The 115,343-nt window shown below is 43.4% G+C and carries 99 protein-coding genes and 1 pseudogene (1 of these 100 running past the window's edge); 59 read left to right on the top strand and 41 right to left on the bottom strand.

Going from position 1 to position 115,343, the window contains the following annotated elements; genetic code table 11:
* From gyrA to B0E43_RS15820, 5 genes are all read left to right on the top strand, one after another.
* Positions 1-1,215 carry the final stretch of a DNA gyrase subunit A gene (gene gyrA, locus B0E43_RS15840; RefSeq protein WP_077351489.1) on the top strand. Its footprint begins 1,308 nt before the window's first position, so only the last 1,215 of its 2,523 coding nucleotides appear in the window; the start codon falls outside the window, past its left edge; it ends in the stop codon at positions 1,213-1,215.
* Between the two features lie 26 nt (positions 1,216-1,241).
* A complete protein-coding gene (locus B0E43_RS15835; RefSeq protein ID WP_077351487.1) occupies positions 1,242-2,450 on the top strand; it encodes a lipopolysaccharide assembly protein LapB in 1,209 nt (402 codons plus the stop codon).
* 141 nt (positions 2,451-2,591) lie between these two features.
* Positions 2,592-3,710 (top strand): acyloxyacyl hydrolase, encoded by a 1,119-nt coding sequence (locus tag B0E43_RS15830; protein ID WP_168171959.1) that lies wholly within the window; start codon positions 2,592-2,594, stop codon positions 3,708-3,710.
* A gap of 90 nt (positions 3,711-3,800) precedes the next feature.
* Entirely contained in the window at positions 3,801-6,263 is a 2,463-nt protein-coding gene (locus tag B0E43_RS15825) for a PIG-L family deacetylase (RefSeq protein WP_077351483.1), read from the top strand.
* A 105-nt stretch (positions 6,264-6,368) separates the two neighbouring features.
* Positions 6,369-8,078 (top strand): sodium:solute symporter, encoded by a 1,710-nt coding sequence (locus B0E43_RS15820; protein WP_077351481.1) that lies wholly within the window; start codon positions 6,369-6,371, stop codon positions 8,076-8,078.
* Positions 8,079-8,148: 70 nt separating this feature from the next.
* On the opposite strand, the gene B0E43_RS15815 is transcribed toward B0E43_RS15820, so the two are convergent.
* Positions 8,149-8,997 (bottom strand): DUF2911 domain-containing protein, encoded by an 849-nt coding sequence (locus tag B0E43_RS15815; protein ID WP_077351479.1) that lies wholly within the window; start codon positions 8,995-8,997, stop codon positions 8,149-8,151.
* Positions 8,998-9,177: 180 nt separating this feature from the next.
* Between B0E43_RS15815 and B0E43_RS15810 the strand changes: the two genes are divergently transcribed.
* Together B0E43_RS15810 and B0E43_RS15805 are read left to right on the top strand one after the other, a co-directional pair.
* Positions 9,178-10,098, top strand: a complete 921-nt coding sequence (locus B0E43_RS15810; protein ID WP_077351617.1) for a glyoxylate/hydroxypyruvate reductase A — start codon at positions 9,178-9,180, stop codon at positions 10,096-10,098.
* Between the two features lie 9 nt (positions 10,099-10,107).
* Positions 10,108-10,950, top strand: coding sequence for a universal stress protein (locus tag B0E43_RS15805; protein ID WP_077351477.1), 843 nt, complete (start codon positions 10,108-10,110; stop codon positions 10,948-10,950).
* Here the strand turns inward: B0E43_RS15805 and B0E43_RS15800 are convergent.
* Positions 10,937-11,656 (bottom strand): tetratricopeptide repeat protein, encoded by a 720-nt coding sequence (locus tag B0E43_RS15800; RefSeq protein ID WP_077351475.1) that lies wholly within the window; start codon positions 11,654-11,656, stop codon positions 10,937-10,939. The genes B0E43_RS15805 and B0E43_RS15800 overlap by 14 nt on opposite strands.
* Positions 11,657-11,778: 122 nt before the next feature.
* On the opposite strand from B0E43_RS15800, the gene holA reads away from it, so the two are divergent.
* The 9 genes from holA (at position 11,779) to trmB (ending at position 22,438) form a co-directional block, all read left to right on the top strand.
* A complete protein-coding gene (gene holA, locus B0E43_RS15795) occupies positions 11,779-12,801 on the top strand; it encodes a DNA polymerase III subunit delta (protein WP_077351471.1) in 1,023 nt (340 codons plus the stop codon).
* 18 nt (positions 12,802-12,819) lie between these two features.
* Positions 12,820-15,807 (top strand): tetratricopeptide repeat protein, encoded by a 2,988-nt coding sequence (locus B0E43_RS15790; protein WP_077351469.1) that lies wholly within the window; start codon positions 12,820-12,822, stop codon positions 15,805-15,807.
* 3 nt (positions 15,808-15,810) lie between these two features.
* Positions 15,811-17,526: a TonB-dependent receptor gene (locus tag B0E43_RS15785; protein ID WP_139352789.1), complete on the top strand. Its 1,716-nt coding sequence runs from the start codon at positions 15,811-15,813 to the stop codon at positions 17,524-17,526.
* Between the two features lie 67 nt (positions 17,527-17,593).
* Positions 17,594-18,433 (top strand): hypothetical protein, encoded by an 840-nt coding sequence (locus tag B0E43_RS15780; RefSeq protein ID WP_077351465.1) that lies wholly within the window; start codon positions 17,594-17,596, stop codon positions 18,431-18,433.
* Between the two features lie 40 nt (positions 18,434-18,473).
* Entirely contained in the window at positions 18,474-19,121 is a 648-nt protein-coding gene (locus B0E43_RS15775) for a MotA/TolQ/ExbB proton channel family protein (RefSeq protein ID WP_254423443.1), read from the top strand.
* Positions 19,122-19,123: 2 nt separating this feature from the next.
* Positions 19,124-19,513 carry a biopolymer transporter ExbD gene (locus B0E43_RS15770; RefSeq protein ID WP_077351461.1) on the top strand — a complete coding sequence of 130 codons (390 nt, stop codon included), beginning with the start codon at positions 19,124-19,126 and terminating at the stop codon, positions 19,511-19,513.
* Between the two features lie 3 nt (positions 19,514-19,516).
* On the top strand, positions 19,517-20,473 hold the full coding sequence (locus tag B0E43_RS15765) for an energy transducer TonB (protein ID WP_077351459.1): 957 nt from the start codon (positions 19,517-19,519) through the stop codon (positions 20,471-20,473).
* 3 nt (positions 20,474-20,476) lie between these two features.
* On the top strand, positions 20,477-21,775 hold the full coding sequence (locus B0E43_RS15760) for a folylpolyglutamate synthase/dihydrofolate synthase family protein (RefSeq protein WP_077351458.1): 1,299 nt from the start codon (positions 20,477-20,479) through the stop codon (positions 21,773-21,775).
* Positions 21,776-22,438 carry a tRNA (guanosine(46)-N7)-methyltransferase TrmB gene (gene trmB / locus B0E43_RS15755; RefSeq protein ID WP_077351456.1) on the top strand — a complete coding sequence of 221 codons (663 nt, stop codon included), beginning with the start codon at positions 21,776-21,778 and terminating at the stop codon, positions 22,436-22,438. It abuts the gene before it with no gap.
* Here the strand turns inward: trmB and B0E43_RS15750 are convergent.
* Genes B0E43_RS15750 through B0E43_RS15735 form a run of 4 tightly spaced genes read right to left on the bottom strand, consistent with a single transcriptional unit; the run spans position 22,428 to position 26,322 of the window.
* Positions 22,428-23,306: a 3-hydroxyacyl-CoA dehydrogenase gene (locus B0E43_RS15750; RefSeq protein WP_077351454.1), complete on the bottom strand. Its 879-nt coding sequence runs from the start codon at positions 23,304-23,306 to the stop codon at positions 22,428-22,430. The two genes, trmB and B0E43_RS15750, sit on opposite strands and share 11 nt — an antisense overlap.
* 6 nt (positions 23,307-23,312) lie before the next feature.
* A complete protein-coding gene (locus B0E43_RS15745; RefSeq protein ID WP_077351452.1) occupies positions 23,313-24,350 on the bottom strand; it encodes a phosphotransferase family protein in 1,038 nt (345 codons plus the stop codon).
* The gene (locus B0E43_RS15740; protein WP_077351450.1) at positions 24,334-25,545 is read right to left on the bottom strand and encodes an acyl-CoA dehydrogenase family protein; all 1,212 of its coding nucleotides are present in this window, start codon (positions 25,543-25,545) and stop codon (positions 24,334-24,336) included. Before B0E43_RS15740 ends, B0E43_RS15745 begins: the two co-directional genes overlap by 17 nt.
* Positions 25,546-25,554: 9 nt before the next feature.
* Positions 25,555-26,322, bottom strand: a complete 768-nt coding sequence (locus tag B0E43_RS15735) for an SDR family NAD(P)-dependent oxidoreductase (protein ID WP_077351448.1) — start codon at positions 26,320-26,322, stop codon at positions 25,555-25,557.
* A 197-nt stretch (positions 26,323-26,519) separates the two neighbouring features.
* Between B0E43_RS15735 and B0E43_RS15730 the strand changes: the two genes are divergently transcribed.
* Positions 26,520-27,488, top strand: coding sequence for a zinc-dependent alcohol dehydrogenase family protein (locus B0E43_RS15730; protein WP_077351446.1), 969 nt, complete (start codon positions 26,520-26,522; stop codon positions 27,486-27,488).
* 71 nt (positions 27,489-27,559) lie between these two features.
* Positions 27,560-27,982: a hypothetical protein gene (locus tag B0E43_RS15725; RefSeq protein WP_077351444.1), complete on the top strand. Its 423-nt coding sequence runs from the start codon at positions 27,560-27,562 to the stop codon at positions 27,980-27,982.
* Positions 27,983-28,069: 87 nt separating this feature from the next.
* Here B0E43_RS15725 and B0E43_RS15720 read toward each other — a convergent pair whose 3' ends face one another.
* From B0E43_RS15720 to B0E43_RS15700, 5 genes are all read right to left on the bottom strand, one after another.
* Positions 28,070-29,497: an amidohydrolase family protein gene (locus B0E43_RS15720; protein ID WP_077351442.1), complete on the bottom strand. Its 1,428-nt coding sequence runs from the start codon at positions 29,495-29,497 to the stop codon at positions 28,070-28,072.
* Positions 29,497-30,192: a TetR/AcrR family transcriptional regulator gene (locus B0E43_RS15715; protein ID WP_077351440.1), complete on the bottom strand. Its 696-nt coding sequence runs from the start codon at positions 30,190-30,192 to the stop codon at positions 29,497-29,499. Before B0E43_RS15715 ends, B0E43_RS15720 begins: the two co-directional genes overlap by 1 nt.
* Positions 30,193-30,328: 136 nt before the next feature.
* Positions 30,329-31,621 carry a tyrosine--tRNA ligase gene (tyrS, locus tag B0E43_RS15710; RefSeq protein ID WP_077351438.1) on the bottom strand — a complete coding sequence of 431 codons (1,293 nt, stop codon included), beginning with the start codon at positions 31,619-31,621 and terminating at the stop codon, positions 30,329-30,331.
* A gap of 245 nt (positions 31,622-31,866) precedes the next feature.
* Positions 31,867-32,196, bottom strand: a complete 330-nt coding sequence (locus B0E43_RS15705) for a BlaI/MecI/CopY family transcriptional regulator (RefSeq protein WP_077351436.1) — start codon at positions 32,194-32,196, stop codon at positions 31,867-31,869.
* A 174-nt stretch (positions 32,197-32,370) separates the two neighbouring features.
* Positions 32,371-33,120 (bottom strand): acyl-CoA desaturase, encoded by a 750-nt coding sequence (locus B0E43_RS15700; RefSeq protein WP_077351434.1) that lies wholly within the window; start codon positions 33,118-33,120, stop codon positions 32,371-32,373.
* 141 nt (positions 33,121-33,261) lie between these two features.
* On the opposite strand from B0E43_RS15700, the gene B0E43_RS15695 reads away from it, so the two are divergent.
* The gene (locus tag B0E43_RS15695) at positions 33,262-33,627 is read left to right on the top strand and encodes a phage holin family protein (protein WP_077351432.1); all 366 of its coding nucleotides are present in this window, start codon (positions 33,262-33,264) and stop codon (positions 33,625-33,627) included.
* Here the strand turns inward: B0E43_RS15695 and B0E43_RS15690 are convergent.
* Positions 33,616-34,050, bottom strand: coding sequence for a helix-turn-helix domain-containing protein (locus B0E43_RS15690; protein WP_077351430.1), 435 nt, complete (start codon positions 34,048-34,050; stop codon positions 33,616-33,618). The genes B0E43_RS15695 and B0E43_RS15690 overlap by 12 nt on opposite strands.
* A 96-nt stretch (positions 34,051-34,146) precedes the next feature.
* Here B0E43_RS15690 and B0E43_RS15685 point away from each other — a divergent pair, with 96 nt between their 5' ends.
* The 5 genes from B0E43_RS15685 to B0E43_RS15665 all read left to right on the top strand — a co-directional run bounded on the left by B0E43_RS15685 (position 34,147) and on the right by B0E43_RS15665 (position 39,133).
* Entirely contained in the window at positions 34,147-34,704 is a 558-nt protein-coding gene (locus tag B0E43_RS15685) for a hypothetical protein (protein ID WP_077351428.1), read from the top strand.
* 59 nt (positions 34,705-34,763) lie between these two features.
* Entirely contained in the window at positions 34,764-35,666 is a 903-nt protein-coding gene (locus B0E43_RS15680) for a histone deacetylase (protein ID WP_077351426.1), read from the top strand.
* 96 nt (positions 35,667-35,762) lie between these two features.
* Complete coding sequence (locus B0E43_RS15675; protein ID WP_077351424.1) at positions 35,763-36,398, top strand: OmpH family outer membrane protein; 636 nt, start codon at positions 35,763-35,765, stop codon at positions 36,396-36,398.
* A gap of 99 nt (positions 36,399-36,497) precedes the next feature.
* Positions 36,498-37,469 carry a deoxyhypusine synthase family protein gene (locus B0E43_RS15670; protein WP_077351422.1) on the top strand — a complete coding sequence of 324 codons (972 nt, stop codon included), beginning with the start codon at positions 36,498-36,500 and terminating at the stop codon, positions 37,467-37,469.
* Between the two features lie 2 nt (positions 37,470-37,471).
* Complete coding sequence (locus B0E43_RS15665) at positions 37,472-39,133, top strand: OmpA family protein (RefSeq protein ID WP_077351420.1); 1,662 nt, start codon at positions 37,472-37,474, stop codon at positions 39,131-39,133.
* A gap of 51 nt (positions 39,134-39,184) precedes the next feature.
* Here the strand turns inward: B0E43_RS15665 and B0E43_RS15660 are convergent, their stop codons facing one another.
* Complete coding sequence (locus tag B0E43_RS15660; protein WP_077351418.1) at positions 39,185-40,645, bottom strand: Gfo/Idh/MocA family protein; 1,461 nt, start codon at positions 40,643-40,645, stop codon at positions 39,185-39,187.
* A gap of 233 nt (positions 40,646-40,878) precedes the next feature.
* Between B0E43_RS15660 and B0E43_RS15655 the strand changes: the two genes are divergently transcribed.
* From B0E43_RS15655 to B0E43_RS15645, 3 genes are all read left to right on the top strand, one after another.
* On the top strand, positions 40,879-42,471 hold the full coding sequence (locus B0E43_RS15655) for a beta-N-acetylhexosaminidase (RefSeq protein WP_077351416.1): 1,593 nt from the start codon (positions 40,879-40,881) through the stop codon (positions 42,469-42,471).
* 146 nt (positions 42,472-42,617) lie between these two features.
* Positions 42,618-43,967 (top strand): sodium:alanine symporter family protein, encoded by a 1,350-nt coding sequence (locus tag B0E43_RS15650; RefSeq protein WP_077351412.1) that lies wholly within the window; start codon positions 42,618-42,620, stop codon positions 43,965-43,967.
* 2 nt (positions 43,968-43,969) lie between these two features.
* Positions 43,970-45,076: a glycerate kinase gene (locus B0E43_RS15645; protein WP_077351410.1), complete on the top strand. Its 1,107-nt coding sequence runs from the start codon at positions 43,970-43,972 to the stop codon at positions 45,074-45,076.
* Here B0E43_RS15645 and B0E43_RS15640 read toward each other — a convergent pair.
* The 6 genes from B0E43_RS15640 to B0E43_RS15615 form a co-directional block, all read right to left on the bottom strand.
* The gene (locus B0E43_RS15640) at positions 45,073-45,510 is read right to left on the bottom strand and encodes a DUF6526 family protein (RefSeq protein ID WP_077351408.1); all 438 of its coding nucleotides are present in this window, start codon (positions 45,508-45,510) and stop codon (positions 45,073-45,075) included. The genes B0E43_RS15645 and B0E43_RS15640 overlap by 4 nt on opposite strands.
* A 307-nt stretch (positions 45,511-45,817) precedes the next feature.
* Positions 45,818-46,024 carry a hypothetical protein gene (locus tag B0E43_RS23000; protein WP_168171958.1) on the bottom strand — a complete coding sequence of 69 codons (207 nt, stop codon included), beginning with the start codon at positions 46,022-46,024 and terminating at the stop codon, positions 45,818-45,820.
* Between the two features lie 57 nt (positions 46,025-46,081).
* A complete protein-coding gene (locus B0E43_RS15630; protein WP_077351615.1) occupies positions 46,082-46,567 on the bottom strand; it encodes a hypothetical protein in 486 nt (161 codons plus the stop codon).
* Between the two features lie 87 nt (positions 46,568-46,654).
* The gene (locus B0E43_RS15625; protein ID WP_077351405.1) at positions 46,655-47,011 is read right to left on the bottom strand and encodes a response regulator; all 357 of its coding nucleotides are present in this window, start codon (positions 47,009-47,011) and stop codon (positions 46,655-46,657) included.
* A gap of 117 nt (positions 47,012-47,128) precedes the next feature.
* Positions 47,129-47,437, bottom strand: coding sequence for a DUF962 domain-containing protein (locus B0E43_RS15620; protein ID WP_077351403.1), 309 nt, complete (start codon positions 47,435-47,437; stop codon positions 47,129-47,131).
* A gap of 1 nt (position 47,438) precedes the next feature.
* Positions 47,439-48,014, bottom strand: a complete 576-nt coding sequence (locus tag B0E43_RS15615; RefSeq protein ID WP_077351613.1) for a DUF4136 domain-containing protein — start codon at positions 48,012-48,014, stop codon at positions 47,439-47,441.
* A gap of 138 nt (positions 48,015-48,152) precedes the next feature.
* On the opposite strand from B0E43_RS15615, the gene B0E43_RS15610 reads away from it, so the two are divergent.
* Positions 48,153-48,635, top strand: a complete 483-nt coding sequence (locus tag B0E43_RS15610) for a dCMP deaminase family protein (protein WP_077351611.1) — start codon at positions 48,153-48,155, stop codon at positions 48,633-48,635.
* Here the strand turns inward: B0E43_RS15610 and murB are convergent.
* Positions 48,632-49,645: a UDP-N-acetylmuramate dehydrogenase gene (gene murB / locus B0E43_RS15605; protein WP_077351401.1), complete on the bottom strand. Its 1,014-nt coding sequence runs from the start codon at positions 49,643-49,645 to the stop codon at positions 48,632-48,634. The two genes, B0E43_RS15610 and murB, sit on opposite strands and share 4 nt — an antisense overlap.
* Before the next feature lie 78 nt (positions 49,646-49,723).
* Between murB and B0E43_RS15600 the strand changes: the two genes are divergently transcribed.
* Positions 49,724-50,668 carry a succinylglutamate desuccinylase/aspartoacylase family protein gene (locus B0E43_RS15600; protein WP_077351399.1) on the top strand — a complete coding sequence of 315 codons (945 nt, stop codon included), beginning with the start codon at positions 49,724-49,726 and terminating at the stop codon, positions 50,666-50,668.
* Between the two features lie 102 nt (positions 50,669-50,770).
* Here the strand turns inward: B0E43_RS15600 and B0E43_RS15595 are convergent, their stop codons facing one another.
* A complete protein-coding gene (locus B0E43_RS15595) occupies positions 50,771-52,501 on the bottom strand; it encodes a phospho-sugar mutase (RefSeq protein WP_077351397.1) in 1,731 nt (576 codons plus the stop codon).
* 182 nt (positions 52,502-52,683) lie between these two features.
* On the opposite strand from B0E43_RS15595, the gene B0E43_RS15590 reads away from it, so the two are divergent.
* Both B0E43_RS15590 and B0E43_RS15585 read left to right on the top strand, forming a co-directional pair.
* Positions 52,684-53,550, top strand: a complete 867-nt coding sequence (locus B0E43_RS15590) for a hypothetical protein (protein WP_139352788.1) — start codon at positions 52,684-52,686, stop codon at positions 53,548-53,550.
* 27 nt (positions 53,551-53,577) lie between these two features.
* A complete protein-coding gene (locus B0E43_RS15585) occupies positions 53,578-55,389 on the top strand; it encodes a glycoside hydrolase family 2 protein (protein ID WP_077351393.1) in 1,812 nt (603 codons plus the stop codon).
* Between the two features lie 24 nt (positions 55,390-55,413).
* Here B0E43_RS15585 and B0E43_RS15580 read toward each other — a convergent pair whose 3' ends face one another.
* The 5 genes from B0E43_RS15580 to B0E43_RS15560 form a co-directional block, all read right to left on the bottom strand.
* A complete protein-coding gene (locus B0E43_RS15580; protein ID WP_077351391.1) occupies positions 55,414-55,998 on the bottom strand; it encodes a DUF502 domain-containing protein in 585 nt (194 codons plus the stop codon).
* Between the two features lie 112 nt (positions 55,999-56,110).
* On the bottom strand, positions 56,111-57,205 hold the full coding sequence (hppD, locus tag B0E43_RS15575) for a 4-hydroxyphenylpyruvate dioxygenase (RefSeq protein ID WP_077351389.1): 1,095 nt from the start codon (positions 57,203-57,205) through the stop codon (positions 56,111-56,113).
* 71 nt (positions 57,206-57,276) lie between these two features.
* Positions 57,277-57,822 carry an AAA family ATPase gene (locus tag B0E43_RS15570; RefSeq protein ID WP_217349174.1) on the bottom strand — a complete coding sequence of 182 codons (546 nt, stop codon included), beginning with the start codon at positions 57,820-57,822 and terminating at the stop codon, positions 57,277-57,279.
* A 1-nt stretch (position 57,823) separates the two neighbouring features.
* A complete protein-coding gene (locus B0E43_RS15565; RefSeq protein ID WP_077351387.1) occupies positions 57,824-58,825 on the bottom strand; it encodes a 1-acyl-sn-glycerol-3-phosphate acyltransferase in 1,002 nt (333 codons plus the stop codon).
* Positions 58,826-58,912: 87 nt separating this feature from the next.
* Entirely contained in the window at positions 58,913-59,815 is a 903-nt protein-coding gene (locus tag B0E43_RS15560) for a bile acid:sodium symporter family protein (protein WP_077351385.1), read from the bottom strand.
* 149 nt (positions 59,816-59,964) lie between these two features.
* On the opposite strand from B0E43_RS15560, the gene B0E43_RS15555 reads away from it, so the two are divergent.
* Positions 59,965-60,324 carry a VOC family protein gene (locus B0E43_RS15555; RefSeq protein WP_077351384.1) on the top strand — a complete coding sequence of 120 codons (360 nt, stop codon included), beginning with the start codon at positions 59,965-59,967 and terminating at the stop codon, positions 60,322-60,324.
* A gap of 70 nt (positions 60,325-60,394) precedes the next feature.
* Here the strand turns inward: B0E43_RS15555 and B0E43_RS15550 are convergent, their stop codons facing one another.
* Positions 60,395-61,114, bottom strand: a complete 720-nt coding sequence (locus B0E43_RS15550) for a head GIN domain-containing protein (protein ID WP_077351382.1) — start codon at positions 61,112-61,114, stop codon at positions 60,395-60,397.
* 497 nt (positions 61,115-61,611) lie between these two features.
* Entirely contained in the window at positions 61,612-61,803 is a 192-nt protein-coding gene (locus tag B0E43_RS15545; RefSeq protein WP_077351380.1) for a cold-shock protein, read from the bottom strand.
* Between the two features lie 442 nt (positions 61,804-62,245).
* On the opposite strand from B0E43_RS15545, the gene B0E43_RS15535 reads away from it, so the two are divergent.
* Genes B0E43_RS15535 through B0E43_RS15525 form a run of 3 tightly spaced genes read left to right on the top strand, consistent with a single transcriptional unit; the run spans position 62,246 to position 63,999 of the window.
* On the top strand, positions 62,246-62,566 hold the full coding sequence (locus B0E43_RS15535; RefSeq protein WP_077351376.1) for a helix-turn-helix transcriptional regulator: 321 nt from the start codon (positions 62,246-62,248) through the stop codon (positions 62,564-62,566).
* The gene (locus B0E43_RS15530) at positions 62,563-63,528 is read left to right on the top strand and encodes an SRPBCC domain-containing protein (RefSeq protein ID WP_077351374.1); all 966 of its coding nucleotides are present in this window, start codon (positions 62,563-62,565) and stop codon (positions 63,526-63,528) included. The genes B0E43_RS15535 and B0E43_RS15530 overlap by 4 nt, the downstream gene beginning before the upstream one ends.
* 12 nt (positions 63,529-63,540) lie before the next feature.
* Positions 63,541-63,999 (top strand): DinB family protein, encoded by a 459-nt coding sequence (locus B0E43_RS15525; protein WP_077351372.1) that lies wholly within the window; start codon positions 63,541-63,543, stop codon positions 63,997-63,999.
* Positions 64,000-64,022: 23 nt separating this feature from the next.
* On the opposite strand, the gene B0E43_RS15520 is transcribed toward B0E43_RS15525, so the two are convergent.
* The 4 genes from B0E43_RS15520 to B0E43_RS15505 all read right to left on the bottom strand — a co-directional run bounded on the left by B0E43_RS15520 (position 64,023) and on the right by B0E43_RS15505 (position 67,899).
* Entirely contained in the window at positions 64,023-64,406 is a 384-nt protein-coding gene (locus B0E43_RS15520; protein ID WP_077351370.1) for a VOC family protein, read from the bottom strand.
* Positions 64,407-64,480: 74 nt separating this feature from the next.
* Entirely contained in the window at positions 64,481-66,196 is a 1,716-nt protein-coding gene (locus tag B0E43_RS15515) for a DUF2207 domain-containing protein (protein WP_077351368.1), read from the bottom strand.
* Positions 66,197-66,748 (bottom strand): LemA family protein, encoded by a 552-nt coding sequence (locus B0E43_RS15510; protein WP_077351366.1) that lies wholly within the window; start codon positions 66,746-66,748, stop codon positions 66,197-66,199.
* Positions 66,749-66,861: 113 nt separating this feature from the next.
* On the bottom strand, positions 66,862-67,899 hold the full coding sequence (locus tag B0E43_RS15505) for a serine hydrolase (RefSeq protein ID WP_077351364.1): 1,038 nt from the start codon (positions 67,897-67,899) through the stop codon (positions 66,862-66,864).
* Positions 67,900-68,164: 265 nt separating this feature from the next.
* On the opposite strand from B0E43_RS15505, the gene B0E43_RS15500 reads away from it, so the two are divergent.
* The 4 genes from B0E43_RS15500 to B0E43_RS15485 are packed head-to-tail and all read left to right on the top strand — an operon-like array spanning position 68,165 to position 74,416.
* Entirely contained in the window at positions 68,165-68,899 is a 735-nt protein-coding gene (locus B0E43_RS15500; RefSeq protein WP_077351362.1) for a hypothetical protein, read from the top strand.
* Complete coding sequence (locus B0E43_RS15495; RefSeq protein ID WP_077351360.1) at positions 68,896-71,625, top strand: TonB-dependent receptor; 2,730 nt, start codon at positions 68,896-68,898, stop codon at positions 71,623-71,625. Before B0E43_RS15500 ends, B0E43_RS15495 begins: the two co-directional genes overlap by 4 nt.
* The gene (locus B0E43_RS15490) at positions 71,625-72,782 is read left to right on the top strand and encodes a DUF4249 domain-containing protein (RefSeq protein WP_077351358.1); all 1,158 of its coding nucleotides are present in this window, start codon (positions 71,625-71,627) and stop codon (positions 72,780-72,782) included. The genes B0E43_RS15495 and B0E43_RS15490 overlap by 1 nt, the downstream gene beginning before the upstream one ends.
* Before the next feature lie 2 nt (positions 72,783-72,784).
* A complete protein-coding gene (locus B0E43_RS15485; protein ID WP_077351356.1) occupies positions 72,785-74,416 on the top strand; it encodes a hypothetical protein in 1,632 nt (543 codons plus the stop codon).
* A 69-nt stretch (positions 74,417-74,485) separates the two neighbouring features.
* On the opposite strand, the gene B0E43_RS15480 is transcribed toward B0E43_RS15485, so the two are convergent.
* Positions 74,486-74,920, bottom strand: a complete 435-nt coding sequence (locus B0E43_RS15480; RefSeq protein ID WP_077351354.1) for a hypothetical protein — start codon at positions 74,918-74,920, stop codon at positions 74,486-74,488.
* A 651-nt stretch (positions 74,921-75,571) separates the two neighbouring features.
* On the opposite strand from B0E43_RS15480, the gene B0E43_RS15475 reads away from it, so the two are divergent.
* Both B0E43_RS15475 and B0E43_RS15470 read left to right on the top strand, forming a co-directional pair.
* Positions 75,572-77,554 (top strand): M1 family metallopeptidase, encoded by a 1,983-nt coding sequence (locus B0E43_RS15475; RefSeq protein WP_077351352.1) that lies wholly within the window; start codon positions 75,572-75,574, stop codon positions 77,552-77,554.
* Between the two features lie 118 nt (positions 77,555-77,672).
* Positions 77,673-78,281 (top strand): alpha-ketoglutarate-dependent dioxygenase AlkB, encoded by a 609-nt coding sequence (locus B0E43_RS15470; RefSeq protein WP_077351350.1) that lies wholly within the window; start codon positions 77,673-77,675, stop codon positions 78,279-78,281.
* A 379-nt stretch (positions 78,282-78,660) separates the two neighbouring features.
* On the opposite strand, the gene B0E43_RS15460 is transcribed toward B0E43_RS15470, so the two are convergent.
* Positions 78,661-79,263, bottom strand: coding sequence for a TetR/AcrR family transcriptional regulator (locus B0E43_RS15460; protein ID WP_077351346.1), 603 nt, complete (start codon positions 79,261-79,263; stop codon positions 78,661-78,663).
* A gap of 222 nt (positions 79,264-79,485) precedes the next feature.
* Between B0E43_RS15460 and B0E43_RS15455 the strand changes: the two genes are divergently transcribed.
* From B0E43_RS15455 to B0E43_RS15435, 4 genes are all read left to right on the top strand, one after another.
* Positions 79,486-80,373, top strand: coding sequence for a metallophosphoesterase (locus B0E43_RS15455; RefSeq protein WP_077351344.1), 888 nt, complete (start codon positions 79,486-79,488; stop codon positions 80,371-80,373).
* 353 nt (positions 80,374-80,726) lie between these two features.
* Complete coding sequence (locus tag B0E43_RS15445; RefSeq protein ID WP_077351340.1) at positions 80,727-83,960, top strand: TonB-dependent receptor; 3,234 nt, start codon at positions 80,727-80,729, stop codon at positions 83,958-83,960.
* Positions 83,961-83,973: 13 nt separating this feature from the next.
* Complete coding sequence (locus tag B0E43_RS15440) at positions 83,974-85,767, top strand: RagB/SusD family nutrient uptake outer membrane protein (RefSeq protein ID WP_077351607.1); 1,794 nt, start codon at positions 83,974-83,976, stop codon at positions 85,765-85,767.
* Positions 85,768-86,006: 239 nt separating this feature from the next.
* A complete protein-coding gene (locus B0E43_RS15435; RefSeq protein ID WP_077351605.1) occupies positions 86,007-87,233 on the top strand; it encodes an alkaline phosphatase family protein in 1,227 nt (408 codons plus the stop codon).
* 321 nt (positions 87,234-87,554) lie between these two features.
* On the opposite strand, the gene B0E43_RS15430 is transcribed toward B0E43_RS15435, so the two are convergent.
* On the bottom strand, positions 87,555-88,358 hold the full coding sequence (locus B0E43_RS15430; protein WP_077351338.1) for a LytTR family DNA-binding domain-containing protein: 804 nt from the start codon (positions 88,356-88,358) through the stop codon (positions 87,555-87,557).
* A gap of 624 nt (positions 88,359-88,982) precedes the next feature.
* On the opposite strand from B0E43_RS15430, the gene B0E43_RS15425 reads away from it, so the two are divergent.
* Complete coding sequence (locus B0E43_RS15425; RefSeq protein ID WP_077351336.1) at positions 88,983-89,441, top strand: hypothetical protein; 459 nt, start codon at positions 88,983-88,985, stop codon at positions 89,439-89,441.
* 495 nt (positions 89,442-89,936) lie between these two features.
* Here B0E43_RS15425 and B0E43_RS15420 read toward each other — a convergent pair whose 3' ends face one another.
* Complete coding sequence (locus B0E43_RS15420; RefSeq protein WP_077351334.1) at positions 89,937-92,117, bottom strand: TonB-dependent receptor plug domain-containing protein; 2,181 nt, start codon at positions 92,115-92,117, stop codon at positions 89,937-89,939.
* Between the two features lie 54 nt (positions 92,118-92,171).
* Complete coding sequence (locus B0E43_RS15415) at positions 92,172-92,735, bottom strand: hypothetical protein (RefSeq protein WP_077351332.1); 564 nt, start codon at positions 92,733-92,735, stop codon at positions 92,172-92,174.
* A gap of 249 nt (positions 92,736-92,984) precedes the next feature.
* On the opposite strand from B0E43_RS15415, the gene B0E43_RS15410 reads away from it, so the two are divergent.
* From B0E43_RS15410 to B0E43_RS15395, 4 genes are all read left to right on the top strand, one after another.
* Positions 92,985-94,061, top strand: a complete 1,077-nt coding sequence (locus B0E43_RS15410) for a dihydrodipicolinate synthase family protein (protein WP_217349173.1) — start codon at positions 92,985-92,987, stop codon at positions 94,059-94,061.
* 212 nt (positions 94,062-94,273) lie between these two features.
* The gene (locus tag B0E43_RS15405) at positions 94,274-96,592 is read left to right on the top strand and encodes a PSD1 and planctomycete cytochrome C domain-containing protein (RefSeq protein WP_077351330.1); all 2,319 of its coding nucleotides are present in this window, start codon (positions 94,274-94,276) and stop codon (positions 96,590-96,592) included.
* 1 nt (position 96,593) lies between these two features.
* Positions 96,594-98,048, top strand: a complete 1,455-nt coding sequence (locus B0E43_RS15400; RefSeq protein WP_077351328.1) for a DUF1501 domain-containing protein — start codon at positions 96,594-96,596, stop codon at positions 98,046-98,048.
* A 14-nt stretch (positions 98,049-98,062) separates the two neighbouring features.
* Positions 98,063-100,252, top strand: a complete 2,190-nt coding sequence (locus B0E43_RS15395; RefSeq protein ID WP_077351326.1) for a c-type cytochrome domain-containing protein — start codon at positions 98,063-98,065, stop codon at positions 100,250-100,252.
* 1,736 nt (positions 100,253-101,988) lie between these two features.
* Here the strand turns inward: B0E43_RS15395 and B0E43_RS15385 are convergent.
* Complete coding sequence (locus B0E43_RS15385; protein WP_077351322.1) at positions 101,989-103,257, bottom strand: serine hydrolase; 1,269 nt, start codon at positions 103,255-103,257, stop codon at positions 101,989-101,991.
* Positions 103,258-103,634: 377 nt separating this feature from the next.
* On the opposite strand from B0E43_RS15385, the gene B0E43_RS15380 reads away from it, so the two are divergent.
* Both B0E43_RS15380 and B0E43_RS15375 read left to right on the top strand, forming a co-directional pair.
* The gene (locus tag B0E43_RS15380) at positions 103,635-104,285 is read left to right on the top strand and encodes a DUF1080 domain-containing protein (RefSeq protein WP_077351320.1); all 651 of its coding nucleotides are present in this window, start codon (positions 103,635-103,637) and stop codon (positions 104,283-104,285) included.
* 203 nt (positions 104,286-104,488) lie between these two features.
* Positions 104,489-107,341 carry a PVC-type heme-binding CxxCH protein gene (locus tag B0E43_RS15375; RefSeq protein ID WP_077351601.1) on the top strand — a complete coding sequence of 951 codons (2,853 nt, stop codon included), beginning with the start codon at positions 104,489-104,491 and terminating at the stop codon, positions 107,339-107,341.
* Between the two features lie 40 nt (positions 107,342-107,381).
* Here the strand turns inward: B0E43_RS15375 and B0E43_RS15370 are convergent, their stop codons facing one another.
* On the bottom strand, positions 107,382-108,311 hold the full coding sequence (locus tag B0E43_RS15370) for a hypothetical protein (RefSeq protein ID WP_077351318.1): 930 nt from the start codon (positions 108,309-108,311) through the stop codon (positions 107,382-107,384).
* Between the two features lie 505 nt (positions 108,312-108,816).
* Here B0E43_RS15370 and B0E43_RS15365 point away from each other — a divergent pair.
* On the top strand, positions 108,817-109,287 hold the full coding sequence (locus B0E43_RS15365) for a very short patch repair endonuclease (RefSeq protein WP_256386946.1): 471 nt from the start codon (positions 108,817-108,819) through the stop codon (positions 109,285-109,287).
* Between the two features lie 27 nt (positions 109,288-109,314).
* Here B0E43_RS15365 and B0E43_RS15360 read toward each other — a convergent pair whose 3' ends face one another.
* Positions 109,315-110,106 (bottom strand): nucleotidyl transferase AbiEii/AbiGii toxin family protein, encoded by a 792-nt coding sequence (locus tag B0E43_RS15360; protein WP_077351314.1) that lies wholly within the window; start codon positions 110,104-110,106, stop codon positions 109,315-109,317.
* Between the two features lie 8 nt (positions 110,107-110,114).
* Positions 110,115-110,426, bottom strand: a complete 312-nt coding sequence (locus tag B0E43_RS15355) for a hypothetical protein (protein WP_077351312.1) — start codon at positions 110,424-110,426, stop codon at positions 110,115-110,117.
* 93 nt (positions 110,427-110,519) lie between these two features.
* On the opposite strand from B0E43_RS15355, the pseudogene B0E43_RS31405 reads away from it, so the two are divergent.
* From B0E43_RS31405 to B0E43_RS15335, 6 genes and pseudogenes are all read left to right on the top strand, one after another.
* Positions 110,520-110,588: pseudogene (locus tag B0E43_RS31405) on the top strand (hypothetical protein); the annotation flags it as partial.
* 31 nt (positions 110,589-110,619) lie between these two features.
* A complete protein-coding gene (locus B0E43_RS15350) occupies positions 110,620-110,814 on the top strand; it encodes a DUF559 domain-containing protein (RefSeq protein WP_254423442.1) in 195 nt (64 codons plus the stop codon).
* Between the two features lie 318 nt (positions 110,815-111,132).
* Complete coding sequence (locus tag B0E43_RS15345) at positions 111,133-111,669, top strand: hypothetical protein (protein WP_139352787.1); 537 nt, start codon at positions 111,133-111,135, stop codon at positions 111,667-111,669.
* A 34-nt stretch (positions 111,670-111,703) separates the two neighbouring features.
* Positions 111,704-111,868, top strand: a complete 165-nt coding sequence (locus B0E43_RS22995; protein WP_168171957.1) for a hypothetical protein — start codon at positions 111,704-111,706, stop codon at positions 111,866-111,868.
* An 888-nt stretch (positions 111,869-112,756) separates the two neighbouring features.
* The gene (locus B0E43_RS15340; protein WP_077351308.1) at positions 112,757-114,526 is read left to right on the top strand and encodes a DUF885 family protein; all 1,770 of its coding nucleotides are present in this window, start codon (positions 112,757-112,759) and stop codon (positions 114,524-114,526) included.
* Between the two features lie 379 nt (positions 114,527-114,905).
* Positions 114,906-115,301, top strand: coding sequence for an endonuclease domain-containing protein (locus B0E43_RS15335; protein WP_077351306.1), 396 nt, complete (start codon positions 114,906-114,908; stop codon positions 115,299-115,301).
* The last annotated feature ends 42 nt before the right edge of the window (positions 115,302-115,343 follow it).

The raw sequence follows: 115,343 nt of genomic DNA, 5'->3' as shown, positions 1-115,343 counted from the left end.
GAGCGCGATAAGATCATCCAGGAATACAAAGAGATTATGGCCTTGATCGAGGAATTGAAAGAAATCCTTGCCAACGAAGACAAGCGGATGGAAATCATCAAAACTGAACTTCAGGAAGTGAGGGACAGGTATTCAGATGACCGCCGTACTGAGATCGAGCACAATGCCGAAGATTTCAGCTACGAGGATATGATTCCTAATGAAGAGGTGGTAATTACCGTTTCTCATCAGGGATATGTGAAGCGTACCGCACTGACAGAATACCGAACTCAAGGCCGTGGTGGAGTTGGATCCAGAGGTGTCAGCACCAAAGAAGACGATTGGACGGAGTACATCTTTACCGCATCCACCCATAATTATCTATTGATTTTCACAGATAAAGGAAAGCTTTTCTGGCTAAAAACCTACGCGATTCCAGAGGGTTCAAAAACAGCAAAAGGCCGACCTATCCAAAATCTGATCAATATTGAATCTGACGATAAAATCAGATCTATCATTCAGGTGGAGAGTTTGGAAGATCAGGATTACCTCAACAATCACTTCTTGGTCATGATCACCAAAAAAGGTGTCATCAAGAAAACCACACTTGAGCAATACAGCCGCCCACGTTCCAATGGTATTATTGCATTGAATATCAGGGAGGATGACCAATTGGTGAATGTAAACATGACCAATGGAAAACAGCATATTGTGATCGCTGCAAAATCAGGAAGAGCAATTCACTTTCCTGAAACTGCCGTTCGCCCAATGGGAAGAACAGCGACAGGCGTAAAAGCCATAACGTTAAATGGTGATAAAGATTATGTCATTGGCATGGTTTGTGCCTCAGAGGAAAGCGCAACACTTTTGGTAGTGTCCGAAAAAGGTTATGGAAAACGTTCCGAACTTGAGGAATACAGAATTACCAACCGTGGCGGAAAAGGCGTGAAAGCAATGAATGTCACCGACAAAACCGGTGCTTTGGTTGCGATCAAGCAAGTGACTGATTCTGATGATTTGATGATCATCAACAAGTCTGGAATCACGATCCGAATATCCATGGATCAATTACGAGTAATGGGTCGTGCGACTCAAGGAGTGAAGTTGATTAGAGTAGGAGAGGGAGATGAAATATCCTCGGTTGAAAAGATTTCAAAAGAGGAAGAGTTGGAAGAACCAACTTCTCCAGAAATTGAAAATCCAACTTCCGAAACACCTGAAGAAACAACTGAATAACCGAACAATTAAGAAAAATAACACGAATGAAAAAGCTAATCTTATCAATGGTACTGGTTGGTGCGACAACCTTGGCCTTTGGACAAAAGAAAGTAGTTAAAGAAGCTGAAAAAGGATACAAATCCGGAAATTATGAAGCCGCTCTAACTGCAATTACCGCTGCTGCAACAAATCCTGAAACAAGCGGTGACCCTGCAACATTCCTCCTGAAAGCACAAATTGAAACCAAAATGTTTGGGGCCGATTCTTCCAATACCATGGAGACTGTGACTCTTGGGGCCAGTGCATTGGAAACTTACAATAAGACTTTCGAAATGGCCGGAAGTGACAAGACTGCTGGAGTAGGTGAGGAAGTTTATGCTGAGGATATGCCGGGAGTACCGGATAATCTCAGACCATATTCTATTTTCACTCTGAAGAATCTTGCCTTTGACAAAGGGATCGAAAGATTCAATGTTGACGACGCTGAAATGGCGTATGAATTCTTCAATTTGGCTGGCGAAATTGATTTGAAGGATACCACCATCCATTACAACGCTGGTTTCCTTGCCAATGACCTTGGTAAATTTGATGAGGCCAAAAGGCACTTTGGATATCTTTTGGACGTACCTGGATACAACAAGTTGAATGCTTACTATTTCATGGTTCAGATTTTAAGTACTGAGGAAAAAAATCCGGAAGCTGCATTTGAACTTGTAACCAAAGCAAAAGCTGAATATCCGACTGATAAAGTTTTGGCAGAATATGAAATTCAGCTTCTACTTCAGTTGAATAAAATGGACGAAGCAATGGCTCAGATCAAAGATGCCCTTGCAAATGATCCAAATAATACCGGCCTTTTGTTGAGATCAGGATACCTGAAAGAGCAGGCAGGTGATTTGGAAGGTGGATTAGCTGACTACAAGAAATCTGTGGAAATTGATCCAAACTTCTTCGAGGGTAATTACTATACAGGCGCCTTGTTGCTGGAGATGTCTAGAAAGATTCTAAATGATTTGAATTCTCTCTCTGATGCAGAATGGGAAAAGCAGTCTCAGACTTTGGGCAAGCAAGCGGATGATTTTTACAAGCAGTCTGTTCCTTATTTCACCAAAGCAATTGAAATCAAACCGGACAACACAGACATCATGATTATTCTGTTCCAGGTGCATACCCGATTGAAAAATACGGCAGAAGCTGAGGCTTTGAACAAAAAGCTGGTTGAGCTTCTTGGGCCAAACTGGCAAGAAAATTAATTCCAACACAAGAGAATGGCCGGCTGAAAAGTCGGCCATTTTTTTTCAAATAATTTTTGGCCTTTGCTAATGGCCGGGTTTATTATTTCTTTTCGTTTTTTAGATACTTTTGTCTTTCCCAAATCCTGTGCTGTAAAAATTATGTTTAAACTGATTAAGGTTGGATTTTTTCTCTCTTTTGTTTTTTTAGTGACTGGTGTTTTTGCACAGGAACCCAGATTTCAAAAATCTCTCAATTTTTCCTATGAAACTGGACCAATGCTTAGTAATGGAACAGACTGGGGTGACAAAGTGAAAGGTGCCGTGAATTACAAGGCTCTCGATTTCAAAATCGGCTGGCGTAAAATCTCCAATACTCCATTCAATTACTTATACCGTTATCCCACATTGGGGTTTGGATTTAATTCTGCCTTAGAAAACTATGAGGAAATCGGCCGCCCTCAAGCGGTCTATGGTTTTATGGAAATTCCATTTTCGGTAGCAAGAAATAGCAGAAGGGTTAGTTTTGGATATTTTCTCCAACTTGGAGTGGGCTTCAACTTAAATCCTTACGATTCACTGTCCAATCCAGACAATAAATACATCGGTTCAAATATCAATGCCTACATCAACATGGGATTGAGTTCCACAATAAAGTTTTCCGAGCGAACCGACCTTCAGGCAAGTTTTGGATTGAAGCATTATTCGAATGGTGCTACCAAAAAGCCAAATGCCGGAATAAATCTTTTCCCATTGAACCTCGCAATGAAAATCAAACTCGGAGACATCAAATCAATTCCGGATGCTGCTCCCGAAATCCCAAAAAAATCACTCCGGACATTTTGGAATTTGACCTTATATACCGGAATGAAAAATTATGAAATTGGTGATCCGGCCTATTTCAGGGGTGGATTGGGAGTCAATTACCTTTTAGAACCCTTATACAAATACCGTTTTGGTTTAGGACTTGACTTGTTTTGGGCTCAGGGTATGGAAGCCAGATTTCCAGAGGAAGATTTTTCTTTTAAAGACCAAACTTCCCTTGCGGTTGTTGGATCTTGGGAATGGCAACTTACAGATAGACTGTATGTACCGATTGCCTTTGGGGCTTACTTATACCGGAACGAATTGAACCAGGAAATGACCTGGTTTTATGAGAGGATAGGGGCGAGGTACCGGTTTGACAACAACATGTTTGCAGGGATGCAAATCAAAGCCCACAAGGCCAAAGCTGACTTTTTCGAATTTACTGTTGGTTATACAATTTCGGGAAAAAGGTGAGTTAGCCCATTGGAATTTTATCCATTGATCACAAAATATTTTTATTTCGCTTAGGATTCAGATAGCTTACTGCGTCAATTAAAACCCATTATGCTTAAACCAAAGGTGATTCAGACGTTTGTTTACGTTTTATTTGGATTTTTTAGCTACCACACTCAAGCTCAGTCCATTCCTTCCTCTCAGATTTATCATCAGCTTCTTCAATTGAAGGAGACAAAGCGGGTTCTTTATGTTGCTGCACATCCTGACGATGAAAACACGCGGCTGATCTCATATCTGGTCAATGGAGAACATGCCGAAGTTGCATACCTCAGCGTGACCCGTGGCGATGGAGGGCAAAATCTTATTGGCAAAGAACTGGGAATTGAATTAGGACAGATTCGGACACAGGAACTACTCAAAGCCCGCGAAACGGATGGTGGAAGACAATTTTTCACCCGAGCGATGGATTTTGGCTACAGCAAAAATCCTGACGAGACGCTTCAAAACTGGGATAGGCAGAAGGTTTTGGCCGATGTGGTTTGGGCTATCCGCAAATTCCAGCCAGACATTATTATTACACGCTTCAATACCATTCCGGGAGTTACCCATGGGCATCATACGACCTCGGCTATTTTGGCAGGAGAAGCCTTCGAACTGGCCGGAAAATCAGTTGCATTTCCAGAGCAATTGCAATGGGTAAAACCTTGGCAACCCAAACGGATTTTCTTCAATGCCTATAATTTTCAGGGAGAATTTAAACCTGAGGAAGGAAAGAAATACCACATTTTCCAAGTTGGTGGGTATGATCCACTTTTAGGAGAAACGTATCACCAAATTGCAGCAGATAGCCGAACCATGCACAAATCCCAGGGCTTTGGGGCCACCGCGGGGATCGGAGATGCCAAGGATTTTATCCAATTGGTAGGTGGGGAAGATTACAGCCAAAATGCCTTTGATGGAGTGGTTGACCGTTGGGAAGCCGTCCCCGGAGGAAAGGAAATCAAAGCTCAAATTGCACAGTTGATTTCTGGTTTTGATTTTACCCAACCTGAAAAAAATGTGGCCGGTTTGCTAAAACTTAGGTCTTCTTTGCTTGGATTAAATTCTAATGAAACATGGGTTACCGAGAAAATCTCCAAACTGGATCAAACCATTTTTAAGGCCTTGGGACTAGAATTTGAATTCAATGTCCGAAAGGAATGGGGTTTTCCCGGGGAGGAAATCAAGGCTGAACTGGTTTTTAACAATCCATCATCTCTTGCAATCCTTGGAATTAACTTCAAAATGAATGAGGTTGATTTCCAAGGTAAAAATGAAGAATTGAATGATAACAAAACTCAGGCATTGCCGGTAGTTTTTACCATTCCTGAAGACGCTTCCTATTCTCAACCCTATTGGCTAGAAAATCCGATCGACGGTGCGCTCTATGATGTGAGGGACCAAGCCCAAATCGGGAAACCATTCAATGATTCAACTCCCTCGGGCAGTTTGACTTTTGGGATCGCAGATCAGCAATTTTCCGTTTCGGTTCCATTGAAATATAAATTCAATGATCAAGTGGATGGGGAGGTAAAGCAACCCTTTGTAATAGTTCCTGAAGTTGACTTGGCGGTTTCGAAAGAAAATGTTTTCCTGATCGGTGGTGCTGATCCCACTGTAACTGTTTCTGTAAGCTTTAAAAGCCAATTTTTGGAAGGAGAGCTTGATTTTGAAGGCTTGGATAAAACCCAGTTCAAAATACTGAGCATTGAGGATGTGATGATTCAGAAAAAGCGGGTTTACCAAGTTGCTTTTTTACCAAATGGAAGTGGAAAAAAGAGAGTGACAGCCCGATTTACTACTCCAGATGGCAAATCCTATGATAAGAGTACCAAAACAATTTCCTATAAACATATTCCAAATCTGACTTACTTTTTCCCGGCGTCACTTAATCTGATTCAGGCAGACTGGAAAGTGTCCGGTGAAAAAATCGGGTACATACCAGGTGCGGGAGACGATGTGCCTGGAGTGCTTTCGGCATTAGGATACAAAGTAACAATGATCGGTCCAGAGGATTATTCATTAGATTATTTGAGCCAGTTTAAGGCAATTGTGGTAGGAATCCGAGCCTACAATACCAATGAAATCCTAGCTGCAAACCAACAGATCTTGATGGGCTATGTCCGGTCTGGTGGAAATCTTATCGTTCAATACAGTACCAGTTCACCTCTTTTGACAAATCAACTTGGGCCATTTCCATTCACAATCGGAAGGGACCGGGTGGCTGTGCAGGGTTCTCCTGTGACGGCTGATTGGACAAGTCCTGTTTTGGCAAGGCCAAATAAAATGGATGAACAGGATCTGGAAGACTGGGTGCAGGAGCGGGGCCTTTACTTTGCGACAGCCATTGATTCAGCCTACCAAACTCCCTTAATTATGCAGGATCCGGATGAGCCATCCAGTACCGGTTCACTAATAGTGGCAAACTATGGGGAAGGAACATTCGTGTACACCGGGATTTCATTCTTCCGGCAGTTGCCGGCAGGCGTCCCCGGGGCAATCAAATTATTCATAAATCTGATCGAGCAATAAAGAAATGGAGGAAAAACCGATTCGTTGGAAAGCAATCTATCTTGGACTCATGGCTAGCTTGATGGTGATGATCGCCTTGTTTTATTGGTTAACCATAGCTTTTGCATGAGTACTCTCGATTGGATAGTCCTTTTTTGGACCTTGATTTCCATTGCCATATATGGGATCTATAAGACCCGGGGGAAAAAGAATCTTGATTCTTATCTCCGTGGTAAAAACTCCATGAACTGGTGGACAATCGGGCTTTCGATCATGGCAACTCAAGCTTCAGCGATCACTTTCCTGAGTACACCGGGACAAGCCTACGAGGACGGGATGCGCTTTATCCAATTTTACTTTGGGCTTCCTCTGGCGATGATTATCATTTCTGTAAGCTTCATCCCGATCTATTACAAATTGAAAGTTTACACGGCGTATGAGTATCTGGAAAATCGATTTGATCTTAAAACCAGGACTTTAACTGCCCTGCTTTTTATTACTCAGCGAGGTCTGGCGGCAGGTATTACCATTTATGCTCCTGCCATCATTCTGTCCACCTTGTTGGGTTGGAACCTTACTTGGACCAATATTTTTATCGGGGTTTTGGTGATTCTTTATACTGTTTCCGGTGGGACAGAAGCTGTATCAATCACCCAAAAGCAGCAAATGGCAGTCATGATGGGAGGGATGATTTTGGCTGGGATTATTGTGATCCAGTTGCTTCCGATATCCTTTCAGGATGCGCTACATGTAGCCGGGAAAATGGAAAAACTCAATGCCGTGAGTTTTGAATTTGATCTCGCAGACCGGTATAATGTCTGGTCTGGCATGACCGCCGCAGTTTTTCTGTTTTTGAGCTATTTTGGTTCTGACCAAAGCCAGGTGGGAAGATATCTTTCAGGGCAGACGCTTACCCAGAGTCGAATGGGTCTGATCATGAACGGATTTTTGAAAATCCCAATGCAGTTTGTTATCCTCTTTATCGGGGTGATGGTTTTTGTTTTTTATCAATTCATCCAGCCTCCTGTAATATTTAATCAGGTCCAGACTGACAAGCTTCGCCAAAGCGAGTATGCTTCGGAATATGAGGGCGTGGAGCAAAAATATAAGGCAAGCTTTGAATCTGGAAAGCTGGCCTATGAGGAAATGCTGACGGCTATTGATGCCGGAGAAGAGGAAAAAGCAGATTTGGTGAAAAGTCAGATAAAGGAAATAAAAGCCGAACAGGGATTGATCAGGGAGGAAGCTAAGGCTCTTATTCTGAAAAATGACCCGACAGCTGAAACCCGGGATACCGATTATATCTTCATGCGATTTGTGATGGATTACCTTCCGAAAGGAGTTGTGGGCTTATTGTTTGCAGTGATCTTCTGCGCGGCTATGTCCTCATCTTCCTCAGAACTGAATGCTTTGGGATCGACCAGTACAATTGATTTGTATAAAAGGTCCATAAAAAAAGACGCAAGTGACCATCACTATCTCATGTCCTCTAAATTCTTTACTGCATTCTGGGGTTTGGGGGCAATTCTTTTCGCAACCTATGCATCACTTTTTGAAAATCTGATCCAAGCCATAAATCTTCTCGGTTCGCTCTTTTACGGGACAATTCTTGGGGTTTTCATAGTCGGTTTTTTTATGAAATTTGTCAAAGGGAGGGCTGTTTTCATCGCCGCTTTGCTTTCACAAGCTTTGATTTTGCTGATCCATTTTAAGAATGGCATCGGGATTTTAGGCTTCCATTGGGACATTGGATTCCTTTGGTACAATGCCGTTGGTTGTATTGCTGTGATGCTGTTTGGAGCGATTTTGCAGCCAATTGTTGGGAAGAAAATCTAAAAATCCGATAGTATAGAATACAAAAAAACCTCCGAATGAAGGTTCGGAGATTTTTTATTGAATTCAGGTTTTATTTTATCGACTTAATCAGCCTTTCATTCAGGGCAACATAGTCAGGGTTATTTTCCTTTTCTGCCATTGCTTTTGATTTGGTTGCTGAGTCGAGCGCTTCGGTTTTCATGCCCAGAGCCAGTTCGATTTTTGCCCTAACATGGACTGTCCAATATTTTGGGTCTTGGTCGGTGGATTGCTTAATCCACTCATAGGCTTGATTTAAGTCTTTGCCAGTGGTGAAATAGTAGTTGGCAGACTGAAACAGCAAGTTGGGATCGGTGGCTTTGGCATCAATTACCTGCTTCTGGATATCGGCCATCACGATGGGATCCACTTCGGTTTCAATTTTGAATTCAGCTTTGGTGTTTTCCCACTTCAGTGCAACTGTGGCGCTGTTGTCGGTGAGGTTGTTGAAAGTGATTTCAAAAGTCTCATATTTACTACTCGTTTTGGAAGGTTTTACCTTCATTCTCATTTGGTCATCAGCCGGGTTATAGCCAATAGCACCCCACAGTTTGGTGTTTTTGCTCAGGAGAATTGTCCACTCAGTTTTGCCTGGGATAGCATAGAGCGCATAGGATCCAGCGGGTACTTTCTGACCTGCAATGCTCACTTCGGTGGAAAAAGTAATGACCGTAGGTGAATTGGCACCAGTTCTCCAAATAACATCATAAGGAACCAATTCGCCGAAAATCTTCCGGCCTTTGGTACTTGGTCGACTGTAATCTACTGTGACAACTGATAATCCCACCTGTTGGGAGATTTTTGAGCTCGGACTTGCCTGAGGCATTTGGATTTGTTGGGCAAAGCTTACAAAACTAGCCAGGAGCAAGGTTAGGAAGGCGAAAGTAAATTTGTGGGACATTTTTCTAATTGGGTTAAGTTTAACTGTCAATCTAAAAATTCGTAGGAAGGTTTAATTTCCCCGTGCAATTTCACGGTTTTCTTTTTTCTTTTTCACAAAACCCAAGCGCTTTTTTGATTAATGGCCTTTGAAGGGCTTTCGAACTTGGTAATTTTACTATGCAACTCAAAAACACCAAAAATGAGCTTAGCTATTATTAGCCCCGGACGGAATCCAAAAGTCTGGATTGATGCATTGACTTTTCATCAGCCTGATATCGATATCCAGGTTTACCCTGATATCAAGAGGCCACAGGATGTAGAGATGGCCTTACTTTGGCAGCACCCTCCTGGATTTCTGAGCACGCTGCCCAATCTAAAACTGATCAGTTCCTTGGGGGCAGGCGTGGACCATATTTTAAGCGATCCCGCGGTACCGGAATCTTTGCCGATTGTACGGATTGTGGATGAGAAGCTGACTTGGTCCATGACCAATTATGTAGTCATGGGCGTCTTGAATTTTCACCGGCAGATCACCCGGTACCAAAATGATCAAAAGCGCAAAGTCTGGGATATGACCCATCCTGAAATCCCAGTGAAAATCGGGGTGATGGGAGTGGGAGCTTTGGGCGGAGATGTGTTGGACAAATTGAATTACATTGGATTTCCTGTATTTGGATTTGGCTTTACGGAGAAAAAAGACTTTCCCTATCCTTATTTTTCCAAGGACCGACTCCAGGATTTTCTTAATGAAATCAATGTCCTGATTTGTCTGCTTCCTTTGACTCCTGACACGGAAAATATCCTGAATTTGGACCTGTTTCAAAAATGCAAACCGGGCACTTTCCTGATCAATGTCGCCAGAGGAAAGCATTTGGTGGAAGAAGATTTGATTCCGGCACTTGACAAAGGCTATCTCTCAGGTGCGCTTTTGGATGTCTATCGAAAGGAGCCTTTGCCCGAAAGTCATCCGTTTTGGGAGGAAAAAAGGATTCAGCTAACTCCGCATATTGCAAGTGTTACCAATCCCCAAGCAGCAGCTCCTCAGATTATTGATAACTTCAGGAGACTGAAATCCAACCAGCCGCTTTTGAATATCGTAAACCGCCAGAAAGGTTATTGATTTTTACACATGGAAAATATTTTTAAGATTCTCTGTCCGACAGATTTTTCAGAATGTTCACTGAACGCCATCGAATATGCCTCCCGTTTGGGTGAAAAATTCAAGGCTCAGTTGGTTCTTTTTCATGTTTTAAACAGGGAGGATTACCAAAAGCTATCCCCAATGGACACTGAGGGGAAATTCCAAAAAGAATTTGTTTTGGAAAAGCTGAAGAACCTTCAGAAAGCTGTTCTTGACGAAGGCCTTCTCAATGGATTGAGGGGGTGTGACATTGCGATCCGTGAAGGAAAAATCGTGAATGTGGCCTTGGAATATGCCAAGGAAATGAAGGCTGATTTAATTGTGGCTGGAACCGAGGGCTTGAATGATCTTCGTGCTCATATCATTGGAAGTCGTGCAAGCCGCATGGTGGAGCAGTCAGACCGGGACATATTGATCGTTCCAAGAAAAGTCTTTTTTAAGCCTCCCAGAAAATTTGTCTATGCCTCTGACTACCTCGAAGAGGATAAGTTGGCCATTCAAAAAGTGGTAGAAATGGCCAGGTTCTTCGATTCAGAGATTGATTTGGTTCATGTTTCATCCCATCAAAAGGCAATTGACAAATCCCTTCACATAGCCATGGTAGATGAAATCCGGCCTTTCGTGCGTTACGAAAAAATAAATTATGTTCTCAAATCCTACCGTGATGAACTCGCCTTGGGATTGGAAAATTACCTGCAGGTGGCCAAAGGGGATATTCTGGTAACTTTGAGTAAGAAAAAATCCTTTTTTGACCAGATATTTTCAAAGAACCTTTCGAAGAAAATGTCATATTTCCTGAACAAGCCGCTTTGGGTGATCAAGAGTTTTTAGGCTTTTTACCGGAAAATATTCCTTTCAAGAATACCCCGAATTCTTGTCGGGTTTTAGCATCTCCAAACAATGATTTAAGGGTACTCCAAAAATGGCCAGAACTCATTTTTTTTGGTTCGTCTTCCTGCAATGGTGTTGGCTGAGGCGTCTCAGGTGATTTTTTATTTCCAATAGGAGGTAAGTCGTTTCCTGTTTGTTGAGGTTTATAGCCTACCAGTCCATCCGACTTTTCAAAGCTCTTTTTGGACCGATCCTTAAATCCTAGTTTTTCCTCCACTAAACCTTTGTTATTGTAGGCTACTGCATCCTCTGGATCCAGTTCAATTGCTTTTTCATAGTCTTCAATGGCGCCTTGAAGGTCACCGATCCGGTCTTTGAAAAATGCCCTGCTGCTGTATCTGTAGGGGTTTTTGGGATCCAGGTTTGCAGCTCTGTCAAGTTCGGTGAGTGCCTCTTCATTTCTACCCATCAGATGCAAAACCACCCCGCGGTCACTGATGTAATCGGTATTGTAAGGCTCCAAAGCAATTAAAAAATCAAAGTCCTCCAAAGCTGCTTCTCCTTTTCCCATGCGTGTCAAAATCCTGCCCCTGTAAAGATGAAGTTCTGCTTGTCCTGAGTGCTTTGAAATCAATTCATCAAAACAGGCCAAGGCCTCTTCAAACTTTCCCTCTTTATACAGCGACATCCCCTTTTCGAAACTCATTTTCCTTTTTTTAGAAGTGATACAAAGTTAAGCGAGGAATAGTTTACCAAAGAATATTTTCCTTGTTTTTGCTCCCATTTCCTTCTTGCTGTTATCTTTAAACCGTCTAGTTTTTCCAATCCATGCCCCATTCTCCTGAAGCAGTTCTTAAAGACCTGAAAGCTAAAAAGTTTGCGCCGATTTACTTTTTGGAAGGGGATGAACCCTATTTCATCGACTTGATCTCTGATTACATTGAGAAAAATGCAATCGCAGAACACGAAAAGGGGTTCAACCAGCTGGTGATGTATGGGAAGGATTCCCAAGTCAATGTGATCCTGAGCAATGCCAGGAAATTCCCGATGATGGCAGACCGGCAGGTCGTGATCGTGAAGGAGGCCCAAAGTATTCCCGATCTTGGAAAAGAAGACGCGCAAAAGCTATTGATCAGCTACGTTAATAATCCCTTGCCAAGTACCATTCTTGTTTTTGCACACAAGCATAAAAAGCTGGACGGGAGAGGATCTTTGAAAAAAGAACTGGATAAAAAGACGGTTTTTGTCAATGCGGAGAAAGTCAAAGATTGGTTGCTCATTGGTTGGGTGGAGTCTTATTTCAAGGATTTGGGGCATCAGATAGAGTCGAAAGCTGCCCAGCTTTTGGCTGATTCGATTGGGAATAACCTGGAAGTGATCACAAACGAGGTTGGAAAAATGTTGATCAATTTTCCCGAGCCGACTAAATTCACCCCCGATCACATTTCAAAGTACATCGGGATCAACAAAGAATACAACAACTTTGAGTTGACCAAGGCAATCGGGTACAGAGATGTGATGAAAGCCAATCAGATCATTCAGTATTTTATCCAAAACCCAAAATCTCACCCGATTATCCCGATTTTTTCATTGTTGTATAACTATTTCAGCAAAATAGCCCTTGTCCACCGGGCTGGACCGATGCCGGACAATCAACTGGCAGGCGCGATCGGAGTCAATCCTTATGGCTTAAAAGAATACCTAGCCGCCTCCAAAAACTTCAAATTGGGCAAGGTAATTGATGTGTTCGCATACATCAAAGAGGCAGATCTTCGTTTCAAAGGAGTAGACTCCGGAAGCATGGATGAAGGTGAAATCCTCCGCGAACTGGTGTATAAGATTTTGCACTGATTACCCAAAAGCCAAACTATGAAATACTACCTGGTGCTGCTTGCGGGCCTGGGGATGGGTGTGGACGCTTTTTCACAATCCACACTTTATCAGACCAGCACCCAGCAAGCTCTGGATTACCATTTGGAGCTTTTCGACAAACAGCTCTTTTCTACCTCGCTCTACGACAACAGTCGACTGCTCGATCAGTCTCTTAGTGGTGAACAGCAAAAATCAGCTGAATTGCACCGGGCCATGGCTGCACTTCAGATTGAGAGTCCAGACGGACCCGGTTTGATGAAAACCTACATATTCGATCACGGCAATCATCCCACGGTAACTACGGCTGGGCTTTACTTGGGAGATCATTTTTTCTACAAAAAAAATTACAAAGAGGCGGTCGATGGTTATGCCTTGGTAAATACCAACAGTCTGGGGGAAACCAACAAAGCTGATGTCCTTTTCAAGCAGGGATATTCTCATTTTCAATTGAAAAACAGTGCTGCCGCAGCTCCTTTTTTTGATCAGGCAAAAGTTCTCAATCAACCCATCAGTGCGGATGCCTATTATTACAGTGGCTTTATCGCCATGGAAAGCGGAAACAATGCCAAAGCAATTGCTGATTTGCAGGCTGCCGGGAAATCCACATTTTATGCGACCAAAGTTCCCTATTTGCTGACCGCACTTTATTATCAGGAGGGGAATTATGATCAGGTGATCAGCTATGCTGAGCCGCTTTTGTCTTCGGGTCAAAATCTGGATCGGAAGGAAACCATCCATCTTTATTTGGCCGAGGCGTATTATGTCAAGAAGGATTTTGCCAATGCGGCTAAAAATTACGATGCCTTCATCAATGCTCAAAAAGGGGTGCTTTCCAGAGAGGAAGTTTATAAGGCTGGAATTTCTTTTTTCGAACTCGGAAATTACCAGCGCGCTACGGACTACCTGAAAGTTTCCGCATCAGCCACTGATGAAATCGGGCAGTCTTCCAGCTATTATTTGGGCCATTCTTATCTGAAACTGGACAATTACCAATTTGCCACCACCAGCTTCCAGGCTGCTTCCAAATCCAGTTTCAACAAGCAAATCCAAGAAGAATCGCTTTTCAACTTTGCGAAAGCAAACCTTCAAAAAGGCACTTTCTCCACTGCGATTAGCGCTTTGGATGAATATCTTGAAACTTACCCTTCGGGAAAAAACAGGGCAGAAGCAGAAAATTTGCTGTCGGAGGCTTTGATCAATTCTAGCGATTACCTACGGGCGATAGACCAAATGGATAAAATCCGAAACAAGTCCCCGAGAATTCAATCAGCTTACCAAAAAGTAGCCTATTACCAAGCGATGGTCTATTATCGGGACCAAAAGTATAAGCAGGCCTTGGCTTTGTTGGACAAGTCTCAGGCTTTTCCGGTTGATAAGGATTTGATGTTGGAAACTCATTTTTGGAAAGGGGAGATTCATGCTGCTGATGGTAATCTGCCTCAGGCAATTCGTTCTTACGAGTCTGTAAGAGCACTGAATCCTCCGACGACCAATGTCTTTTTGCTAAAAACCCACTATGGCTTGGGCTATGCCTATTTCAATTCCCAAAACTATCCCAAAGCGGAGGAGCAATTGAGGATTTATACCGAAAAACTCCGCGGTAGAGACGACAAGCTCTTTTATGACGATGCCTTGCTTCGGCTTGGAGATGCGCAATACGTGCAAAAGAAATTTGGAGAGTCATCTGCTACTTTTCAGCGGGCCATATCCGAATCCAATTCCCAAATAGACTATGCCTATTACCGACTGGCAGTGGTGCAAAACTTCCAATCTCAAAACAATGAAGCTTTGGGAAATTTGGATCGGCTTATTTCCGGATTTCCAAGCAGTTTGAACATTGAGGATGCCATGTATCTCAAAGGCCAGATTTATCTGGAGGAAGTTCGGTACAACGAAGCCTCCAGGGCATTTTCTGATTTGATTTCCGGAAGACCGAATTCACCATTTGTTCCTTATGCCTTGGAAGGTCGGGCTGTTGCCAATTTCTCAGCCCAGAATTATGATCAGACGATCGCTGATTACAAATCAATATTGGATAATCATCCAAATGCTGAAAACTCGGAAACAGCGCTAAAGGGACTTCAGGAAACCTTGGCTTTGCAAGGGAGATCAGCTGAATTCGGAGATTATCTTGCTCGATACAAAGGATCAAATCCCGGTTCTGGAAATGTGCAGTCTCTGGAATTTGAATCAGCCAAAAGCCTATATCTGGATAAGAATTATGCACAGGCTGCCCGAGCTTTTGAAAACTATCTCAGAAGCTATCCTCAATCTGCTCAGCGTTCGGAAGCACTTTATTTTGCAGGAGACGCATTTGTGCTGGCTGGTGACCAAGACAGAGGATTGGGGTATTTCAGACAACTGGAAAAAGAACCGTCCTCGCCACAGCGTGCCCGTGCAATGCAGAAAATCGGGGTTATTGAACTTGAAAGAGGGAATTATGCAGCAGCAATTCCGTATTTGGAGGCTGCTTCGCAAAACGCCAGAAGTAAAGTGGAAGAGGCTGAGTCTGTTCAAGGCCTGATGATCGCCAATTTTGCAACGCGCAAATTTCAGCAGTCCATTACCAATGCCGAGAAACTGATGACTTTGGACGGGATCATTCCAGAATCCACTCCCAAAGCCTTGCTGACCAAAGCAAAAGCACAACGGGAAATGAATCAAAAAGCCCAAGCGGAGCTGACTTTGCAAAATTTGGTGAATGATCACAAAACTGTCCAGGGTGCTGAGGGATTGTATTTACTGGCTTTTTCTCTTCAGGAAAAAGGAGATGTGCCTAAGTCCAACGAAGCCATTTTTGATTTCTCTGGGCCATTTGCGGACTTTGATTTTTGGTATGGGAAAATGTTCCTTTTGCTGGCTGACAATTACCAAAAAACAGGTGAGGACTTTCAGGCTAAAGCCACTTTGGAATCCATCGTAGAGAAATCAACCAATGCCGAAATCAAAGCTGAAGCTGAGGCAAAACTCAAAACCCTGAACTAATCCATGAAAAAATCAACCGTAATACTATTCTTTGCCGGTGCGTTTTCTTTGGGGAATTCATTGGTTTTAGCTCAAACCCAAAAACAAGGAGCAGTCCAGGATCAGGAATTTGTGATCCGAAAGGATCGAGTGCTGACTGTTCCGACTCAGCCGCGTTCCTTTGAGCGGATGCCGGTTTTGCCCCAGCCGAAAGGATTGGGAGAGTTCAACTATGTCGTTACGCCTTTCTTTTTAAACCTTCCTGCACTGAAGCTTCAGCCGACTGCTTTGCAAAAAGACTATCGTCAGCCAAAAGTGGATTTGTATCCGGGATTTGTCCGGGCTGGCTATGGTAATTTTGCTTCACCGCTTTTGGAGGGGAGATATATGTCAACCCAGGCAGATCCACTGAACTATGCCTTGAAATTCAAGCATCAAAGCTTTGGGAAAGGTCCGGTTGCTGCTGAGCAAAGTGCAGAGTCGCATACTGTGTTTGGAGCTGAAGGAAGCTACTTTACCGAAATGTTGGAAGTGTTTGGTGGATTAAACTGGGGACAGGACAAATATTCCTTTTACGGAGTTGATCCGGTTCTTTTTGAAAATCTGGATGAGCCTTTTGAAGCCTCAAACAATGTTTTGAATAACGTGCAGATTCAAGCGGGAATCCGGGATATTGAAAAGACAGGGCCTTTTTCCTACGAAGGCAAGTTGAGTTTTCGAAATTTCAAAGACAGCTATGCAGCCAAAGAAAATGAAATTGGGATTCAAGCAGGAGGGAAGTTCAGAACTGAATTGGGTTGGTCAGGAAACGTGGATTTGGCCTATTTTCATACCAACCCAAATGATGTGAACTATCAGGAAAAGCGGAATTACTTCTCAGTCCGTCCGCGGATTACATACAATTACGAGGCGTTTCAGTTTACTGCCGGATTGAACCTGGTCTCTGAAAATGATTCCATTGCCGACAAATCCAGTGACTTTCACATTTTCCCGGTATTGAAAGCGAGTTATCAATTTGCAGATGCCTTTGGGTTTTATGGGGAATTTTCAGGAGATGTACAGCGAAATACCTATTTCAGCTTTGTCAACGAAAATCCATTTTTGGGTCCAAGCGAACAATTGCTGAATACCGTCAATAATTACAAAATCGAAGGTGGGATAGAAGGCCTGTTTCAGGAGGCATTTCACTATCGTGCAGGGGTTAATGTCAGCCGATTTAACCAGATGCACTTTTTTGTGAATTCGCTTTCGGATTCGTCAAGATTCGAAATCGTCTATGACGACAAGACTACTGTCGCCAATCTCAATGCTGAGTTGGGTTTCAAAATCAGTGATATGTATTCCCTCGGAAGCCGCTTGGATCTTTATCAATATGAGCTTGGAACGCAGCAGGAAGCCTGGCACCGCCCGGTTTGGGAAGTGCGGATCAACAATCAAGTGACTCCGATAGATAGACTTTTGATTCAGGCAAACCTAAATTTTATGGGGGGAGTGAAGGGAAGAGGAGCTTTAATTGAGCCAGATTTGGGCGAAGTCGGAGGAATCTATGTTCCTACAACTTATGAAGTAATTAACCTCAAAACCATTGCAGATCTGCAGTTAAAGGCCGATTTCAAAATCACAGAACGATTCTCTGTTTTTGCTGAGGGCAACAATATTCTAAACGGGAAAAATACCCGTTGGCTGAACTATCCGGTGCGGGGAATCCAGCTGATCGGTGGAGCTAGTTTCAAATTCTGATATAGTTTGGTCTGAAGGTTGGCCTTTCGCCGCATTTCGGTTAGTTTCGTAGCTTTCCCAATTGAACATGTCGCCAATAGATTCAGATAAAAAACAGTGGCCAGATCCTAAGGATTATGGACTTCCATATGTGGAGATTACTCCGATTCGGACCAAAACTGAACTTGGGAAATCAGAAAGTAAAAAAACACTTTCTGAACCTGAAAAAATTGGTGAAACTAGAGAAAAAAATAGCGCTCCGGCTCTTTCCCAGACTAAAATAGAGCAAGTACAGGAAGTAAAAACTCCTGAAGAAAAGGCTCAAAGTCCAAAGTCCAGCCCAAGTGTAAATAAACCTTTGGAGGAGAAAAAATCAGGAGCATGGGTTTGGGCAGTGGTCTTGATCGGGCTTGGAATTGTTTCAGTGATTGTTTGGCAAATCCAATCCAGGAAGGATTCATCGCCTGCGGAAGTGGTTACAGAATCCATTGCCAAACCTGCTGAGGAAACCGAGCCTGAAGCAGCAGTTCAGCTTCCAGATTCTACCACAACTGAGCAAATTCAAAATCCTGTAAATCAGGATTCTATAACAAGTCCTAATATTTCAAATCCTAATATTTCTAAACCTGCTGAAACTGGTACAACTATTGCCAATACAGCTACAGGGAAATTAATTCGAGTAGAAGCAAAAGCAGAGCGACCACAGTATTTCATTATTGTTGGAAGCTTGCCAAATGAGAAAATGGCGACAGAGGAGGCTAATCAGTATTTCGGAAAATCACCTGAAATTTATCTGATTACCCCTTATGATGGGGGGAAATATTACCGCCTCGGGCTTTTAAAATTTGACAGCTTTAAGTTGGCCGCTGCAAAACTCGAAGAAATAAAATCCCAGTACACCGAAGAATTGTGGATTTTGAAATATTAATATGCTGCTGCAAACACTCTCAACTGACAGTTTAACTTCTATGGACAGTCTGGCCTCTGGTGCCGGCGCCGAAAGCATTGGCCTTCTGGATCTCTTGATCAAAGGAGGATACATGATGATTCCCCTCTACCTTTTGTTTGTTTTGGCGATTTTCATCTTTATCCAGAAACTGATTACACTAAACAAAGCTTCTAAAACTCCTGGCCATCTGTTGGACCAAGTCAAGGTTTTGGTTCAAAGCGGGCAGATCGACAAAGCCAAAATGCTCTGCGCAGGGGAAAATACCCCTGTAGCCAATATGATTGCAAAGGGTATCGAACGGATCGGGTCACCTTTGAAAAATATTGAGGTTTCCATTGAAAATGTCGGGAAAATCGAGATTTACAAACTGGAAAAAAATCTTGGTTTGTTAGCTACCGTTTCCGGTGCAGCGCCAATGATCGGTTTCTTGGGAACTGTGACAGGGATGATTCAAGCTTTCATCTCCATTGCCCAAGAGGAGGGAATGGTTTCTCCCAAATTGCTTTCCTCAGGGATTTATGAAGCAATGATCACGACGGCAGCCGGTTTGGTGGTCGGTATCATTGCTTACTTAGGTTACAATTATCTGGTGACTCAGGTTTCTAAGCTGGTTCACAACATGGAGTACACTTCAGTTGAATTTATTGACCTTTTACAGGATAAATAATAATGGGACTTCAGGCAAAAAATAAGGTTGACGCATCATTTAGCATGTCTTCAATGACAGACATTATCTTTCTGCTGTTGATTTTTTTCATGTTGACATCTTCCTTTATTACCCCATCAGGTCTTCCTGTGAATTTGCCTTCGAGTGAGGCTTCAGACATAATCATGCAGGAGGTTACTGTGTCTGTGACCAAGGATCTACGTTATTCAGTCAATGACCGAATCGTGAGCCGAGATCAGATCAAAGCGGAGTTGACCGCTCTTTTGCAGGGAAAAAAAGGTCAGGTTGTTTTGCACATTGACAAGGAAGTTCCCGTTGAATATTTAGTGGAAATTGGAGGCATTGCAGCTGGACTGGAAGCAAATGTTTCCATTGCCACCCAACCCTACTAAGCCATGCAGACCTGGAACGCAGATCAAGTCGAAAAGGACAGTAAGCGAAAATCCGCCGTCATTACGATCGTGGTGAATATCCTTTTGCTCTTGGCGTTCTATTTCATTGTAGTTTGGAAAGAGCAGATTCCACCACTTCCTACCTATGGTTTGGAGCTGAATCTGGTATTTATGGATACCGGTTCAGGTAATCGAAACAGCCCAAATGCTCCATCAGAAACTCCCTCCGAAAGTGTGGAGCAGGCCGCACCCGGTGAAGTAGCACAGGCTGTAACCCAACCAGCCACTCCGGCACCAAGTCCAAAAACAGAAACCGCAAAGCCGAAAACGGCTTCCAAACCAGCGGCAAATCAAGCTGTGACTACCAAACCTTCTCCGATAAAAGGGGAAGAAAAAGCTGCGGTAGAAACTGAAAAGCCTCAACCGACCAAAACTGAACCTACCAAGACGGTTACAACTCCGGCAAAATCCGAAGCAGAAACCACTACCCAAAAAGCTCCTGAAAAACCTAAAATTGACCAGAGAGCGATATTTGGGGCTGGAGGAACCTCCGGTAAAAGCACTACGCCTGCATCAGGAGGCGCTCAGGGATCAAGCAATGCCAAAGGTGATGAAGGAAAGCCGACAGGAACTGTAGACGGGCGTGCAATCATGGGTGAAGGCAGCGGTAAAGGAACAGCTTCTGGAGCAGGATATAGTTTGGATCTTGCCGGATGGGATTTCGCTTCCAGACCGACTATCAACGACCGGGTTTCTACCAGAAATGGCCGAATTGTTTTTAAGATCACCATTGATGATGGTGGCCGAGTTGTTCAGGCGGTTCCATTAGAATATAACGTTTCAAATGACGTGCTGGCCTATTACCGTCAGGTAGTCAACCAGATCAATTTCAAAAAGCAAGGTGGTACCGCTGCTGATTTTTCTACGGGTAAAATCACCTTTATCATCAAGGTCGATTAACAAATGACTTACCAGGAGACGCTGGATTACCTTTTCAATTCCCTGCCCATGTTTCAACGCGTGGGCGCTTCAGCTTTTCGGAAGGATCTCCATAATACCCTGGCCCTTTGCGCCCATTTGGGAAATCCTGAACGAAAATTAAAATCCATCCATGTTGCCGGTACCAATGGAAAAGGAAGTACTTCTCATACTTTGGCGGCAATTTTCCAATCGGCTGGTTACAAAACAGGTCTTTATACCTCACCTCACCTCAAGTCTTTTACCGAACGGATCCGCATCAACGGGCTGGATATAAGTGAGGATGCCGTCGTTCAGTTTGTCGCCGAAAACAAAGAATTTCTGGATGAACTGAAGCCTAGTTTCTTTGAAATGACGGTGGGAATGGCCTTTTGGTACTTTGAGCAGCAGAAAGTAGATATCGCAGTGATCGAGGTAGGAATGGGCGGTCGATTGGACAGCACCAATGTGATTCATCCTGAACTTTGCGTGATCACCAATATCGGCTTTGACCACATGCAGTTTTTGGGAGGAACCTTACCTGAAATTGCGGCTGAAAAAGCAGGAATAATGAAAGCTGGTGTTCCGGTGGTGATTAGTCAGACACAGGAAGAAACTTCTTCAGTATTTATTAAAAAGGCTTCCGAGATGAATGCTCAGATTTTATTTGCTGAAGATGAATTTGAGATTAAGAGAAAAGGAGAAAAGCGAATTGGGAACAAGCTTTTGGCTGAGTATATCGTCAAAAGTGGGCCAGATGATTTTACTCTGAAATTTGGGCTTTTGGGAAATTACCAAAGGCTGAACCTTCCCGGAATTCTTGAATCGGTTGAGCAACTGAGAAAGCAGGGCTGGGAAATTTCAGAAGAAGCAAAGAAAAAAGGCTTGTCTGATGTCGTGACCTTGACCGGATTGAAAGGACGCTGGCAGGTTTTGGGCGAAAAGCCGATTGTAATAGCTGATACAGGACATAACGAGCCGGGAATCCAAGAGATACTTTCCCAGCTGAAAACCTACACCTATCAAAACCTCTGGATGGTTTTAGGAATGGTTCAGGACAAGGATATTTCAATGATTTTGACTTTGCTGCCAAAGAAGGCTACCTATGTTTTTTGCAATGCAGAAATTCCCCGTGCCTTGCCGGCAGTTCAATTGGCTGAAAAAGCATTCAAATTTGGCTTGAAGGGAGAAATCATACCAGATGTCAATGAAGCTTTAAACTTTGCCCGAAAAAATGCCGGACCGGATGACCTGATATTTGTGGGAGGCAGTACTTTTGTGGTCGCAGAAATCGACGACCTTTAAATGAGTAGAAAAAAGATGGTTCGCTTCGCCGAAAACGAAGTGAATCCCAATGTAATTCAGGCTGGGAAGCCCATTTTTGAAACTATCAAAGGCCACTGGAACGACAGCCAGTTCCAAAACCAAAATCCAATCGTGGTAGAATTGGCCTGCGGACGTGGGGAATTCACAGTTGGATTGGGCCGCGAATATCCGAATCAGAACTTCATCGGAGTAGATATCAAAGGCAGCAGAATCTGGAAAGGAAGTTCAACCGCAACGGCCGAAGGCATTACCAATGTAGCTTTCCTTAGAACCCAGATTCAAAATCTGAGCGAGTTTTTTGGGGAAGGGGAGATCTCTGAACTTTGGATTACTTTTCCCGATCCTTTTCCAAGAGAAGGCGATGAGAAGCGTAGATTGACTTCACCTCGATTTTTGGATATGTATAAACCAATGATCAAGTCTGGTGGCATCGTCCATTTCAAAACAGACAACACCGGGCTTTTTGATTATTCCCTTGAATTGGTAAAATCAAGAGAGGACATCGAAGTGATCGCTTTTACCGCGGATTTTTACCAAAGTGAAATGAAGGATGACCATCACGGCATAAAAACCAAATACGAAAAGCTCTTTTCAGACAAAGGGGAAAAGATCAAATATCTAAAATTTAGGTTTATAGCATAAAATCCGAATCTCGGTATTTTGGGTTGGGATAAGAATAGAAACCTTCCCCTGATTTCTCTCCAAATTTGCCCTGGTCGATATAGGATTTCAAAAGTCCTGCAAAAGCTTGAGATGCCCGGTCTGGCATTTTGTGGGTGACATGCCAGGCAGTTTCCAGACCTATCGAATCCAAAATACCAAATGGCCCCATTGGCATATGGAAATTGACCATCCAGGATCGGTCAATATCTTCGATGGTGGCCACTTCTCCGGTCAACAACTTCCCCGCTGTACCGAGCAATGCCATCAGCATCGTATTGAATATGTATCCGGGATTTTCCTTTTTCAGAACCACGGGCACCTGATTAAGTTTTCTACCCAAATCTTCCAAAATAGGAATCAAAGCCAGATCAGTCCCCGGATGTGGCATGATATCGACTACTCTGGAGTAGAAAACATCGTGAAAATGGAATGCGCAAAACTTCTCTGGCCGGCCTGAATCCTCTGCAAACATAGAGGCTAACATGAAGGAGGTATTGGTGGTGAAAATGGTCTTTTCAGGAGCAATTTCACCAAACTGCCTCCAGACCCTTTTCTTGATATCGGCTTCCTCGGTGACACTTTCATTGATTAAATCCGCATCTGCCACAGCTTCCTTTGGATTCATAGTGAACTTGATCCGTGCTAAAACTTCCCGGTCCTGACCTTTGCTGATTTGTCCCGATCGGTGAAGCTGCAGCAGGATTTTTTGCATAGTGGCTAGAGAAAAATCAAGGGATTTATGCTCAATATCAAAGACGGTCACCTGAAATCCTGAAATAGCTGCCTGTAAAGCTACCCGTGAACCAAGAGTTCCAGCGCCAAGGATGCAAATGTTTGAAATGGTCATACGTGATTAGATTTTTTCAGACTTAATGCTTTCCAAAGCTTTTTGTCCCGCAGCATTCACAACGTGGATTAATTCTCCAAACCTCTTGTCCTTTGCAAATCCTTGGGTATATCGCTTGTAGATCTGTTGGGCGATTCCAGCGACTTTGAATAAGCCGAAAACATAATAGAATAGCATATTACTCAAGTCCAGGGGACTCCTTTGGGCATAATAGTCAATCACCTCAGCCCGGTTCAGGTTACCAGGCAGGTAAGTCAGACCGAACATTTTCAAAATATCCGGGTCATTTGACTCCGCCCAATAGGCAAGTGAGGTGCCCAAGTCCATCAGTGGATCACCCACTGTAGCCATTTCCCAATCCAAAACGGCATTGATTTCCGAGACATTTTGGAGATTAAGCACCAGGTTGTCGTATTTGTAATCGTTGTGGATGAATCCACTGTTTTCAGTGCTGGGGAGGTTGGATTGGAGCCAGTTGGCAACCTGGATCATTTCTGGTATAGAATCAGTTTTGGCCCTCAAATAGCGGTCTATCCATCCATCTACCTGGCGTTTTACATAACCCTCTGCTTTGCCTAATCTATGCAATCCTGAGACCTCCAATTCCAATTGATGAAGTTCCAAAAGACTGTCTAGGGTGTTTTCTGAAAGTTTTCGAAAATCCTCTGAATTCAATTGTATTCCTTTTGGGACCCTATTTCGAAGGACATACCCTTCCACCCATTCCATGATTAGTAAGGGTGTGCCGCTCAATTCTTCGTCCTCGTATATGACAACCGGTTTAGGAGCTTTTTTGTAACCAGCCTTGTATAAAGCTTCCAGGACTTGGCTTTCCCTGACCATGTCATGAGCCTTGCTGATTTTTTCACCAAACGGAGCCCTGCGCATGGCAAATTTGCCAATTGGACTTTCGACCAAAAAAGTGAGGTTAGAAAATCCTCCGGATACTTGAGTGATCCGGGTTTGATCTTCATCCCAATTCAGTGACTTTTTCCAGAATTCCTTTAGTTTTTTGAAATCCAGAGGATTATCTACGGTTGCCATAGGATTTTAGAATGTGTTTTGCCAAAGCTGACTTATGAACCTCATCCGGCCCATCATAGATTCTCGCTCCACGTTCATGACGATACCAGAAGGAGAGAAGCGTGTCATCCGTAATCCCCAAAGCTCCATGCACCTGAATCGCCCGGTCAATTACTTTCATCAGGACATCGGCGACAAAGAATTTAATCGTAGAGATATCTTCCCGGACTTCCTTGGCCCCGAATTGCTGCATTTTAGAGGCTGTGTCCAAAACCATCAGTCGGCTAGCCTTGATTTCAGCTCGGCTTTCGGCAATCCAGTTTTGGATGGTCTGCTTTTCGGCTAATGGCTTTCCAAAATCCAATTCCCTGGTAATTGCCCTTTTGCACATCATGTCAAAAACCCGCTCGCAGATCCCAATCCACCGCATGCAATGATGAATCCTCCCTGGTCCGAGCCGCTCCTGTGCCAAAGCAAATCCATGGCCTTCTATGCCGATCAGATTGGAAACCGGAACGATACAATCTTCAAACCGGACTTCTGAGTGAGAAAGGTAATCCTCTCCGGCTTCGCCCATTATCGGAATTTTCCTGACATGTTTGTACCCAGGATTGTCCAGGGGCACAATGAGCATGCTGGCACGCTGATAGGGAGATTCTGCATTTGGGTTTGTCACAGCCATCACTATGGAAAATGCAGCACCATCCGCCGCTGTCGTGAACCATTTGTGCCCATTGATCCGATAAAAATTTTCCTCCCGAACAGCTGAAGTACTCAAGTGAACAGGATTGCTTCCGGCATGCTCCGGTTCTGTCATTGCAAAACAACTTCTGATTTTACCTTCTTGGAGTGGTTTGAGCCAAGTTTCTTTTTGGTATTCTGAGCCAAAAAGATGAAGCAATTCCATGTTGCCTATGTCGGGCGCATTGCAATTGAATACATAATGCCCAATTGGGCTTTGTCCCAAAATCTCAGACACATGCGCAAACTGAACCAGATTCAAACCGACTCCGCCTTCAGTTTTGGGAAGATGTGGGGCAAAAAGTCCCTGAATTTTGGCCTTTGATCTAAGTGATTCAATCAGAGGTAGGAAACTTCGAAATGGGCCTTTGACAACCGCAAGGTCAATTTGGAAAAGCTCATTTTTAACGAATTGTCTGTACTTTTCAAGGAGAGTGGGAAGCTCATCTTGGGGGAAATTTTGGGTGGATTGCATGGAGAATTTTTAAATCGTAAATCCCCCGTCAGCTGTAAAGATCCCTCCAGTGGTGTAGGAGGAAGCTGAGGCGGCAAGAAAAAGTGCCATCAATCCTACCTCTTCAGATGTTCCGGATCGCTTGATGGCAAGTTTCTTAATGATCGAGCCCATAATTTTATCATTTGACCAGAGTGCTTCCGAAAATTTGGTTTCGATCAGTCCCGGGCAAATGGCATTGACACGAATTTTGGCCTCGCCCCATTCTTTTGCATAGACCTTCGTGAGGGAAATCAAGGCTGCTTTGGAAACAGAATAAATCCCCAAACCTGATTCAGGAGAGAGTCCTCCGATTGAACTGATATTGATAACTGAAGCACCTGATGACCTTCTCAAATAGGGGAAACATAGCCGGCAAAGTTCAAATGGGGCCTTCACATTGACATTCATGATTTTGTCAAAAGCTTCTAGGCTTGTCTCATGGACAGGGCCAAAAACCGGATTTACAGCAGCATTGTTGACCAGAATATCAATCGTTCCATATTTTTCTACTGCCTTTTCTACGAGTTGGGTGAGTTCCGGCATGTTCCCGACATTGCATGCAATTCCTGTGGCTTCGTATCCTTGAGATTTAAGTTGATTTGCCTTTTCGTCAAGTGCATCCTGCTTTCGGCTGCTGATGACCACTTTTGCTCCGGCTGCTGCGAAAACCTCCGCAATGCCAAATCCAATTCCTTTACTCGCCCCTGTGATCAGGGCAACTTTTCCATCTAAAGAAAAAACAGAGGATAAATCCATGTGTTTTGGGTTATATTATGCCTTAAGTTAGGAAAATTTGACAGAGAGAAAACCCATTTTTCGGATTCATTGATTATGATTCTGTTAAATACAAAACAATAAGACGCAGATGAAATCGAGCATCAACCGAAACACAAAGGAATGATTAACAAGTAATGCGAGATTCCATCTGACCATGGAAAACAAATTATAAACAGATGAAAGAACTAATATTTGATCAAACTGGACTGCCCCAGGAAGTGCTGCAACTCCGGGAAAGTCCAATCCCTAACCCGAAAGCTAGTGAAGTTTTGATTCGGGTAACGGCCCGGAATATCAATCCATCCGACATCATGTTTGTCAGAGGGATGTATGGAATTGTTCCCAAGCTGCCAAGCAGCGCAGGATTTGAGGCTTGTGGAGTGGTAGAGAAAAGTGACGAAGCCGGAAAGGTAAAAGTCGGAAGCCGCGTCATGTTTACCGCCATCGGGACTTGGAGGGAATATCTTTGCTTGCCCGCATCCTTGGTGATTCCAGTGCCTGATGCAATGCCGGATGAAGTGGCCTGCCAGGCTTTTGTCAATCCAATGACAGCTTTTGCCATGCTAGAAAAATCCCGAATCCAGGCTGGTGAGTGGCTTTTGGTTACAGCCGGGGCTTCAGCTTTTGGAAAATTCGCTATACAGTTGGCCAAAGCAAAAGGTGTCAAAGTTGCGGCCACGGTGCGTCATGACTCTCAAAAAGTAGTACTTGAAAATTTGGGTGCTGATTTGGTGATCAATTCGGACTCTGAGAAGCTACAGAAGGTAATTGCAGAAAAAACCGACGGGGGAGTCCATGTTATTTTTGATGCGGTGGGAGGATTGCTTGGAGCGAAAGCTTTGGCCAGTCTCCGACCCAAAGGGAAAATGATGATTTTTGGTGCTCTGGCTTTGGATAATATGCCAATCAACAGTGGATTGCTGATTTTTAAAGACCTGAGCATTGAGGGATTTTGGCTTTCTACCTGGATGGAAGAGAAAAATGATGGGGAAAGAGCGAAAGCTTTCAGGTCTGTTTTTGGTTTCCTGATGAATGATGATTCCAAAATTGACATTGGAGGCAAATTCAAACTCGAGGATTTCCGAGCTGCTTTGGAAGCCTACGAAAAGCCCGGCCGGAATGGAAAAATCCTGTTGGTGAGTTAATTTCTCAGATATTTTTCGGCGAAAAAAGAAGTAATGGCCATCTTTGCACTTTCATCAAATCAAACTAATCCATGAATTGGGAACAGCTGGACAAGCAACTCACCGTAATCGTAGAAAAAAGGAATCGACTCAGCAAAATGGATTATAGCGACGAAAGCTATGATGACCTGGAGGAAGAACTGCATGACCTGGAGGATGATTTTAATGAGGAATATGAAGAAGTGCTTGAGTCTCAGCTTGAAAAAATCTATTCAAAGCTGAAATCTGATACAGATTTGTTGCTTCCCTCTGCCTACCTCGCCAATGCCTACAAGGAAATGCTTCCGGATGCAAATGGAATTGTTACTTATGAGGTAAGCGGAAAAGTTGGAGTTCCGATCGAATCAGATCAGTTTGACAAAATGGATGTAAGAATTGTACTGGTTCCTAACCCAGCCAGATTTGTCCTGATTGTCAACGGAAAACAAATGAAAGATCTCTGGAGAAGCAGATAAAAAAGTGAAGGCTGTCCGATTGGGCAGCCTTTTTTGTTTTAGGTTTCCTGGGATTATTCAGCCAACCATTTAATCAAAAGCATGAGGTCAATTTGCCTCTTTTTCTTTTACCCATGCTTTGATCTTGGACAGCATTCGGTCCAAGTCTTTTCTTGAAAAATACTTTCCCTCCACAATCACAGATTCGATGGAAAGCGTGTTTTCGATATTTTCCAGCGGATTTTTGTTGAGCAAAACCAAACTTGCTTTTTTCCCGGCCTCAACTGCTCCATATTCTTTTTCCAACCCAAAATAAGCAGGTCCATTGATCATCGATGCCTGAAGAGCCTCAAGCGGACTCAATCCATATTTCACCATCAGGGCCAGTTCCCGGTGGATAGCAAGCCCCGGATAATCATAGGTATTCAGGTATCCTGCATCTGTGCCTGCCATGATTTTCATCCCGGATTTTTGGACCAATGGCAGTAATCTGGCTGATGCCTCGAATTGCATTTTCCTGTTTTTCCTGCTTGTTGAATCCTCCAAGGCATAGCGATCGATTCTCCATTGATAGCTTTCTTTCAGCTTTGGCCCCAGATAATCCTGGATGGTATCAGTGGAAAAATCCAAAGAATCCAAGTAGGCAATGTTGTAACTGATCAAAAGAGTTGGAACAATTCTAGTCCCTTGGGAGGCAAATTGTCTGAATTTTGCTTCGGCTACAGAATCATTTAAAGTATTGAATTGTAACTGATTGGCTTCAGCTGGTGAAAGCTTGTTTGAAAGCTTTTCATCCCGGATTCGGTTTTCTTCCGAAGTAGCCGCACGAAGCAAATATCCCTGATGCTCAATGGTGGTGAGCCCTGCTTTGGATATTTCATCCAGCGTGATTCCCGGATGGACATGGCCAGAAACGGACCATCCACGCGCCTTGGCTTTTTGGGTGGCGGAAAGAAAAAGCTCAGCAGAAAGTGTATTGTCTGTGATTTTTACAAAATCAACGTTGAGCTTTTCGAGTGAATCCAGCGCAAAGTCAAGTTCAGCTTCCGTTCCAATTTCCAAGTCTCCCGGCCAAACGGAGTTGATCCCCTCTATTTTAGGTCCGGAGGTGAAAATCCTTGGCCCGATCCGGTTTCCGGAATTGATCTCTGATTTCCACTTCAATACTTCAAGAGGAATATCTCCGGCAGCATCCCGAACAGAGGTCACACCAAAGGCAAGGAAAAGCGGTAGCAACTGTTCGTTTTCATCCACATATTCTGCCCCGCCAAAGTGCACGTGATTGTCCCACAATCCCGGCATCAAAAATTGGGACTCGGCATCGATTTCGGTTTTTCCTGAATATTGGGAAAGCAAACTGTCTCCTCCAATCTGAAAAATGGAGTCTCCCTGGATCAAAACTACCTGGGAAGAGATAATTTGACCTGATTTCAACTCGATTACCGAAGCATTTTTAATTAGGATATCAACTTCAGTTTTTGGAGTGCAGGCCATCGAAAGGCCGACAATTCCTGCAAGGAAGACAAGTTTTCTCATTAGAATAGGCTGGTTTGGACAATTGCTGGTCGGCTTGCCTGAATTGTACCCCGAAGCATATCCTGCATTAGTTTGGTAAAACCGGGTTGCCAGGCTTCGGCGCTGATTTTAGCTTCTTTTCCCTCGTATCCGACAGGGCCGCTCATTTTTTCAAATCCTGTAATCATCGCCCAAACCGTGTAAAAGGTGATTTCCGGCTGAAGTTCCGGTCTGATGCTACCGTCTTTTATTCCTTGGGAAACCATTTGAATCCCAAGTTTGATAGGTTCGTAGTGGATTTCCAGCAGCTTGTGAAAATGGATGGAATCCAAAATCAAAGGATCGATCTCCCTCCTCAATGCCTTGTCATTGTACTTTTTTAGAACGTCCAAAAAATTCAAAACAGCCTGATAATACACCGGTTGTTCTTTAGCGAAATTGACAATCTTGCCCATCAGGTCTGTGAGCATTTCCATGCCGTTTTTTCCCTTGGAGCGAAGGACCTCTCTGAATTCTTCTTTGAATTGATCAAAGGCTTTTTTGGTTAAGGCCATAAACAAGTCCTCTTTGTTTTTATAATAAAAATAGGTGAGTCCTTTGCTGATACCGGCACGTTTGGCCACGTCTTCCATTCGTGTGGCTTGAAAACCTTTGGTGGTGAAAAGCGCAACTGCCGAATCCAGAATGAGTTTTTCTTTGTTTTTTTCTCCTGCCATGCCTGTTGTATTTAGGGTAAAAATGAATCGCAAAGATATTAAATCAGGGTCAAAATTTGGGTTAAAATTTCTAGATCTGGAAATAAAAAAGGCCTCAAATTCAAAATTGAGGCCTTTTCACTTGGAAGTCAGGTTCTTATTTTACTTCAAGAATGTAATAATTTTTCTTTCCTTTTTGGATCAGCAGGTACTTGCCCTGAAGCAAATGGAAATCCAGCGGTGCATTTGGATCTCCCAGTTTTTCTTTGTTGATACTGACTCCGCCGCCTTGGATCATTTTTCTAGCTTCGCCTTTGGAAGGGAAGATTTGGGCATGTGTCTTTTCTCCAAAGAGATCCAAAATATTTTCGATTCCCTCAAATTCCTCCTTGGAAATTTGGGCTTGCGGAACTCCCTCGAAAACAGCCAGAAATGTCCTTTCGTCAAGAGAAGCCAAATCTTCGGTTGATGATTTTCCAAAGAGAATCTCGGAGGCTTTTACAGCCATTTCGTAATCTTCCAGGCTATGAACCATGATCGTGACTTGCTTGGCAATTTCCTTTTGCAAGGTTCTCAGGTGTGGAGCCTGTGCATGTTCGGCTTCAAGATTTTCAATTGTTTGCTGATTCAGCACCGTGAAAATCCGGATGTATTTGGAAGCATCTTCGTCCGAAACATTCAGCCAGAATTGGTAGAAAGCATACGGGGAAGTTTTCTCAGGATCCAACCAAACAGAACCACCTTCAGTCTTTCCAAACTTAGTCCCGTCAGCTTTGGTGATCAATGGCACTGTCAAAGCATACGCGCTTCCACCACCCATTCTTCGGATGAGTTCTGTGCCAGTGACGATATTTCCCCACTGATCCGAACCGCCCAATTGGATGGAGCAGTTGTTGTTTTTCCAAAGGTGATAAAAGTCGTAGCCTTGGATTAGCTGGTAGCTGAATTCTGTGAATGAAAGTCCGTTTCCATCTTCCAGACGGCGTTTTACACTGTCTTTGGACATCATGTAATTCACGGTGATATGCTTGCCTACATCACGGATAAACTCCAGAAATGAAAACTGGGACATCCAGTCGTAATTATTGACCAGTTCGGCCTTGTTGGAAGTCGCTCCAGAGAAGTCCAAAAACTTGGAAAGTTGACCTTGAATGCAAGCCACATTGTGGTCCAGCGTTGCTTTGTCGAGGAGGTTTCTTTCGGAGGATTTGAAAGAAGGATCTCCGATCATCCCTGTAGCCCCACCTACCAACGCGAAAGGCTTATGCCCAGCACGCTGGAAATGTAGGAGAGTCATCACGCCGACCAGGTGACCGATATGAAGGGAATCAGCTGTAGGGTCAAAACCCAGATATGCTGAAGCCATACCTTTGCTCAGGTGCTCTTCGATTTCCGGTGTCATGTCCTGGAGCATTCCTCTCCACTTCAGCTCTTCTATAAATGAATTCATTGAAAAAGGGTCTTTTTATCAGGCTGCAAATATAGGCCATCCCACCTGAGTATCGAAAGGAACTAGGTGCTTTCGGGAAGAATCATTTACAAAATGAGATCTCTCCAATTCATACCTTCTTTCTTTTGGTTTTTTGTACCTAAGTGCTGACGAGGATTCAGAACCTGGTTTCCAATCTTTTAAAAATGAAAAAAACCCGATCTGATAAGATCGGGTTTTTTTAATGCATATCCACGTTTTGATTTTTACTGATATTGCTTAGTGTTCAGTGATTCATCGTTTTTGAAAAACTGGGTCATCTTAGCAAAAGAGCTGTCGAAGTATCCTTCAAGCATTCTCTTAATGATGAATGTTCTGTATTCATCTTTAGAAACTATTGGGAAATACTCATGGCTTTTACCGTAGGATTTGTGGCTTACAAATCCTTTTCTTTCAAGAATTCTTACAATGGTGGACACTGTATTGTATGCAGGTTTTGGTTCTGGCATTGGGGTTAGGATATCTTTGACGAAGCCTCGCTCAATATCCCAGAGGATCTGCATAATCTCCTCTTCTGCTCTGGTTAATGGTTTCATAAGGTGTTAAGTTTTAAATCGATAGAAAATTATTCGTTTAGTTTCTTAATTCCAAAGGAATTATTAAAATATTTTTACTATTTAGTTGAGGCTAAATTATAAAGCACTGATTTTAAACCGTATAAAAATAAAAAAGCCGCTTGTGGCGGCTAATTTAATTTTTCAAAAGGGTTTTTAGGATGTTCTGAGTTGGATTATACCCGATGCGTGCAATAATTTCACGATCGGATAGGTCGGGTCAAATTCATACCATTTAACCGCAAAATTTGGACGGTTTGGAAGTTTGTGGTGATTGTTTTGGAATAGTTCACCTAACATCAGTACGTCTAGTAATAGCGAATTTTTCGATTTGTCGTTGTTGTCAAAATTGGCATACCCATACTTATGTCCACTCCAATTGACAATAGCCCCATGGACCGGCCCCATTAAAAAGTGGATGGGCAAAAGGAAATACATCCACCAATGAGTCCCGGGTAATTCGAAAACAGAAATACAAAGAACGTAGACCAAAATATAAACCAAAATCCAGCTTACTCTGACGGCCATGTTGTCGGCGAATTTGTCAAAATTATTCCAAACTGGAATATCCTTTGAAAACCTCTCTTCCGGCTTAAGCTTGAAGCTGAAGTAATCGTTGTAGATGTTTTTTGTTTTCCACATCATAGTGAACAGATTTTCGGTATGATGGGGGCTATGCGGATCCTTTGGAGTGTCCGAATAGGCATGGTGCATCCGGTGAAGGATAGCATATGCCCGGGGAGACAGATAAGAACTTCCCTGCCAGATCCAGGTAAAGAAATAAAAGAATTTTTCCCAATACTTACTCATCAAAAACATCTGATGGGCTGCATATCGATGGAGAAAGAAGCTCTGGCAAAACAGGGAGAAATACCAGTGGAGCAGGAAGAAGATGATTATAATCACTCAGCTAATTTTTACAATACTGGTGCAAATATAAGGCTAGGCTGGCAACAATTTTTTACCGTTGGAAAAATGCCCCGAATATGCCGATGATTTATATCAGTTTTTGGCCAATTCTGGCTTGAATTAGTATCTTGGATTCCTATGGAGACAAAAAGCAAAGCAGGGTCGATACTGACCAAAATTATCCTTGGTGGGATTTCCATTTTGATCGCCGATTTTTTATTGAGCGGAGTTAGTGTTGACAATTGGACAACGGGATTCCTTTTAGCTGGCGTGATTATTCTGATCAATTTCACCCTCAAGCCGATCATGATCCTCCTCACATTTCCTATCACGCTGATCACCTTTGGGCTTTTTTTGCTGGTGATCAATGCAGGTGTGATATTGATCGCTGCGTATTTTATCCCTGGATTTGTAGTGCAAAGCTTCTGGTGGGCTTTGGGTTTTTCCCTTGTACTAAGTTTGATCAATGGGGTTTTTGGGAACAGCTTGGACTCAAACCGCTAAAGTCTGGTCATTGACTCGTCTGAATGATTTCAGTTCGCCGTTTTTGTTTTTGCAAAAAATCTCCGGACCTGAAGTTTTTTTGACTTCGACCAAGAGCAGGGACTTTTCATCTTCATCAGGAGAATCAGGCAATTTTTCTCCTGTGACTTTAATTTCTTTAACAATCAGGGAAACTTTGGGTATACAAAACTCTTCATTTGCGGATTCGATCATGTAGCGCTCTTCCTCAGGGTCAATTCCGATTATTCTTTTGTTATCCGACATTCCGATCACAATAAAGCCCCCTTGTGTATTTGCAAGGCCGGAAAGTGTTCTGGCGATTTTTTCTTTGGAGGTTATTTTTTGTTTAAAATCCAGTTTTTCACCTTCTTTTTGTTTTATTAATCCTTTGAAAAATTCATCTTCAAATTTTGCTGATTTCATTTTATTCCTTTACTTTCTTACCTAAATCTAAAATAAATATCGACCTTCTTCATTTGTCAGGAAGTTCATAAATTTCACCACCTATATTTTTGAAATATGTCAATTATTAATCCCGGATTTGATCCCCAAATTATTGATAATTTAAAGGCCGAACTTCAGAAGTCCGGTAAGACCTTTAAGATCATTCCTGATGAGGAGAATTCTGATGAATTTGTCAATTTTTATTTTATCGGAATGTTCGAAGGCAAAGAAGCCATTTATGATGCAGCACTTTATACCCTACGGCTCCACCATGCAAGTGAAGTGTACGAATTGGCAGAACATGAGGCTGCCAAAAAGTTTCCCAACTTCAAAGGGATTACCTATGAAGAGGATGAAAACGGGAATATGAAGCCACTCAGCAGTGAGGAAGAAGAAATAGGTTGGTTTATCACGGAAATCATCATGGAAATAGAGGAGGAAGAAACCGTAAAAGTCCAGGAATTCATCGATATAGATACAAACCATGACTATGGCATTGGCTTGGATGCTGCACTAAATATTGAAGAAGTATCAGAAAAAGTTATTGCAAAGTTTGTGCAGGAATTCAATGATGATACGTTGGTCCTGGATGAAACCCTTTATGCTTTTCAGACAGAAGAAGACGAAATTTGATTTTAGTAATTTTCTAAACATGCTCCAAATGCGCTGGTTTATACTTCAGCGCTTTTTTTATGCTTAAAGTAGCCTGGTCAGAATCGTACGCTCACCCATTGCCTTTTGGTCATCGCTTTCCAATGGAAAAGTATAGCCTCTTGCCAGAGCAATTGGTTTATGAAGGCACATTGAAGGAGGAAAACTTCTTTACTCCGGATTTCTTGGAGAAAAAATGGATTCTAAATACTCATGATTCAGAATATTTCAATAGACTGACAACGCTGGAGCTTAGCCGGGCTGAAATTCGTGCAACTGGATTTCCACTTTCCCATGAATTGGTCCAACGTGAAATTCAAATAGCAGCCGGTTCAGTCCAGGCGGCAGTTTATTCCTTAAGCCACGGAATAGGGATGAATGTTGCTGGCGGTACTCACCATGCTTTTTCGAACCGGGGAGAGGGATTTTGCCTGCTGAATGATATCGCAATTACAGCCAATTTCCTTTTGGAAAACCGCTTGGTTAGCCGTGTTTTAGTCGTGGATTTGGATGTTCATCAGGGAAACGGCACAGCGGAGATATTCAAGGGTAGGGGTGATGTTTTTACTTTCAGTATGCACGGTGAAAAGAATTATCCTCACCGAAAAGAGAAATCAAACTTGGATATCGGATTTGCTGACGGTACTGGAGATGTGGTTTATTTGGAAAAGTTAAATCAGACATTGCCATTGATCTTGAAGGAGTTTAAGCCCGACTTTTTGATTTACCAATGTGGAGTGGATGTTTTGGCTTCTGATCAGTTGGGACGCCTCAACATAAGTCCAAAAGGAGTTAAAGAAAGAGATAAAACAGTTCTGACTTTTGCAAAATCCAACCATATTCCGGTCATGTGTTGCATGGGGGGAGGATATTCCAAGCAAATTAAAGATATCATTGATGGACATGCTCAGGTTTTCAGGTTGGCACAAGAGCTTTATTTTTAATCGGTTAACTGAAATTAACTTACAGTTTTGCTGTCCATTCTTGCGAAATCAATACTTTCTATATATTTGCGGCCTGTCAACCATAACGTATTAAAAGTGAAAAAAGGATTAAAATTCATCGGAGTACTGGCAATTGCTTCTGTACTTTTCTATTCATGTGACCAAAAAACCGCTTCAACTTCTGAAACTGCCGCTTCCGGCGAAGGAATGGCTGCAGGTGATATGAAAGTGGCTTTCGTTTATACAGATTCAGTGATCAACAAGTATGATTACTTCAAAAAAATGTCTGAAGAAATTACCTCAAAAGGTCAGAGATTCGATAGTGACCTTCAGTCAAGAGCCAAAGGATTTGAGCAGGAAGTGGCTACTTTCCAACAAACTGGTGGAAATATGACTCCAAACCAAGCCAGAGCTAAGCAGGATGAGCTGATGCAAAAGGAACAAAATCTGATGACTTACCGAAACAACCTGATGCAGGAATTGTCAGCCGATGAGGCGAAGTTGATGAATGACGTTTATGAGCAAGTTCAGACCTACATGAAAGATTATGCCAAAGAAAACGGGATTGATCTCATCCTAAGCTATACCCGTGGTGGAGCTATGTGGTATGCTAATGATGCAATTGATGTGACTGCTTCTGTGGTGGAAGGTTTGAATAAAAAATACGCGGCAAATCCTGCTGGTGCTACTCCAGCGACCGCTGTACCAGCTGACACTACAGCGAAGAAATAACGATTACTTAATCCGAAATTCTAAAACCCGGATTTTGTCCGGGTTTTTTTGTGGGTAAAAATTGGGTATTTTTGCGCCTCTATCGAAAACCCGAACGAAATGAAAATCACGGAATTTTTAAAACACAATTACCGACACTTCAATGCTGCAGCCTTAATTGATGCGGCTGAAGGGTATAAAACCCATCTTGACAACGGAGGTAAAATGATGGTTACGCTGGCCGGAGCCATGTCCACTGCAGAATTAGGAATTTCCCTTGCCGAAATGATCCGACAGGACAAAGTACAGATCATCTCTTGTACCGGGGCCAATTTGGAGGAAGATGTGTTTAATCTAGTTGCTCATGATTATTACGAGCGGGTTCCCAACTACCGTGAACTGACACCAGCGGATGAGCAAGCGCTTTTGGAGCGTCATATGAACCGCGTGACAGATACTTGTATTCCAGAAATGGAAGCCATGCGTCGGATCGAAAATGTGATTTTGGAAGAATGGGTGAAAGCTGATCAAGCAGGTGAAGCTTACTTTCCTCACGAGTTTTTCTACAAAATTTTATTGTCAGGCAAGCTGGATGCATCCTTCCAGATAGATCCTAAAAACAGCTGGCTCCTTGAAGCTGCAAAAAGAAACATCCCGATGATCGTGCCGGGTTGGGAAGATTCTACTCTAGGAAACATGTTTGCCGGACACGTAATCTCCGGAGATGTAAAGAAAGTTCATACCGTTCGTACAGGTATTGAGTACATGATGTTCTTGGCAGAATGGTACACCCAAAATGCAACAGATGAAAGTACTGTTGGATTTTTCCAAATTGGCGGGGGAATTGCAGGAGATTTTCCTATCTGTGTGGTACCGATGTTGCATCAGGACTTGCAGCGGACAAATGTGCCTCTATGGGGCTATTTCTGCCAAATCTCTGATTCGACCACTTCTTACGGATCGTATTCAGGGGCTGTTCCGAATGAAAAAATCACTTGGGGCAAGCTAGGACAGGATACTCCAAAGTATATTATCGAATCTGATGCAACCATCGTGGCGCCATTGATATTCGCCATCGTGTTGGATCAATAAGTATGAAAAATTCAAAACAGTATGTTTACAAAGCAAGTGGCTTCGTGCTGCTTGCTTTTTGTTTTTTCTTTAGTGCCAAGGCGCAGGAGCTGCGTTCCCTTTCCGGTGCAAACAGCCCAAACGATGACACCAATCCAGTCTGGATAGGAAACAATACCTTACTTTTTACCAGGGCTTTTCATCCATCGAATATGGGTGGATCATCAGATTCTGGGGATATCTGGGAAACCAGAAAGGATGAAACCGGTGAATGGGGTGAAGCGACACACCGTCCGGATTTAAGTTCTAAAGGCTACGACATTGCTTTGGGCCTTGAAGATGTGTTGACGCTTTTGATTTTGAGAAAAGAAGGAAATGAAGCTTCAATCCATCAATTTTCAAAATTTGGCCAGGATTGGAATTACCTGAGAAAAGTCGATTTTCCGGATTTGAATTCCTTTGATGGCCCAATTTCCGGTAGAGTTGCTGAAGGGGGGAAATTGATTTTTCTGGCAGGCAAACGAAATGGTGGTCAGGGAAACGAGGATATTTACCTGAGTGAAAAGACTGGTGCAATCGTTTGGTCCAACCTTCAAAACCTAGGTCCGGCAATCAATGGATTTGGACAGGAGACAGGACCCTTTTACGATCCAAAGGATCAACAGCTTTACTTTTCTTCTAATTCCTATCCTGGTGCAAACGGAAAGGATATTCTTATTTCAAAACGTCTTGAAGAATCTTGGGACAGCTGGAGCAAACCTGAAAAATGGGTGCAAATAAGTTCCAACGGGTCCGAGGCTTCCATTACCTTTCTTGATGAAGATGAAATTGTCTGGACTAGTACCCAAAACAGTGACGGTTTTGCCGATCTTTTGACCTTTGCGACTCCAGTCCCGCTAGTTATACCTACAGAATTTGTGGCATCGGTTGTTCCGGAGGCAATATCTGAACCGGTAAGAAGTTCATCCAGACCCTCTCGAGTCAATGCGGTCAAGCCCGAAACCCAAGCCATCCCGCTTTCTGATTCTACTAAAGTATACCTTCCGACTACTCCAATTACCCCTGTCGAACCCGTCGAAAAAGAAATCGAGGTCGTCGAACAGCCTATTTCTTGGTTAGTAATAGATGGGAAAAACAAGATGGAAATTTCTTATACTTTGACATTCATCAAAGGATCAGAAGCTATTGATTATCAAGAAATTCAATTGATATCCAGTTTGAAGGAAAAAGGCTTCACCGGGGTGAAAATTTCGGCAAAAGGGTATTTCCCCAAGCAGGTTTTACTCGAAAATTTAGATTCCAAAGACAAAACTGTGGTCTTGATGACCAAAGCCGAACCGGGAAGTACTGTCCTTTTGGAGGATGTGAATTTCAAGCGGGGTACAGCTGAACTAGAAGGAGAAAGCACAGAGTCCAGTCTTTCCGATTTGGCAAATTTTCTAATTGAAAACCCTCAAGTTACGATCAGAATCAACGGGCACACCGATAATGCCGGAGATCCGGGTTTGAATAAGCAGCTTTCATTGGAAAGAGCCGGAAGTGTGAGAGATTTTCTGGTAAGCAAAGGGGGCAATTTCGAAAGACTGAGGATTTCTGGCTGGGGAGGGACCCGCCCAATTGCTTCCAACGCCACAGAAGCAGGAAGAGCAAAAAATCGCAGAGTTGAGTTGGCAGTAGAACAATAAAAAAGGGCTTCCAAATTATCGGAAGCCCTTTTTTTTACTTTTTAGCCTTGATCAAAGCGAAAAATCTCCGCGATATTGGCGCTGCACAAACTGGTTGGCAGGTTCAAAATTGCTAATTTTCATATTTGGCCCGTCCCATAGCAATTTGATGCCTCTTCCTGGATAATCAAATTGATTGGTTGAACCAGCTCTTGGAATTCTATAGTCATAACTTCTGATTGCAAGATTTCCCATCAAAACAGTTTCAGTCAATGGACCTGCGACTGAAAACGGTGAGCTGAGTTTTTTGAATTCCTCCGAACCATGTCCTCCAATGCAGGCTTCCACCCAGTTGTTGTAGTGGCCTCTGTCTCCTTCAGGCACTCTGTATTCCGATTGTGGAACACTCACTTCTGTGGTTCTCTTTGTTGGAAGTAATTTAGGATTTGCGCCATACGTAGAGCACATCATTTTTCCTTTTGTTCCTTCGATGATTACGCCGTTACCACCGTCACCCATGATTTCGTTTGGTTCGAGCTCTTCCGGTCTGGTAGGTTGGATTCCGCCATCCATCCAGTGGAATTCCAAGTCAGATTTACCCGGACGATCAAATCGCAAGGTAATATGAGAAGAAGGGGGGCAGCTTTCAGGGAAGTAACCTCTGTTGAATTCACCAACGTAAACAGAACCCACAGAGCATTCGGCAGATTTAGGATATCCCAAACCCAAAACCCGGAAAGGCGGCTCCATAATATGGCAGGCCATGTCACCCAAAGCACCGGTTCCATAATCCCACCAGCCTCTCCAATTGAATGGTACAAGATTTCCTACATAGTCTTTATAAGGTGCTGTTCCTAGCCAAAGATCCCAATCCAAATCTGCCGGTGGTGCAACCGGAGTTTTTGGCCATTCAATTCCCTGAGGCCAAACCGGACGGTTAGTCCAGGAATAAACTTTAGTAGCTTCACCTATTACTCCGGCATTGTACCACTCGATCATTTGACGGACTCCATCTCCCGAGGAGCCTTGGTTTCCCATTTGGGTTACCACTTTGTATTTTTCTGCAGCCTCAGTTAGCATTCGCGCCTCATAGATGTCATGAGACATGGGCTTTTGGACATAGACATGCTTGCCCATTTTCATTGCCATCATCGCCTGCACAGCATGCATGTGATCGGGAGTGGAGACTGATACAGCATCAATGTTTTTCTCCTCCTTCTCCAGCATTATTCGGTAATCCTTATAATAGGCGGCTTTAGGATGATCATCCCTGCTTTTTTTGGCTCGGGTATCATCTACATCGCAAAGGGCGATCATGTCCACTTTTCCACTTCTGAATATACCAGCTACGTCTCCGCCTCCCATACCACCTACACCGATGCTGGCCACTCTCAATCGATCACTAGGAGCAATAAATCCCGGACCACCAAGAACATGTCTAGGTACTATATAAAATCCGGCAAGCGCTAAGGCTGAGCCTTTGATAAAACTTCTTCTGGAGGGTTGCTCCTGGTTGGAATTGTTATTTTCCATATTTTTTCAGGTTGATTATTAACTGACGAATTTCAAATTATCAAAAGGAGGGGATTAATCACCACTTTGTGGGAAATATAGACGGGAGGTCTCATTCTTTTCTTCCTCCTGACAAACTTAATCCAATGGGTTTTTATTCAAAGGGTTTAAGCAGGCCTAATTTCAAAATTTATTTGATTTTGAGAAAATAGATTTTTAAAAATTTCAATTAAGTTTATCAAAAATCACATCTAATGAAAAAATCAATTTGGACTTTGCTGCTTTCCGGAACTCTGGTTTTGGGTGCCTGTAAAAAATCACCGCCACTTTCCGATGCGGCAATTATTCCACTTCCACTGGAAATCAGCAATGGATCAGGAAGTTTTGCTCTGACACCTGAAACAGGAATTAAATTAATTGGATCGGGCGACCACTTAACAAAAGTCGGTGAACACCTCGCCGAAAAACTTCGTCCGGCTACCGGATTCGATATTCCGGTTTCTTTTGATGCAGGTCAGATTGTATTGGAATTAACCGGAAATGAGTTTTCTGAAGCTTATCAAATTGAGATTTCTGATGCGGAAATTAAAATCACTTCTGCAGGAGAAGCGGGACTTTTTTACGGAGTTCAGACTTTGCTTCAGCTTTTTCCTCATGAAATTGCAAATTCCACAGTCCAATCAGTCAATTGGGAAATTCCCGGAGGGACGATCAAAGATGAGCCAACTTTTGGATACAGAGGCTCCATGCTGGACGTCGCTAGACATTTTATCTCAATCGAGGATGTCAAGTATTACATTGATCAAATGGCGGTTTACAAATTCAATTACCTTCATCTTCACCTCTCTGACGATCAAGGTTGGAGAATTGAGATCAAATCCTGGCCAAAACTTACTGAAATCGGTGGCAGCACTGAAGTTGGTGGGGGAGACGGTGGGTTTTACACTCAGGAGCAATACAAGGAAATTATAGCTTATGCAGCTGACCGATTCATCACGATTGTACCCGAAATCGATATGCCAGGTCACACCAATTCAGCTTTGGCTTCCTATGCGGAATTGAATCCAGGAGTGAATCTGCCGAATGGAAAATTGGATTCTGTAAACAAGGCACCGTTGGATTATGAGATGCCATTGAAAAACCCACAAGCTTCTGAGCTTTATACCGGTATTGAGGTCGGCTGGAGTACATTCGCTCCAAAACTGGAATTGACCTATGCCTTTGTTGATAGTGTGGTGAGAGAAATTACAGAAATTACACCCGGACCTTATTTTCATATCGGCGGGGATGAATCGCATGTGACTGAAAAAGAGGACTATGTGTACTTTGTAGAGCGTGTTCAGGACATAGTTTCCAAATACGGAAAAACCAGCATCGGCTGGGATGAAGTCGCCACAGCAAAGATGCTTCCCGGAAACGTGGCGCAATTCTGGGCACTTGAGGAAAATGCAAAGCTGGCAAAGGAACAAGGAAGCAAAGTTTTGATGTCCCCAGCTAAAAAAGCCTACCTGGATATGCAATACGACAGCACTTCCAGAATTGGCCTTCATTGGGCAGCCTATGTGGAACTGGATTCCGCTTACCTTTGGGAACCTACCGAATATGCGGCTGGGATTTCAGCAGAAAATATTTTGGGTGTGGAAGCTCCACTTTGGACTGAGACAGTTACCAATAGGGCAGATATTGATTACTTGGTTTTTCCAAGACTTACGGCTATTGCAGAAGTGGCCTGGACTAAGAAAGAAAGAAGAAGTTGGGAAGGTTATAGCAAAAGAATTTCTGTCCACGGAAAAAAATGGGATATCCAAGGCGTTGGATTTTATAAATCGCCAAAAGTAATCTGGTAATTAAAAGCAGTTTAATATCCCGAGGCTTCAAAAGGCTTCGGGATTTTTTGTGCCTCAGATCATATAATTTTTGATTTTGAGGAAATTGGGCCTATTATCGAAGGCAAGTTTAGAAAAAGGATAAAGACAGATATTCTGAAATAGAAATGGGAGATACAATAATAGAGTTTAGCAACTGGATCTGGGGCCCACCGATTTTGGTTTTGCTACTTGGAGGTGGAACGTACTTTTTTTTCCATTCTGGATTCGTGTCAGTTTTAAAAATCGGGCATGCAGTGAAGCTGCTTCGAGGTAAATATGATAACTCCCTAGCTCCAGGTCAGATCACTTCAGTTCAGGCTTTATCTGCTGCAATTGCGGCCACTGTTGGCTTAGGGAATATTTCCGGCGTTGCTCTTGCTATTAACATGGGAGGACCGGGAGCTTTGTTTTGGATGTGGGTGGCTGCTTTTTTGGGAATGGCAACCAAATTCTACACCTGCAGTCTTGCGATTATGTACCGAGGAAAAGACAGTTCCGGAGAGATCCAAGGCGGGCCGATGTATGTAATTGAGGAGGGAATGGGCAAGAAATGGAAATTCCTTGCGGTGATTTTCGCAGTTGCGGGTTTTATAGGTTTGTTGGCTGTTTTTACCTCCAATCAGCTCACAGCACTTACCCAAGCGATTCTGATCGAACCGGAGACTATTCAGGAAGAAGAACGAAACAGATGGATTATTGGGATCATAACCATGTTGCTGACAGCAGTGGTGATTTTGGGTGGGTTAAAAAGGATAGCGGAGGTAGCCTCTAAAATGGTACCGTTCATGGTTGGTATTTACTTTTTCACTGTATCGATCATCGTATTCAAATACATTGGGCAAGTGCCGGAAATGTTAAAATTGATCATAGTGGATGCATTTACTGGTAATGCCGTAATGGGCGGAGCAGTAGGAGCGGTTATCATCACCGGAGCCAGAAGAGCTGCATTCTCCAATGAGGCGGGTATCGGCACAGCTCCGATGGTGCACGGGGCTTCTAAAACCAACGAGCCAATCCGTGAAGGATTAATCGCGATGTTGGGTCCTTTTATAGATACCATTGTTGTTTGTACACTGACCGCTCTCGTGATCCTGTTAACCGGAGTTTGGAAAACTTCTGAAAATGATGGAGTTCGTCTTACCCTTGAAGCCTTTGAATTGGGAATTCCTGTTTATGGTAAATACCTGTTGATGATTTCAGTTTTGGTTTTTGCTCTTTCTACCATCTTCACTTACTCGTACTATGGCCATAAGTGTACAAATTACCTTTTCGGGGCAGATAAAGCCAAGTACTACAATTACTTCTACTTGGTGACCATTGTTTTGGGATCAGTGGCATCACTTGAAGTTGTGGTGAGTTTAGTAGACGGAATGTATGCCGTGATGGCTTTTCCGACAATGATCTCGGCTCTTTACCTCTCTCCAAAAGTTCGTGCAGCGAGCAAAGACTATTTTGCACGAATGAAAAACAGTTAATCATGCGGTATCTGATCGCTCCCAATGCTTTCAAAGGAACGATTCCGGCTGATGAAGCTGCCAGGATAATTGCGGAGAAAATTGGAGAGACCTCAGAAGGTGTTTGTGTAATACAACCTGTCGCAGATGGAGGCGATGGTACCTGCAGTTTGTTGATTGAATCCCTTGGACTGGAGAAAATACCGGTTTGGACATTGAATGCGGTTGGTCAGCCTGTTTTGGGATATTTTGGCTGGGATTCCAGACAAAAGAAAGCCTTTCTCGACATCTCAACGGCTTCGGGAATTGGAGCTTTGGAGATGCATCAGAAAGACCCTCATTTAACATCTACTTTTGGTACAGGCCTGATTATCCAAAAAGCTGTGGAAATGGGAGCCGAAGAAATCGTACTTGGCTTGGGTGGTAGTGCAACCATAGACTTGGGAACTGGAATTTTGAGTGCTTTGGGAATTCTTTTTCTGGATGAAAATGGAAGGGAGATTTCAGCTTTTTCCCCAAGTTTTTTAAAGAAAATCAAGCACATTCAGAAATCAGTAGGGCTCCCTAAGATCCGATTTACCTGCTTATGTGATGTAAGGAATCCATTTTTGGGCGAAGGGGGTGCTGTAATAGTTTTTGGTCCCCAAAAGGGTCTGGAAAAAAACAAAATCAAGGCCTTTGAAGAAGATTGCGAAAATGCTCTGAACCTTTTGATTAAAAAATCACAAAAAGTTTGGTCTGACCAGCCTGGATTTGGAGCTGCCGGTGGGGTTGCATTAGGCCTCAGTATGTTTTTTGAAATGAAGATTGAATTTGGAGCTCACTATTTTTTTGATTTGGTCCGGATGGAGGAGAAAATCATTAAATCGGATTGGATCATTACCGGCGAAGGCCAATATGACTCACAAAGTGATCAGGGAAAGGCAAGCTTTGAACTCCTTCAACTTGCTAAAGCAAACCGAAAGAAAATAGCCTTAATCACCTCAGGTAGAGGAGGAGAGGGGTCTGGATTTGATTTGGTACTCGAGCTATCCTCTTTGGATTTTAACACATTAGATTTTAAAGAAAAAGCCCGCGAAAATCTTAGCGGGCTAATAGAAATTGCTGTTGCCGAAAGGAAATTTGATTAGACCCGGCGGTAGTCACCCTGCCAGTTTTTCACTTGCAGCTTAATCTCTTTTGGATTTAACCGTTGTTTGATCGCTTTTTCTATCAAATCAATCAGCTCCACATCACTGGCAAATCTCAGTGCAATTATCTGCCCGAGTTTCAATTGATTTTCTTTAGGGTAAAATGAAGATCCAGTCAAGTGAAAGTACCGCTGTCTCATCTCCATCAAAATGATTCTGTTTTGGGTTTTGAGCGCATAAATTCTGGCCAGCAGAGGCAGCAAGGCAAGAATCAAGGCACCGAGAAGCATATACACCCCAGTAAAAATGCCTTCTTGAGTGGAATAATCAATTCTGTAAATCGTCCAGCCTAAAAAGATCAAGCAGAGTGGAGTAATTATCAGATGATGAAAGGGATAAATGCGGGAGTGGTTCTGGTAGTTTTGGTTTTTCATCTTGTCTATTATCAGGTAAAAAAAAAGGAGGCAGAGCCTCCTTTAAATATATTTTAAATCGATCAATGATCAGCCTTCTTTTTTTTGGCAAATGTACTTCTGGCATCCACTGCTGAAAGACCTGCACCAAGTCCAATAAGGATGCACACGATCAGCAGGAATAATTGTGCTCCTGACATGATTGGCGAGCTGAAAATTTCTAATAGTATCATCTGTTAGTTGTTGAATTTCGATTCGATGCACGAAGATAAAACCGGAAGCTGATTTAACAAAGCTAATTCAGTTAGCAGATATGATAAAGGACTAATTAATCCAGATCGTCATCCATTACATCTTCCTCGAAATCCTCCTCGTCGTCAAAATCTTCCTCTTCTTCATCAAAGTCTACGATATTATCGTCCAGTAATTCACTCTCCTCATCGAGATCATACTCGTCCTCAAATTCATCTTCGAACTCATCTTCTTCTTCTTCGAAGTCGTCAATTTCATCGAATTCTTCTTCAAAATCCTCCATGGCTGTTTTTAAAGGGTTTTATTGGTTTAATCGGTACGAAATAAGCCAAAAAATTAATTACACCAATACTGGTATCTTTAATTTTTTTTCAGGGTTTGGTTCTAAATTTGGGTCATTATCTTCTACCCACTTTTCTCTCAGAATTTTAGCCCAAGTCAATAAATATAGCACAACATCTTCTCTGGAATTTTTTTTCATCTGATCTCTTTTTCCATTAGGAATCTGTGCAAGGATTTCCTGGTCAGAAAGCCTTTCCAAATGAGCCAGATCTTCAAGTGTCAATCCAGAATCGAGCATTCCGGAAATCATTAAATTCATAGGAAGACCACTCAAAGGACAGTAATCCAAAAGTTGTTCATTCCAGTCTCCAAACTTTTGCATTGCAAACTTGTGTATTTCGGCTTTGGTGAATTGTGTGAGTTCTTGGGCCAGATTTCCACAATTACACACACCCATATGTCCCCATTGATAAGCTGCACCTTTAGAAAGTTTGGCTGCTGTTTTATCTATTGCTTCAATTAGTCTTGGATTTGCCTTTGCCATCGCCCATGTTTTTTCGACTTCAACCAATTTCGCGAATATAGGCTTGGAATGAAACAACAGGACAAAAAAAAACTGACCTAAATTAGATCAGTTGAAGATTGTTTTGATGTATTTTTTGATCAGAGGTTTTGATAAATATTCCTTGACTGCCTGGTACTGACTTGCTTTAGTGATATCTCTTTCGTCTACAGAACTGCTTAAAATGTAGATTTGAGCTTCATCGTTGGCAGGCTTAAACCTATCCAGAAAATCCCATCCATTCATTTCAGGCATGTTGAGGTCCAGGAAGAGGTAGTTAGGACGGATCCCGTCTATTTCTTCCAAGGCCAGTTTGGCACTTTGAAACTTGAAAAACTTGCAAGGTTCCTTCACGTTTTTGGAAATGAGTTTTTCAGTCACAAATGTGCTGATTGGATCATCGTCTATTAAAACTATTGTCAACATCAAAATGCAAAAACATGGTTTTGAAATACATTAAAACTTATGCAAAAATATAAGTATATACTTCTAACGCAAATACTTTGCCAAAAAACTTATAACATTTCCAAGATGGGTTTCAGATTACCTGAATTTTTCTTTGCCAACCAGCAAATCAAAAAACAAAACGAAGTCAGATGCTAGGCTGAAAAACGGATATTGGAAGGTGGCTGGTTTGTTTTTCTCGAAAAAAAAATGCCCCACCCAAGCAAATCCGTACCCTACAAACGGAATGGCGATAAGCCATAAATAATTGCCAGTGTACAGGGATGCCCCCAAAATGACAAATAAAAGACCAGTCCCAACAAAATGCAATTTTCTACAAACTGGATTCTGGTGCTCTTGCAAATAGTAGGGGTAAAAATCTTTGAGTGTTTTAAATCGTTTTTCCATTTCAGTTTTGAGGTTGGATCTTTTGATTAAGAAAAGACCTAAGAACTGAATCTAATGTTTTTTCCACTTTTTTTTGTTTTTGTTTTGGGCTGCTTACCTCTGTTACTCCTGTTAAAGTCATCAGGAATTTATCTTGAGAAGGGTCAATGAAATCAAGGATTACCTGCAAGAGTTCATAACTGCTCGTGGAAACTCTGTTATAGTTGGAATTGTATGGATTATACATCCATGGGTCATAAACCCGATATCCCCAAAAAGGATAAGGATTGGAATTATTCACGACTTCTCTTTGTCTCGAATCTTCGTTTGAATGATAGCGAATGACCAAATCGGGCTTTTTGGAATCGTATACCATACCGGCTTTTTCCAGAGTTTCCTGGATTTGAATTTGGACCAATTCATCAATAAACTGCTCCGAAAAACCTCTCATTCCTACTTCTTTGTTGATAATTACAAAGGTCTGAAAAGGCCTGGTCATGGGTATCTCGGTATTCTCTTTAAATATTTCTACTGAACAGCAAGAGGAAACTAATGTCAAGCAGACAAAGAGGAGTATAATTTGGATTTTCCGCTTCATGATTGGGTGATTGAACCGCTGGAAACTCATAGGACTTTGGAAAGTTAGGTTTTCTGATCAAACGAAAAAACAAAAGTCTTTATTCATAAATTTTTCCCGACAATGGGTAGGATTACTATTTTTGCCAAACGGATTTTCATGAGCAGACCAGATTTTGACGATATTTTTATGGAATTGGCGGTAAATCTCGCCAAGCGTTCCCATTGCATCAAAAAACACGTGGGGGCAGTTTTGACGAAGGATACCCGAATCATTTCCATCGGCTATAATGGTCCTCCTGCAGGAACGCACAACTGTGACGTGGAGTTTCCAGAATCTGGATGTGCAAGAGACAGCAAGGGGAGTTGTTCTCTGGCATTGCATGCGGAGCAAAATGCAATCCTTTATGCAGTTAAAAACAATACCTCTGTCGACGGATCTACTTTGTATGTGACACTTGCGCCATGTTTAGCCTGCGCAAGGATCATATTTTCAATGGGTATCTCCAAGGTAGTTTACCTGTTTTCTTATGCAGAATACAAAGGAATAGGCCGAGATGAAGGGGTGGATTTTCTGAACAAATTCGGGGTGAATGTCGAGCGATATTCAAAGGAATTGGAAATCCATGACCAGTTGATCTAGATAAAGTTCACCTCGGGCTGAAGTTCGATTCCGAATTTTTCTTTCACGGATTGTCTGACTTTTTCTGAAAGGATTTTTATCTCGGCCCCGTCTCCATTTCCATAATTTACCAATACCAAAGCCTGCTTGGCGTGAACCCCGACTTCTCCAAATCGCTTACCTTTCCATCCTGCCTGCTCAATCAGCCAGCCGGCAGCCACTTTTATTCCTTGCTCGTTTGGATAGCCTGGGATTTCCGGAAAGCTTGACTGCAGTTCAGTAAATTGACTTTGGCTGATCGTTGGGTTTTTAAAGAACGATCCAGCATTGCCGATTTCTTTTGGATTTGGAAGTTTTGAATTTCGGATTTCAATCACAGCATCACTGACAGCTTTGATTGACAGTTCTTTGACGCCTTTTTCCTTTAAGACATCCTGGATTGCTCCGTAGTCCACATGAAATTGAGGAGTTTTATTCAATCTGAAAGTCACCGAGCAGATGGTATACTTGTCTTTGAATTTCTGTTTGAAAACACTTTCCCGGTAGCCAAAGCTACAGTCCTCATGGGAAAAGGTTTCAAGCTCCAACGTGTTTCGGTTTAGGGCTTCCAGGCTTTCAAAGACATCTTTGATCTCCACTCCATAAGCGCCGATATTCTGCATGGGTGAGGCGCCAACAGTGCCCGGAATCAGGGAAAGGTTTTCGATTCCAGCCCAGTTATTCTCAATAGCATAAATTACCCAATCGTGCCAAACCTCCCCGGCACCGACTTTGACCCAGATATGTTTTTCGTCCTCACGGATCAATTCTATTCCCTTCAGTTCTATTTTGACTACCAGACCCTCAAAATCACGTGTAAGTAAAACATTGCTGCCACCACCTAGGATCAATACTTCTTGTTTGTTTTGGCTTGCCCAGGTCAAGGCATTTTTAAGATTTTCGACGGTGTCCGCGTTGGTGAAAAATTTTGCGTTTTTGTCAAAGCCAAAGGTATTGAGTGGCTTTAAAGAAATGTTTTCTTGTATATTCATGAGCCTTGGCTAGTCCTGCGAAATAAGCAAGATTTTGGTCCAAAGTGAAATGAATTCCCCAATCTGTCACCTCACTTCATGAAAGAAGTTCAGATCAACGGCGTCCGGGTACGACCTGGACAATCAGTAAACATCGAACTGCCAATTGCCAAACTTCCTACACATACCTTAATTGATTTGCCGATTTTTATCAGGTCTTCCAAAAATGAAGGCCCTGTTATCCTGATCTCAGGAGGCATTCACGGGGATGAAATCAACGGGGTGGTTACAGCCAAAAAACTTCTTGAGGAATTTGATCAAGGCTTGGAATTACTCAAAGGCACTTTGATCATCATTCCTTTGGTTAATATTTATGGGTTTTTATCCAACAGCAGGACATTTCCAGACGGAAGGGACCTCAATAGGAGTTTTCCGGGAAGTAAAAAGGGATCACTCGCATCTCGGATTGCCTATATTTTAAATGAAGAAGTCATTCCACAAATAGATTTTGGGATTGATTTTCACACTGGGGGCAGAATGCTTTCTAATCATCCCCAGATCCGGGTGGATTTCAAGGATAAAATTGGGCTGGAACTGGCTAGAGCTTTTGGGACGCACTTTGTGGTCAATTCTAAGCTTATCGAGAAATCTTTTAGAAAGACCGCATACAAAGCACGAAAGCACCTGTTGGTTTTTGAAGGCGGAGAATCGATGCGTTTGGACAATTACGCCATTGAGGAAGGCATCACAGGTACAAAGCGATTGCTCCATCACCTTGACATGATCTATGCACCTCAGCTTCCGCAGAACACACTTATTTTGAAATCCAGCGAATGGACCCGTGCCAAGGCCTCCGGAATTTTTTATGCAACGGTGAAGCTTGGCGATTCCGTGAAAAAAGGACAGATCATTGCCCGTATATCAGACCCTTATGGCCAGGTTATCATGCCGGTAAAAGCCGCTACCAATGGTCATGTGATCGGACTCAACAACAATCCGGTGATCAATGTCGGAGATGCTGTAATTCATTTAGGAAAAGAATAAGGCATTCTATATCTCTTAATTTCCACTCAATTTCAATTTGTCCGAAAAACAAAAGCACCGATTTCCCGGTGCTTTTTATTTATTCGATTGAACAGTTTGAGGTTAACTGAAATAGTTTTTTAATCCTTCCAATTTTTCAACAAGCTGAGCCTCTACCTTCCTATAATCGGATGCCGAAGGAAGTGGAGCATTAACTGAGAAATAGTATTTGATTTTCGGCTCCGTACCAGAGGGACGCGCTGAGATTTTACTTCCATCTGCCAGATAAAACTGCATCACATTGGATTTGTCCATTTCCAGTTTTTCGACCTTACCGGACTTCACGTGAGTAATCGTGGAGTTTTTCACATCCACAACCCGCTCCACATCGATCCCGTTCATTTGGGAGGGCGGATTGGTTCTGAACCCATTCATCAAGGCCTGGATTTGCTCAGCTCCGTCTTTTCCTTTTTTGGTCACAGAAATCAAAGACTCTTTATAGAATCCAAACTCTGAATAAATCTCAGCCAATAAATCCATGGCACTCATGCCCTTGGTTTTGTAATAAGCGATCAGTTCGGCAAAAATCGCCGCAGCACTTACCGCGTCTTTATCTCTTACAAAATCCCCCACCAAATAACCATAAGACTCCTCTCCACCACCGATAAAGGTTTCCTTTCCTTCCAGCTGCAAAATGATTGCGGCGATATTTTTAAATCCGGTCAATACATTAAAGCATTTCACTCCAAATCCGGCAGCAATGGTATTGATCAATTCCGTTGTCACGATGGTGTTGACCATAAACTGGTTACCATCCAGTTTTCCTGCCTCTTTCCATTTGTTTAGCAGGTAGTAGCTTATCATGGCACCGGTCTGATTGCCGTTCAGCAATTCAAATTCACCTTTTTCATTAGGAACCACTGCGGCATAGCGGTCTCCGTCAGGATCGCAGGCGAGAACCAATTCGGCTTTGACTTTTTTGCCCAGTTCTATGGCCATTGTAAGCGCTTCCGCTTCTTCCGGGTTTGGGTAAATTACTGTAGGAAAATTGCCATCCGGCTCAGCTTGCTCCTTAACGATATGCACATTTTCAAAACCGTAAGCCTTCAACGCTGCAGGAACCATTTTTCCAGAGGCTCCATGGATAGGGGAGAAAACAATTGGCATCGATTTTTGTGCTTGGATTGCTTCGGGAGAAAGACTCAATCCTTTGACTAGTTTCAGATAGATTGCATCAAAATCTTCCTCGATGTACTGGAACAATGCGTCATTTTTGTTCCAATTCACCTGATCGAAAGAGGTGATTTTTTGCACCTCCTTGATGATATTGGTGTCATGTGGGGCAACTACTTGGGCACCATCTTCCCAATAGGCCTTGTAGCCGTTGTATTCTTTGGGATTGTGTGAGGCGGTAATCATTACGCCGCTTTTGCAACCGAAATGTCTCACCGCAAAAGAAAGCATGGGAGTCGGTCTCATTTCCTTGAAATAAAGCACCTTGATCCCATTGGCAGTGAATACATCTGCAGTGGTTTTGGCAAAAAGCGTGTTGTTTATTCGGCAGTCGTGCGTGATGGCGACTTTGATCTCCTGACCTGGAAAACACTTCAGAAGGTAATTGGCTAATCCCTGGGTCGCCATTCCGATAGTATAAACATTCATGCGGTTGGTGCCTACACCCATAAGGCCTCTCAGCCCTCCAGTCCCGAATTCAAGATCCTGATAAAAAGAATCCACCAATTCAGTCGGATTATCGCTTATTAATTTTTTGATGGATGCTTTGGTCTGAGCATCCACATTTCCATCCAGCCAGCTTTGGGCTTTGTTCAGAATTGCAGGGTCGATTAAACTCATTTCAGTTAAAAATTTCAGTGTGGTTCTAAGTTATAGAAATTGTCAAAAAATGCCAGCCTGCGCCAATAAATGACTCAAAACTATTTACCCAGAAGGATGTGGGAAGTTGTTGTTTTGGCCTGATTTTTATAGAATTGGATAAAAGTTACCTTTCTGGTAAAATTCTTCTGAATCTGAAATTCATGTTCCTCCGACTTCCGCATGTTTTAGCCAATTTGCTGATGCCATTGTGGCTTATCTGGGGTTTGATTTTTGAAATTCCAATCGGATTGGATTCAGTTGGCTCCCATGCGGAGCATTTTCCCAATGAAAAAATTTCGGTGAGAGAATCAACTGTCGATCTGCAGGTCACTGTGGGTCATCGGATTTTTGTTTTTGGAAAAGCCAAAGGAACCATGGAGAAGGTAAAAGTTGGGATGAACGTCTTACCTTTTACCCAGGTCCCGGGAGCACAAGGAAGTGATAGTTTCTTCACAAAAGTGAGCTGGAAAAAGCTCAAAGACGGTTCCATTCAAGTTCAATCTTCCTATAATCCCTGGCCTTTGACCCTGACATGGACAGTCTTTGCCAATGGGCAGCTGAAAATGGAAGCTTCAGCTCCTGTACCAAATTTGAAGGAAGAGAATTGGTTGGGATTGGGATTCGATTATCCCGAACACCAACTTTATCAGATTTCCTGGATTGGTGATGGAACTCTTACTTCTGAAAACCGGGGAAATTGGAAAAACATGAATTTCACTGCTATGGCAGATCCTGAAATAAAAGAGGTTGTCAATTCCCAAGGATTATTTCAAAAATTCCAATCGATTAAATTTGAATTTGAATCGGTTGTAGTAGACGTCCGCACAGAGACTCCTGATGTATATTTTGGCTTTGGACAAGCTGGAAATCAGGGTTCTAGCTATCCTGCTATCACCTCTGATCTTGGTTTTCTTTTAAATAATCCTCAGGTAAGTTCCCAGCCTTTGCCCCAAACTCCAGGAGAAAATAATTTTCCCCCAAATCCCGTTTCACTGAATCCTCTTGTTCTTTGGTTTCATTTTCAATAAGTTCAGCTATCATTTACTTAGCTGACTATGAGATCAATTTTCTTTTTTGTGCTGGTTTGCCTCTCTTTTGAAGGATTTTCTCAAACCATTCTTAAGACCCCTTGGACCGATCAGGCCAATCCTGAAGCTCCACTACCTGAATATCCGCGCCCTCAACTGGTCCGTGATACATGGCAAAATCTAAACGGCCAATGGGATTTCGCAATTCTTCCAAAAGGCAGCAGTCCGGAAGGTGGCTTTGCCGGGAAAATCACCGTGCCTTTTCCGGCTGAATCTCTTTTGTCCGGAGTTCAGAAGACTGTTGGTCCCGAAAATGAACTTTGGTACGAGCGCACCTTTGACCTTGCCATGGACCGAAAAGGAAAGCGGATGCTGATCCATTTTGGAGCAGTAGATTGGGAGGCTGAACTTTGGGTAAACGGAACCCAAGTCGGCAAGCATCAGGGAGGTTTTGACGGGTTTAGCTTTGACATCACGGATCATTTGGTCAAAGGAAAATCCCAAAAAATCCGCCTGCGTGTTTGGGATCCGAGTGATTCAGGACCCCAGCCTCGTGGAAAACAGGTCAAAGAACCCAAAAGCATCTGGTACACACCAGTGACCGGAATCTGGCAGACAGTATGGCTCGAAACTGTGCCAGAATCGTTTATTTCATCCCTGTATTCTGTGACAGACTGGGAAAATTCCGTTCAGGTATTTTATCCGGAAATCAATAATTCAACTGAAGGCCAGGAAGTAGAGGTAAGCTTGTTGGAAGGCGGAAAAGTGGTTGCATCTTTTAAGGCCCAGCCTAACAAACCTGCCCCTGTCAAAATCCCCAATCCAAAAGCTTGGTCTCCAGATTCACCTTTCCTTTACGAAGTTTCCATTAAGCTTTTCCAGAGTAAAAAATTGATTGAGGAAGTCAAATCTTATGCAGCCTATCGGGATATCCGCATGGCGAAAACTCCGGATGGACATCAGCGGATGTTTCTCAACGGAAAGCCGCTTTTCCAATACGGCCCCTTGGATCAGGGCTGGTGGCCGGATGGATTATATACTGCTCCAACTGACGAAGCCTTACTTTTTGATATCGAAAAGACCAAGGAAATGGGCTTCAATATGATCCGAAAGCATGTGAAAGTGGAACCGGCCCGCTGGTATTATCACGCGGATAAATTGGGGATGTTAGTCTGGCAGGATATGCCAAGCGGAGATATGGGAAACCGATGGGAGGTTCGTCCGGGAATCATCCGTGAAGGCATGAACAAAGAGAGAACCCCTGAATCTGAAGAAATTTTCAAAACCGAGTGGAAGGAAATCATGAATGAATTCAAGTTTTTCCCATCCATTGTTGTCTGGGTTCCTTTCAATGAAGCATGGGGTCAGTTCAAAACCACTGAAATTGTCAATTTCACCAAAGCACAGGATGCTAGCAGATTGATCAACAGTGCCAGTGGCGGGAATTTTGAAATGGAGGGAACAAAAATCGTCGGCGATATCATGGATTTGCACAATTACCCCGATCCGGTGATGCCAGATCCCAAAATTTTCGGTGCAAACACCATTTTGGTTTTGGGCGAATTTGGTGGCTTGGGCCTGCCCATAGAAGGGCATACCTGGCAGCTGAAAGATAACTGGGGATACCAGAGCTTTACCACCAAAGAGGAGTTGAAAGCCCGGTATTCAATTTTGGTGGAAGATTTGGCCAAATTGATTCCTAAAGGTCTGGCCGCGGGAATTTACACCCAGACCACGGATGTGGAAGTGGAGACAAACGGATTGATGACCTATGACAGACAGGTAATCAAAATCGCCGTGGAAGAGCTGAAAAAACTCCACGAAAAACTCTACAAGTAATTTTCAAATATCATTTGGGAGTTGTTATTTGTTGATTCCTGCTTTTAGCAATTCAGCAGTACCAACTCCCAATTTTTTCATAAGGGCTATCACATCGGGTTGTTTCAGCTTGGTTTCTCGGAGTTGAGATTTTTCAAATATTGCCAGACTTCCTTCCCAAACATTTGGGGCAGATGGGATAAATACCACAACCTCCTCGTTTGGCAAATCTTCCACCAGAAATCCGATTTGCCATCCGTCACCCGGGATCAGCACGACTGGAAACTCCTTTTGAGTGATGGTCCCAACTTTGGTTTCCATCGTGGATTTCATCAATTGGTATCCGGGGAATAAGTCGAGTAAATTATCCTCAAGCCAATTGACCATCGCTTTGCCTATTCCTTTCCCAGCAACCCATCCAGCCAAAAAACAGATAAGTAGTAGGATCAAAAGTGAAATAATCAAAGCCAAAAATGGAAATTCCAAGGGTACCTTTTCCCGAATAGTTTCTGCAATTGGTTTCACAGAGGACAAAGCTTTCCCAAAAAGAAGGACAATAATCACGACTGGAAGGAGGAAGAAAATTCCCCCTATGACAGTTTTGCTGATGATTTTGAAGAGAGATTTCATAGAGCTGGGATTTATAAAAAATTAGCTCATTTTCTCCGAAATTAAAAGGATAAAAAAAGCCGGTCAGAACTCCACGCTCTGGCCGGCTTTAAAATGAAGATATTTTTTAAAGTCAAAGATTTCCCCTGAGGGCCTGTTCTCTTTCGATTGCCTCAAAAAGGGCTTTAAAGTTCCCTTTGCCGAAAGATTTGGCACCTTTTCTCTGGATGATTTCAAAGAAAAGTGTGGGGCGGTCCTGCACAGGTTTTGTGAAGATCTGGAGTAAATATCCCTCTTCGTCCCGGTCCACCAGAATGTTGAGATTTTTCAATGGCTCGATTGCTTCATCTATTTTCCCAACCCGGTCAAGCAAATCATCATAATAGGAGGAGGGCACCTCCAGGAATTCCACGCCTCGACTTCTCAATTCACTGACCGTATGACAGATATCGTCCGTAGCAATTGCCATGTGCTGAACCCCTGGACCTCCGTAGAAGTCCAGATATTCTTCGATTTGCGATTTCTTTTTGCCCTCGGCAGGCTCATTGATCGGGAATTTGATGTAGCCGTTTCCGTTGGAAACCACCTTTGACATTAGGGCAGAATATTCAGTGGAAATGTCCTTGTCGTCGAAGGTTAGCAGCAGCTTAAAGCCCATTACCTTTTCGTAGTACTCTACCCATCGGTTCATTTGGCCCAATTCCACATTTCCAACACAATGGTCGATGTATTTCAGGCCGATGCCTTCCGATTTAAAAGTGCTTTTTCTGGACTGATAGCCAGGAAGGAAAACGCCAGAGTAATTCTTTCTTCCCACGAAAGTATGGATCGTATCCCCATAGGTCTTGATGGAGGCTACTTTTACTTCGCCAAATTCATCCTTGATAATGGCCGGTTTTGAGGCAGATTCTGCACCTCTGGAAGTGGTTTCCAACCAGGATTTTTCGGCATCATCCACCCAAAGAGCAAGTACTTTCACGCCGTCGCCGTGTTTCAAAATATGTTCGGCGATTGGGTGATTGGAGCTAAGAGGAGAGGTGAGGACAAGCCTGATTTTGTCCTGCTTAAGTACATAAGATGCCCTGTCTCGGATCCCTGTTTCAGGACCAGCGTAAGCGATCAATTCAAATCCAAAGGCATATTGGTAGTAGAGTGCGCTTTGCTTGGCATTGCCAACATAGAGCTCCACATGATCAGTCCCATTTAAAGGCAAGAAATCTTCAGTCATGGCTAAGTTAAATTTGGGTTGTTAATTCTCTTCCAAAGTTAGAAACAAAGCCAAAGATTATTTGGTTTGGATCAATTCTTTTTTATCCAATCCAGGATCAGGTCGACCCGTTCTTCCACGCTGTGATTGCCTTCAATTTTGAGTATTGGAAAGGGGAGACTTTGCAGCCATTGTTCGTGCACTTTGATGTTTCTGTTGGCACGGCCGGTGCAATCGTCGTAGTCAGCACACCATTCGAGAAATTCCCGGGTTTTACGGGCTTGTTGTGGATCAGCTCGGATCAGATCTCCGTATCGCTCCATTTCCCGCGCTTCGATTCGCCTGAGTCTGGTTTCTTTTGGAACCCTCAGGAAAACAACCAAGCTGAAATCCGGGAATACATCTTTACCCCAACTCAAGCTTGAACCTCCAAAAATCCAGTTTTGGAAGGCAAGGAGGTCATTCTTTATCTGGTTATTTCTGAGTTCGGGAGGTTTTTTGTGGGTAAATGGAGGATTTGTCTTTTCCCAGAAGTAACTATCACTGTCGAAGTAGGGGATACCAATTTCCTCACTGAGAGCCTGACCCAGAGTGGTCACGCCGGATCCAGAGGCGCCAAAAATATGGATGCGGATCATGCTATTCCTGGGGATTCTGATTTTTCCAAAGGGTGATCCAAGCCAAAATCAAAAAGGTAAGTCCCCAACTTCCCACGGAAGTGTCCATCGTCAGCCAAATCAAAAAAAAGTAGTAGGGAATGGCCAGCGCAAATCCGATCAAAAACTTCCAAGTCGAGCTGAATACAATGTCTTCAATACTGCCTTTTTTCAAAAGCCAAAGCCAGTACAAAGGGAAATGAAAGATTTTCATGAGCTTATTTCCCAGACTGTTCACAGATTCTACCGAATTGAGGACATTTCCGGTTTCCAGGAAGTGCTCAACCTCTTTTTTCGAAGTAAGGTCAACTTCGTGCTTAATCAATTTGGAGAGGGTTGCCTCATAGCCTTCAACTGGGATGTTGACAAGGATAGATTTCAATGCATTTTCTACACTTTTTGTCAGTTTCCCCGATTGTGAGGTAGGCATGTCCACGGGGATGGTTTTGCCAAAGGTGATTCTCACTACACTACCCGATCTCAAATGTGCACTGAATCCTAATCCCACAGGTAAAATCAAAGGCTCCAAGTCCGGATATTTTTCCTTCAATCCAAAAGCCATCCGGGTAAATCCCTTGCTCAAGGGCCTAAGGTTTCTGACAAGACTGTGCGTCCCTTCAGCAAAGATGACCACCGTACCGTTTTTGCGAAGCACTTCAAATGTATCGTCAAAGGTCTGCTGGTTTTGCTGGATAGTGGAAAATCCATCTCTCAGACGATAAACTGGCAGCATCCGGATATAATGCAGCAGTTTGGAGACGATTGGATTTGTGAAAACGGCAGCACGAGTCAAAAACCAAGGATTAAGATTGGTATGGGTAGCCAAAAGGAGCGGATCGATCAAGGCATTCTGGTGATTTGCAACCAGGATTACCGGGCGGTTTTTGGGTAGATTTTCCTTGCCTTCAATTATAATTTTCCTGAAATAACCATGCAGGGCTATTTTCACGAGGAGCCGTAGAATGGCGTTAACAAGGTTTTTCATCTGTTTATAATTGATTTTATAGGACAGATGGAATCTCGCATAGTTGATACTCAATCCTCTGGGTGACGTTATTGGTCATGCTCGATTTCATGTGGTTTTTTTCCAAAGGAAGGCGATTGTCATACCCGAGATCAGGTGCCATATGCCCCACCAAGCGGTAATTATGGCCATCCCTCCAAGGCCTTCAAAGTAAGTGAAAATCAATACCAGCCCCAAACCTGAATTTTGAATTCCTGTCTCTATAGTGATGGTTTTTACATCAGCTAAAGGAAGCCTTCCGAGTTTTCCGGTAAGATACCCCGAAGCCAAAGCTGTAAAATTATGGGCTAAAACCCAGAGAAAGATGACGCTTATGTACTTCAGAAAAAGATCGAAATTTCCTACAAATGCCAAAATCACAATTGCCGAAAAAATAACAATGCTAATTGGTTTTAGGATTTTTGAGGCTCTACCTGCAAAAACGGGAAGCTTCAGGTGGGTCGATATTCCGAGGATTAAAGGAATTCCCAAAATTACCCCGACTGTGAAAAACACATCCAGGATGTCCAGGCTGATTTCTTTAAGTAAGAGAGAAGTAGGACTATATAAACCCGCCCAGAGCGCAAAATTCAAAGGAGTCACGATGATGGCTAAAACTGAGGAAAAAGCCGTCAAACTCACCGAAAGAGCAGTATTGCCTTTTGCATAATTGGTCAGAAAATTGGAAACATTTCCGCCGGGACAAGCTGCCACCAAAAACATTCCCAAAGCTACACTGGGAGGCGGCTGAAGGATCTGAACCAAAACCCAAGTCAAAAAGGGAAGTACAATAAACTGAGAAAAAACTCCCAAGAAAAAGCCTTTGGGATTTTTGACCAAATACCGGAAGTCTTCCCACCTCAGGTCAAGGGCGACACCGTACATAATCAGGGCCAAAGCCAGGTTGAGCAAAAACAAATCTCCCTGGGAGAAATTCAGCCTAACAGAATCGAGCGGGTTGGGTGAAGACATTGCCCTAAAATCACAGGAAAAGTGGAGAAAACAAAATGATTCCTGACTAGAAGGGCATTTGATTTTGGCATAAAACTTTAAAAGAATAGCCCAACAGTTTTCTATCTTTCATTTTCAGATCTTGATTCTAAATTTCCTTATTGAGCGATATGGATATTCCTTTTCATATCATCCCTAAACTCCCTGCAAGGGATCTGGATGAAACCCGCATTTACTTCGAAACCAAACTACAGTTTTCCACCGTCAGCAGGTATCCGGATTACCTGATCATGAAAAAAGGAGCTGCAGAACTGCATTTTTTTAAGTTTGCTGAGTTGGATCCTTCGACCAATTATGCGATGATCTATATCCGACTTGAGCGAGGAATTGAAGAATTGTATGCGGATTATCAATTCAGGGGTGTAGCTATTCATCCAAATGGACCATTGGAATCGAAGCCTTGGGGAACCAAAGAATTTGCAGTCTTGGATCCTAACAACACCTTATTGACCTTTGGACAGTTGACGTAATCCAGATTGGTCCAAGCTGAATCTATATCGTGGATAATTGAAGTAATTAGGCCAGAAGAAATAAATCTAGTTAGTTCCGAGTCACTTTACCGATTCCATTGATTTCTTCCTTGATTACAGTTGGATTGCCGGTATAGCTCACAGCGCCTATTCCGTTGACAGTGATGGATAGGTCTCCTGTGCAGTGCACGGCCACTCTTCCAATGCCGGAACTGGTCAAGTTCATTGTTTGGGCAAGGAGTTTGGAAGCATCGATATTGCCAATTCCTTCATTGGAGAGGGTAATTTCACCAGCGCTACCTTCCAAAGTAATATTTCCCATCATGTTAAACTGGGCATCAATTTTTGAAGCTTCAAATTGAAGGAGGATATTACCCACACCATCGCCTTCCAATCTGATTTCCTCAACTTTAAAAGCGCCTTCGGTCTTGAAATTTCCAACACCATCAAATTCCAATTGATCCAATTGACTTAAAGTCAGGTAAACATCAGGTCTGGAATCCGAGAAAACACCCGAATTTATTTCGTCAAATTTCAACTCAAGGAAATCTCCATTTTGGACTGTTTTAAACTTTCTGACCTGGTCTTCATCGCCTTCGATTCGGATGGATGGTTTGTCGCCCTGGGAAAGGTAGAGATTGAATATTCCACTCACTTTGAGATGAGTCACTTCCTCCAATTCCCGATCATCTGTGATCCGGTTGTCGGATTCATTAGAGGAATAATTGGCAGTACAGGAAAAGAGGGTCAAAACTGCCAACAGGAAGGTAAATGTTGGTTTGATTTTCATGGAGTAAGGATAGATTAAGTTAAATTTTTGGGGAATTGGGCATCATTGGATTGAAGTTAACCATGTTCTTGAAAAAACCCTAGACATCAGGTTTTTTGGAGGTTTTGCAGAATCAGGACTTTTGGGTCATTGGTTAAAAAATACCAATGGGATAAAGAAATCAAGGAAGCAGGGAGTAGATGAGTATTCCTTGTCCTTTCGCCATTAGGGCAAAAAAAAATCAGTTCATAACCCAAAAGATTATGAACTGATAAATTTTCCGGAGATACCCGGAGGAATGAAACCTAGAAATCCAGCCCTTCAAACATGTCCAAATCAAAACTTTTCCAAAGGGATGATTTCTAAGCCTATTCTACTCAGATCAGAAACTGATACAAGTTAAAATGAGCTTGAATTATTCGATTCTAATCCCACTATCGGGAATGACTATAAGAAGAAGTTATTGGCTTTCCCGAACAGCTTGGGCCGAGAATTCTATTTTTAAAATATCAGAAAGCTTACGCTAACTTAACATTTACCGCGTTCATTCCTTTTTTGCCACGTTCCGTTTCGAAAGCAACTGTGTCGCCTTCACGGATTTTGTCGATCAGACCACTAACGTGCACAAAAATTTCCTCTTTAGAGGAATTGTCAACGATGAAGCCAAATCCCTTAGCTTCGTTGAAGAATTTTACTGTTCCAGTATTCATTGGTAAAATTTAAAATTGTTGATATGGCAATTTGCCGTCCCAAAGCTAACTGTATAAAAAGTAATATTTTGATTTTCAACAGATTTTTGCACTGTAGTTTTTGGAAAAAACAAAATTTCCCATTCAAATACCCCCATTTTGAGTTTTTTCCGGGATCTGGGAGTGGTCTGAGAGACTCCTTATCTGGGATTTTCCTCCAAAAATTGATTTCTGGTTATGGGATTTTGAGGTTCACAATCAGGTTTTTTCTTTAAAGCCAAAGAAACCTTTCGAATTTTTTGGCTTTTCAAATGCCTGGTCCGGAGTATTTTAAGAAATTTATTTACGATAAATTTTGAAATTTATTTGCAACTGTTTGGTTTCACATTTACATTTGCAACCAAATGGTTTCGTAATGAGAAGGAATCAGACCCATTGACCGATAGGGGTAATTCAAAAAAAGATGAGAAGAGATGTATTTCAGGCATTGGCTGATCCGACGAGGAGGGCAATAATCCTGATGCTGGCCGTGTCAGCCATGACACCCAATGCAATTGCGGACCAGTTTGATATCAGTAGACAGGCCGTGTCAAAGCACATCAAAGTGATGAGCGAATGTGAGCTTTTGGCGCAGGAGCAAAAGGGCAGGGAAATCTATTATCACTTACATGCTGATAAAATGAAAGAAATCGAAAAATGGCTGGAGCAATTCAAGCAACAGATATCCAAACGTTTTGAGCAATTAGATGAAGTATTAATTCAACTTAAACAGAAGAAAAAATGAAAAAAGCCATTTTATTCGACTTTCTGGTAGATAAGGAATACCTGAAAATCAACGTAACCAGAAGTTTTGATGCACCTCTTGATTTGGTCTGGGCGGCTTGGACAGATCCTGAAATTCTTGACCTTTGGTGGGCCCCAAAACCCTGGAAAACAGAGACGAAATACCTTAATTTCAAGGAAGGTGGCAAGTGGCTATACAACATGGTCGGTCCGGATGGCGAAGGCCAATGGTGTTTTTTTGAATACAAAAAAATCATTCCCCTGCAGCGCTATTCTGGCTATGATGCATTTTGTGATGAAGAGGCAGTAGCCGATCAGACCAAACCTAGGGTGGACTGGGAAAATCAATTCAGGGAAGAGAACGGCGAAAGAACGATTGTTGAAATTGAAATGGCCTTTGAGAACCTTTCGGATCTGGAAACGATCATTCAAATGGGCTTCAAAGAAGGATTTTCAATGGCTATCGGAAATCTGGATGAATACATCAAAGCCCAGTTTTATCTCAGAAAACAAAAGAAAACAGACAGCAAAAGCAGAGTTTCTACCTATATCAATTTTCCAGGCAACACGGAAGAGGCCTTTAATTTTTACAAATCAGTCTTCCGCACTGAATTTATTGGCGGAATTCAGCGCTTCGAACAGGTGCCTCATGATCCGGGACAACCACCGCTTTCGGAGACTGTAAAAAGGATGGTCCTGCATGTGGAGCTTCCGATCCTGAGTGGGCATATTCTCATGGGAACTGATGCACCAAAAGAAATGGGTTTTTCGGTTGCCATCGGCAACAACATGCATATCCAATTGGAACCGGAGACGAGGGAGGAGACGGAAAGGATTTTCAATGCCCTATCCGAAGGTGGAAAAGTATCCATGGGACTTCAGGACATGTTTTGGGGAGCTTATTTTGGAAGCTTCACCGACCGATATGGAATCAATTGGATGCTAAATTGCCATGGCAAATAAAACTGCTGGAACATGAAAGAGACCGAACGGATTGTAAGTTTATTTGAGAAGTTATATAACGGTGAGCCCTGGATTGATGTGTCAATCCAGGGAACGCTTTCCAGAATATCAGCCGATCAGGCATCTCAACGGCCTTTTTCCAATTGTAATACGATCTGGGAAATAGTCAATCACCTGACTGAATGGAAAATCAATGTGCTTCAGAGGTTGAAAGGAAAAACCTTGGTAACCCCAGCCAATAATTACATTTCGCCAATTGTCGATAAATCTGAACAGGCTTGGGATCAAACCTTAAAACGGCTTGAATCTGTACAAAACGAATGGATTGAATACCTGAAGCAAGTAGATCCAGAATCTTTTGAGTCAATTTATCCGCCCAATCAGATGACTTTTTACGAACACATTTTGGGCATACTCCAACACGATGCCTATCATTTGGGCCAGATTGTATTGCTTTCCAAGCAGGTTTGACTTTTAGCTTTTTGTAGGATCGTTTACTCCGTTTGAGTTCCTACGGACCAAACGTTTCCGTTGAAGTCCTTAAACATTCCCCTGAGGTCGGGATCTCCTTTTTGAATGGGTTCCTGCAATCCCTCGCAGCCCAATTCCAAGGCTTTTTTATAGGTGGCTTTGGCGTCTTTCACATAGAAGTGCAAGAGAAATTCATTGGCAGGAAAGTCAGCTGTAGCTTCACTGAGCATGATGACCGAATCATCCAAACGAAGCTCGACATGCATCAAAGACCCGTCTGGACCATCGTATTTTCTCAGTTCCTCAGCACCAAAAAGATCCTTCATAAGCTGGACAAAGCGGGGAGCATTCTTGATAATAAAATAAGGAGAAAGTGAATTGTAACCTACTGGTTTGAAAGGTATCATGGGTAGTTGGATTAAAGTTTAAGATTAGCACTTGAAGTCTTTTTAATGATTGACTTTCTGCTTTTTGAAAGCCTTTACCAGCTTCCTCCACCGCCGCCTCCGCCACCTCCGCCGGAAAATCCTCCGCCTCCCGAACCACTGCTTCCGCCGCTTGATGGATTGTGACTGGATTGACTGATGGTATTGGAAAGGCTGGAATTGAGCATATGGGCAAATGCTGCCCGCTGGATCATCCCACCACTATACCAAGTTGGGTGGTATTCCTGATTTTGGGAACTCCGCCTGAGCGTGTTTTGAAACTTTTCTCCCCAGATTTCCTCCACATCCAAAACCATCGCATAGGGAAGAAGCTTTTCAAATTTTTCAGGCGTCATTTCCGGTGGATTGCTGAATTGCAGCATTTTTTCCTCAGCGGCTGAGAGGTACATTTTAAATCCTTCAATTTCAGCTCTTAGTCTCAGCTTTTCCTCAGCCGGTTTTCGGATGAGCCATTGGTAAAACAGAAAAAGAATTACGTTTCCACCCAGGAATCCTACGAGCAGTAGGGCTTTATCCCCATAAACAAAATAATCCTCCAACATCACCAGCATCACGACATATCCTGCGATCAACAGAAATGGTAAAATCCAAAATTTCAGGTTAAACCCTTTGAAAATAAGCGGATTCCATTGTGAAGATAGACTCGACTGGAATTGCTGAACAGCCTTTTCAACAGTTGAATCGTACTTGCCATTGAGTGTTATCCGGTCCTTACTGGAAAACAACAAACTGAGCAACTTTTCTTCCTCTTTGGGAAGATTGGAATCTGGATATTTTTCCTTGATTAGCTCAAATTCCTTTTGTTTGAAAAGACCGAGGAGAGATTCTTTGTTTTTTTCCTCAATCCGGAGATATCCTTTTGAAGCCAGACTTACTATCGAAGCTGTGACAAAATCCTGCCAATAGTAGCCCTTACTCATCATTCCAACTGAAGCCGGAGAAAGGCCTGCCGGAGGATCAAAATTCGGTATTACAGTTGGTTTTGGAGGATCGATCCCATATTTCGACCAAGTGAATAGGTAATAAGCCAATATAAGCAAGCCCATAATCCCCGTAATCACCTGGTATCCAATCTTCTGGAAGAAGCCAGGAGGCGGGGGAGGAGCGATGGTCCCTTTGCTTAATCCAACAGCGATACTTAGATTTTCATAAGGGTTTAATGGCCCTGCCTCAAAAGTGACCAGGTTTCCATTGGACGAACTCTGACAATTTTGATCAGTACTTCCATATTGACCAGTATAGCAGGCCATTTGGATAAGTTCAGCTCCGGGTGGAAGGAAGATTTCGGCCCGGATTTTCCCAACCGAAAAGGGCCATTGGGTGCCGTTTACATTCCAATAGAGCTCATCGTAGGTGTCAAAAAAACGGATTTGACCGGGAATGGAATAGGTGATCTCGTATTCGTATTCGCCCGGATCCAAATAAACTGAAGACTCACCAACATAAATAGAAAGATGTCCATTCTCCCGCTCAGTATGGTAGGGGGAATCATTCCCATCCCGCTTAACGGATAAAATGGAATACTCATTTTTAACTTCCTCGCCCAAATTATCCAATCGGCTAAGTGGCAAAGACCGGATGATTCCCCGTTTCCCGCTAATTTCTGTGGAGTAGCGTATCGTTTCAGAAACTGTGACCAGGCCTGAAGTATCGATCAGGATAGTGGATTGAAATTCCTGAAGCCTTTCTTCTTGTGCAAAAGCAGCTATTGAAAGAAAAAATCCAAAAAGAGCGGAAACAAGCCTTCTCATTTAAAATTTCACTTGAGGAAGAACCCGCTTCGCTTCATTGTCCAGTTCAAAAAACTTGGATTTGATGAATCCAAATATGTTTGCCAGGATATTGCTGGGAAAGGAATCGACCAGAATGTTCTTTTCTCGTACGGTTCCGTTGTAATACCTTCTGGATTTTTCGATGTCCTGCTCGATTACAGAAAGTTCCTCTTGTAGCTTCAGGAAATTTTGGTTTGCTTTCAGTTCGGGGTATTGTTCCGCAAGTGCGAAAAGGTTGACCAGGGCTTTGTTTAGCTGATTTTCGGCTGCCTGATGACCTTCCAAAGTTGTTGCAGATTGGGCTAAGTTTCTTGCATTGACTACTTTTTCAAAGGTCTCCTGCTCATGTTTTGCATACCCTTTTACAGTTTCCACAAGATTGGGAATGAGGCTGTACCGCTTTTTAAGCTGGACATCTATTCCACTCCAGCCTTCCTCTACCAAAGTAGTGAGCCTCACTAACTTATTGTAGATTCCAATGGCGTAAAAAACGAGAAGGAGTACAACTACTCCAATGATTAATAAGGTCATTTTTATGTGTTTTTAGAATTGAAAAGTAACCAAAGGATTTACCCTTTCTTGAATTTAGGGATTTATTTAAAAAGAACTTTATTAGGACCATTAACCATTAAAATCCTGCCTTATCAATCGTAATCCATCCAATCGCAAGCAGGCTGTGGATCGGGAAGTGCCAAAGCCACTAATTCACGTACTGGTTTGAGTCCGTTTTCGCTGTTGGTGAAATAAACTACTGCATTCCCATTTTCCACATTGGCAGTGAAATAGCCTCTGAACGTATAATTGTCGCCCCATTGGAAGATCTGCTTTCCGGCTGAGGTTTGCTGGATTCCTACTCCCAAACCCCAATAAAGTTCTTGCTTTTGTCCTTCTTTTGGTTCCACTGGAACAACAGGACTAAACATCATTTGGTGAAGATCTGCATTGATTTCTTTCCCTAAAATGAGTGCCTCAAGAAACAAGGCATAGTCAAAAGAAGTGGTCTGTAAAGAAGCAGCAGCATTCCCGTTTTTGATTTTGTTTTTGGAGAATTCCTTTCCGTTTTTGTTAAAGGAAAGGCTGAAGTTTTCCTCAAATTCCTTGCGAAATACAAAACTGCTTCGGGTCATTCCCAAAGGCTGAAACACATATTCCTGAGCCAATTCCTCCAGAGATTTTTCTTTCAGATGCTCCACCACACGCTGCAGCCAGACATAACCTTCACCGGAATAACTGAATCGTTCTCCGGGATCATATTTAAACTTGAGTTTGCCGCTCCTCCAGTTGGGAAGTCCCGAAGTATGGCTTAGAACCATTTTTGCAGTGACAAATTGGTGGTTGGGCTCATCCTGGATATCAGGATACTTGTAATATTCGGAAAGTGGGGTTTCGAGATTTATTAGCCCTTCATCCACCAATTGCATGATCAGATAGGCAAAAATGGGTTTGCTAAGGGATGCTGCGGAAAAAACTGTTTCCTGATTTACCGGTGTGTCTTCTTCATTTGAATTGCCGAGAGCAAAACTTTCCTTGATTTTTCCGCCTTCGAGATAGGTGTAGGTTATTCCCGGGATCTGGTTTTCTTCAAGAATTTGGGAAATAGCTTCAGGTAATGGAAAGCTTTGTGAAAAAGAAGGAATGGCAAAAAGTCCGAGTAGGATAATTATCAAAGCGAAATATTTCATTGAAAAGATGGTTTGTTGACTAAAATACTGAATTTTCAAGAACCTTTTAGAGGTTGATTTTGGCCATTTTTTTCACAAAAAATGGAAACAAATAATTGGGATAATTTTGACTTTAACCAAATCTTTCCAGTTTCCGAAGTCCCCAATTTTGTTTTGATATCAATTCCATTCATTTCCCATGACTGCCGTTTATACATTTCCAGTCCAAGAAATTGAAAAAAAGGCTTTTTTGACGGTTATTGAACTTCCGCCCACAAATTAACCGATGAGAAAAGTCTTGTTTTTTCTCTTTCTTCTGGCTTTTTCCTTTTCTCAAGACCTATTTGGACAGGAACAAGAACTAAGCCCTACACTTCTGGCCATGTATCAGGAGGAGCTTCCGTTTTTTCAGGAATTGATCACTGGCGGGCAATATGCCGATCCTCCGGTCAACTATCTCGGCAGCCCTTTTTTTGATGTCAGGGTTTTCCAAAACGGAAAAATTCAGGTCAATGGCAATACCTATTCAAAAGTTCCCTTGCTCTATGACACATGGTTGGACGAAGTGATTACGTTTCATCCGATCTACAATCAGAAAATCCTGATCAAAGCCGAAAAAATCGAGGGATTCACGTTGGTTGACAATGCAGTTTTTCGCAGATTCAGCGGAAATCCGGATTATGGAAAACACCATCACGGATTTTATCAGGTGATCTCCGATGGAGAAATCAAACTCCTCAAGAAGCATTATAGTACTGTCGAATCTGTCAAAGAATCAGGTCTGATCACGCGGGAGTACATTAATGAGAAGGATTATTTCTTTTGGTTTGAAGGGGATTTTTTGAAAGCAAACAAAAAAAAGGAGGCAATTGCTGGGCTGGGGCTATCCAAAAAAGCTGTGGCTGAACATTTCGGCGGAAAAGATTTGTACCAAAAAAATAATCCTCAGGCCTTCCTTTTGGGATTGTTGGAGTTGAGGAAAAAACTACCTATGCCTTTCACTGGATTTTCAGAGCAATGAACCGACTTTTTACCATCCTCTTATTGCTACTCTGTAGTATCCAGGCATTCGCACAGGTAGAGACTCCGAAAATTTCCGGAATCTACATGGGGATGTCGTTTCCCCGATTTGCCAATTCGATTGAGGAGGAGACAAGCTATCGGTTTATATATCGGGAAGCGGATGTCGATTCTTTGACTGTAAATCTCCAGGCCCAAAACGTAGAGCTCCGGACTTTGCTCAATCAGGTTTTTTCGGGTTCCGGGCTATTTTTCACCATAGATTCTCAAAAACAAGTTTGGATCACTAAAGGAAAGCCAATTACGCTGGATTTTCCTTCCACATATTTTAACGTTCTCTCTGACCCCAGCCAGGTCAAAGCCGAGGAAGGAATAGGAGCTTTTGCCAAAAATCAGCGCTTCTCCATCGGTAGAACTTCCGACAAGCCCGAGTCCAAACAAGCCACCATCAGCGGAATAGTGTCCAGCGTGGAATCTGGAAAACCTATGTCTGGAGCTGTGGTAGTGGAAAAAACAAATTATACCCAGGTTACTACAGATCGGGAAGGCAGATTTCAAATCACCCTCGACAAGGGAAGGCATACCATCTATGTCCAAAACATCGGCGGATATCAGGAACAGCGCCACATTGACTTGCGCGGTGATGGCATTCTCAATATCGAAATCCAGGAAAATATCCTATCTCTGGATGAAGTGGTGGTGAGTTCAGGTGCACTTTCGCATGTCAACAAATTGGAAATGGGCGTTCAGTCCCTCAGTGTTGCTGAAGTCAAGCGACTTCCGGCAGTCATGGGTGAGGTCGATGTGCTCAGAGGCATCCTAACCATGCCGGGTGTGAATACCGCAGGTGAGGCGACTGTGGGATTCAACGTACGGGGAGGTTCCGCTGACCAAAACTTGATCCTGTATGGGCAATCCACAGTTTTCAATCCTTCCCACGTTTTCGGATTTTTCTCGGCATTCAATTCTGACATGGTTTCGGGGGTAGAACTCCACAAAGGAAGTGTGCCTGTGAATTATGGTGGTCGACTTTCTTCAGTTTTGGAAATAGAGCCCAAGTTTGGAAGAGCCGAAAAAATCGGAGGATCCGGGGGAATCGGCATCCTGACCAGCAGACTGAGTTTGGATGGACCAATCGGGAAAAACACAACTTTCCTTATTGGTGGCCGAACTACTTATTCCAACTGGGCACTGGACCTGCTTGAAGAAAACGCAGAATTGTCAGGAAGCGATGTTGCATTTTACGATTGGAATGCCAATATCCAGCACCGAATAAACGACAAAAACTCCCTGGAACTGATCAGCTACATGAGCCGGGATAAATTCAGTTTTGATCCTGATACAACTTATTCCTATCAAAATCTGAATCTTGCGCTTTCCTGGAGAAGGTATTTCAATGAACGGCTGGAGGGAAAAATCACGTTGGGAAGGGATGCTTATGAATTCAACATTGAAGGGCTGGACAATCCGCTTAATTCATTCAATTACGGATTTGATATCGAACAGCTTCAGTTGAGAACTGACTTCGAATACCGCAATGGGAAACATATTTTTGATTTTGGTTTTCAAGCAATCCAATACACCCTCAATCCCGGGCACATGAGTCCATTTGGGCCAGAATCCATTGTGACAGACAAAAAACTTGACGAGGAAAAAGGCCGGGAATTTTCAGTTTTTGTCGGAGATGAAATCCAGGTGAATGACAAACTGGCTTTCTCACTTGGGATGCGCTATATGCTCTATCAACTACTGGGCCCAGCGCAATTCAAGGAATACTCTGAGGGCGGACCCTACACTCCGGGCAATGTCACCGGTGAGGTGAATTTTGGTGAGGGGGAAGTGGTCCAAACCTACCATGGACCTGAATTCCGCTTGGGGGGAAGGTATATTCTGGACAATAAATCTTCACTCAAATTCGGCGTAAACACCATGCGTCAAAACATTCACCTGCTTTCTAACAGCTCGGTGATTACCCCGACCGACAGTTGGAAACTCAGTGATCTATACCTCAAACCCCAGTTGGGGCAACAGGCTTCCCTGGGCTATTTTCGCAATATTTTCAAAAATTCGGTTGAATTTTCCGCAGAAGTGTTTTACAGAACCATGAGCAATCTGCTGGATTACCGCTCCGGTGCCTCTATTATTCTCAACGAGGATCTGGAGCAGGATGCCCTCAATACCGATGGGAAAGCTTATGGACTTGAGTTTTTGCTTAAAAAGAGCGCAGGTCAGTTCAAAGGTTCTTTGGCTTACACCTATAGCAGGTCTCTGTTGAAAACTTCCGATGAACCGAGTGTTGAGAAAATCAACAAAGGGGACTATTACCCGAGCAATTTTGATCAGCCGCATAATCTGGTTTTGGTGACCAATTATGAGCTGAGCAAAAGGATTAATACTTCCCTGAATGTAAACTACAGCACTGGCAGACCGATCACTTTGCCGGCTGCCGAGTTTGATTATGGAGGCTCAGAGCGAGTCTATTATACCGACCGCAATGCCTATCGGATTCCGGATTATTTCCGGATTGATTTCAGCATCAACCTGGAGGGAAGTCATAAAATCAAGAAGTTGGCCCACTCTTCATGGTCTCTTGGAGTTTACAATTTACTAGGCAGAAGCAATCCGTATTCGGTCTTTTTCATTCCTGAAAACGGTCAGTTGCGTGGCTATCAGCTGTCCATTTTTGCCCGGCCGATTCCTTTTATCACTTATAATTTCAGATTCTGATGCCTTTTCGAAGCATATATATATTCGTGTTCCTACTGGCTTTGGGCTGTAAAGAACCTTTTGAGCCGGATTTGTCTGAGGAAAACCTGCGGATTTTGACTGTGGAAGGCTTTTTGGATACGGAAGGAAAGCCAAGCGAATTGTATTTGGGCTTTACCAGAAGGATTTATGGAGAAAATCTAGGTCCAGGATCCACTCCAGCTTTGGGAGCTCAGGTTTATTTGGAAAGCAATTCAGGTGTTCAATATCCGCTTCAGGAGCAGGGAGAGGGTTATTACCTTTTTGAAAAGGATATTCCCGAAAATGAAACGTACAGCTTGCGGATATTTTTGGGTGAAAACAGCAGCTATACTTCAGCACCTATCCGACCGATAGCTGCAACACCCATCGAGGAAATCGGATTTGAAAGAGATGACCGTGGCGTGGAGATCTATGTTACGACCCGGGGATCACAGGAGGTGGATGATTTTATCTGGACTTTTGAAGAGACTTATGCTTTTTCACCAAAATATGTTTCTCCTTATATCTTCAGACCTGAGACTTTGGATGTGGACACGAGAAAGCCTGAAGAGACCATTTACCTGTGTTATCGGTCACTGCAAAGCCCAGACTTGCTGATGGAAACTTCCTCCAATTTTGATGAAAATGTGATTTTCAAAAAAGCTATTACCCGGATTCTTCCTGGAGATGAGCGACTTTCAACCCGGTACAGCATTTTGGTTTCGCAAATGGCGCTTTCACCCGAGGCGGCGGAATTTTGGCAAATCATGAAAAAAAACACAGATGATATCGGTACAGTTTTTAGTCCAATGCCTTCCAATATCACCGGAAATATCAGTAACGATCAGGACCCCGAAGCTGCAGTGATCGGATTTGTGAGCTTGGGTGTGATTCAGCAGCGCAGACTTTTTATTGGTGTCCAGGAAGTAAGTCCTTGGACCAATGACCTGAGTGCTTACTATGATTGCGAGTTGGATGCGGATACAGTCACTGCTGACGGATATGAAGATAGATTTGGCACAGGGGTGAAATTTCCCGCCATGGCGGTATTTGTAGAAGGAAGTTCGGTTCCGATCGGATACCGGGCAGCCTTGCGGAGATGTGTCGATTGTACGCTCAGAGGAAGCAATGTGAAACCTGATTTTTGGGAGGATTGAATATGAATTACTTAAAGTCGGTTCTTTTACTTGTCTTCTTTGCTTTCGGAAAACCTTCCTTCGCCCAGGTCAATTCCACTTTTGAAGAGGTAGTGGATTTTAGCATTCCCAAGAATATTTACTTCACAGGAGAAAAAATCTGGCTAGCCGTCAATGTTAATTCAGCCTCCCGGCCTTCGCCTTCCCGGGTGGTTTATGCAGAACTTTGGAACAGATACGGGGAGTCTGTGGCCTTGGCCAAATTGCCGCTTCAGGAAGGAGAAGGGTTCAATTTTCTGCAAATCCCTGATGACTTGGCTTCTGACCATTATTTGCTGCGTGTATTTACAAGGGTAAGCCCTTATACGAATCTGGAAAAAGGTTTGGTTCAGGAGTTTGTCACTGTATTTAATCCCCGGATTCCTCCGGAAGTTGTGGCAGAACGGAGGTCATTTCCTGATCAACAGGAAGTTTCAAATTTGATTTCACTTTCAAAATCCACTGTCCAACCAGGTGAGCCCATTGAGATTTCTTACATGGGAATTGACAGCCTTTTGGAATTGACGGTGGCGGTTCCCAATCCATTTTTGGAAACTCAGGGGAAGATTTCTTCCAATGATCTTTATGAAAATCTTGCATCCAAGACTCTGGTACCGGAGTTTTTTGGGCATATCATTGAAGCCAGGATTGAGCCTGGTGCTTTGGATTCTTTGGGTACAGGGCTTTTTTACCTTTCCCTTCATGGGAAAAAATCAGTCCTTTTCACAGACGAACCTGATGAAGACGGCAGCCTGTTTTTTGACGCTGGAGGACTGAGAAACTGGGATTTCATGGTTGCACAGGGGGGGCAAAACCAAAACATGAATGGCTTTGAAATTGTCACTCCGAGTCCAAAGACCATTTTTAAATCCGGCTTTCAATTTCCAGCATTGCAAATCAGCCCGGCCGATCAGCTGCTTTTGAGTGAGTTGCTGAGAGGAAGTCAGATTGAAGGTTATTTCGTGCAGGAATTTCAGAATGAGCCGATTCCGGTCGTAACCGGATTTGTCCAAGACCGCACTTTTGTGCTGGATGACTACAATCGCTTCGAAAATGTGGAGACACATCTCAAGGAATATGTCCCGGAAGTGACGGTCAGGACTAGGGATAAGAGTAAAGAACTGCGGGTTTTGAATGCCTTGCAAAACAGGTCATTTACCGAGGATCCGCTCCTTTTGGTAGATGCCATGCCGATTTTTGATTTAGAAATGCTCCTGGAATTTAACCCCGCTAAGTTTGAGAAAATGGAAATTCTCACGCGCCGGTTTTTTCTCAATGAGGAGGTTTATTCCGGCGTGATCAGCTTCAGTTCTTTTCTGAATGACTTTGGCGGATTTCCCCTTCCGGCCAATGCGGTTTACCTTCCGTATTCAGGAATCCTTCCTCCGGTGACAGATCGGAAGACCCTTTTTCAGCCTGTCACAGAAATAGGAAATATGGCGGACTGGCGAACGATTCTTTACTGGTCGCCTGCTACTGAAGCTCAAATTCCAACCAAATCCATCGCTATTGATGCTCCGATTCTGAAAGGTTCATTTCAGGTGGTGGTGAAAACTGTTGATTCTGATGGGAAAGTCAATGTGGAGTATCAGCAGTTTGAAGTGGGTAAAAATTAGGATTGAGCCAGAATTGAATTTTCGATTCAATTCTGGCTCACTCACTCCGCTTAGCAAAGCAATTTCAGCTTAATTCTTATCGTAGGTCAAAATTGGGCCATCGCACATTCCCCAAGTGTTGATCAACTGATTGTTATTCCTCAAAATGAGATGTTCCGAACCTGGTCCACAATCACCTGCCAGTTCTTCCCCTTCGGTAAATTCCAATTGGACGTATAGCTTGACATCTGCGGATGACATGATTTCCCCAGGCTCCGTGGTAAAAGTTCCTGAAGCCTCCGCCGATTGGCCGTCTGTTTCTTGGGTTTTTACAAAAGTGCCGTTACGATTGAATTGATAGGTTTGGCTGTAGATCATATCGGATCCAGTCTGAATGGATTGACCCCATCCGCCTCCAATCGAAATCAGTTTCCATTGACCAATTACAGTGGAAGCTGGATCAACATCCTCCTTGCAACCAACAAAAGCGAAAAACACGAGAAGCGGTAAAAATAGCCTTTTCATAAAATGTGAAGTTTGTATCTCTAGGACAACGTAAATTATAAAACATACGCTACGATGCGAAACAGTTTTTTATTTGAGAATTTGGAAGTTTAAGGATCAGGCCTATTATTCAATATGAATGTCCGCAATGACTCCATTTGGCAAATTGAATAGAAGAAATGCAGGTCAAGGTTTGGAAGTTTTAGATCCGAAGGATCAAAACAATTCATAACCCCCGGTATAGCCGGGGGTAAAGTCACCACAATAAAAAAAGGAGCCCTGAAGGGGCGATACTTTGAAGTTTCACCCTTTCAGGGCTCAAAGGAAGGGAAATTCAATGGCGACCCTGCACTTCGTACAGGGTCATGAATGGTTAGGCTCCTTCGGAGCTATATAAGAAGTCGATTTGAAATAATGTTGAATTATTGACTTACCAAATCTTATTCTGCTTTCATCTTTGTGGGGGTGTCATTGCGGATATAGATACTTTACTAGCTATCCGCTTTATAGCCCTAACCAAAGGAACGAAGGATTGAAGATAGATTGCATCAGCTGTGGACTGTTGTCTGTCGACTGTGGTCGAATAATCCAAACATTCGAAACCCTAAATTCCCAATGAGAATTACCCGAAATTTCACTAAGTTTTCCGAACCGAAACAAACTACCCTAAACATGCGAAAAATACTTTTTCTGCTTTTTCTGAGCAGTTCTGCGGCAGTAGCCCAACAAATCACCCCCTTACCACTTCGAAATTCCATAGAAACCGACCATCGGTCTATCCGCCGGGATGTACCGATGACCAATTCGATCCGGAAAGCCTTCGAAGCAGGCACGCGGGATTTTACCGGCAAACCCGGCCCAAATTATTGGCAGCTCGAAACTGATTTCACCATTCAGGCGAGCTTGGATCCGCATACTCAAACTATTACCGGAACTGAAAAAATTCTTGTCCACAACAACAGCAAGGATGATTTGGACAGAATTGTGTTGCGGCTGGATCACAACGTTTTCAAGGGCGATGTCCCACGCGGTCTTTCTACTCCCGCCGAACAAACTGATGGAATGGTAGTAACCCGCATTTTAGTCGCAGGTGAATCCATTGATCTCACCGAGCAAAAGCTGGGGCGAAATGAAACCCCAAAGTCAGGTGTGACCGGGCTGGGCAAAACTATCGCCACGATTTATCTTTCAAAGCCGATCAAAGCCGGAAGCAAAACAGAATTGGAGATCGACTGGCACACCAAATTGCCGGGTGGGCCAGATGGTGTGGGACACCGGATGACGCAGCGCTTTGACAGCACACTTTTCCAGCCAACCCAATGGTTTCCGCGATTGGCCAAATACGATGATCTGAGAGGCTGGGAGACCAGTCCCTATCTGGGTCCGGCAGAGTTTTTCAATAATTTCGGGAAGTTTGATGTGTCCATCACGGTACCCGGGGGATGGATAGTGAGTGGAACCGGTATTTTGCAAAATCCGGAAAAAGTCCTGACTCCAACTGTCGCTCAGGGTCGGGCAAAAGTTCTGGACTCAGATGACGAAATCACAATAGTGGGAGAGGATGAAAAAGGCAAAGCAACTATACCAGGCGATAAGTTAACCTGGCGATTTGTGGCCGACAAAGTAAATGATTTTGCCTGGGCAGCTTCTGCGGATTTTATCTGGAAAGGAACACGTGCTAATATTCCAGGCAAAGGGTATGTTCCTATTTACATGGTATTTATACCCGAACGGGCCAAACTATTTGTCAACGCTGCCAAAAACACCAGACATGCCATGGAGTTTTATTCCAAACTCTGGGCACCTTATCCTTTTCCCCAACTTACTCTGCAGGATGGACCAAGTTCCGGAATGGAATACCCCATGGTGATCAATTCCAATCAGGGAGCTGCTGACCACGAAACTGCCCATCAGTGGTGGCCCATGATGCTGGGAACCAACGAAACCCGCTATGGCTGGATGGATGAGGGATTCAACCAATACATGAATATTCTATCCGGTGCGGACTCTAGAGGTACTCCTGCCAATCTGGATGGCATTGGCCAAAGCTATGGCCGAGTAAGCGGGAGTGAGGATGAGGCTCCGCTGATGTGGAGTGCCAACGATGCAGGTATTGGCTATGGCTACCAGACTTACCAGAAAACACCGCCCATGTTATCCATGCTGGGGGGAATCGTCGGTGACGATGCCGTGATCAATGCGATGAAAAAATACACGGCTGCTTGGGCTTATAAGCATCCATCTCCTTGGGATTACATGTTTTTCATGAACAATGAATTGGGACAAAATCTGGAGTGGTTCTGGTATTATTGGCTGTTTACCACCGAATCTGTCGAAGGATCGATCGAAAACGTAAGCAGCGAAAGTGGAAAAACCATTGTGACAGTAAAGCAAGCTGGGGAGATGCCTTCGCCGGTAGTCTTGAAAGTTGAATTTGAGGCAGGCGAACAGGAATTAACACCTATGCCGAATTCAAGTTTGCTGGATCCAAACACAGCTGTCGTTACCTGGCCGGTTGATGTCTGGTGGGATGGAAGCCGTGCCTTCGATGCGGTTTTGGATTTCGGTCCAAGAAAAATCAAGAAAATCACCTTGGATCCAAACGGTCGCTTTCCTGATCTAAAAGTGGACGACAATGTATGGCAGGCAAAGTGATTTGTTAACAGTCCACGGTCGACAGTCTACAGAAAGTCCTTTTGGACTTCAGGCCTAATTGAATTTGGTAAGTTGTAATAAAGCGGATAATCAGAAATTTTATTCAAAATCTGGTGAAATGATGTTGTTTGAGGATTGGGTGGACAAAACCAAAAACTGGCTTCCAGAAGGCGGGACTGTGAATTATTATGGAAAGGTTTTCAGTCCAAAAGAGGCGGATTATTACCTGAAAGCTCTCCTTGAATCCATCGAATGGAGAAATGACGAAGCGGTAATTTTTGGAAAAAAGATCATTACCAAACGGAAAGTCGCCTGGTACGGAAGTCAGCCTTTTGAATACACCTATTCCAATACAACCAAGCGGGCATTGCCCTGGACACCGGAACTTCTTGAATTAAAAAATAGGGTAGAGCAGGAATGTGGAGATACCTTCAATTCCTGCCTGCTCAATTTGTACCATTCTGGGGAAGAAGGAATGGCCTGGCACAGTGACGGGGAAACGGACCTGAAAAAGGACGGTTCCATTGGTTCTGTCAGCTTTGGTGCCGAGCGAAAGTTTGCCTTCAAGCACAAAGTAACCAAGCAAAAAGTCGAGCTGATTTTGGAGCATGGCAGCCTGTTGGTGATGAAAGGCACTACGCAGACCCACTGGCTACACCGGCTTCCTCCGACTACCCGTGTCCAATCTCCCAGAGTGAATCTGACTTTTAGGACGATCGTGGAATAGGAGTAATATGCCTTTGAATTAAACTGGAGTTTGGATTTTAGCAGAAAGAAAACGAAGAAAATTTGAAGGCGAATCAAATGAAAAGTCAGCTACATTTACCAAAAATCGGCTTTAACCCGTTTTGACAAACCTTCTTAATTGCTAATCAAAAAGTAAAAAACCACCCTATGATTTTTGAATTGATCGGTTGGATAGGCGCAATCCTTTTTATTATTTCCTATTTTTTATTATCAAAAGGAAAACTTAAACAAGGCGAAGCCAGATACCATTTGTTGAATTTAGCTGGGGCAATCTGTCTGGTGATCAATGCTATTCATTTCAGGGACAAAGCAAATATTTTAGTTAATGTCGTATGGTCTACCATAGCAATAATGGCAATTTATAACACCCGTAAATCATTCTTTCGCAACAAGTCATAAACCTGTTTCTTGAAATAATCGACCTTTTGATTATAGGAAGCCTCATCCACGATCATGGACAGGTAGTAATAGGCACCTTCCACAACCACAAATATTTGTTCGGCAAGCATCGTGGTGTCCCGCCCTTCCATTTCCCTGTTGTTGTCCAGGATTTCCTTGAGGGATTCTCTCAGCTTCTCGTGAAGAATTCTATAGTCATTTTTGATCTGCTCATTTCGGAAGATCATTGCATAGCAACTGTAAAAAACTCCGTCATCAAAAAGTAAATTCCAATTTCTGGAGAACAGGGTCTCCACAATAATCGATAAATCAATGTCCTTTTTTTCCTCCAATTCCTTGGTGATCGGCTCAAAAATCAAGAGATACTGCTCAAGGATATACTCGATCAAACTGGAAATCAAAATATCCCGGGTTGGAAAATAATGCATGATCAAGCTCGGAGGCATGTCCAAATGTTTTCCGATTTTGGCTATGGAGGTGTTTTCCAGGCCATTCATTTTTGAAAGATTGTAAAATCCTTCAATGATCTCCTGTTTTCTTGCGGTAGAGATTTTCACTTTCATTTATTTGTTAATAGAGAATTAACTCTGATTTATTGATTTTCTAAAAGGTATTTTCCTACTTTTCGATATATTTTATTGAATGAGTATTCAATTTAAAAATAGAAATCCTCTAAACAAGGCCTTATTATTCTTTCGGTAAATATTTTCCTAAGAAAGTAGATTTTGGCCTAGAAAAATTAGGGGATGACTTAAAATTCAAATTTGTTTAAATCTATGTGAAGTATGAAAAGAAGATCTTTTTTTGAAAAAGCAGGAATGTTGGCGGGTTCGGTTTTAGTTTCCTCACCGATTTTGGCGGGAAATAAAGCAAGCGGCAGTGTCCTCAAAGTGGCTCACATTACTGATGTCCATATTCGGCCTGAGGAAAATGTGCCAGTCCGTGCCATTGAATGGCTTGAAAAGGTGAAACAGCATCAGCCGGATTTCTTTCTGAATGGCGGAGACACTATCAATGATGCCGCATATCAGGGAGTAAGCAGAGCTAGAACCTTGGAGCAATGGCAGGCTTGGGATCAGTTCCGGGAAAAAATCTCTGATTATGATGTCTTTAGCTGTATTGGCAATCATGATCCCTGGTGGGATGTTCCAAGCAAGGAAGATGAAATGTATGGAAAACCTTACGTGGTCAAAAGGCTTGGCATTCCTTCACCTTATTACAGTTTTGACAAAGGAAATTGGCACTTCATTATTTTGGACGGAAACCATGAAGGAATCAGTCTTGGAGTGGAACAAATGAAATGGCTTGAAAATGATCTTGATTCTTTAGCCCATGGAACTCCAACTTTGGTAATGTCCCATTTTCCAATAACCTCCATTACCAATGACCTGGTCGGTGGCCAGCATAAGGATCATAAGGAACTCAAAGATCTATTTTTCAAACATAAGGATAAAGTGAAGGTCTGTCTGAGTGGTCACCAGCATCTCCTGGATAGAGCTTGGTACAATGGGGTCCATTATTTCTGCAACGGTTCGCTCAGTGGATTTTGGTGGGGAGACGGGGACGAACAATCCGCCGGAAAACAATATTACCTGGAAACGCCCCCAGGCTATGCCATTTTGGAATTGTTTGAAAATGGGGATGTGACTAATACTTATTACCCACTTCCTTAAAATTTTGCCATTTGGCCAAAGGTCGGAACGGCCAAATGGCTGGATTTTTTTAGATTTTTTAAGCCATTAATTGAAAAAAATGGATCAAAAAGTTGTGCCTTTTCATTTTTTGGGCACCATCCATTTTTCCTTTTTTCTGAATCTGATTTCCATGAGATCAATTTTTGATTAATTCCCAAGAACGAATTTTAATAGAATATTACCCCTGCGTTAAAACTTTATTTTATCTCAAAATTTGTTTTTTTTATTTGATTACAATATTTAATATTGAATGAATGTTCAATAAATTTCTTACTCATCACTGACCTGTTCTTGAAATTTTTGAAGAATTGGGAGGTGCAAACCCCATTACTATGAAACAAATAATACAATCGCGGCTAAGGCTGGATTCATGGTTAAGAAGAGTAGGTCTTCTCCTTTTGCTCATCTCAGCTTTTGCGACACATTCGATGTCGCAAACGTCTGTCAAAGGAGTAGTCACCGACGCTTCAGGAGCTGAATTTCCGGGAGTTTCTGTCCTGGAAAAGAACACCCAAAATGGTGTGGTAACAGGCTTGAATGGTGAATTTGCCATTCAGACTTCCTCTGCAAATGCAGTATTGGTTTTTTCATTCATCGGCTACAAATCTCTTGAGCTTGCTTTGGAAGGCAGAACTTCTATTGAGGTAGCACTCACTGAGGAGGAAACCTTGCTTGAGCAGGTGGTAGTAGTGGGGTATGGAACCCAAAAGAAAATCAATGTGACCGGTGCGGTGGACCAAATCTCCGGCGACCAATTGATTGACCGGCCCATTTCCAATTTGGTCCAAGGTTTACAAGGCGTAAGTCCCGGATTGAATATCACCTACCTTGGAGGAAAACCTGGAACCGTCCCTAACATCAATATCCGCGGATTTACCTCAATTAATGGCGGTGGGCCACTGATCGTGATTGACGGAGTCGCAGGCAGCAACAGTGACTTGCTGAGATTAAATCCCTCAGACATTGAGTCCTACTCGGTACTCAGAGATGCTGCATCGGCCGCTATTTATGGAGCCAGAGCGGCATTTGGTGTGATTTTGATTACTACCAAAAAAGGGCAGGAGGGGAAACAGGTGATTTCTTACAACAATTTTTTCGCATGGGGCAAACCATCTGTACTACCCGAGCCTGTGACTGACCCCTACATTTATTCCAGAGTATTGGAGACCTCTACCAACAATACCCCTTGGGACTATGTAAACTACTCCGATGCACATTACCAATGGGCGAAAGAAAGATCTGAAAATACCTCCGTGGAAGATACCCGCTTAAATCCTACCAACCCGAACCTTTGGGCTTACATGGGAAACAATGACTGGTATGATTACTTCTTTAATTCCTCTTCTTTCTCAATGAACCACAGCTTGTCCATCAGTGGAAGCAGTGGGGGCAAAGTTCCGGTGGGTTATTACATCTCAGGTGATTATACCAACGAGAACGGGATGAACAAACTGGCGGATGATTACTGGGACCGATATTCCATGAGAGCCAGAGTGACTGCAAATCCGCTCAAATGGCTAAACGTGGACAATAACCTCAACATTTACCAGACTAAAAGAGCTGATCCATCTACCAGCCTTACCGATATCTACTACCTCCAACCTACCGATGTGGCAGTAAATCCGGATGGAACTTGGGCTAATACAGGCGCTGGACGACTTGCCGGCCGACTAACGGATGGGGGAAATAACCAGGAAAACATGTTTGGTTTCCACAACATTCTAAGAACTACAGGTACTTTCCTTAACGGAGACTTGACCGTAAATGCCAATGCCAGCTTCAAAAAGGAACAATTGAAATACCATTGGGACAGAAAGAAATTTCGGATCGGATATGGACCGGAAGATATTCGGTTTGAAGGTGGAGATGGCTCAGTAACAGAGCGAAACGGCGACCTTTCCGATATCATTTTTGACTTTTATAGCAGATACTCCAAAACAATCGGTGACCACAGTTTTGGAATTTTGGCAGGTTACAATCAACAGAGTTATACCTACAGCTCTATCCAGGCAGAAAAAAGAGTGTTGATTTCCTCCTCTCTGCCCTATATCGGATTGACCACCGGTGATGCTTTCATTACTCCGACTTACAGTTCTTTTGCAACGCAAAGTGTTTTTGGCCGGGCAAATTACACCTTCAAAAACCGCTATATCTTTGAATTGAACGGGAGATATGACGGTTCGTCCAGGTTTCCCCAGACTTCCCGATGGGGATTTTTTCCCTCTGTTTCGGGTTCTTGGCTGATGATGGACGAGCAGTTCTTTTCAGGCTTGACCAATACCATTTCTACTTTCAAAATCAGAGCCTCTTATGGAGGTTTGGGTAACCAAAACGTAAGTGATTTCGGTTATATCCAAACCCTGCCAACCGGACTTTCGGGCTATTTGATTAACGGAAACAGACAGACCATCATCACTTCAGCTCCATTATTGGCTGTGGATCCGAACTTTTATACTTGGGAAGAGGTAATCACCAGCAACCTTGGTTTGGACTTTGGAATGTTTGGAGATAAGGTCACCGGTTCATTCGATTATTTCATCCGGGATACGAAGGGAATGCTGACTGATCCGGTTGAACTTCCGGCTGTTTTGGGAACCAATCCTCCCAAACAAAATGCCGCAGACCTTCGGACCAAAGGATTTGAGGCTACTTTGAGCTACAGAGACAATTTCGGAAGTGCTTCCAATCCCGTCAATTTCGGAATGAGAGTGGTTTTATCTGATTCCAGATCTCAGATCACCAAATTCCAGAATGACCAAAATTTGTTCTCCAACTACCGTGAAGGACAGTATCTGGGAGAAATTTGGGGCTTGGTCAGCGATGGGCTGTTTCAAAACGAAGATGAAATCTCACAACTGGACCAATCAGCCATAGTTCCTTGGGGAGCTTTGGATATTGTGCCAGGCTGGCCAAAATATGTGGATCTCAATGGAGATGGTAAGATCGAAAAAGGTCTAACCGAAGATGATCCAAAGGATATGCAGATTATCGGAAATTCCTCGGACAGATATCGATATGGAGCCAATTTCGACATTTCCTACAGTGGATTTGACCTTTCAATATTCCTTCAGGGTGTTGGAAAAAAGGATTATTACCCAAGACATTACCTGTTTTGGGGACCCTATCAGCAGCCCTATGCCAATGTTTATCCTTGGAACCTTGACTTCTATCGCGGTGCAGCGGACGATGCAAGTCTGATGGCTCAACACTCCCAATCTTACATTGATGCCGGACTGGCAGAAGCAAATTTGGATTCACAGTTTCCTGTATTGCAGTCTTGGTTGGCTGATGCCAACTACGGTGGCGGTTTGGACATCCCACAGACTGGTTACATGCAAAATGCAGCTTATCTGAGAGTCAAAAACATCACTTTGGGATACACCTTTCCGCAGGAACTGACTAATCGAATCAGTGTCAATCGAATCCGAATTTTTGTGTCTGGCGAAAACCTGTATGAGTTTTCTTCAATCAAGAAATTCGTGGATCCCGAAGCCATCAACGATGGCTATGGCTGGGCGTATCCTTTCCAACGCAAGTATTCATTCGGGGTAAATATTGATCTCTAATCAGGAATTCATCATGAAAAAAATATATATCATAATCATCGGATCCTTATTCACACTTTCTTCCTGTCAAGAAGATTTTATGGATCGGTATCCACAGACTTCAGTAGCTCCTGAGGAGTTCTTCAAAACTGAAGAAGATTTGGGACTCTATGTAAATGGCCTAATTGCCATGCCCGGTATGGGAAATTACCTGGCAGACCAAAGCAGTGATAATATGGCCACCACCGGGGCTATCGAGATCAAAAATATCATGACAGGTACTCCTTCCTCCCAAACAATCACCGGGGGATGGAATTGGGCAAGACTCAGAAACATCAACTACTTCCTGGACAACTACCAAAAGGCTACTGCTTCGGATGAGGCCATCGCACATTATGTGGGATTGGCTAGGTATTATCGAGCCCAATTCTATTTAGGAATGGTTCAGCGGTATTCCAATGTGCCTTGGTTTGACAAAACTTTGAATCCGGGTGATGAGGATCTTTACAAAACTCAGGATTCGAGGGAATTCGTGATGTCTAAAATCCTGGAGGATTTGGAATTTGCAGCTGAAAAGGTCAGGGAATCGGTGCCGTCGGGAACTCCTTCAGTTTGGGCTGTGAAGGCGTTTTATGCCAGGGTTGCCCTATATGAAGGAACCTACAGGAAATATCATACTGAATTGGGATTGCAAGCGACTTCAAATGAATTTTTGAAAATTGCCGTCAAGCAAGCTTCTGACCTTATGAATTCCGGTAAATTTTCGATTTACACTACCGGCAATCCAAGCAGAGATTATGCGACTCTTTTCAACAGCACGAATCTAATTGGCAATCCAGAGGTGCTGCTGGTCAATGCTTACGATGTCAACAAAGACCGAAGCAGTGACAACAACACCGGAATTTTTGGAGATTATGAGCAGTCTCCTTCCAGGGATTTGGTATTGTCTTATTTGATGAAAGACGGAACTCCATTTACTGACCAGAATAACTTTAAAGCCAAAGGTTTTGTAGAGGAATTCAAAGATCGGGATCCAAGATTGATGCAAACCCTTGTGTACCCGGGATGGATAAGAGTACCGAATACCACTCCCTATATTCAGTCACTGAATAAGAATTTCACGGGATACCACCAGTTGAAAGGGTATAAAAACTCAGTCGATAATGTGGAGCGAGCCAGTGTAGACTTTCCGGTTTATCGATATGCAGAGACTTTGCTTACACTGGCGGAAGCCAAAGCTGAACTGGGTGAATTGAGCCAGACGGATTTGGATGCCACAGTTAATTTATTGAGAACCAGAGCGGGAATGCCAGCGCTGATTATGGCTACAGCTAATGGTAAACCTGATGTATTTCAGGCTTCAAAATATCTTAACCTTAGCGGTCCAAATCAGGGAGTATTGCTGGAAATCAGACGGGAAAGAAGAATCGAACTGGCCATGGAAGGCTTCAGATACGATGATTTGATGCGCTGGAATGCCGGAAAACTTCTTGAAGTAATTCCACAGGGAATGTATTTCCCGGGATTGGGCAAATACGACATGACCGGTGATGGAATTGAGGACATTATCCTGATTGATAAAAGCAGCAGTATTCCCGTAGGCGCTGACAAAGAAAAAAACAGCTTGGGCGTTCAGTTGATTTACTATAAGGCCGGAACCATCAACGACAACGTGGATGTATACCTGGAAAATGGCGATAAAGGAGGAAATATGGTTACTGAAAACAAGGCTAGAAACTTTGAAGAACCAAAATACTACTATCGCCCGGTGCCTTTCCAGCAAGTGACTTTGAATCCAAATCTTAACCAGATTTTTGGCTGGCAATAAAATCAAAACCAGATTGACCAGTGATCCTGTTTTATAAGGATCACTGGTTTTTCTAAAGTATCTTCAATCTTTAATTTAACCTTGAAGAATGGAGGTTTGAAGTTTAAATTGACGCAATTCCCTCCGCCGCGGCGGAGAGTAAGAGCCTGTCCCGATGAATATCGGGAGGGATTTTTCCTTAGAACACTTTTTTAAAATCCTTTGGCGTTCAAAATCCCATTTATCCACCAATGATTAAAATGAAAAAAATAATTCTAACCCTCATTCTGGGATATTTTTTCTCACCGGTTTTTGCTCAGAAAGCTGAAAAAAAAGTCCTTTTTGTGATTCTGGATGGGATTCCTGCCGATGTTATGGATACGGTGCCAACTCCAAATATAGATCAGATCAGCAAAATAGGGGGCTTTACCAAAGCTGTTATGGGTGGAAATCCAGGCACTTACAGTGAGACACCGACCATTTCTGCAGTAGGTTACAATTCTCTGCTTACCGGTACTTGGGTCAACAAGCACAATGTCTGGGGAAATGGAATCGAGGACCCAAATTATAACTATTGGACAATCTTCCGATTTCTGAAGGAAGCAAGACCGGATAGGAAGACGGCCATTTTTTCCACTTGGTTGGACAACAGAACCAAATTGGTGGGTGCAAGCTTACCTCAAGCGGGAGACTTCACCTTCGATTATTATTTCGATGGATTTGAACTGGATACGGTCAATTTTCCGCATGATAAGGAGCGAAACTATATTTTCCAGATCGATGAGTTGGTGTCAAAGGAAGCTGCATCCTATATCCGGGAAAAAGGTCCGGATCTGGCTTGGATGTATTTGGAATATACCGACGACATGGGGCATACCTACGGGAACAGCCCTCAGATGATTGATGGAATTGCAAAAGCCGATGTCCAAATTGGCCGGGTATGGGAAGCGATCCAGGATAGAGAAAAGAACTTCAATGAAGATTGGTTGATCATCATCACGACAGATCATGGAAGAAGTGCGGATGGCTTTGGTCATGGTGGGCAAAGTGAACGGGAAAGAACTATCTGGATTGCAACCAATGCTAAAGGGTTGAATTCACATTTCAATGATACTCCGGAGATGGTGGATATTATGCCGGGCATCGTCCGTCATCTAGGTTTGGAAATACCCAAGAACCAGGCAATGGAATTGGATGGCGTATCTTTTATTGGAAAACTGGATGCTGTCGATTTGAAAGCTGAGCTGGCAGATGGTGAAATCAAGCTTTCCTGGAAAAGTATTTCCAAAGGTCAGAAAGGAAGAGTTTGGGTAGCTACCACCAATGAATTCAAAACCGGGAATCTGGATAATTATTGGCTGATGGGAGAGGTGATGCTGGATCAGGAATCCTTTACCTTTTCCACCAAAGGATTGGAGTCGGACTTCTATAAAGTCGTGCTGGAGACTCCAAGCGGGTATTTGAATTATTGGATTGTGAAAAAGTGAATTATGATATTCGCCATTTTGACAGCGGGAGTGGGGACACTCCCTTGGGCGTCGGACATGGAGGTCAAGGTTGGGTAGTCTTAGATCCGAAGGATCAAAACAATTCATAACCCCCGGTATAGCCGGGGGTTAAGTCACCACAATAAAAAAAAGGAGCCCTGAAAGGGTGAAACTTCAAAGTATCGCCCTTTCAGGGCTCAAAGGAAGGAAATTCAATGGCTACCCTGCACTTCGTACAGGGTCATGAATGGTTTGGCTCCTTCGGAGCTACATAAAAAGTCAATTTGAAATTAAACAGGAAATGTTGAATTGAATGCCCTTTCAGGATGGAATCAGGAGCTTGTAAAGCTCCTTTTTATAGGATCTTCCAATCGGAATTGCATGGTTCCCCAAGATGATCTGATTGTCCTGTATGGTTTTGATCCGGTCTAATGCTACCAAATAGGACTTGTGAACCCGAATCAGTTTTTTGTCCCGGAGCAGATTTTCCGTGCTTTTCAGGGATCCTTTGACGATGATTTGTTCGTGGAGTGTATAGACGATCGAGTAATCTTTTAGTCCCTTGATGTGAGTCACTTCATCCAAGTCGGTTCTGATTTGTTTGGTGCCGGTTTTCAGGAAAACCACATTGTCCTGTCCGTTTTCCGGTACAGGAACAGGAATAAACTCCTCAACTTTCACTCTTTTCTCCTCGTACCGATCGAGACCAAATTTCAGTCCTGTCGTCAAAACCAAGTACCAGGAAGTGGTGATGAAATTATACGGAAAAGCACTCCAAAAATCTCTGCTTGTCACGTCTCCGATCACATAGCCGTAGAGGTAAATGTCATAGAGATTTTGAAGGCTGACGTAAACCAAAAGAGATCCGATAAGCAACAGGCTATAGGTTCCGAATTTTTTCAGTTTGAAGAATTTTGGAACGAGATAGTAAAGATGAAAGTAAACCAGGGAAACAATCAACAAAAGCCGGACTGTGACGCAAGCAGCAAAATGTTCGGGCAAATTAAATTTCTGGATCAGGTACCTCCGGTCGTAGAGGTAAATCACGGTGATGACCAGCCAAAACAAAAAGTGATAAACTTTGGGTGAAATGGGTTTCAATCCGAGGAATGTGCTCACACTCATAGCTTCAGGCTGGGTTATACTTTTCTAAGTACGGATAATTCTCATTCACGGTAAAGCCAAAACAGACAAATGGGAGAACGTGGAATTTATTCCAGTATCCAATTTGAAGAAAGTTTAAAGTCAAGATTCAATTGCTGTGAACCGTCGACTGTGGTCTGTGGTCGATTATCCGCTTCAACCGCGTCATTTTGTGCCTAGAAAGAAAGTAGCGGATAACCTTATAGACCAATTACAGAATTTAAAGACGAACAGAATCGTGATTTGGATTTACGGATGTCTACTTTCCAGGTCATTGATCTACTTTATTATTTAGGCCTTCTCCATTCATTCTCCATTGCCGTAAATCCCCATGAAAGGCTCCTCTCAATGCCTTTCAAGTATTCAATTTGGCCAATTGGATTTAGCTTGAAGTACCAACAAAGTAAAAATTATCTGTTCACAACGTGATTATCCGCTTCCATGCAGGTAGTAGCCAAGAGCTACTTGAAAGTGCTTCAACACTGGCATTTACCCTTTTCGGTCTTCCGTCATCGGTCTTCCAGCACTTGTTAAGAAGCAAAGTAGCCTACTGGCAGGATTGCGGACAATCAGAATTCACATTTTCAAATTTAAACCAAATTCAAAATGACAAAAATGACATTTAAATCCGCTTTAGGCAGTACTCTGGTATTGCTTGCCCTCAGTTTGGCAATGATGGCTTTCACCCCGATGAAGGGAATGGACAGCTATGAGATATCTCTTAATGGCAAACTCATCATGAAACAGTATGTCAATCAGCCCCTGAATCTGAGGATGCTCGAGTTGGAAAATGCACAGGCCCAAGACCAGCTTTCGATCCGCTATACCCATTGCACCATAAAGGGTGCAGGCAGTGACAGAACTTTGGTTCTGAAAGATGAAGCAGGACACGTACTCAAGCAATGGGAGTTTGCGAATAACCCGAAAGAAAACAACGCGATGTCGATCCGGGTAGGGGAATTGCTCCAACTCGAAAAAGACCACAAAGACCACCGGATCACGCTTACCTATCAGGCAAATGAACTGAAAGTCGGAGAACTCCTGGCATTTCTTCAGCTTGATTAATTCAAAAATATTGATAGTCCACTCTAAACAGTGGACTATCAGAGTTTTTAAAACATTTAGAAAGTTTAGGAAATTAAGTTTCTAAGCCATATCTGTTTAGAATTCCATAATTGCAGGAGCATTAGCAAAATGAAGACTTTCAGCCTTAATCTCAATGGCCTTAATGGTTGAATAATTTAGTCAAAAGGTCTTCCAGCCGCTGAAATGCTGGCTTTTCTTCAGCTGGAGTAATTCAGAAATTCCTGATAGTCCAAAATAAAAAGTGGATTAGCAGAGTTTTAAAACATTAAGAAATTTAGATAATTAAGTTTTCAGGCTAAATCTTCTGTTTTGAATGTTCGAAAAACAGGAGCATTAGCAAAATGAAGACTTTCAGTCTTAACCTTAATGGTCTTAATGCCCTTAATGTTGATAATTTTAGGCAAAAGGAATTCCTTAATTTGAAAATCCACAGACAAAACCCATCATTATCCGGGATTGTTTGTGGATTTCTTTTTAGATTTTAAATCCAAGAGAAACTACCAGACTTCTTCCATCGGAAGACCATATTCCGGGTCCGGGATACATTTGCGGTCTTTTTGTGAAGTAAGAATTGTCAAACATGTTTTGAAAGCTTGCCCTCAAAGTCAGGTTTTGATAATTGTAAATTCCCTGAAGGTCCCAAATATGATAGGAGGGTACTAACCCAACTGCTCCTGAAGGCGGGGGAGTCCGGGTGTTCAGAGCATCTGCAAAGGACTCACTGACAAATTGATGCTGCAGGACTAGTTGGAAGGAACCATGGGAGGCAGTCAGTCCGTTTCTGCTGATCCATTCGGGCACAGCTTCCACGCGGTTTCCTTTGATATTCTGATTTCCTTCCGTCCCTGCTACGCTACCGCTGAGATACGCTGACCGCATCCAACTGGATGAGGTATAGAAGGAAAGCGCAAATCTGTTCCTTTTCAGAAATTCCCAGTCCCATAGCAACTCAACTCCGGCTGTACCGCTGTCTCCGATATTGCTTTTTTGAATCAAGGTCGATCCGTCCTGTTCCACCAAAAGGTTTCCAATCCGGTTGCCGATGAACGTATAAAACAGCGTTGCGTTGATATGCATGTTTTCTTTTGGATTTGCTTCCCAGCCAAATTCCGAATTGTATCCAAAACTATGGGTAAGGTCCGGACTGATCATAGTCAGGGGAGAACCCGGGATGATATCCTGAAACAGAACCGGCCGGTTTGCCTGAGAAATTCCTCCATAAAGGCTGCTGGTTTGGGAAAATTCATACCTGGCGTTGATTCCCAAAGCCACGAAATCGTATTCAATTTCCTGTGGCACCTGCACAGATTCCACATAGCTGATCGAACCGCTCATGACCGAATTTCCATTTTCGATTCTGATTCCTGGCGAAATGGAAAAATGATCATTTAAGTGAAATTGGTTTTCCAGAGAGGCTGCGATGCTTTGACTTTTCAAATTGATATCCCTTGGAAATTCTCCAGATACACTGAGGTCATAGTCAGTTCCTGTCGTTCCTTTACCCCTTTGCCTTCGGTCAAATGAATTGTTGAAATAGCGGATGGAAACCGAGAGGTCATTTTTGATTGACCCAAAAGTATATCCATGGAGAATTCGAGCCTCAGCTGTCCGGGTATGGTAATTGTCAATGTCCACATTCCTTGGTGCATATTCAGAAGTTACCGAATTGATGGTATCCGGTACATTGGCCAGGGCATCGAAGGTGACTGAACTTCTTTGCCCAAAGATCCCACTTCCCACCAGACTGAAACTTGTGTTTTTAGCGAGTTTTCCTTCCAGAGTTATTGCTGGAACCCAGATCTCTGGGCTGTAATAATTCCTTGTTCGAGTGGCTTGTCTTGGATCTTCTTCAAACTGAAGATCTGTCAATGGACCGGGGATTTTGTATAAAAACACGCTGCGGCTCAGTTCAGCCTTGGCCTTTAGCCTATCGCTTATCTGATACGAGACTTCAGCATGCTGGGAATCTGAATCAGATTCAACCCCATCCCGGTAGCCATCAGATACCCGTTTTTGGTAATAGGCGTAATAACTGAATTTTCCCAGAGTGCCTCCAACGGAGGTAAAGTTGGACAACAGTCCAAATGATCCGACTGAGCTGATATTTTCAAGGCTAAACTTTTTAACGGGATCTGGCCTTTTGAGTATATAGTTGAGCAATCCACCAAACTGCTGACCATACTGAAGTGCAGCAGTGCCACGGACAAGTTCAATCTGCTCCACTGCCTCCATCGGCATGGAATAGTGGCTGGCAGGATAGCCATAGATGTCGGTATTGATCATTATACCGTTTTGTCGGACGTTGAATTCCCAACTCCGGTGTCCGTCCAAGCCTCTGACGGAGAGGTTGACCTGATTTCCGGAACCGTCCATGTCATAGACAAATGCAGAGGGGATTTTCGCAAACAGGCTGCGGCCCGTCTTTTCTGCCAAATTGGTTGCCAGACCAGTCAGCGTAATCACCTCGGATTTGGTACCGCCAACCACCATCAGATTATTGGTCGCGGGAAGCTTGGTGACCGGATTTTGGATCCGTATACTCTGGATTTTAATTTCTTCGAGATTTAATGTTTTGACTGTATCCTGCCGGGCAAATGCATGGCTCGAAACCATACAAAAGCAAATCAGCAAGCACACAGCGTACTTGTTTTTCATGTTCAGTAAAATTTTAGGGGAATATGCCGGGTAGGTTTGGCCCGGATAAAAAACTCAGGTCAAAAAAATAACCCTGGGAGGATCCAGAAAACGACTTTTGAAACCCTTGGGAACATAAAAAGAATACGGAGAGAAAGGTGAAATCACTCTAACTTCAGGTGATTTGGAAAAGGTCACAATGAGTGAATGGAGCACATAATCCTTGACAAATGATTTTAGAAGGAGTTTTTGGAGCGGTGGTCCATCAAAGTCCCCCGGATCGGTTCCCAAAGTAGAAATCCAGCGCTTTATCTGATCTTCGAAATTGGTATGGAGTTCATCTTCCACCACAATTACTTCAAGATGGTCCTCAAAATACCGCTGTTGGATTACCCGGCTGATTTTACCATCCACTTTCATCATAAAATTGACCGGCTGAAAATTTTCCTGATTTTGCCCATAGGGCATGGGAAAGGGTATTTTCAAAAGTTTTCCACCCAGGGTTTGGGGATCCATTTCCCAAATTTTGTTTTCCCAGTGTTGATGAATAGCCAATGGCATGAGAACCTGCAGCGCAAAAAATCCCAGATGGTACAGACCAAAGCAGGTAAGGAGGAAAAATGCTGCTGATTTTCTCATATTATGGCTATTGCAAATATATAAAAGAATGGAAAAGGGCCTAATTACCTAGTCCCTATGATGGGCAGTCCATCATCGATTTTCCATTTCACAAATAATCCAATTAGCCTTTTTAGTAAATAAACAGGTAATCATACGACAAGCCTTTAGACCAAGGGTACAGGGGATAGACCGCGATCTTAAAACCAGTACTTCCAGGCAATTCCATACGGCCAAGCTTGTCACTTTACCTCTTAAAATTCACTTAAAATGAAGGCAAACGATAACTCACGCAGAAATTTTTTAGGAAAAATTACAGTCGGTACGGTATCACTGACTACTCTGATGGGCTTGGACCAGAATCTTTTTTCAGCATCAATCTTCACGAAAGAAAGTAATTCAAACCCCAATATTTTGAAAAACAAGGAGCAGAAATTTGTACCGGTAATGGTCACCCCGTTTACCCCAGATTTGAAGATCGATTTTGACGCCTTATCCAAGCTCACTGATTTTTACATGGCTTGCGGAGCAAAAGGCTTTTTTGCAAACTGCATGAGCAGCGAAATGTACTACCTCGACAATGAAGAAAGGCTGGCTTTAGCCAGTCATGTGGTGAAGCAGGTAAAGGGCAAATTTCCGGTAGTGGCTACAGGTTCTTTTGGGGAAACCATTGAAGAACAGGCGGATTTTGCTAAAAAAATGTATGCTACTGGTGTCGATGCCGTCATTCTGATCACTAGTCATTTCTCCAAAAAGGAAGAAGATGATACCGTGTTGATCAATAATCTTAAAAAGTTCCTGAGCCTGACAGGCGATATTCCAATGGGGACCTATGAATGCCCTTCGCCGTACAAAAGAATCATAACTCCGGAAGTGTTGCGCTTCATGCTTTCCACAAATCGCTTTTTCTATCACAAAGACACCAACCTTGACCTGGATCCAATCAAAGTCAAACTGGAAATAGCGAAAGGAAGCTCCCTGGAATTTTATGATGCCCACACGCCCAATACCATGGATTCACTTCAAATGGGTGCCCAAGGTATGTCTTGCATTGCGGGGAATCTATATCCCGAACTCTTCTCCTGGATGTGTGCCAATGCCACCGATCCCGCAAAGCAAGAGGACGTCAAATGGCTTCAGTCGGAACTTACAAGACTTGATGCGATCATTTCAAAAGGCTACCCGCTCAGCGCCAAATACTTTTTGCAAAAACGCGGTGTGCCTATTGCCCCAATAGGTCGATCTTCGAAGAATCCCTTGACAGAAGAACAAAAACAAGGTCTGGATGAGATTTTTAATGACTTGCCGGCTTTGCATAAGCGACTGGGGATAAAGGTGAAACCTTGAAAAGTTTCACTTTTCCCTTTGGGTTCAGAATATCCGGAATCGATTAAGACAAGGTTGTTTTTGCCTTAGCCTTTCGGGCAATCCTTTGTAGCTTGAAAAGAATTTTAGGGGATTTGACCTAATCGGGATAGTTGATTTGAATAAAGATTCTATTTTGGAAAATATCCGTATAAATGACTGAAAAGAAAATAAGCCAAAGGGGTTAAAAAGCTATGCAAAACCGATTGTGTCAATTAGTTACGGTCTTGGTTTTTTCCATGTTCCTGTTTCCCTCCTGCGAAAAAGGAGAGAGTAGTGGCACGGAGAATCTGAAAATGCCCGACCAAGTCAGTTTCAACTTTCATATCCGCCCCATTCTTTCAGACAACTGCTTTGCCTGCCACGGTCCCGATGCCAACAAGCGGGAAGCAGGTTTGAGGCTCGATATTGCAGAAGAAGCATACAAGGCTCTGAAGGAAACTCCCGGTGCGCATGGCTGGGTGCCTGGCAAGCCAAAGGAATCCGAGGCTTATCGAAGAATTATCTCGGATGATCCCAGTATCCAAATGCCTCCTCCTGAATCCAACTTGGCACTTACCGACAGGGAAATCATGCTAATTGAAAAGTGGATCAGTCAGGGTGCCGAATACGAAAAACACTGGGCCTTTGTGCCTCCTAAATCTTCTGAACTTCCGGAGGTTGAGGATGAGGAATGGCCAATTAATGAGGTGGACTTTTTCATCTTGGCCAAGCAGGAAGAAGCTGGACTAAAACACAATGCCGAAGCGGACAAGGAATCTCTTCTGAAAAGAGTGAGTTTGGACTTGACCGGATTGCCGCCGACTCTGGAAATGATGGATGCCTTCTTGGCTGATAATTCACCGGATGCTTATGAGAAAGCTGTGGACCGTTTGCTCGCCAGCCCGGCTTATGGGGAAAAGATGGCCGTGTACTGGATGGATATCGCCCGGTTTGCCGATTCCCATGGATTTCAGGATGACAGTTACAGAAGTCAATGGCCCTGGAGAGACTGGGTGATTCATGCGTTCAACGAAAACATGCCCTACGACCAGTTTATCACCTGGCAACTTGCAGGCGATCTGATCCCCAATGCGACAAAAGAGCAACTTTTGGCTACGGGATTCAACCGGAACCATAAAATCACCGAAGAGGGTGGGGTAGTGGATGAGGAATACCGGGTAATGTACGTGACTGACCGGACCAATACCGTGGGAAAATCCCTGATGGGAATTACCATGGAGTGCGCCGGTTGCCACGACCACAAATACGACCCCATTTCCCAAAACGAATACTATTCATTTTATTCCTTTTTCAACAACATCCAGGAAAAAGGAATTGAATCCACTGTGGGAGGTCCAGAAACCTACGCCAAGCGTCCGATGATGCAAATCAGCAATGCGGAAGTAGATTCCATTCTGACCTTTATCAACAAAAAAGACACACTCGACTTGATCGTATCGGTGATGGGGGAACTGGATTCCATCCGGCCAACCTTTATTCTCGAACGGGGAGTTTATGATCAACCCAAGGATCAGGTGTCTCCCAAAACCCCAGAATCCATACTTTCCTTTGGTCCTGAGTACGAGAAAAACAGAATGGGATTGGCCAAATGGATGTTCAGCCCTGAAAACCCGCTTACTTCGAGAGTTTTCGTCAATCAGATTTGGCAGGAAATATTCGGAAGGGGGATAGTGAGCACTCCGGGAGATTTCGGAATGCAGGGAGCTTTGCCCACTCATCCTGAATTGTTGGACTGGCTTTCTGCTGACCTGATCGAAAATGGCTGGGATGTTAAGCGGCTGGTGAAACATATGGTCAACTCAGCTACCTACCGTCAGTCTGCGGTTGTTACAAAGAAGCAACTGGAAAAAGATCCGGATAATCTGCTACTAAGCCGTGCTCCCCGACACCGCCTCAAAGCGGAATTTGTACGGGACCTGATCCTTGCCAGCAGTGGTTTGCTCAACCGGGAGATAGGTGGACCGAGCGTGAAACCCTACCAGCCTCCTGGACTTTGGGAAGGAGCGACTTCCGGTCGGGGAATCTTGTCGGTGTACAAACAGGATCATCATGAGAAGCTGTACCGACGCGGCCTATACAATTTCATCAAGCGAACTGTGCCTCCTCCTGCGATGACCATCTTTGACGGAAGCAACCGGGATCAGTGCGAAGTTCAGCGGCCAATCACTAATACTCCACTTCAGGCCTTAGTCATGCTCAATGATCCTACCATGCTGGAAGCCAGTCGAGTATTGGCGGGGAAGCTGCTCAATGAATCAGCTGATTCGGAAGTGAATATCCGAAAAGCCTTCAGAACTATTGTCTGCCGGAATCCTTCCGATCAGGAAGTGGCCATCCTTAAAAAATACTACGAAGGAAGAATACAGCTCTTGGATGAGGTAACAGCAAACGAACTGCTTGCTGTGGGTGAGTATCCAAGTCCTCCCGGCTTGGACACCATTCAATTCGCCTCATTGATGCAGGTGATCGCAAGTATTTATAACCTAGAAGAAACCATTTCTAAGACCTGATATGGAAAAGGATATTTTCGAATACCGATTAAACATCAACAGGAGAAGGTTTTTGTCCCAGTTGAGTATGGGGGTGGGCAGCGTGGCCCTGGGTTCGCTGTTGATGCCTGACTTGTTCAAAGGCACTGGGAGTATGGATGCCGATATGGTCCCGGGATTGCGGGACTTTGCTCCCAAAGCCAAGCGGGTGATTTACCTTTTCCAAAACGGTGCCCCATCCCAGATTGAGACCTTTGATTACAAACCAAAGCTGAAAGAAATGTTTGGTCAGGAGCTCCCGGAATCAGTTCGCGGAGGTCAACGTTTGACTGGAATGACTGCGAATCAGTCTTCTTTTCCCCTGATCGGATCTTTTACTGACTTCAAGCAATATGGACAATCCGGTGCCTGGATCAGTGATCTGATGCCATATACTGCAAAGATTGCAGACGACCTCTGCATCGTCCGGTCCATGCATACCGAAGCGATCAACCATGACCCGGCATTGACCTTTTTCCAGACTGGGGCACAGCAGGGCAACCGACCGAGTATGGGTGCCTGGCTGAGTTATGGCCTGGGAAGCGAAAACCAAAATTTACCTGCCTTTACCGTCCTCCTTTCCAGGGGAATAGGAAACGGTCAGGGTGTGTATTCCAAGCTGTGGACTAACGGATTTTTGGATTCTGTGCATCAGGGAGTTCAGTTCAGCAGTGGAGAAGATCCGGTTCTTTATCTCAAAGACCCCAAAGGTCTGAGCCGGGACGAACGGAGAGTCATGCTGGATAATATTTCAGAGCTGAATCACCTTTCCTATGAGAAGTTCGGTGATCCTGAAATCAACGCCAAAATCCAGCAATACGAAATGGCTTACCGGATGCAGACTACTGTACCGGAAATCATGGATCTGAACAAAGAACCCGACTCGGTAATTAAACTGTACGGACCGGATTGCCTGGTTCCGGGGACTTATGCCGCAAATTGTCTTTTGGCCAGAAAACTCTCCGAAAGCGGAGTGCGATTTGTTCAGCTTTATCACCAGGGCTGGGATCAGCATGGCAATCTGCCTTATGAAATTGCCCATCAGGCCAAAGATACCGATCAGGCTTCTGCTGCTTTGGTCACTGACCTGAAGCAACGAGGACTTTTGGATGAAACTTTGGTCATTTGGGGTGGAGAATTTGGCCGGACCAATTACAGTCAGGGCAAACTTGACCCCACCAATTACGGGCGTGACCACCATCCCCGCTGCTTCAGTATCTGGATGGCCGGAGGAGGAGTGAAGCCTGGCTTAGTTTATGGCGAAACAGACGAATTAGGATACAATGTGGCCAAAGATCCTGTTCACATCCATGATTTTCAGGCAACGGTGCTGCACCTGATGGGACTCGACCATGAAAAACTGATCTACAAGCACCTTGGCCGAAGATTCCGCTTGACAGATGTTTCCGGCCAAGTCGTCAAAGGGCTGTTTGCCTGATTAAACTCAAGTCAATGACCAATAACCCATCCATAAAAAGTAAGATTATAGGAATTGCCGAGGGAATCTTATTTGCCGGCAATATCCTCCTGCTTTTTATCCTGCTCTTTGAGTCGAAACTCGGAATACCCCAGTTGCTTCAGCCTCTTGGCAGGATGCATCCCATGATGCTTCATTTCCCGATTGCGCTTATCCTGCTGGCCTTGATGCTGGAAGGGTTGCGCTTTCGGCCGGAGTTCAGAAACCAGCCCCTTTTTCAAAGTTTGACTAGGTATATCCTGTTGTTCTCAATTCTGACTGGATTGGTTACTGCCCTTATGGGCTTGTTTTTAGCTCAGGAGGAAGGTTATTCTGGTCAAATGTTAGACTGGCACAAGTGGTCCGGTGCGGGGATGGTTTTCCTGGCTTCCTTGCTCTATGCATTTAGAAATCAAAAATGGTATCAGGGAAAAGCAGCCATAGCCGGAATAGGTATGGTCGCAATTACGCTTGTTTTGGCTGGGCATCTCGGGGCTACATTGACCCATGGGGAAAGCTTTATACTCGGACCTGTCTTATCTTCCAAAACTGAACAAGTTCCCTTTGAAGAAGCAGAAGTATTTGAACATTTGATTTTGCCTGTATTGGAGAGAAAGTGCAACTCCTGCCATAATCCGACCAAAGCCAAAGGCGAACTGGACATGAGCAGTATGAAGGCTTTGCTTAAAGGAGGCGAAAATGGGGAAATTTTTGTTGGAGGAAAACCGGAGGAAAGCACCCTTCTGGAACGAATCCATCTCCCTGAGGAAAATGATGACCACATGCCACCATCCGGAAAACCTCAGTTGACCGAGGCAGAAATGGCACTATTGGAGCAGTGGATCAAGTCCAACCTTGAACCTGAAACAAAGATTGCATCCCTTCCCACGGCCGATCCACTGAGAGAAAAAGCCATGGAGTTTTTGGACACAGAAACTGCCATTTCCTTTGAATTTGCGGCTGCAAATCCCAAAACTGTGCAGGGACTTAACAATTCCTACCGCTCGGTAGTCCTGTTGGCTAGAGATTCTCCGGCTTTGGACGTGACACTTTTTAGCCCATCAAACTATACTCCAGCATCCCTTGAAGATCTTTTGGCAGTCAAAGAACAGGTCGTAGGCCTGAATCTGAATAAAATGCCGGTCACTGACCAAGATATTAAGACAGTAGTCCGTTTGGAAAATCTGAACAGGCTCAATCTGAATTACACGGAAATTACCCCGAATGCGCTTCAGGAATTGACCAAGCTAAAACAGCTCCGTCACCTTTCCCTCTCAGGTACAAAAGTTGATTTTGCTTCACTGCAGGCTGGTGTCAAGGGTTTTGAGAATTTGAAGACTGTGGTCATCTGGGAAACTCCAGTGACCAAAGCTGAACTGGAAAACCTCAAAAAAGAATATCCAAAGATCTCCTGGGTAACAGGCAGGGCAGACCTGGATGCTGAAATATTGCAGTTGAATTTGCCCCGACTGGCCAATCCTTCCAATATTTTTCAGGATACCTTGGCCTTGAAACTTGGGCATCCGATCCGGGAAGTTGAAATCCGCTTTACCATGGACGGAACCGAACCTAACCGGGAGAATTCTCCTGAATTTGTCTTCGGAGAAACTGTGTTGAAAGAGGGTCAGCTGATCAAAGCCCGTGCCTACAAGGAAGGCTGGACTGCCAGTGAAGTGGCTACATTCAATGTGTACAAAAACCGCTTCAGCCCCGATACGGTGATGATCATGAGCAAAATGAGCAAAGTTCATCCCGCAAATGGTTCCAAAACTTTCTTTGACAAGGAACTCGGAACCTACAATGCCAACAGTCCCGCCTGGGCCAACAATTGGGCAGGTTTCCGAGGAAATGACATGGAGCTGCTTTTGGAATATGGTGAAAAAGTCGAGGTAAGTTCCGTCAGCATGCGAGTCTTGGTGGAGCCCAGCAATGTGATTTTTCCTCCTCAATCCATTGAAATCTGGGGTGGAGATGATCCTAATACCCTTAGACTTATCGGAAAAATGAAACCTTCTCTTCCCACAAAAGAAGGCGAGCCTTACATCGAATTGGTTACCTGTGAATTCAAAACTGCTTCAGCAAAATACCTAAAAGTCATTGCCAGACCTGTAGAAAAAATCGGTGCCTGGAGTGGAAGGAAAGGAAGCGCCGGAATGCTGTTGGTGGATGAGTTGTTTGTGAATTGAATGGCAATTTGAGGTTTTTTTTCACCACAGAGTTCGCAGAGATTTTAAGAGAGGGCACTAAGATTTTTTTCAGATGTGGCCAGTAAAAGCTTCAGCTTTTTCTTTGCGCCCTTGAAAACGCCTGAGAAAATTAAAAGGATTGAGGTTCTTTATAAGATCAATCAATAATCTCCTCTTTCTCGGAGTTCTCTGTGGTAAAATACCTTCCTGCTGAGGATTAAGATTGCTTCGTCGCATGTTGCCCTTTTAAAAAGGCACTGGATAAAGAAATGCTCCTCGCAATGACGTGTCCTCAAAAAGCTTCTGCATTTCTCTGCGCCCTTGAAAAACGATTGAGAAAAAGAAAAGGATTTAAGTTCTATACTTCATCAATCCTTATTCTCCTTTTTCTCTGAGTTCTCTGTGGTAAAAAAACCTTTGCGTTCCTTAGCGTCCTTGGCGGTTTTTCTTTTTCTACCACAGAGTTCGCAGAGATTTTAATAGAGGGCACTAAGATTATTTCCTGATCGGACCCGCAAAAGCTTTAGCTTTTGTCTCTGTGCACTTGAAAAACGATTGAGAATAGTAAAAGGGTTGAAGTTCGATGCTTCATCAATCCATATTCTCCTCTTTCTCTGAGCTCTCTGTGGTAAAAAATCCTTTGCGTTCCTTCGCGTCCTTGGCGGTTTTTCTTTTTCTACCACAGAGTTCGCAGAGATTTTAATAGAGGGCACTAAGATTATTTCCTGATCGGACCCGCAAAAGCTTTAGCTTTTGTCTCTGTGCACTTGAAAAACGATTGAGAATAGTAAAAGGGTTGAAGTTCGATGCTTCATCAATCCATATTCTCCTCTTTCTCTGAGCTCTCTGTGGTAAAAAATCCTTTGCGTTCCTTCGCGTCCTTGGCGGTTTTTCTTTTTCTACCACAGAGTTCGCAGAGATTTTAATAGAGGGCACCAAGATTTTTCTCTGATCGGACCCGCAAAAGCTTTAGCTTTTCTTTGCGCCCTTGAAAAACGACTGGAAAAAGGAAGAGGATCGAGGTTAAAACCAACTTCAATTCCTGATTTCCTTTTTTCTCGGTGCCATTTGTGGTTAAAAAACTTCCTGCTAATTGATTAAGATTGCATCGTCGCATGATACCTTGTTAAAAGACAGAGGTAAAAAAAATGCTCCTCGCAATGACGTGTCCCCAAAAAGCTTCAGCTTTTTCTTTGCGCCCTTGAAAAACGATTGAGAAAAAGAAAAGGATTGAGGTTCTTTATAAGATCAATCAATAGTCTCCTCTTTCTCGGAGTTCTCTGTGGTAAAATACCTTCCTGCTGAGGATTAAGATTGCTTCGTCGCATGTTGCCCTTTTAAAAAGGCACTGGATAAAGAAATGCTCCTCGCAATGACGTGTCCCCAAAAAGCTTCAGCATTTCTCTGCGCCCTTGAAAAACGATTGAGAATAGTAAAAGGGTTGAAGTTCGATACTTCATCAATCCATATTCTCCTCTTTCTCTGAGCTCTCTGTGGTAAAAAACCTTTGCGTTCCTTAGCGTCTTTGGCGGTTATTTAATTGACCACAGAGTTCGCAGAGATTTTTCCAATATTTTTCTCTGCGCTCTTGAAAAATGCCTGAGAAAAAGAAAAGGATTGCAGTTCAAAACAAGATCAATACATATTCTCCTCTTTCTCTGAGTTCTCTGTGGTAAAAAATTCTTTGAGGTAAAATCCCCATCTGTCCTTTGGTGTTAAATATCACTTCTATGCTCTTAAGGCACTTTTTTCACATAAGGCCCATACACCGCATCCCGAAATTTCTTGTGTACCTGGTCTTCAAAAGGCATGACTTGGACAAAAAGTACCGCGGTCAATTTATTTTTTGGATCTACCCAAAATAGAGTACTGGCGGCACCATCCCAGTAATATTCTCCCACCACACCCATGTTTTCCTCTGCAGAAGCAGGTTCACGGAGACGCACCGCAAAGTCAATCCCAAACCCCACCTGGCCTTTGCTGGGTAACCACATCCGTTCGGTAATGCTGTCATCCAGGTGATTGGTGGCCATCAGTTTGACTGTTTCTGGTTTGAGAATAGTCACCCCATTGTAAGTGCCTTCATTGACGAGCATCTGGGCAAATTTCATGTAATCATCCACGGTCGAGGTTAGTCCAAAGCCTCCGGGTGTCAGGGCCCATTCCTTGGTATTGAAAGCATGGGCGATGGAATCCGGAACTTGGCTCAGACTACCGTCTTCTCCTTTTCGGTACATGGCCGACATTCGATCACGGTCCGATTCGAGGACAAAATATCGGGTTTCGTCCATACCCAATGGATCCAGGACATGCTCCCGAACATATTCTCCATAGGGCTTACCGGAGATTCTTTCCACCAAAAATGCCTGCACATCCACCGAAGGTCCATAGCCCCACTGGGTGCCGGGCTGGAACATCAGGGGAACTTGCCCCATTTTCTCTGCCATTTGAGTCAAAGTATTGTTGGAATTGCCGGGATCTGCAGCCTTGAGCAAATCACCCAAACCCGGTTGATTGGGATTGGCAGCAAATCCTGCGGTATGACGGGTGATGTCCCGGATGGTAATCGGCCTGGTTAATGGTTCCAATTTGACCTTGCCTGTAAGGGAATCCATTCCGGCAAAAACCTGCATATTGGCAAATTCAGGGGCATATTTTTCCAAGGGATCATCCAGCTGAAATGCTCCCTTCTCAAACAAAGTCATCAATGCCACTCCAGTCACAGGCTTTGTCATGGAGTAAATTATGGCAATCGTATTTCGATCCATCGGCACCTGAGCTTCACGGTCCGCAAATCCAGACGTGTTGAAATAGACCTCCTGTCCCTGCTCAAATATGAGGGCAGAGACGCCGGCTACCATTCGGGATTCCACCATTTCCGTCAAGGCGGAGTCCAATCGGGCTTTGGCAGAGTCAGTGATTATCCTGCTTGTTTCCTCGGTCGGAGAGCCGCAAGCCAGGATGCTTGAACAGAGCAATGCTCCGATGTAATTTCTTTTTCTCATGATGGAATTGAGATTAATGGGGTTTAAATGAACTGATTGACATCAGTTAAATATAGTCAAGCTGCGGAATTTTTGTGGCAAAGAATAGCAGCTTTGATGGGAAGCTACCTTGTTTTTATGTTTATCCGCTTTTATGCCAGCGACGAGATCAGAAGCCTAAAATCTAGCATGAAAGATATATTCTGCCTCTTCGGTCTTCGGTCATCGGTCTTCCAGCCCAAAAAGCAAAGGAAATTAGGTTAGAGGTACAATTGCGGATATTCATACTTTCTTTTTAACCTTTCCAAAATTGGGGGACCTTCCCAATTACTACAATACTATGGACGAGGCCTGAGGCTACCCGGATTTTTAGTATTTTAGAACAAACCCAAAAGACCATGCAACAAACCCTTGCCAAACTTTCCTTTTTTCTACTGGGAATCATTTCCCTTGGCTGCCAAAGTTCCGATCCAATAGAGGTTCCCTTTTTTGACGGAAAAACTTTTCAGAATTGGGAAGGAGATACCCTAAAGACTTGGAGAATCGAGGATGGAGTACTCATCGGAGGATCACTGGAAACCACCGTACCACACAATGACTTTCTGGTCACCAAAGAGGAGTACGGGGATTTTGTCCTCACCTTAAAAATCAAACTTACCGGAGAGGAGGGCTTCATCAACTCCGGGATCCAATTTCACTCCCAGCGATTGACAGATCCAGCCTATGAGATGACTGGTTACCAAGCCGACTGGGGCGAAGGGTATTGGGCAAGTCTCTATGACGAATCCCGGAGAAATATAACCCTGATGGCTCCGGATTCCGCCCAGGTTTTGCAATGGATCAGGAAAAATGACTGGAATGATTATAAGATCCACGCGGAAAAAGGAAGAATCCAACTCTTCATCAACGGTCACCAGTCGGTGGACTATACCGAACCGGATTCCTCGATCCCTCAACAGGGACACATTGGCTTTCAGATCCACGGAGGCGGCAAAGCTCAAGTGGAGATAAAAGACATCTTTTTTGAAGAACTCCATCAAATACAATAGATTAAGGATTCTGATTAAGCGCTATTTGGCCAGATGACTAATATTCCAGTGATTTTGGGCTGGTAGACGGAAGACCGAAGAAAAAACAAAAATTTGGAGTTTTAGTGGTCTCCATGCTTTTGAAAAAGCTGCTAGAAAGATTTCATATATCCAAAATAATGATTGACTGCTCCTCAAAATCAGTTTGCAATAACCCAAAGTCTATGAAAACCCTCCGCCTCCCCATACTTTTTGGCCTGTTGTTTTTTGTGTTTACGGCAAAAGGACAGGAGCCAAACCCTGACAGAGAATTTCACCTTACGGCTACCATGCTTGGATACTTTGCGGAGGATGGCGCAAGAAACCCAACTTTGAAAGCAAGAAAAGGCCAAACCGTCCGCATCACGATCACTAACGGAGAACTGATGACTCACGATGTGGCGATGGAAAATCTCGGGATCAAAAGCGAAACCATCATTGAAAAAGGCACCAGCACCAGCATCACTTTTGTCGCGGTGGACGACGATACCTATTACTGCACGATACCAGGGCATCGACTTGCCGGGATGGTGGGAAAGTTTGAGATTCTTGAGGAAGGAGAAACCGAAGAAATACCAGGTGGTGTCCTTCCCATGAAAGACGGCCAGCCCCTGAATCTCAATTTTGAGACCGGCACACTGAGCAATTGGACCGGAGAAGGGGAGGCATTTAAAGACCCACTTATCCAAACTGACCCATCACCTCTTCATGGGGAAGAAGGCCCGATCTTCTTTGAAGGGGAAAACTTTCTGAGCAGTGGGGGACTGAAAAATTACCAGCTCACCGGCACACTCACTTCCGATTCCTTTAAAGTTACGGCACCATTTGCTGCATTTCGGGTTTCGGGCGGAGCCTTGGTGGATACCCGGGTAGAGCTGGTTTTGGCTGATTCCGAGGTAGTGGTCTTTGAGTCAACAGGACAGGGTAGAGCAACGCTTCAGCCGGTGGTGGCTGACTTGACTCCGTTTTTGGACAAGGAAATCTTCATTCGGATCATTGACCACGAAACAGGTATTTCGCAGATCCCCTATATCTCAGATGACAAGTGGGCCCACATCAATTTCGATGACTTTCGGTTCTATCCCTCCCGACCCAATTTTCCCAATGAACTTGACAAAGACGATATCATCGTTCTTCCACCTCTTGACCCTGTATTAAATGCGGGTCTCTCTGGCTTGGAAGCAGCAAAAGCCATGACGCCTCCTCCCGGATTTAAGGTGACGCTTGCCGCCTCAGAGCCTGAAATCATCCGTCCGATCAGCTTTACGATCGATGCGAGAAACAGACTTTGGGTAGTGGAAGGCCATACCTATCCGATTCCTGCACCTGAAGGAGAGGGCAGGGATCGTATCCTGATCTTTGAAGACACGGACGGGGATGGCACGTTGGACAGCAAAAAGGTTTTTGCCGAAGGCTTAAATCTAGTCAGTGGCATTGAAGTGGGGATGGGCGGAGTTTGGTTGGGTGCGGCTCCATACTTGCTTTTTATTCCCATAGATTATGAGAAAGATTTACCTGCCGGACCAGCTCAAAAGCTCCTCGACGGCTGGGGTACACAAGACACCCACGAGGTATTGAATAACCTCCGTTGGGGACCGGATGGCTGGCTTTATGGTACACACGGGGTATTTACCCACTCCAATGTCGGCAAACCGGGCACCCCTGATTCCGAGCGGACCAAAATCAATGCTGGAGTCTGGAGATATCATCCCACCAAGCATGAATTTGAAGTTTTTGCAGAGGGCACCAGCAATCCTTGGGGGATTGATTTCAACAGCTATGGACACTCCTTCATCACCGTCTGTGTGATCCCCCACTTATACTATGTGGTACAGGGAGCAAGATACCAGCGTCAGGCTGGCAAGCATTTCAATCCCTACACCTTCGATGACATCAAGACCATCGGAGACCATGTGCACTGGTTGGGTGACAGAGGTCCTCATGCGGGGAATTTCCGCTCTGCAGCAGCTGGAGGCGGTCATGCCCATGCCGGAGCGATGATCTATTTGGGCGGGAACAATTGGCCGGAGGAGTATCAAAACGCCATATTTATGAACAACATCAACGGGGCCCGGCTCAATATTGATGAATTAAAAAAGTCAGGTTCGGGCTACGTCGGAGTGCATCATGAGGACTTTATGGCCATGAATGACTCCTGGTCGCAGTGGCTGAATTTCAAGTACGACGCCAGCGGGTCGGTCTTTGCCATCGACTGGTATGACAAAAACCAATGCCATAGCCCTAATCCAGAGGTTCACGACAAGACCTTGGGAAGAATCTTCAAGATCAGTTACGAAAACGACCCCATTGTCAGCGAAAACCTATATCAAGCCTCTGATCTCGAGTTGGCCAACTACCAGACCCATCCCAACGAATGGTATGCCCGCCAATCCAGGATGATCCTGCAGGAGCGTGGAGCCAACCGGAAATCCCAGAAAGCGCTGAAGGCGATACTTGAAAAAGATCCGGATGTCACCCACCAGTTGCGTGCCTTGTGGGCACTGCATGCCATCGGAGGACTGGATGAGGAAGAATTGCACAGCCTACTCTCTCATCCCAACGAGTATCTCCGAAGTTGGACGATTCAGCTTCTGGCAGAGAATAAATCCCTTTCTGCCGAAACACTGTCACAATTTAATGAACTGGCAAAAAGCGATCCTTCACCAATGGTCAGGCTCTATCTTGCTTCAGCGATGCTTCGATTGGAGGCAGACCAGCGCTGGGAAGTTCTAGGTGCTTTGTCCCAGCGTTCAGAGGATGCAGAAGACCACAACCTTCCGCTGATGATTTGGTACGGGATCGAACCGCTGGTGGATCTGGATGCACAGCGTGCAATGACTTTGGCAGAAAATGCCAAGATCCCGCTGCTGCTCGAATACACTGTACAGAAAGCGGGTGCCCTGAAGACCGCAGAATCATTGGATGCATTGAAGCAACTTAAACTGAAACTGGATGCCAGTTCCTCTCATGAAAATCACGGGCTGCAGATGGAGGTAAACCGACTTTTGGAGGAGTCTAAATCTTCCGATAAAAATTGAAGGTCAGTTTCTGAAAGCGAAACACCATTCAACCTATTTATTAATCCGCGATAAACAAAGCCCGAATCTTTGTATTTCGATGGCTCAAAATCAATTGGTTTCCTTCTAGGATATAGTCGACAACTTCTGGTACCGTAAGATTTCCCTCTCGTAACAATAGCTCCAGGCTATCGGCCTTTTCTGCAGTTTGACGGGTGGTGAAGTAAATAGGCGCATTTGGATGACGATTGGGACCATAATAGAAAGTGCCGTAAAGGTTCAGGTGATTGTCTTCTATTTCATAGATAACTTTGGTACTGTAAAGATTGACAAAGTAAAACCCCGGGAATAATTCCAAATACATGGCATTCGGCTTCATAGGATTGATATACCCCTGATTGGGAGAGTCCACAATTCGTTGTGTCAGTTGAAAAGTTACCTCAGGATTTTCACAGGAAGGATAAGAATAAACCTCCTTGGATTCATTCACAAATCCTATCCATTTCCAAAGTGTATTTTGAAGCGCTACCGTTCCTCCTAGCTTTGTATTAGAAACAGGGCATGGTGGAATGGTTTCGATTTTCTCAATCAAAAATGGCAGGCCAGGGATCGTATCTTTTGGATGGGCTTGTTTGATCTGTCCGCTCACCAATACTTTCAGTTCATTCTGATTGTATAAATAAAGGGACAGGAAGGACAAAACATCAGTCTGAATTGGCCCCCCATAGTTACTCCAGCCATTTTCCTGAATATATTCACTTACCAAAGTGGTATCACTGGGAATGAATACTACTTCACTGCTTCCATCATCCAGTTTTAGCGTGACAAATTGCGGGACGAAAGGCTCAGTTTGTTGGGTATATACTCCCAATACGGCCTCTACCTGGCTGAGTGTCTCCATCGTCACCCGATCATTATATTCCAGAAAAGGAGGATCTTCCTCCGAAACACAGGAAGCAAACAATACAAGGAAAGGCAGGTACTTTTTCATTTGAAAATAACTTTAAGCCAATATGTGTATCCGCTATCTTGCACGTTGCCAAAGGTTATTAAGGTTTGATGCTGGCCTTTGGTAAATTCCCTCCGCCGCGGCGGAGGGCTAGGGGGATTTAAAACTCAATTGGAATTTAAATTTTATGGATACATGCAACATTCCGAATAGTCATATAAGCCAAAGAAAGAGTTTGAAAGTCGGTAACCTAATCTGAAATTTCTTTTTCATTTATGAATCCAAAAAGGCACCATATTGGCTGAAAAAGAACGCAAAATAAAGTTGAGGAAAAGCGCGCTTAAAACTCCAATTCACACAGCTGTTTTTTTCGCAGTTTTTGCCTTTGCCTGAATCGTGTTAAGTAAAAATCGATAGGGGTTGAATTTGCAAATTCCAGCAGCTTCCTGGGTAATATAAAAAGCATCAAAGCCAGAGCTCCGGGCTGAAATTTTTCGGAAGGAAAAAGGATTGAATCAACTTAAGTCAGTGAAGCCTAAACCCCTACATACGACCAAAGGTAGCCGTCGCCCAATTCTGCGTAGAAAACGGTTTCTATACTTCTGCCCAGCTTTCCTATAACATGTCACGGATCCGCTCCAAGGGCACCAAGCCGGAAACCCTCCTGAAAAAAGCCCTCTGGCAGGCAGGCATCCGCTACAAAACCCCAAAGAAACCCCTTCCCGGCAAGCCGGACATCAGTCTGAAAAAATACAAGCTGGTCATCTTCGTAGACGGAACCTTCTGGCACGGGTACGACTGGGAAAACCGCAAGAACGCCATCCACTCCTACCGCGAATTCTGGATCGCCAAGATCGAGCGCAACATGCAGCGGGATCAAGAGATCAATACCTATTACCAATCCAGAGGCTGGACGGTGTTAAGGTTCTGGGATTTTGAGGTGAAAGGGGAGTTGGGGGCTTGTTTGAAAAAGATCCTCGATCAGGTCAATGGCTCATTTTTCAACTTATTGTGTTAAGAGGAGATGAACTATTGATTGTTGAATTTACCAGCTGAATCCAGGTAGTTTTGGTTTTCGTCTGGTCGGAATTTCATTGAATTTTAAACCTCTTTGAACAGCGAAAGCTTTAACTCTGGACTTCCAAACATTCCTAAGATCCGGCCATTTTAGCTCGAGGGGGGAGTTTTCTGTCAACACAATGCGGTTGCCGGGATTTCGCTTATCTCCACTATGATTAAAATCACAAAGGCTGCTCAGGTCTTTGGATAAATTGACACCGGGCTTTTCACCCATGGACCCTAGATTGTCGAAGATGTTGCTTGGGGAATCTCTATGATTTTCAAAATAAGCCATAAGATGATCGTAATAGTGCCCGAATGGTTTGAGTTCAGTAAGCAGGAAGAGATCATAAAAATCCTTTTGGCTACCTCTACTCGCTGCAGCCAGTAACTTTAGCGCTCCGATATCATCATCATGGATTAACCGCAATCCCTTAACAATCTCTGGCGGAAGGAGATTTTTGAGGTTTTGAATGACTTCCACTTTTATCCCGCTCTGGGGTAAAATGGTACGGGCAAAACACAGGTTTTCATGTTCAAGATTTAACAAGAAAAAATATTCGGGATTGAACATATCTCTTACAGAGCGTTCAATTTTCCTCATCGCTTCGATTCCCACTATACCTTGGGAAAAAAGATCAATATCGGTGGATTCCCTGTGGTTGTATTTGATAGCGAGATTGGTTCCTCCCCCCAAGCTGAAATCCGCAAACTCATTCAGATTTGTTATTTCCAGGATGCTGTTAAAAAGCACTTCAGAAACTCCGTCTGAAACCATGGCTGGGATTACTTAACGTATCGGGGAAATTCGTCCGGATTGATATTGAATAGCTTACCCAAAAGTTCAATGTTCTCATTGCCAAAAATCTGAGACTGATTCAAGCAATAATACTGGATCACATTTTCTGGGTATAGCTTTTTTAGATTACTCCAAGAATTTTTAAAATTTCCCCAATCCAATACCCTGGGGATTACAAAGTCGCTGTCCTTCTTGTAATCCAATTCATCCAGATTGACATCCCAAAAGATCTCCCTTGGAAAATATTCCGAGAGCAAAATTGAGTTCTTTTTATTGGGTATTTTTATTGCAGAGTTCATGATCGTCGTTCAACTACTTCTGTAACAATTTTTTGAATTTATCGATTCTGTTACAAAAATAACGAATTATGTTAGAATCTTGTTCGCTTTCTCCTGATCAGTCATAGTCCAAAACCCCTTCCCGGCAAGCCGGACATCAGTCTGAAAAAATACAAACTGGTCATCTTCGTAGACGGCACCTTCTGGCATGGATATGAGTGTGAGAAAAAAGGCACATATCCACTCCAACCGGGAATTCTGGATCGCCAAGATCGAGCGCAACATGCAGCGCGACCGGGAAGTCAATGCCTATTATCGATCCAAGGGCTGGACGGTATTGCGGTTTTGGGATTTTGAGGTGAAGGGGGAGTTGGGAACTTGCTTGAAAATGGTGTTAAAACATTTTTAAGGTATTTGATGCTTTTTTCAAAAAAGAGCTATGGTTTGTTTTGTTGGGTTAGAGCCAAATTTTTTGAATAAAAATTATTAGTTTTCATCAATGGCTCATTCGTTCCAAAGCGGAGGTCAAGTAGGACAGTTTTTACCAATCGATGCGAGTTCCTGGCAGATGGAAACAAAAAAGGCCCGCATCGGAATGCAGGCCAGTTCTTTTACCTGATTACGTTTCGTTTCCGAAAGAGGCTTGATCAGATCTAACAGCACAAATATGCGAATTTCCTTTCGCCCTGATTCGAAAGGAATCGGAATCCTGATAAATTCAACCAGTATGACGGGAAGTACGTCTTATGAACTTACTAAACTCTCTTCGGACCCGAAACAATTCCTGTATGGTTTTGCGACCCCAAGTGGAAATTTCAAAATCGTGGAGCATTCGCTCATCGAAACAAGAGATGATAGAAAAGTCTATAACTTGGGTTTTGGAGATTACAATGCCGAAACAGGACAGGTGATTGACGACGAGGTGTTTAATAGGGGAGATGGGAGAATTATCCTCAATACAGTCTTATCCACGATACCACTTTTCTTCGATAAAAACCCAATGGACGCACTTATCGTGCAAGGAAGTGACAGCCGGGACGACTTTCCGGAAAAATGCCGACTTACCTGTATTAAAAGATGTACTGATAATTGTAGAAAGCAGCATCAGCGAATTAGGATTTACTGTAATTTCTTGGATAAAAATTTCAGCAGCTTGGTAAAGAACTACATTTTCTTCGGGCTTTCGGAGTCAAAAGAACTTGATTTTGAACAATATATACCAGGGAACTCTTATAAAGGGGTTTTGATTTATAGAAAAAAGTGATGAGTTTTAAATCGCCTTTAAACGGACAGGAAACATGGGGAAAAAGACTGATAGCAACGTCGTTGTAGTTAAAAGCAGCGTTAAAGCTAAAAAAGAGCTGCAAAACATCGGAGCATCTCTGAAAGGGAAGGAGCTTTTCAAGCAAAAAGTGGACAGTGCCAAAGAAATATTGGCAAATATAAAATCATTACCCGTTTGACTGGATTCAACGGACATAAACTGTAACCCAAAGGAGCCTCGTGCTCTTTTTTTGTTTAGGATAGGACTGGCCACTGGCACCTGCCTAATCAAAGTGTTGCCACATTTCGACCAATACAATCCATAACCCATTTGTCGGGGTGCGCCTTCCTTAAATAGGAATGTGGCTTTAGCCCATTCCTCCCTGGGCGATTATACCACCGCGGGCTATGGCGGACGACCTGCCTAAGCGTTACCCCCCCCACTTCACAACGCATCTCGAATTCAAAGCCACAACAAAAACAAAATCCACTGGACCGGCAGTGACCCCGTTCTGTCCGGCGCGGTGGCCCGACGCAAAAGCGGGCCGGCGTCCGGCCTCGCGTGTGAGGACCAAGCGTTAAGAAACAGTCCGGTGGACTGTTTTAGCGAGAGCCTGTCCCGAGTAGCGCAGCGTATCGGGAGGCCAGCATGCAGGGCAGGTTGCGTCAAGGGTTTTTGGTTACTTTTTGCCCCACAAAAAGTGACAAAGAAGAAAAAGGCCTTTGAGGTTTCCAAGACCTCTCTCAAGCCTTGTCAAGCTTATTAATAGACCGGCCTGCACCTTTGACTAACTTTCCAACTTTCCAGCTTCCTCACTTTACACTTTCCCAAATATGTTTAATTCAAGTCCTGACCGATTCTGTGGCAAGAAGCTGGGCTAATAAAACTTATTATGTATATCCGCTTTTATGCCAGTAACGAGATCAGGAGTCTAAAATCTACCATGAAAGACCGTAATTCCACCTCTTCGGTCTTCGGTCATCGGTCCTCCAGCCCAAAAAGCAAAGGAAATTAGGTTAGTGGTACAATTGCGGATAATCTAAAACTTATATTAATAAGGGTTCTAATCACAAACCTTTTTAAAAATATGAAGAGACTAATCCTAATAGCTGTACTTATCTATTTTGGTTTGGGATGCACCTCACCCAAAGAGGAAAGCAAAGTAGACCTCAACGGCATTTTTGAAAAATTTGCGCAGGAAAATTACGCCTTGAATCCACTTTTGGCTACCCAAAACAATATCCATCAATACAACGATCAACTCCCGGTGGATATCGGCAAAGATCATATGCTGAAAGTAATTGACTTGAATAATCGCTACCTCGATACCCTCAAAACGGTAAACCTTGAACTGCTCACCGATTCCGAAAGACTGAGCGTAGATCTGCTTACCTATCAGTTGAAAATAAAAAATGAGCAGCTAACCAATCGATATGGCTTCTATACTCCAGTAGATCAATTTGTATTTAGTTTCCCTCAACGATTTGCCGTTTTGGCCTCAGGTGCGGGTTCTATTCCCTTCAAGGATGAAAAAGATTATAGAAACTTTATCAGCCGAATGGAATCATTTCCCCTGTGGATTGATCAGGCGATTAGCAATATGCAAAGCGGACTGGAATTAAAGTTTACCAATCCGCGGGCAAGTATGGAAAAGGTACCCGCCCAATTAAGTCCCTTAGCAGAAGAAGCCGTCGAAAACCATATTTTCTACAAGCCATTGATGCAATTGCCAGAAGATATGGACAGTACAGCCAAAATCCAGCTTATTTCGGATTATACCCAGGCAATAGAAACTCAGATTAAACCCGCCTATAAAAAGCTAAATGAATTCCTAAAAGACACTTATATCCCAAACACCCGGAATACCTCTGGTTTGCTGGATAGAACAAATGGAGAGGAGGAATATGCTTTTTGGCTAAGGTATTATACCACGGTGGACATTTCAGGAAATGAAATTTTTGACTTGGGCCTTAGGGAAGTTGCCCGAATTCGTCAGGAAATGGATTCGATCAAAGTAGCTACTGGTTTTAAGGGGGACTTAGCGGCATTCTTTTCATATATCAAAACAGATCCCAAATTTTTCCCATTTAAAACAGAGGAAGAGGTTTTAAATACCTTCAGGAGCTATGAGTCTCTGATGGAACCACAGCTAAATCGCCTGTTTAATCTACGCCCCAAAGCTTCATTTGAAGTGCGGGCAACAGAAAAATTCAGGGAGGCAGGGGCCAATGCTCAATACATGGCACCATCTCGCGATGGGAAGCGGCCGGGTATCTTTTACGAAGTGATCCGCGATCCATTGACCTACAACTATTTTTCGATGGAAGGTCTGTATATCCATGAAGCCATTCCGGGCCATCATTACCAGGTCGCCATCCAACAGGAGGCCGATATCCCTGAGTTTAGAAAAGGATATTTTTTGAGTGCATTTGGTGAGGGTTGGGCTTTGTATGCCGAGAGCCTGGGAACCGAGCTGGGGATGTACACAGATCCCTATCAATACATGGGAAGGCTAAATAACGAAATCGAGCGTGCCGTTCGCTTGGTGGTAGATGCGGGGATACACCACAAAGGCTGGACTCGCGAAGAGGCGATTGCCTATGTGTTGGAGAATCAGCCGGTTTCGGAGGAAGAAGCCATTCAGCGGATAGAGCGATACATGGTCACCCCCGGACAGGCGGTAAGCTATAAAATGGGCGAATTGAAAATTATTGCCCTACGGGAGAAAGCCATACAGGAACTTGGAGAAAAGTTTGATATCCGGGATTTTCACGATCAGGTGTTAAAGAATGGCTCCATGCCCATTTTCCTATTAGAAAGCCAAATAGACCAATGGATTGCAAGCAAGAAGCTCTAAGTCTTGGAAGTTCTAGATGAATTGAAGGATTGCTTTGCTGAACTGTCCATAGCCCTCGGTTCAAACCTTGGGCTATAGCTTGAGATTTGTCTCAAAAACCATTTTTACCCCACCCTAACCCTCCCCTTAAGGGGAGGGCACTAGATCAGAGGTCCATCAATACTTCCAGTCAAATCTTAGTTCAATATCAAAGAAGAAGTATAAGCTTGTTATGCCTTTCCAATTCTGACCTTTAAGCTGAATTTGACCACTTCACAAGCTCCCTCTCCTCAAGGAGAGAGCCTGTCCCGAGAATCGGGAGCGGGGGGTGAGGTAGAACCGGCGAGGCTATTCAATGGGATTTGATTTTGTAGTCTAACTCTTTATTTTAGAAGAAGTTATGGATTATTCGCAAAACTTTTTTTACGGTGCCTCTCCTGAAATCCATCGAAGAGCAAAAGAACTCAGGAGGACTCTGACCACTGCTGAGACAAAGCTTTGGGAACTTCTCAAAAACAAGAATCTTACTTCATTAAAATTCAGAAGGCAGCATCCGATCGGTCCATACATTGCCGATTTTTATTGCCATTCGCTTAGACTGGTTATTGAACTGGATGGTGGTGTTCATGATACAATAGACCAAATCGAGCGGGATAAAGGACGGGAATTCGAACTTCGAAATCTTGGTCTTCGGATAATTCGGTTTCAGAATGATGAAGTTCTATCTAATTTGGATCAGGTCAGGAAAGTTATTGAAGCATTTGGTGCTAATCCGGATTATTTTACCCCACCCTAACCCTCCCCTTGAAGGGAGGGCACTAGAGCAGAGGTCCATCAA

Origin of the sequence: Algoriphagus sp. A40 (assembly GCF_002002735.1) — a bacterium.
GTDB lineage: Bacteria > Bacteroidota > Bacteroidia > Cytophagales > Cyclobacteriaceae > Algoriphagus.
The sequence above is the reverse complement of the archived record's forward strand: the minus strand, read 5'-3'. Positions and strand labels throughout refer to the sequence as shown.

Coding starts and splice junctions, on each gene's coding strand:
- B0E43_RS15835 (WP_077351487.1), top strand. CDS start 1,242: ATGAAAAAGCTAATCTTATCAATGGTACTGGTTGGTGCGACAACCTTG.
- B0E43_RS15830 (WP_168171959.1), top strand. CDS start 2,592: ATGTTTAAACTGATTAAGGTTGGATTTTTTCTCTCTTTTGTTTTTTTA.
- B0E43_RS15825 (WP_077351483.1), top strand. CDS start 3,801: ATGCTTAAACCAAAGGTGATTCAGACGTTTGTTTACGTTTTATTTGGA.
- B0E43_RS15820 (WP_077351481.1), top strand. CDS start 6,369: ATGAGTACTCTCGATTGGATAGTCCTTTTTTGGACCTTGATTTCCATT.
- B0E43_RS15815 (WP_077351479.1), bottom strand. CDS start 8,997: ATGTCCCACAAATTTACTTTCGCCTTCCTAACCTTGCTCCTGGCTAGT.
- B0E43_RS15810 (WP_077351617.1), top strand. CDS start 9,178: ATGAGCTTAGCTATTATTAGCCCCGGACGGAATCCAAAAGTCTGGATT.
- B0E43_RS15805 (WP_077351477.1), top strand. CDS start 10,108: ATGGAAAATATTTTTAAGATTCTCTGTCCGACAGATTTTTCAGAATGT.
- B0E43_RS15800 (WP_077351475.1), bottom strand. CDS start 11,656: ATGAGTTTCGAAAAGGGGATGTCGCTGTATAAAGAGGGAAAGTTTGAA.
- holA (WP_077351471.1), top strand. CDS start 11,779: ATGCCCCATTCTCCTGAAGCAGTTCTTAAAGACCTGAAAGCTAAAAAG.
- B0E43_RS15790 (WP_077351469.1), top strand. CDS start 12,820: ATGAAATACTACCTGGTGCTGCTTGCGGGCCTGGGGATGGGTGTGGAC.
- B0E43_RS15785 (WP_139352789.1), top strand. CDS start 15,811: ATGAAAAAATCAACCGTAATACTATTCTTTGCCGGTGCGTTTTCTTTG.
- B0E43_RS15780 (WP_077351465.1), top strand. CDS start 17,594: ATGTCGCCAATAGATTCAGATAAAAAACAGTGGCCAGATCCTAAGGAT.
- B0E43_RS15775 (WP_254423443.1), top strand. CDS start 18,474: ATGGACAGTCTGGCCTCTGGTGCCGGCGCCGAAAGCATTGGCCTTCTG.
- B0E43_RS15770 (WP_077351461.1), top strand. CDS start 19,124: ATGGGACTTCAGGCAAAAAATAAGGTTGACGCATCATTTAGCATGTCT.
- B0E43_RS15765 (WP_077351459.1), top strand. CDS start 19,517: ATGCAGACCTGGAACGCAGATCAAGTCGAAAAGGACAGTAAGCGAAAA.
- B0E43_RS15760 (WP_077351458.1), top strand. CDS start 20,477: ATGACTTACCAGGAGACGCTGGATTACCTTTTCAATTCCCTGCCCATG.
- trmB (WP_077351456.1), top strand. CDS start 21,776: ATGAGTAGAAAAAAGATGGTTCGCTTCGCCGAAAACGAAGTGAATCCC.
- B0E43_RS15750 (WP_077351454.1), bottom strand. CDS start 23,306: ATGACCATTTCAAACATTTGCATCCTTGGCGCTGGAACTCTTGGTTCA.
- B0E43_RS15745 (WP_077351452.1), bottom strand. CDS start 24,350: ATGGCAACCGTAGATAATCCTCTGGATTTCAAAAAACTAAAGGAATTC.
- B0E43_RS15740 (WP_077351450.1), bottom strand. CDS start 25,545: ATGCAATCCACCCAAAATTTCCCCCAAGATGAGCTTCCCACTCTCCTT.
- B0E43_RS15735 (WP_077351448.1), bottom strand. CDS start 26,322: ATGGATTTATCCTCTGTTTTTTCTTTAGATGGAAAAGTTGCCCTGATC.
- B0E43_RS15730 (WP_077351446.1), top strand. CDS start 26,520: ATGAAAGAACTAATATTTGATCAAACTGGACTGCCCCAGGAAGTGCTG.
- B0E43_RS15725 (WP_077351444.1), top strand. CDS start 27,560: ATGAATTGGGAACAGCTGGACAAGCAACTCACCGTAATCGTAGAAAAA.
- B0E43_RS15720 (WP_077351442.1), bottom strand. CDS start 29,497: ATGAGAAAACTTGTCTTCCTTGCAGGAATTGTCGGCCTTTCGATGGCC.
- B0E43_RS15715 (WP_077351440.1), bottom strand. CDS start 30,192: ATGGCAGGAGAAAAAAACAAAGAAAAACTCATTCTGGATTCGGCAGTT.
- tyrS (WP_077351438.1), bottom strand. CDS start 31,621: ATGAATTCATTTATAGAAGAGCTGAAGTGGAGAGGAATGCTCCAGGAC.
- B0E43_RS15705 (WP_077351436.1), bottom strand. CDS start 32,196: ATGAAACCATTAACCAGAGCAGAAGAGGAGATTATGCAGATCCTCTGG.
- B0E43_RS15695 (WP_077351432.1), top strand. CDS start 33,262: ATGGAGACAAAAAGCAAAGCAGGGTCGATACTGACCAAAATTATCCTT.
- B0E43_RS15690 (WP_077351430.1), bottom strand. CDS start 34,050: ATGAAATCAGCAAAATTTGAAGATGAATTTTTCAAAGGATTAATAAAA.
- B0E43_RS15685 (WP_077351428.1), top strand. CDS start 34,147: ATGTCAATTATTAATCCCGGATTTGATCCCCAAATTATTGATAATTTA.
- B0E43_RS15680 (WP_077351426.1), top strand. CDS start 34,764: ATGCTTAAAGTAGCCTGGTCAGAATCGTACGCTCACCCATTGCCTTTT.
- B0E43_RS15670 (WP_077351422.1), top strand. CDS start 36,498: ATGAAAATCACGGAATTTTTAAAACACAATTACCGACACTTCAATGCT.
- B0E43_RS15665 (WP_077351420.1), top strand. CDS start 37,472: ATGAAAAATTCAAAACAGTATGTTTACAAAGCAAGTGGCTTCGTGCTG.
- B0E43_RS15660 (WP_077351418.1), bottom strand. CDS start 40,645: ATGGAAAATAACAATTCCAACCAGGAGCAACCCTCCAGAAGAAGTTTT.
- B0E43_RS15655 (WP_077351416.1), top strand. CDS start 40,879: ATGAAAAAATCAATTTGGACTTTGCTGCTTTCCGGAACTCTGGTTTTG.
- B0E43_RS15650 (WP_077351412.1), top strand. CDS start 42,618: ATGGGAGATACAATAATAGAGTTTAGCAACTGGATCTGGGGCCCACCG.
- B0E43_RS15645 (WP_077351410.1), top strand. CDS start 43,970: ATGCGGTATCTGATCGCTCCCAATGCTTTCAAAGGAACGATTCCGGCT.
- B0E43_RS15640 (WP_077351408.1), bottom strand. CDS start 45,510: ATGAAAAACCAAAACTACCAGAACCACTCCCGCATTTATCCCTTTCAT.
- B0E43_RS23000 (WP_168171958.1), bottom strand. CDS start 46,024: ATGGAGGATTTTGAAGAAGAATTCGATGAAATTGACGACTTCGAAGAA.
- B0E43_RS15630 (WP_077351615.1), bottom strand. CDS start 46,567: ATGGCAAAGGCAAATCCAAGACTAATTGAAGCAATAGATAAAACAGCA.
- B0E43_RS15625 (WP_077351405.1), bottom strand. CDS start 47,011: ATGTTGACAATAGTTTTAATAGACGATGATCCAATCAGCACATTTGTG.
- B0E43_RS15620 (WP_077351403.1), bottom strand. CDS start 47,437: ATGGAAAAACGATTTAAAACACTCAAAGATTTTTACCCCTACTATTTG.
- B0E43_RS15615 (WP_077351613.1), bottom strand. CDS start 48,014: ATGAAGCGGAAAATCCAAATTATACTCCTCTTTGTCTGCTTGACATTA.
- B0E43_RS15610 (WP_077351611.1), top strand. CDS start 48,153: ATGAGCAGACCAGATTTTGACGATATTTTTATGGAATTGGCGGTAAAT.
- murB (WP_077351401.1), bottom strand. CDS start 49,645: ATGAATATACAAGAAAACATTTCTTTAAAGCCACTCAATACCTTTGGC.
- B0E43_RS15600 (WP_077351399.1), top strand. CDS start 49,724: ATGAAAGAAGTTCAGATCAACGGCGTCCGGGTACGACCTGGACAATCA.
- B0E43_RS15595 (WP_077351397.1), bottom strand. CDS start 52,501: ATGAGTTTAATCGACCCTGCAATTCTGAACAAAGCCCAAAGCTGGCTG.
- B0E43_RS15590 (WP_139352788.1), top strand. CDS start 52,684: ATGTTCCTCCGACTTCCGCATGTTTTAGCCAATTTGCTGATGCCATTG.
- B0E43_RS15585 (WP_077351393.1), top strand. CDS start 53,578: ATGAGATCAATTTTCTTTTTTGTGCTGGTTTGCCTCTCTTTTGAAGGA.
- B0E43_RS15580 (WP_077351391.1), bottom strand. CDS start 55,998: ATGAAATCTCTCTTCAAAATCATCAGCAAAACTGTCATAGGGGGAATT.
- hppD (WP_077351389.1), bottom strand. CDS start 57,205: ATGACTGAAGATTTCTTGCCTTTAAATGGGACTGATCATGTGGAGCTC.
- B0E43_RS15570 (WP_217349174.1), bottom strand. CDS start 57,822: ATGATCCGCATCCATATTTTTGGCGCCTCTGGATCCGGCGTGACCACT.
- B0E43_RS15565 (WP_077351387.1), bottom strand. CDS start 58,825: ATGAAAAACCTTGTTAACGCCATTCTACGGCTCCTCGTGAAAATAGCC.
- B0E43_RS15560 (WP_077351385.1), bottom strand. CDS start 59,815: ATGTCTTCACCCAACCCGCTCGATTCTGTTAGGCTGAATTTCTCCCAG.
- B0E43_RS15555 (WP_077351384.1), top strand. CDS start 59,965: ATGGATATTCCTTTTCATATCATCCCTAAACTCCCTGCAAGGGATCTG.
- B0E43_RS15550 (WP_077351382.1), bottom strand. CDS start 61,114: ATGAAAATCAAACCAACATTTACCTTCCTGTTGGCAGTTTTGACCCTC.
- B0E43_RS15545 (WP_077351380.1), bottom strand. CDS start 61,803: ATGAATACTGGAACAGTAAAATTCTTCAACGAAGCTAAGGGATTTGGC.
- B0E43_RS15535 (WP_077351376.1), top strand. CDS start 62,246: ATGAGAAGAGATGTATTTCAGGCATTGGCTGATCCGACGAGGAGGGCA.
- B0E43_RS15530 (WP_077351374.1), top strand. CDS start 62,563: ATGAAAAAAGCCATTTTATTCGACTTTCTGGTAGATAAGGAATACCTG.
- B0E43_RS15525 (WP_077351372.1), top strand. CDS start 63,541: ATGAAAGAGACCGAACGGATTGTAAGTTTATTTGAGAAGTTATATAAC.
- B0E43_RS15520 (WP_077351370.1), bottom strand. CDS start 64,406: ATGATACCTTTCAAACCAGTAGGTTACAATTCACTTTCTCCTTATTTT.
- B0E43_RS15515 (WP_077351368.1), bottom strand. CDS start 66,196: ATGAGAAGGCTTGTTTCCGCTCTTTTTGGATTTTTTCTTTCAATAGCT.
- B0E43_RS15510 (WP_077351366.1), bottom strand. CDS start 66,748: ATGACCTTATTAATCATTGGAGTAGTTGTACTCCTTCTCGTTTTTTAC.
- B0E43_RS15505 (WP_077351364.1), bottom strand. CDS start 67,899: ATGAAATATTTCGCTTTGATAATTATCCTACTCGGACTTTTTGCCATT.
- B0E43_RS15500 (WP_077351362.1), top strand. CDS start 68,165: ATGAGAAAAGTCTTGTTTTTTCTCTTTCTTCTGGCTTTTTCCTTTTCT.
- B0E43_RS15495 (WP_077351360.1), top strand. CDS start 68,896: ATGAACCGACTTTTTACCATCCTCTTATTGCTACTCTGTAGTATCCAG.
- B0E43_RS15490 (WP_077351358.1), top strand. CDS start 71,625: ATGCCTTTTCGAAGCATATATATATTCGTGTTCCTACTGGCTTTGGGC.
- B0E43_RS15485 (WP_077351356.1), top strand. CDS start 72,785: ATGAATTACTTAAAGTCGGTTCTTTTACTTGTCTTCTTTGCTTTCGGA.
- B0E43_RS15480 (WP_077351354.1), bottom strand. CDS start 74,920: ATGAAAAGGCTATTTTTACCGCTTCTCGTGTTTTTCGCTTTTGTTGGT.
- B0E43_RS15475 (WP_077351352.1), top strand. CDS start 75,572: ATGCGAAAAATACTTTTTCTGCTTTTTCTGAGCAGTTCTGCGGCAGTA.
- B0E43_RS15470 (WP_077351350.1), top strand. CDS start 77,673: ATGATGTTGTTTGAGGATTGGGTGGACAAAACCAAAAACTGGCTTCCA.
- B0E43_RS15460 (WP_077351346.1), bottom strand. CDS start 79,263: ATGAAAGTGAAAATCTCTACCGCAAGAAAACAGGAGATCATTGAAGGA.
- B0E43_RS15455 (WP_077351344.1), top strand. CDS start 79,486: ATGAAAAGAAGATCTTTTTTTGAAAAAGCAGGAATGTTGGCGGGTTCG.
- B0E43_RS15445 (WP_077351340.1), top strand. CDS start 80,727: ATGAAACAAATAATACAATCGCGGCTAAGGCTGGATTCATGGTTAAGA.
- B0E43_RS15440 (WP_077351607.1), top strand. CDS start 83,974: ATGAAAAAAATATATATCATAATCATCGGATCCTTATTCACACTTTCT.
- B0E43_RS15435 (WP_077351605.1), top strand. CDS start 86,007: ATGAAAAAAATAATTCTAACCCTCATTCTGGGATATTTTTTCTCACCG.
- B0E43_RS15430 (WP_077351338.1), bottom strand. CDS start 88,358: ATGAGTGTGAGCACATTCCTCGGATTGAAACCCATTTCACCCAAAGTT.
- B0E43_RS15425 (WP_077351336.1), top strand. CDS start 88,983: ATGACAAAAATGACATTTAAATCCGCTTTAGGCAGTACTCTGGTATTG.
- B0E43_RS15420 (WP_077351334.1), bottom strand. CDS start 92,117: ATGAAAAACAAGTACGCTGTGTGCTTGCTGATTTGCTTTTGTATGGTT.
- B0E43_RS15415 (WP_077351332.1), bottom strand. CDS start 92,735: ATGAGAAAATCAGCAGCATTTTTCCTCCTTACCTGCTTTGGTCTGTAC.
- B0E43_RS15410 (WP_217349173.1), top strand. CDS start 92,985: ATGAAGGCAAACGATAACTCACGCAGAAATTTTTTAGGAAAAATTACA.
- B0E43_RS15405 (WP_077351330.1), top strand. CDS start 94,274: ATGCAAAACCGATTGTGTCAATTAGTTACGGTCTTGGTTTTTTCCATG.
- B0E43_RS15400 (WP_077351328.1), top strand. CDS start 96,594: ATGGAAAAGGATATTTTCGAATACCGATTAAACATCAACAGGAGAAGG.
- B0E43_RS15395 (WP_077351326.1), top strand. CDS start 98,063: ATGACCAATAACCCATCCATAAAAAGTAAGATTATAGGAATTGCCGAG.
- B0E43_RS15385 (WP_077351322.1), bottom strand. CDS start 103,257: ATGAGAAAAAGAAATTACATCGGAGCATTGCTCTGTTCAAGCATCCTG.
- B0E43_RS15380 (WP_077351320.1), top strand. CDS start 103,635: ATGCAACAAACCCTTGCCAAACTTTCCTTTTTTCTACTGGGAATCATT.
- B0E43_RS15375 (WP_077351601.1), top strand. CDS start 104,489: ATGAAAACCCTCCGCCTCCCCATACTTTTTGGCCTGTTGTTTTTTGTG.
- B0E43_RS15370 (WP_077351318.1), bottom strand. CDS start 108,311: ATGAAAAAGTACCTGCCTTTCCTTGTATTGTTTGCTTCCTGTGTTTCG.
- B0E43_RS15360 (WP_077351314.1), bottom strand. CDS start 110,106: ATGGTTTCAGACGGAGTTTCTGAAGTGCTTTTTAACAGCATCCTGGAA.
- B0E43_RS15355 (WP_077351312.1), bottom strand. CDS start 110,426: ATGAACTCTGCAATAAAAATACCCAATAAAAAGAACTCAATTTTGCTC.
- B0E43_RS15350 (WP_254423442.1), top strand. CDS start 110,620: ATGAGTGTGAGAAAAAAGGCACATATCCACTCCAACCGGGAATTCTGG.
- B0E43_RS15345 (WP_139352787.1), top strand. CDS start 111,133: ATGACGGGAAGTACGTCTTATGAACTTACTAAACTCTCTTCGGACCCG.
- B0E43_RS22995 (WP_168171957.1), top strand. CDS start 111,704: ATGGGGAAAAAGACTGATAGCAACGTCGTTGTAGTTAAAAGCAGCGTT.
- B0E43_RS15340 (WP_077351308.1), top strand. CDS start 112,757: ATGAAGAGACTAATCCTAATAGCTGTACTTATCTATTTTGGTTTGGGA.
- B0E43_RS15335 (WP_077351306.1), top strand. CDS start 114,906: ATGGATTATTCGCAAAACTTTTTTTACGGTGCCTCTCCTGAAATCCAT.